Raw genomic sequence first — 114,913 nt, forward strand, 5'->3', positions numbered from 1 at the left:
ACCCGCGAACGGGACAACGCGACAGACGCGACAGAACAGAGGAGTGCGAGACACATGCCGGGCACTGTGACGATGTACAGCACGACGTGGTGCGGATACTGCCGTCGGCTCAAGGGCCAGATGGACCGTGAGGGCATCACGTACACCGAGGTCAACATCGAACACGACCCGGAGTCGGCGGCGTTCGTCGAGAAGGCCAACGGCGGCAACCAGACGGTGCCGACGCTCCTCTTCCCCAACGGCACGACGCTCACCAACCCGAGCCTCGCCCAGGTGAAGGAAGCCCTCGCCGCGTAAGGCGGGTACGCGAGGCGCTAGCGGCCGGGCGCGCCCCAGGACGCTGTGGTCTCCTCGGCCACATCGCGCAGGAGCGTGAGGAAGACGTCCACGAGCGGGGTGAGCACCGGGTCCGCCGCCGTCACCGCGTGGAGTTCACGGTGGAGGCGGGGGCGGCCGAGGGCGCGGTGGACGGTGCCCGGCGGCCGCGTCAGCGCGAGCCGGGAGACCAGGGCGACCCCGATGCCCGTCCCCACCAGGGCCTGGGCGACGTCGTACGACGCGGTCTGGAACCTGATCCTGGGGGTGAACCCCGCCCCGGCCGCCGCCCGGTCGAACTGCTCCCGCGCGGCGTGCCCGGCCACGATGGTCACCCAGGACTCGTCCCTGAGCTCTTCGAGCCGGAGCGGTTCCGCGCCGTCCTCGCCCTCGGGGCGGGCCAGCGGGTGATCGTCGGGGAGGACCACGACCAAGGGGTCCCGGAACAGCGGGTGTACGGCGATATGCGGCGGCGGGTCGGGGAGCGCGCCCCAGGAGGCGATGACCGCCAGGTCGAGCCGGCCCTCGCCGACCTCCGTGATGCCGTCCTCGGAGTGCAGGTCCTGGACCGACACATCGGCATCGGGGCGCCGGTGCCGCAGGGCGGTGAGGGCGGGCGGCAGCAGGTGGAGCGCGGCGGCCTGGAACGCCCCGGTCCGCAGCCGGAGCGAGAGCTTCCCGCGGAGCGCGGCGAGCCGCGCCTCGGCCTCGTCCACCTGCTGGTCGATGAGGTGGCCATGGGCCGCGAGGAGCCGTCCCGCCACGGTGAGCGTCGCCCCGCGCGGCCCGCGCACCACGAGCGGCACGCTCCACTCCCGCTCCGCGCGGGCCACCTGCTGGGTCACGGCCGGCGGGGAGAGGCCCAGCGCCTGGGCCGCCGCGGTGAGGGAGCCGTGCCGTTCGATCAGTGCGAGCAGCCGGAGCTGTCCCGGATCCGCCATTCCATTATCTTAATGCCGGCCCGTCTGTCGGTTACTTCTCTGTGGTCGGGGCGCGCGCCAGGGTTGGTGGTGAGGGCGCCCCTTCCCCGGCGCCACCTGCGGAGAGGCCGAGCGCCGTGATCATCGATCTGCCCGTCTTCCTGGTCACCACCCTGCTGCTGACGATGCTTCCCGGCGCGGGACAGGCGCTGATGATCCGGCAGACGCTGGAGGGCGGTAAGCGCCGGGCCAGGGCCACCCTCGCCGGCAACGCCTCCGGGGTGCTGATCTGGGCGGTCGCCGCCGCGGCGGGGCTCTCGGCGGTCCTGCTCGCCGATCCCCGGGCGTATGCGGTGGTACGGGTGGCGGGCGGCCTGGTGCTGGCCCTGCTCGGGATCGGCACGCTCCGGGGCGCCCTCCGCGAGCCGCCCGGTGCCGAACCGGGTGCCGGGCCCGACGCCGGGCCGGGTGCCGGGCCCGGCGAGGCGTACGGACCGGGGTCCGGCCGCCGCCCCGGCCGGTGGGGTGCCTATGCCGCCGGGCTCGGTACGAGTCTGGGGAACCCCAAGGCCGGGGTGTTCGCGGTCTCGGTGCTTCCCCAGTTCGTCACCGCCGACGGTCCCGTCCTCTGGTCGAGCATCGCCCTGGGGGTGGTGTGGGCGGCGGTCAACGCCGGCTGGTATCTGCTGTTCACCTGGGCCGTCGGCCGGGGCCGCGCCCTGATCTCGCGGCCCGTGGTACGCCGGCGGCTGAGCATCGCCACCGGGGTGACGCTGCTCCTCCTGGGCGCCGGGGTCGCGGCCGGCATCTGACCCCCGCCGTCAGTTCAGCGGCTTGGGGAGCGGCTTGCCGTACCAGATCTCCACCAGGCGCGCGGCGATCGAGATGCCCAGCGGGGGCAGAATCTCGCCGGTCTCGATCGCGGTGCGCAGGTCCTCGCGGGAGAACCAGCGCGCCTCCTCGATCTCCTCGCCGTCCACCGTGATCTCCGACGAGGTGGCGCGGGCCATGAAGCCCAGCATCAGGCTGGACGGGAAGGGCCACGGCTGGCTGGCGACGTACTCGACCTCGCCGACCGTGACGCCCGCCTCCTCGAAGACCTCGCGGGCCACGGACTGCTCGATCGACTCGCCGGGCTCCACGAACCCGGCGAGGGTGGAGAACCGGCCCTCGGGCCAGTGCACCTGGCGCCCCAGGAGCGCGCGGTCCTCCTCGTCCGTGACCAGCATGATCACGGCGGGGTCCGTACGCGGGTAGTGCTCGGCCCCGCACGCCTGGCAGCGCCGGATGTGGCCGGCCGCGGCGATCACCGTACGCTCGCCGCAGCGGGAGCAGAAGCGGTGCAGCCGCTGCCAGTTCTCCAGCGCCACCGCGTGCACCATCAGGCCCGCGTCGCGCGCGGAGAGCAGCGTCCCGGCCTCGCGCAGCCCGGCGGGGCGGGCCGACTGGTCCATCCGCCCGGGGAGCGAGTCCTTCTGGAGCGCGAAGTAGCGCACGCCGTCCGCGTCCGTGCCGAGGAAGTAGCGGTGGGTCTCGGTGAGGGGGGCCTCGAAGGACGGGGTCATGACCAGTTCGGTCCGCCCGTCGGGGGTGTCGTCGATCAGCACCTGGCCGCCGGAGACCACGAAGACCCTGGTCGTCGGATGGCTCCAGGCCGCCGCGAGCCATGCCTCGTCGAGACGGTGGTGCGCCGCACGGTCGATACCGCTGTCCGCGGTCAGTCCGATGGGCGGGTGGGCGATGGCGTCACTGCTGATGGTGCTCACAGGTTCTTTCTACTCCCCCGGGTGGAGTGGGTGTTCTGGTCAGCGGAGTGGTCGGCGGGCGATCGGCGCGGAGTCGGTGGGAATCGGTGGGGAATCGGTCGGCGATCAATGGGCTGGTCTGCGGAAATGGCCGGGGAATTGGCCAGGTGACGACGTGGTGGGGGCGGACGGCACGCTGGGATGCGATGAGGCGGGTCAGGGACGCGGGGTGCCGGCCAGGTCGGCCCGGTCGGCCTGGCCGCTCCGGTCGGCCCGAGCGGTCTGGTCGGTCTGGCCGGTCCGGTCGGTCCGGTCGTCCCGGTCGGCCCGAGCGGTCCGGTCGGTCCGGTCGCCCCGGTCGGCCCGAGCGGTCCGGTCGGTCCGGTCGGTCCGGTCGGTCCGGTCGGTCCGGTCGGCCGAGTCGGCCGAGTCGGCCAGGTCGGCCCACAGGTACGCGGTGGTTTCCACGCCCTTGAGGAGCAGGTCGATCTCGACCTTCTCGTTCGGCGCGTGCCAGCCGTCGGACGGTACGGAGATCCCGAGAAAGAGCACGGGCGCGTCCAGCACGTCCTGGAGGTCGGCGGCCGGCCCCGAGCCGCCCACGCGCGTGAAGCGGATCTTCTGGCCGAAGGCGCGGCCCATCGCCCGGACGAGCGAGCGGAGCGCCGGGTGGCCGAGCGGGGTCAGACAGGGGCGGGTGGCCGGGAGGAAGGTGATCCCGTGGCGGATCCCGGCCGGTATCCGCGCCTCGGCCCAGGCTCTGACCGCCTGCTCGACCCGGTCCGGGTCCTGCCCGGCGACCAGCCGGAACGAGAGTTTCAGATGGGCGGAGGACGGGATGATCGTCTTGCTGCCCGGGCCCTGGTACCCGCCGCCCATCCCGTTCACCTCGGCGGTGGGACGGGACCAGACGCGCTCCAGCGTCGAGTGGCCACGCTCGCCGAGCGTGGCGTGGGAGGAGGCCGTACGGAGCCACTCGCCCTCGTCGAAGGGCAGCTCGGCCAGGAGGGCGCGCTCGGCGTCGGTGAGCGGGGTGACGCCGTCGTAGAAGCCGGGGACCGCGACGCGTTCGTCCGCGTCGTGCAGCGCGGCTATGAGGCGTCCCGCGACGGTGGCCGGGTTGGGCACGGCCCCGCCGAACGCCCCGGAGTGGATGTCCTGGTCGGGTCCGTGCAGCTCGATCTCGCACTCCACGAGACCGCGCATGCCGGTGCAGACGGTCGGGGTGTCCTCGGACCACATGCTGGTGTCCGAGACGACGACCACATCGGCGGCGAGCCGGTCGGCGTGCCGCTCGGCGAGCGCGCGGAAGTGCGGGGAGCCCGACTCCTCCTCGCCCTCGATCAGGAGCTTGAGGTGGACGGCGGGGGCGGTGCGCCCGGTGGCGGCGAGATGGGCGCGCACGCCGAGGGTGTGGAAGAAGACCTGGCCCTTGTCGTCGGCGGCGCCCCGCCCGTACATCCTGCCGTCCCGGACGACCGGCTCGAAGGGGTCGGTGTGCCAGCCGTCCTCGCGGGCGGCGGGCTGTACGTCGTGGTGGCCGTAGACCAGCACGGTCGGGGCGTCGCGGTCCTCGGAAGGCCACTCGGCGAAGACGGCGGGGGCGCCCGGGGTCTCCCAGATCTCGGCGACCGGGAAGCCGGTCTCCCGGAGTTTCGCCGCGAGCCAGTCGGCGCTGCGGCGCACGTCGGGGGCGCGGTCGGGGTGAGCGGACACGGAGGGGATGCGCAGCCACTCCGCGAGGTCGGCGAGGAAGGCCGTGCGGTGGTTCTCGATGTACGTACGGACCGCGCTGTCCGGGATGTCGCTCATGGCATCGAGCCTAACGGGCCCGGCGGGGTACCTCGGCTGTCCGTCACGAAGATCGCCCGTTTGTGGGTGTGTCGCGGGCGCTCCGCCCGTCGTCGATGACGTAAGGGGCGTCCATGACGTCCGCGCTGTCCGTTTCGTCCGTCCCGGCTTCCTTGTCCGCGGTGAGCAGCCGTTCCAGCTCGGGGCGGCCGGGCAGCCGCTGGGGGCGGACGGCCTCCCCGGTCCGTACGTACAGGAACGTGGCCGTCACGTCCTCGGGCGGGATGCCGTGCTGCTCGGCCCAGGCGAGGCGGTAGACGGCGAGCTGGAGCGGGTCGGCGGTACGGGTGCGGCTGGTCTTCCAGTCCACGATCTCGTACGTGTACGCGCCGCCCCCGGCCGGCGGTGCCCCGGGCCCCGCGGTGTCCGCCCGGCCCGGGTCCGCCTCGCCCGGGTCGCCGTCTGCCGGGGGCGCGACGGGGGTGCGGTAGACGGCGTCGATACGGCCCCGGATCACCCGGCCGGCGAGGGTGAGGTGGAACGGTGCCTCCACGCGGTACGGGGTGCGGCGGGCGTACGGGGTGCGTTCGAACGCCTCTTTCAGGGCGGCCAGGTCCCGCTCGTCGGCGATCTCCGGTTCGTCCTCGTGGCCGCCGGGCAGCTCGTCGGGGCCGAGCATCGGGAGGGGCAGCTCCTCGAACCGGGACTCCACCCAGGCGTGGAACCGGGTGCCCCGGCGCGCGGCGGGCTGCGGGGGCCGGGGCATGGGGCGGGCCAGCTCCTCGGCGAAGCCGTCGGGGTCGGCGGCGAGCCGCAGGAGCTGGGAGGCGGTGAGGGAGTGCGGTACGGGGACCTCGCGGACGGTGGCGCGGGCGCGGGCGAGCTCCCCGGCGAGCGCGTCGAGGTCACGGTCCCAGGAGGCGAGCGTACGGGCCTCCTCGGGGGTCGGTGCTTCCTCGGCCCCGGGGCCGCCCTGGCCGCTCCCGCCGTCCGGGCCGCTCCCGCCGTCCCCGCCCGGGCGCCGGGGCGACGGGACGGAGGCGCTCTCCGGGACCTCCGGCTCCGCCCCCCGAGGCTCCGCCAGATACGCCCGCACCGTCTCCGCCGCCGCCTGCCGCCGGGCCAGGGACTCCGGGTCCAGGGGGAGCGGCCAGGGGTGCGGGGTGGTCCCGGCGGCCAGGGACGGGTTCTCCGCGCCCTCCTCCGGCTCCGCCGCCCAGGCCTCGATCTCGCCGTACCCCGCCGCGCAGTGCTCGTACAGCGCGTACAGGAAATCCGACGGCCCCCGCGTGCGCTTCTGGGTGGGGCCCCACCAGTGGCCCGAGCCGAGGAGCAGGGAGCGGGGGCGGGTGAAGGTCACGTACCCCAGGCGGAGTTCCTCCGTGCGCTGGTGTGCCTTCATCTCCTCCTTGAAGGACGTGAGGCCCTTCGCGTCCCAGCGGGGGACCTCGGGGAGCGTCGGCGCGTCGCCGCGCAGCGCGTGCGGCAGGACCTTCGGCTGGGCCGTCCACGCCTCACGGGCCCGGGTGTTCGGGAACTGCCCGGTCACCAGCCCGGGGACGGCGACGACATCCCACTCCAGGCCCTTGGACTTGTGGGCGGTGAGCACCTTGACCGTGTTCTCGCCGCCCGGGAGCGCGTTGTCCAGGCCCTTCTCGTACTGCGCGGCGGTACGGAGGAAGGCGAGGAAGGCGAGGAGTCCGGCCTCCCCGTCGAGCGCGGCGAAGGAGGCCGCCGTGTCGAGGAAGTTGGCGAGGGTCTCGCGGCGGCGGGCGGCGAGGGCGTGCGGGGAGGCGGAGAGTTCGACCTCCAGGCCGGTGGTGGCCAGGACCCGGTGGAGCACGTCCATGAGGGGGTCGGCGAGCGAGCGGCGCAGATCGCGGAGTTCGGTGGCGAGCCGGGCGAAGCGGACGCGGGCGGCGGTGGAGAAGGGGAGCTGGTCGTCGGGGGCGCCGGCCGGGTCGAGGAAGGTGTCGAGGGCGTCGGCGAGGGAGATCACCTCGGCCGGGTCGGTGCCCTCGACGGCCGCCGCGAGCCGGGCGTCCATGGCATCCGCCGCGCTCTCCGTACCGTCGGCCGGGGCGTGGTGGACGAGGAGCCGGGCGCGGCGGCCGAGCAGGGCGAGGTCGCGCGGGCCGATGCGCCAGCGGGGGCCGGTGAGGAGGCGTACGAGGGAGGCGTTGGCGCCCGGGTCCTGGAGGACCTCGCAGACGGCGACGAGGTCGGCGACCTCGGGGAGGTGGAGCAGCCCCGACAGGCCGACGACCTCGACGGGGATGTCGCGGGCCACCAGCGCGCCCTGGATCTCGGGGAAGTCGCCCGCCGTACGGCAGAGGACGGCGATCTCGCCGGGCTCCTTGCCGGTGCGGACGAGGTGGGCGATGGAGTCGGCGAGCCAGGCGGTCTCCTCGGCGTGGGTGGGCAGGAGGGCGCACCGTACGGTGCCGTCGCGCTCGGCGCCGGGGGCGGGGCGCAGCGCCTCGACGCCCTCGTGCATCGCGCGCAGGGGCGTGGCGAGGGTGTTGGCGAGGTCGAGGAGGCGTCCGCCGCTGCGCCGGTTCTCGCTGAGGGAGAAGCGGGTGGCGGGGGCTCCGTCGGCGGCGGGGAAGTGGGCGGGGAAGTCGTCCAGGTTGGCCACGGAGGCGCCGCGCCAGCCGTAGATGGCCTGGCAGGGGTCGCCGACGGCGGTCACGGCGTGGCCGGTGCCGCCGCCGAAGAGCCCGGAGAGCAGGAGCCGCTGGGCGACGGAGGTGTCCTGGTACTCGTCGAGGAGGACGACGCGGAACTCGTCCCTGAGCAGGGCGCCGACCTCGGGCCTGGTGGTGGCGAGTTCGGCGGAGAGGGCGATCTGGTCGCCGAAGTCGAGGAGGTCGCGGGCGCGCTTGGCGGCGCGGTACCGCCCGACGAGGTCGAGGAGCTCCCGGCGGGCGGTGGCGGTCTCGGGGACCTTGCGCAGGTCGGCGTTGGAGAGCCGGGTGCCGCTGAGGGTGTGCAGGAGTTCGGTGTCGTACGCGCCGAGGCGGCCGGGGGTGACGAGGTGTTCGGCCAGCTCGGCGTCGAGCGCGAGCACGTCGCCGACGAGGGCGGGGAGGGATTTGGTGAGCGCCGGGTACGGCCCCGGGGCCTCCCGCAGGACGCGGGCGGCGAGCTGGTAGCGGGTGGCGTCGGCGAGGAGCCGGACGCTGGGCTCCAGGCCGATGCGGAGCCCGTGGTCGGTGAGCAGCCGCCCGGCGAAGGCGTGGTACGTGGAGATACGCGGCTCCCCGGGCACCTGCTCGTCCCCGGAGCCGCCGGAACCGCTGCCGGTCGCGGGGCCGCCACCGGTCCCGGGCAGCGCGTCCGGGTCGGTGACCCCGGCCCGTACCAGCGCCTTGCGGACGCGCTCGGCCAGCTCACCGGCTGCCTTGTTGGTGAACGTGAGCCCGAGCACCTGCTCGGGCGCGACCTGCCCGCTCCCCACCAGCCAGACCACCCGCGCGGCCATGACGGTCGTCTTCCCCGACCCGGCCCCGGCCACGATGACCTGCGGCGCGGGCGGCGCGGTGATACACGCCGTCTGCTCCGGGGTGAAGGGGATGCCCAGCAGCTCCTTGAGCTGCTCGGGATCGGTGAGATGTACGGACACCTCGGAAGGCTATCCGGCACCACTGACAACGCCGCTCCGGTGTTCTCACTCCACGACCTGGCGGCCCTCCGGCCGGGCGCTGCACGAGGCCCGGAAGGCGCAGTGGGCGCAGTGGGTGCCCGTGGTGGGGGTGAAGCGTTCGTCGAGGACGCGGCCGGCCGCCGTGGTGAGGAGGTCGCCGACCCACTCGCCCGTGAGCGGCTGCTGGGCCTGGATCCGGGGGAGGGTGTCGCCGCCCTCCTTTTTCGGGGCGGGCTGGCGGAGGTGGACGAGTTCGGCGCCGCCCGGGGCGGGGCGGTGGCCGTCGAAGACCTCGTCCAGGGCTCCTTCGCGGACGGCGAGCTGGTAGACGGCGAGCTGGGGGTGGTGGGCGACCTCGTCCTTCGACGGGGTCTGTCTGCCGGTCTTGAAGTCGACGACATAGGCGTGTCCTTCGGTGTCCTGCTCGACGCGGTCCATGGAGCCCCTGATACGCACCTCGTAGTCGCCCGCTTCGAGGGTCACGTCGAAGCCGTGCTCGGTGGCGGCCGGGGAGCGTCCGCCCCGGTCGGTGACGTGCCAGCGCAGGAAGCGTTCGAGGGCGACCCGGGCCTGCTCCTTCTCCTGCCGCGACTTCCAGGGGGCGTCGAAGGCGAGGGCGTCCCATACGGAGTCGAGGCGTTCCATGAGGACGGCGAGATCGGCGGGGGTACGGCCGGAGGCCACCTCGTCGGCGAGCACATGGACGACGTTGCCGAACCCCTGCGCCGCGGTGGCGGGCGCGTCCGCCTTCACCTCGCGGCCCAGGAACCACTGGAGGGCGCAGGTGTTGGCCAGTTGGTCCAGCGCGCTGCCCGAGAGCGCCACGGGCTGCTCCCGGTCGCGCAGGGGCACCGCGCTGCGGGTCGGCTCGTACAGCCCCCACCAGCGGTCGGGATGGGCCGCCGGCACCAGCGCCTGGCCCTCCTCGTCGCCGAGGGCGGCGAGCCGGGCGAGCCGGCGCGCGGCGGCGTCCCGCAGCCCCGGGGAGGCGGCCGGGTCGACGGTGGTGGCGCGGAGTTCGGCGACGAGCGCGGCGACGGCGAGCGGGCGGCGCGGGCGCCCGGTGATGTCCCGGGGCTCGACGCCGAGTTCGGTGAGGAAGCGGGAGGGCTGGTCGCCGTCGTCGGCCGCCGCCTTGACCGCGGTGACGACGAGCCGGTCCCTGGCGCGGGTCGCCGCCACGTAGAAGAGGCGGCGCTCCTCGGTGAGGAGAGCCCCCGGAGTGAGGGGTTCCGCGAGCCCGTCGCGGCCGATCCGGTCCGCCTCCAGGAGCGAGCCCCGGCGCCGCAGATCGGGCCAGAGGCCCTCCTGGACGCCCGCGACGACCACCAGGCCCCAGGCGAGCCCCTTGGCGCGGTGCGCCGTCATCAGCCGTACGGCGTCGGGGCGTACGGCGCGGCGGCTGAGCGTGTCGGCGGCGATGTCCTGCGCGTCCAGCTCCTCCAGGAAGTTGAGCGCGCCCCGGCCGCCGGAGCGCTCCTCGGCCCGGGCGGCGGCGTCGAACAGGGCGCATACGGCGTCGAGGTCGCGGTCCGCGTTCCGGCCGCCGGCCCCGCCGCGCAGGGCGGCGCGCTGGAGCCGGCCGGGCCAGGAGGTGCCGTCCCACAGCTCCCAGAGCGCCTCCTCGGCGGTGCCGCCGCCCGCGAGCAGCTCGCGCGCCTTGCGCAGCAGCGCGCCGAGCCGCTGCGCGCCCCTGGCGTACGCCGGGTCGTGGGCCACCAGCCGCTCGGGCTCCGCGAGGGCGCGGGCCAGCAGCACGTCGGAGGCGGCCGGGATCCGGTTCCCGGCCATCCGCTCCTCGTCCCGCAGGGCCCGGCCCAGGCGGCGCAGATCGGCGGCGTCCATCCCGCCGAGGGGGGAGGTGAGGAGGGCGAGCGCGGTCTCGACGTCCAGCCAGGGGGCGGGCGTGGGGCCGGGGTGCGGCGCGCCTTCGGGGGCTTCGGGGGCCTCCGGGGCTTCCAGGGCTTCGGGGGCCTCCGGGGTTTCCGGGGCCTCCAGGGCCTCCAGGGCCTCCGGGGCCTCCGGGGCCTCCGGGGCCTCCGGGGCGGAAACCGCCGACGTGCCCAAGAGTTCCGGGGCCGACGCCCTCGCCACCGCCCGTAGCGCCGTCAGCAGCGGGGCCACCGCCGGTTCGTGGCGCAGGGGTACGTCGTCGCCGTCGACCTCCAGGGGGACGCCCGCCGAGGTCAGGGCGCGGCGGATGGCGGGGATCGTCCGGCCGCCCGCGCGGACCAGCACCGCCATGTCGTGCCACGGAACGCCGTCCTCCAGGTGCGCCCTGCGCAGGATGTCGGCGACGTTGTCCAGCTCCGTGGACGGGGTCGGGAAGGTGTACGCCTCGACGCGGCCCCCGCCCCGTACCGCCGCCAGGTCGCGGTGGACCCGTACCCGCTCGGCCGGCAGCCGGTTCAGCGGCATGCGGCGGGTCAGCAGCCGGGTGGCCGCCAGGAGCGCCGCGCCCGAGCGGCGTGAGGTGGTCAGGACCCCGACGGGGGCCGGGGTGCCGTCCGTACGGGGAAAGGCGTACGGGAAGTCGAGGATGCCGTTGATGTCGGCGCCCCGGAAGGCGTAGATCGACTGATCCGGGTCGCCGAAGGCCACCAGCGTGCGCCCCCCGCCCGCGAGTGCGCCCAGCAGCCGTACCTGCGCCGGGTCGGTGTCCTGGTACTCGTCGACGAACACCGCGTCGTACCGCTCCCGGAGCCTCCGCGCGACCTCCGGGGAGCGGGCGAGCAGCACCGCGCGGTGCACCAGTTCCGCGTAGTCGAGCACGCCCTGCATGTCCAGGACGTCCAGGTACTCGGCGAGGAAGGCCGCGGCGGCCGACCAGTCGGGGCGGCCGGTACGGCGGGCGAAGACGGCCAGCGCGCGCGGCCCGAGGCCCAGTTCGCGGCTGCGGGCGAGCACCGCGCGCACCTCGTCGGCGAAGCCCCGCGTGGTCAGGCAGGCCCGCAGCTCGTCGGGCCAGCGGACCCGCCCCCGGCCGTCCCTGGCCAGCTCGATCTCACCGGCGAGGAGGTCGCGTACGGCCACGTCCTGCTCGGGCCCGGAGAGCAGCCGCAGCGGCTCGGTGAAGAGGTCGGCCTCCTGGTGGGCGCGGATCAGGGCGTAGGAGAACGAGTGGAACGTGGTGGCCTGCGGGGCCCGGGTCCCGCCCAGCCGTACCGCCATGCGGTCGCGCAGCTCCACCGCCGCCTTGCGGCTGAAGGTGAGCACCAGGATCCGCTCCGGGTCCGCGCCCCGGGCGACCCGCTCGGCGACCGACTCGACCAGCGTCGTCGTCTTGCCGGTGCCGGGCCCCGCGAGCACCAGCAGCGGCCCCGTCCCGTGGTCAACCACGGCGCGCTGGGCCGCGTCCAGCACAGGGGGGTCCACCGGGGCGGGCGGCGTGCGCAGCAGCCGGTACCCGCCCGGGGGCCGCTGCCGCACCCCGCGGTGCGGGGTGCGTCCGGTGGAGGGGAAGGAACTCACGTGGTCTCGCCGGTCCTGGAGGAGATGAGGAGGTGCGGGGGTGCTGGGGGGCGCGCGTGGCGCTCACGGACCCGGGGGGCGGCCGGGGCGCGTCCCGCCGACGCTACGCCGTCCGGTGCCCCGGAAGCGGACGGTCCGGGGTGGCGTCCGTCGCAGATATCGGTTTCGTCACTCTCGTCACGGGCCCCTCTCCCGTCCCTCCCGGAACTTTCTCTTCCTTTCGCACCATCTGCCCTGGTGTGCGGCGCTCTCCGGGCCCCGTGGGGTCATCCGTACGGCGGGTGGCCCGGACGCCGGACCGCCCGCCGTACGCCCCGATGGCGGAAGCTGTCCTCTGTGAGCAACTTCGCCCGCGCCCGTACGGGGTCACGCGTCCGGTCCGGTGTCCGCGCTCGGTCCGGTGTCCGGGGCCGGGTCCGTGCCCGGGCCCGGAACGCCGCCGTCCCACCGGGCCCGCCGCATGTCGAGCCGGAGCATATGGCCCTCCGTGCTCCGCGACGCCTCGCGCAGCGGGGTGCCCTCCTCCCGGTAGCGGGCCAGGGCGCGGAGTTCGTGCCCCGGCAGCGGTACGCCGTCGGAGCGGACCACCCGCCACCACGGCACCGCCGAGCCGTAGAGCGCCATCGCCCGGCCCACCTGGCGCGGGCCGCCATCGCCGAGCCATTCGGCGATGTCCCCGTACGTCATCACCCGACCGGGTGGGATCAGCTCGGCCACGTCCAGCACCCGTTCCGCGTACGCGGGCAGCTCGGGCAGTTCCGGCGGCTCCTCGGGCTCCTTGCTCCTCATCCGGACCATCCTGCCGCACCGCACCGACAGCCGGACCGCCCGATGCCCCCGCAATGCACCCTGATGCCCCCCTCTGTCGGATGCTCGTGCCACCATCGTCCGGGCGGTGACTGGTGATACGAGATCAAGAAGAGACGGATTCGGCGGAGGAGGGGAACGTGCGGCGTCCCGCGGCGAACACCTCCGGCGCCGAGCCGCGCCCGGACCCGGACCCGGGCGGCTCCGCGCCCGAGGCGCCCAGGGTGCCCGAGCCACCCGAGGCGCCCGAGGCCGACGGCGCCACCCCCGCCGAACTCGTCGGGCGGAGCCGCCCCCCTGCGGACCCGGCGGCCGGCCGGGGCGACGCCCCCGACCAGCCCGACAAGCCGGACCAGCCCGACAAGCCCGACCAGGTCTCCGGTGACGAACCGCTGCTCGCGGCCCGCGTCCACCGTCCCTCCGACCTCATGCGGCTGCTCATCGGGATCGGGGCCATCGCCCTGCTCCTCGGGCTCTCCGCCTTCGCCCACGGCACCACCTCCGGCCTGGAACAGGACATCAGCAAGGGCACCGGCCAGGCGCCCGACCTGATCGTCAAGCTGGCCGGGCTGGTCTCCAGCATCGCCGTGCTGCTCGTGCCGGTCGCGTTCGCCATCGAGCGGCTGATCAAACGCGACGGGCTCCGGATCGCGGACGGCGTGCTCGCCGCCGTCCTCGCCCACGGGGTCACCCTCGCCACCGACCTCTGGGTGGCCAGAGCGGCCCCCGACTCGATCACCGAGGCCCTGACCCGGCCTCAGGCGGGGGCCGGGCTCACCGACCCCGTGCACGGCTATCTGGCCCCCGTCATCGCGTACATGACGGCCGTGGGGATGGCCCGCAGACCCCGCTGGCGGGTGGTCCTCTGGGTGGTGCTGCTGCTCGACGCGTTCGCGATGCTGGTCGCCGGGTACACCACGCCGTTCTCGATCATGCTGACCGTGCTGATCGGCTGGACCGTCGCGTACGGCACGCTCTACGCGGTCGGTTCGCCCAACGTGCGGCCGACCGGGCAGAACCTGATGGCAGGGCTCCGCCATGTCGGGTTCCGCCCCGTCCACGCGACGCGCGCCGAGGACACCTCCGACGCGCTCGAACAGGGCGACCGGGGACGGCGCTATCTGGTCACCCTGGAGGACGGCCCCCCGCTCGACGTCACCGTCGTCGACCGCGAACAGCAGGCCCAGGGGTTCTTCTATCGCGCCTGGCGCCAGCTCACCCTGCGCTCCATCACCACCCGCAGCTCGATCCCCTCCCTGCGGCAGGCCCTCGAACAGGAGGCGCTCCTCGCGTACGCGGCGATCGCCGCCGGGGCCAGCGCGCCCAAGCTGATCGCCACCTCCGAGCTGGGCCCCGACGCCGTCATGCTCGTCTACGAGCACCTGGGCGGCCGTTCGCTGGACTCGCTGCCGGACGAGGAGATCACCGACGGGCTCGTACGGGAGGCCTGGCGGCAGGTGAAGGCGCTCCAGTCGCGGCGGATCGCGCACCGCAGGCTCACCGGGGACGCGCTGCTGGTGGACGCCGGCGGAAAGGTGATCCTCACCGAGCTGCGCGGCGGCGAGATCGCGGCGAGCGATCTGGTGCTGCGGATGGACACCGCGCAGATGCTCACCACCATGGGGCTGCGGGTCGGCGCCGAGCGCTCGGTGGCGGCGGCGGTCGAGGTGCTGGGCCCGGACGCGATCGCCGACTCGCTGCCGCTGCTCCAGCCGATCGCGCTCAGCCGCTCCTCGCGCGCGACGCTGCGCAGGCTCGCCAGGGAGCGGTCGCAGCGCGAGCGCGAGGCGGTGCTCGCCGCCTCCGAGGCGGGCAAACGGGCCAGAGCGGCGGATGCCGCCGAGGGCGAGACCGGCGACCGCAAGGCCGCGCGGAAGTCGCTGCGCGCCGAGAAACAGGCGGAGAAGCGGGCGATAGACGAGGCGCTGGACGAGGCACGCGAGGAGGATCTGCTCTCCCAGATGCGCCGTCAGGTCCTGCTGATCAGACCGCAGGCGCCGGTCGAGCCGGTCCGGCTGGAACGGATCAAACCGCGTACGCTGTTCAGCTTCATCGCCGGGGCCGTCGCCGGGTACTTCCTGCTCACCCAGCTCACCCAGGTCGACTTCTCCACCGTCGTCAGCGACGCGCACTGGGGGTGGGTGCTGGCGGCGCTGGCGTTCTCGGCGCTCAGCTATGTGGCGGCGGCGATGAGCCTGCTCGGCTTCGTACCGGAGCGGGTGCCGTTCGGGCGTACGGTCCTCGCGCAGGTCGCCGGGTCCTTCGTGAAGATCGTGGCGCCGGCGGCGGTCGGCGGGGTCGCGCTGAACACCCGCTTCCTCCAGCGCGCGGGGGTACGGCCGGGGCTCGCGGTGGCGAGCGTCGGCGCCTCGCAGCTCTTCGGGCTCGGGGCGCACATCCTGCTGCTGCTCTCCTTCGGCTATCTCACCGGTACGGAGAAGACGGCCTCGCTCACCCCGTCCAGAACGGTGATCGCGGGGCTGCTGACCGTCGCCGTCCTGGCGCTGGTGGTGACCGCGATCCCGTTCCTGCGGAAGTTCGTGTCGACGCGGCTGCGCTCGCTCTTCGCCGGGGTGGTGCCGCGCATGCTGGACGTGCTCCAGCGCCCGCTGAAGCTGCTCACCGGCATCGGCGGGATGCTGCTGCTGACCGGCGTGTTCGTGATGTGCCTGGACGCCTCGATCCGGGCCTTCGACAACGGCAACCAGCAGCTCAGCTATGCGAGCATCGCGGTGGTCTTCCTGGCCGGGAACGCGCTGGGCTCGGCGGCGCCCACCCCCGGCGGGGTCGGCGCGGTGGAGGGCGCGCTGACGCTGGGTCTGCTCGCGGTCGGCCTCCCCAAGGAGGTGGCGGCGCCCGCGGTGCTGCTCTACCGGCTGCTGACGCTCTGGCTGCCGGTGCTGCCGGGGTGGCTGAGCTTCAGCCACCTCACCCGGAAGGGGTCGCTGTAGGCCCCCGTCACCGCGCCCGGCACCACCCGCATGGACCGTGGCCCCGCGCGGTGCGGGCCGGTCCGGCGCACGATGGGCCCATGCCTCTCTCCTCCGTACGGCGGTCCGCGACCCTGGCCGCCGTCACCGCCGTAGCCCTGCTCTCCGCCTCCGGATGCGCCGACCCGGCCGGGCCCGGCCGGGGGGACGGCCCGGACGCCGCCCGCGGGACCCCGGCCGGCGGGAACGCCCACCCGTCAAGCACGCGCGCGCGTACGGACACGGGCACGGCCACCCCGAACAGGCTGACCGGCCAGCGCCTGGACTGGAAGGCGTGTCCGGCCCCGGCGGACTCCCAGGGCGGCGGTACGGCGCCCTCGCCGCTGCCCGGCGGCACCGCCTGGCAGTGCGCCACGATGAAGGCACCGCTCGACTACGCGAAGCCCGGCGGCGCCACCATCGACATCGACCTGATCCGCGCCCCCGCGCGGGACACCAAGCGGCGCATCGGGTCGCTCGTCTTCAACTTCGGCGGCCCCGGCGGCTCCGGGATCACCGGGCTGCCCGCCTTCGCCAAGGACTACGAGAAGCTGCGCTCCCGGTACGACCTGGTCAGCTTCGACCCGCGCGGGGTCGGCCAGAGCGACGGCGTGAAGTGCGAGAACGCCCGGCAGCTCGACGCGTACTTCGCCCAGGACGCCACCCCCGCCACCCCGGCCCAGGAGCGCGCGTACACCAAGAGCCTCAAGGAGTTCGCCGCGGCGTGCGAGAAGAACTCCGGCCGGATCCTCCCGTACGTCGGCACGGCCAACGCCGCCCGCGACATGGAGCTGATGCGGCAGGTCCTCGGCGACGAGAAGCTGCACTACTTCGGGATCTCGTACGGCACCGAGCTGGGCGGCGTCTACGCCCACCTGTACCCGAAGTCCGTCGGCCGCGCGGTCTTCGACGCCGTCGTGGACCCGACGCAGAACGCGGAGCAGGGCTCGCTCGGCCAGGCGAAGGGGTTCCAGCTCGCCCTGGACAACTTCGAGAAGGACTGTGTGGCGCGCGGCTCCGCCTGCCGGCTGCCCGGCACCACGCCGCAGCAGATCCAGTCGTTCATCGTCAAGCTGCTCGACCGGATCCAGCAGAAGCCCATCGCGGGCATCGGCAACCGGCAGCTCACCGGGACCCAGGCCACCAACGGCGTCGCGCAGGCCCTCTACTCGAAGGACTTCTGGCCCTATCTGGAGCAGGGCCTGGACGAGGCGGACGGCGGCAGCGGCGCGCTGCTGCTGGCGCTCTCCGACTCGATGAACGGGCGCGACCAGGACGGCCGGTACAGCAACCTCCAGGCGGCGAACGTGGCGGTCAACTGCGCGGACTCCAAGGAGCGCTACACGCTCGCGCAGACCAAGGCGAAGCTCCCGGAGTTCCGCAAGGCGTCGCCCGTCTTCGGGGACTTCCTCGGGTGGGGGCTGCTGAGCTGCTCGCACTGGCCGGTGAAGGGCGAGTGGAGCACCCCGGCCGTGAGCGCGCCGGGATCCGCGCCGATCCTGATCGTCGGCAACACGGGCGACCCGGCCACCCCGTACGCGGGCGCCAGGGCGATGGCGAAGGCGCTGGGCAAGGGGGTCGGGGTGGAGCTGACGTACCACGGGCAGGGACACGGCTCGTACGACAGCGGCGACCCCTGTGTGCAGAAGGCCGTGAACGGCTATCTGCTGGACGGGAAGGTGCCCGCGGCGGGGACCGTCTGTTCGTGAGCGGGCGGGGCGACGGGGAGATACGGCCGGAGGGGCCGGTCCGCCTCCCCGGCGGCCCGGCCCTCCTGTCGTCGTACACCGTCTTACGAGCCGGCCGTACGGACGCGCCCTGCTCCGGCAGCCCTCTAGTAGACCGGCTTCGCCGGCTCGATCTGGTTGACCCAGCCGATGACCCCGCCGCCGACATGGACCGCGTCCGAGAAGCCCGCGGACTTGAGCACCGCGAGGACTTCCGCACTGCGGACACCCGTCTTGCAGTGCAAGACGATCTTCTTGTCCTGCGGCAGGGCGGAGAGCGCGGTGCCCATCAGGAACTCGTTCTTCGGGATCAGCTTGGCACCGGGGATCGAGACGATCTCGTACTCGTTCGGCTCCCGGACATCGATGATCTCGATGTTCTCGCCGTCGTCGATCCACTCCTTGAGCTGCTTGGGAGTGATCGTCGAGCCGGCCGCCGCCTCCTGGGCCTCCTCGGAGACGACGCCGCAGAAGGCCTCGTAGTCGATGAGTTCGGTCACGGTCGGGTTCTCGCCGCAGACCGCGCAGTCGGGGTCCTTGCGGACCTTGACCTGGCGGTACTGCATCTCCAGGGCGTCGTAGATCATCAGGCGGCCGACCAGCGGCTCGCCGATGCCGGCCAGCACCTTGATCGCCTCGGTGACCTGGATGGAGCCGATGGACGCGCAGAGCACGCCCAGCACCCCGCCCTCGGCGCAGGAGGGGACCATGCCGGGGGGCGGCGGCTCCGGGTAGAGGCAGCGGTAGCAGGGGCCGTACTCGGACCAGAAGACGCTGGCCTGGCCGTCGAAGCGGTAGATCGAGCCCCATACGTACGGCTTGTTCAGCAGCACACAGGCGTCGTTGACCAGATAGCGGGTGGCGAAGTTGTCCGTGCCGTCCACGATCAGGTCGTACTGCGAGAAGATCTCCTTCACGTTCTCGGCTTCGAGCCGCTCTTCGTGGAGGATCACGTTGACGTAGGGGTTGATGCCGAGCACGGAGTCGCGCGCGGACTCGGCCTTGGAGCGGCCGATGTCCGCCTGGCTGTGAATGATCTGGCGCTGGAGGTTCGACTCGTCGACCTCGTCGAACTCCACGATGCCGAGGGTGCCGACACCGGCCGCGGCCAGATACATCAGCGCGGGGGAACCAAGACCTCCGGCGCCCACACAGAGCACCTTCGCGTTCTTCAGCCGCTTCTGCCCGTCCATCCCGACATCCGGGATGATGAGATGACGGGAGTACCTGCGGACCTCGTCGACGGTCAGGTCGGCAGCGGGCTCGACCAGGGGTGGCAGCGACACAGGGACCTCAACTAAGGGATTGGCCGGTCATTCAGTAGGTTGTTCTCCCTGTAACACTGCCACGCCGCTCCTCATTCCAAGACTCTTCGTCCGATGCGCGAGACGAATTCGTCCCAGAAGCCGGGCAAGTTCTCGAACGGGCGATTCGCGCCCGCGCCCCGGTCCGTGAAGAAGACCGTCCCCGCGCCCTGCCAGCGGGCTATCCGGAGCGCCTCGTCCAGATGGGTGCGCGGCACCCCGTGGACGAGGTGGACGAAGCGCTCCGGCGGGTACTCCGCGGTCCAGGCCGCCGCCTGGGACCAGCGGTAGTCGCTCCAGGGGCCGGAGAAGGTGACCAACTGGTCGGCGGCTGCCGCGTATCCGGGGTGCGGGTGGATGCCGTGCCCGAGGACGAGGTACCCGCCGTCGTACGGGCTCCCGCCGTATGGGCTCCCGCCGTACGAGCCGCTGTCGTAGGGGCCGCTGTCGTACGGGCCCCTGTCGTACGGACGGCTCCGGCTCCCGTACGGGCCGCCGCCGCCCGGTCCGGCGTCCAGCAGGGTCTCCAGGGTCGCGGTGACCCTCCGTACGTGCGGCAGCTCGGCGCGGCCCGCCGGGCAGCGGTCGAGGTAGAAGCCGCCGACCCGGTACCAGTCGAGGAAGCGCCGGGCGTCGGCGACGAGCTCGGCGAGGGGCCGGCCGCCGTACGCGAGATCGAGGTGGCCGAGGACCCGCAGCCGTGCGTTGGTGAGCCGTCCCGCGGCGGCGAGGCAGTGCGGGTCGGGGCGGCTGCCGGGGCCGTTCGCGACATTGAGGACGGCCCAGTGGAGCGGGGTGGCGGGGCGGGTCAGCTCGGCCCACTCCATGGGCGCGACCAGCGGGTGCGCGTAGCCGGGGACGCCGAGGCCGGGGGCGCCCGCCCCGGCGGCGGTACGACCGGCCCCGGGGCGGGCGCCGCCGGACAGACCCGGCGGGGTGAGCCCGGCGGGCGAGGAGAGGCCGTTGCCGGGGGCCGGGAAGGGGGAGCCCCGGCGGCCACCGCCCGGGGCGCCCGGGGTCAGATACGACATGCCGCCTCCATCCAGATGTCGGCGAGCGACTCCTCCAGATTGATCCGGGGGCGCCAGCCGAGCCGGTCGCGCGCGGTCCGTACGTCGGCCTGCTGCCAGGCGCCGCAGCCGTCGGGGTACGGGAAGGGTCCTGCGCCCAGGTGTTCGGCGACCGTCTCGGGGCGGGGGGCGCCGATGACGGGGTGGCCGGGGCGCGGTCCCGGGGGGCCCTGGGGGAGGTCGAGTTCGTTGAGGGCGCCCGGGAACCCGGCGACCCTGGCGAGCACGGCGGCGGCGTCCCTGAGCTTCACGGCGCGGCCGGTGCCGATGTTGACGATGCCCTGGGCCGCGGAGAGCGAGGCGGCGTGCACGGCGCGCGCGATGTCGCGTACGTCCACGAAGTCGCGCTGGGCGCCGAGTCCGCCGAGCTTCAGCTCGCCGTCGCCGGCCTGCATGGCGCGGCGCATGGCCTCGGCGAGCCGGCCGAGCGGGGAGCCCGCCGGGGTGCCGGGTCCCACGGGCGAGAAGACCCGCAGGACGATGGCGTCGAGGTCGGAGCCGAGGACCAGTTCGGAGGCGGCGAGCTTGGAGACGCCGTACGGGCCGCCGGGGCGGGGCACGGCGTCCTCGGCGGTCGAGGAGCCCTGCTGGGAGGGGCCGTACTCGGAGGCGCAGCCGAGCTGGACGAGGCGGGCGCCGCAGCCGCTGCGGCGCAGGGCCTCGCAGACGGTGGCGACGGCGACGGTGTTGTGCCGGGTGAGTTCGCGGGCGCCGCCCCGGGTGGCCCCGGCGCAGTTGATGACGACCCCGGGGTGGACTGCGTCCAGGAACCGGGTGAGCGCGCCGGGGCTGCCGGTCGCGAGGTCGAACCGTACGTCGGCGTCGTCGCCGCGGCCGAGGGCGGTGAGGTGGACGGCGGGGTCGGCGAGGAGCCGGTCGGCCACGAAGCGGCCGAGGAACCCGTTGGCACCGAGGAGCAGGACCCTCATCGCGCGGCCCCTCCGTGCGGGCGGGCCGTGGCGGAGGCCGGTACCGCCGTGGCGGGGGCCGGTACGGGGGATTGCGGGGTCATGTCGTGCGTCTCCTTCTGCGTACTTCTTACGAGGGGTGTGGGGGGTGGGGGTGGGGCTGCGGGTGTGCGTGGGGGCTTCAGGTGTGCGCCGAGGCCCGGGAGAGGGCGACGGCGGCGTGGACGAGGAGGCCGAGGGCGGCGGCGCCGCAGGCGAGGGCGGGGACGGCGGCGGGGCCTCCGGCGTGGACGAGGGTGCGGACGGGCGCGGCGAGCGCTTCGGCGCCGGGGATCCGCGCGGCGAGGACGGAGGCGCAGGCCAGGAACTCCAGGACGGCGGCGGTGGCGAGCCCGGCGGCGGCGGACTCGGGGCGGCCGTGCACCGTGAGGAGCCTCGCCAGCAGGAAGAGGGTGCCGAGCGCGACGGTGGGCGTGAGAGCGACGCTTCCGGCGTGGACCAGGCGGGTGAGCACGGCCAGCGCGGCGAGGGCGCAGCCGTGGAGCGCGACGGTGCCGAGGAGCAGCGGCCGGGCCCGGGCGGCGAAGTCGGCGAGCCCCCGGCTGGCGGCGAGGGCGCGGCGGGCCCGTACCGAGAAGAGATGCGCGCACCAGGCGGCGGGCGCGACGGCGACGGCGAGCGTGACCAGGGGGGTCAGGGTGGCGGGCCAGGGGCCGTCGGGCCCCCCGGCGAGGAGCGCGGCGAGCAGGCCGTCGCCGCAGATCAGATAGGCGAGCAGGGCGTACGTCCAGAGCCCGGCGGCCGGTACGGTACGGCCTTCGGCGCGCAGCGGCCCCCGGCGCAGACAGGCGGAGAGGGTCCCGGAGAGCGCGAAGGCCCCGGCGAGCCCGGTGGCGAGCTGCCCCTGTCCGCTGGTGTGGCCGAGGCCGACGAGGGTGAGGGAGGCGATGGCGCCGGGCAGCAGCACGAGCCCGGCCCAGGAGGCGCGCCCGGCGCGTGGGCGCCGCCGGGAGCGCGGGGCGGCGGGTTCGCCGCTCCGCACGCCGGGGTGTGCACCGGGGTGCGGGGCCGGGGGCGTGCCGGCGTGCGGCCCGGGGAGCACCCCGGCGTGCGCGCCGTCGTAGGGAGCGGCGTGCGAGCCGGGGTACGGGGTGTCGTACCGGCTGTCGTACGGGCCGGGGTGCGGCGTCCCCTGGTGCCCTCCGGCCGTGCCCTCGCCGCCCCGGGGGTGGGTGTGGTGCGGGGCGCGGGCGTACAGCTCCTCGGCGAGCGAGAAGACATCGCGGTGGCGGAAGCGCGCGGCGGTGCGGTCGGTGATCCCGTGGGCTTCGAGCCCGGCGGCGATCTCCAGCGGGTCGACGGCCCGTTCGCAGAGCGCCCGGTGCCGGTGGAGCAGGGCCTTGACGGGATCGGCCGAACTCCGCCGCCCGGCGCCGCCCCGGACGACCCCGGCGGCATGGGCCGCCCGGGCCTCGCGGGGGTGGTGGAAGTACTGGGTGTCAGCCATCGTGGTGCTCCCCCGTTCCGGTGGCCGCTCCGGCGGTCGTGCCGGTGGTCGCGGCGGTGGTCGCGGCGGCGGTCGCCGCGATGGGCCGGCCGGGCGGGGCCGCCCAGCCCGGGGCCGTGGGCGGGGCCGGGTGGCGGCGGGCCGTCCAGTGGCCCGGGATATGGGTCTCGGGCGGGTGGGCGAAGGGGACGGGGGTACCGGTGGCGTCCACGGAGTCGGCCGGGCGGTGGACCGGGGCCCGGGAGATGAGCTCCAGGTAGAGCGCGCGGAACGCGGCCAGGTTCTGTTCGACGGTGAAGAGTTCCATCGCGCGGGCGCGCGCGGCGGCGCCCAGCCGGGCCCGGCGCTCCGGGTCGCGCAACAGCGCCACGCACGCGTCCGCGAGCGCCCGGGGGTTGCGCGGGGGCACGACCAGCCCCGTACCGCCGATGACCTCGACGACCGCGCCGACATCCGTGGAGACGGTGGCGCGTCCGCAGAACATCGCCTCGACCAGGCTGATCGGGAAGCCCTCGACCACGCTGGAGAGGACGACCAGGCACCCGGCGGCGTAGGCGTCCGGCAGCTCGGGGGTCTCGGGGCCGCCGATCTCCTCGAAGGAGACGGGGTTGTCGCCGACCGCGTGCGCGTCGGCCGCCTCGTCGGGGAAGAGCTGGGCCGCGAGCCCCTGGCAGTGCGCGAGATACGCCGCGCCGGCCGCGTCCCGTACGGGGGCGCCGACGATACGGAGCCGGGTGCCCGGCTCGGCCCCGCGGATCGCGGCGAAGGCGTGGAGCAGCGAGACCAGGTCCTTCGCCGGTTCGATCCGGCCGACCCAGACGAGCGTCTCCGGTTCCTGGGGGCCGTCGGGGCCGTGGGGACCCTCGGATCCGCGGGGACCGTCCGGGCCGTCGGGATTGTTCGGGCCGTCGGGACCGCCCAGGCCGTCGGGACCGTCCGGGCCGTCGGCGCCGACAGCTCCGAGGGCGTCCTCCTCCGCGCCGTATCCCTCGCCGTATCCCTCGCCGTAGCCCTCGCCGGGTCGCTCGCCCGACACCGCGTCGTATCCCTCGCCGACCGCCGCGAAGCGCGCCGCCTCCATCCCGGGGTAGACCGTGCGCAGCTTGGCGGGGTCGGCGCCGCACCGTTCCTGCCAGCGGCGGGCGTGCAGATTGCCCGGGGTGACGATGCCCGCCTGCCGGTAGATCTCGGCGGCGAGCCGCCGGTGGAACGCGGCGAGCAGCGCGCGCACCGGCGCCCGCGACGCGGCGTCCGCGCCCCCGGCCCCGGCGCCCGCCGCCGCGCCCGACGTCGCCAGGTAGTGCGCGCGCAGCCGTACGCCGTACTCGGTGACCAGCAGCGGGACCCCGAAGAAGCGTTTGGCCAGCAGCCCCGCCAGGGCGGCGGAGCCGCCGGATGCCGCGTGGCAGAGGTCGACCGCGCCCAGGCCGTCGTCCTCGTCGTACCAGTCGAGCGAGAGGGGGCGGAGCGCCCGCTCCAGCGCGTCGGCGAAGGCGAGGAAGTCGGGCACCGTCGCGCTCGCCACGCTCCGGCGTGCGCCGGGTGCCCGGCAAGCGGCCTCCAGAAGGCGTCCCGCGCTCTCGGAGCGGAGGGCCGTGGGCAGCCCGCCGCGCTCCCTGGCCAGGTCGGCCAGGCCGTACAGCCCGGCGGCGAAGACCTCGGCGCCGGCCCCGCCCGTGCCACTCCCCCCGCTCGCCCCGCCCGCGCCGCTCTCCGAGCAGATCGCCTCGGCCAGTTCGCCGAAGTGGAGCGCGAACCGGCGCCGGTCCCGCCGGCCGAACCCCCGGCTGTCGTCGGCCGGCCCCCAGAGCGGCGCCGTGCGCACCCGCTCGGCCGGCACCCGCGGCGGCAGCAGCACCCACCCGCCGCGCTCCTGGCGGGCGCTGCGGCTGAGCGCGTAGATGTCGAACGTGTGCGGTGCGAGCCCGCGTACGAGCCGGTCGCACCAGAGCCTGGACTCACCCGTCGCATACGGATACCCACCCTCCGTAAGCAGTCCGATCCGCACGAGCGCACCCCCGATCTCCCTTGTGGGCGGCCACCGTTGATCGGCGGACCGCAGCGGAAAGACCGTAAGCGGACAACCCGGTGGTACGACGGACGGTTGTCCGTCGTACCACCGGAAGGGGTGAATGCACGTAACTTTCTCGTTCCGGTAGCGTTCTGTGGCGCTACGAAAGGAGACGGTTACGCGGGGTACTTCCCAGGGGTCAGATCAGGGCGGCTTCCGCCGGGGGCACCGGCAGCGCTCTGCGGGCCGCGCGGCGCGCCGCCGCCACCCCGGGATCGAGCGCGGGAACGGCGGCGAGGAGCTGCTTCGTGTACGTCTCGGAAGGCGCCCCGTAGACCTCCTCGACCGTGCCCTGCTCGACGATCCGGCCGTCCTTCATGACCGCGATCCGGTCGCTGACCTGCCGGACGACGGCGAGGTCGTGCGCGATGAAGACCAGGGCGAGGCCCAGCTCCCGCTGGAGCTCCGCGAGCAACGCGGTGACCTGCGCCTGCGTCGTCACATCGAGCGCGGAGACCGGCTCGTCGCAGACGATCAGCCGGGGCTCGGCGGCGAGCGCGCGGGCGATCCCGACGCGCTGGCGCTGACCGCCGCTGAACTCGTGCGGATACCGGTCGTACCGGTCCGGGTCGAGCCCGACCCGCGTCAGCAGCCCGCGCACCCGCTCCACGGTCTCCTCCTCGTCGAGCACCCCGGCGGCCCGCAGCGGATCGGCCACGGACTCGCCCACCGAGCGGCGCGGATTGAGCGAGGAGACCGGGTCCTGGAAGATCATCTGGAGCTCGCGGCGGTAGGGGCGCAGCTCCTTCTCGGAGGCCGCGCCGATCTCCGTGCCCCGGTACCGCAGCGTCCCCGCGGTCGGGTCGAGGAGCCGGACGAGCATCCGCCCGAGGGTGGTCTTGCCGCTGCCGGACTCCCCGACGATGCCGAGGGTCTGCCCCGGCTCGACGGTGAGCGAGACCCCGTCCACGGCGGTGACGGTCTGCCGTCCGCGCCGGAACTCCCGGCGCAGCCCGGCCGCTTCGATCAGCGGTCCGCCGGCCTCCACGGGAACCCGCTCCACCGGTCCGTCCACCCTCGGCACCGCGGCGAGCAGCGCCCGCGTGTACGGCTCCCGGGGCGCGCCCAGCACCTCCGCGACGCCGCCCCGCTCGATCTGCCGCCCGTCCCGCATGACCAGCACCTCGTCGACGCTCTCCGCCGCGACCCCGACGTCGTGGGTGACGAGGAGCAGCCCCATGCCGGTCTCGTGGCGCAGGTCGTGGAGGAGGTCGAGGATCTGCGCCTGGACCGTCACGTCGAGCGCGGTGGTCGGCTCGTCCGCGATCAGCAGGCGCGGTTCACAGGCGAGCGCCATCGCGATCAGCGCACGCTGGCGCATTCCGCCGCTGAACTCGTGCGGCCGGGAGCGTGCGCGGCGCGCGGCGTCGGGGATGCCCACGCGGTCCAGCACCTCGACCGCCCGCGCACGCGCCGCGCGCCGGGTGGTGTCGTTGTGCACCCGGTAGACCTCGGCGATCTGGTCGCCCACCGCGTAGTACGGGTCGAGCGAGGAGAGCGGGTCCTGGAAGACCATCGCGGCCACCGCGCCGCGCAGCGCGCGCAGTTCGCGGTCGGTGGCGGTGGCGAGGTCCGTACCGGCGACCCGGACCGTGCCGCCGACCCGCGCGCCGGTCCCCCGGTGCAGCCCGAGGAGCGCGCCGGCGACGGTGCTCTTGCCGCTGCCGGACTCACCGACCAGGGCGAGGGCGCGCCCCGCCGCGAGCGAGAAGGAGAGCCCGTCCACGGCGCGTACGGTCTCCTCGCCGGCCGCACCGGCCGCGCCCCCCGCGCCGAACGCGACGGTCAGGTCCTCGACCAGCACCAGCGGTTCGGCCGCCTCCGAGAAGCCCCCAGGGGAGCCCCCGGAGGCGGCCCCGGTCGTGCGCGTCACAGCAGTGCCACCCTTCGGTCGGCCGCGGCGTACAGCAGGTCCGCCACGACATTGGCCAGTACGACGGCCGCGCCGGTCACCAGCACCACGCCCATCACCACCGGCAGATCCACGTCCCGTACCGCCTCGATCAGGGTCTTGCCGATGCCGGGGATGCCGAACAGCGTCTCGGTGAGCACCGCACCGCCGATCACCGTGCCGAAGTCGTTCGCGTTGAGCGCGATGACCGGCGGCAGGGCGCCGCGCAGCGCGTGCCGTCCGACGACCGCCCGCTCACCGACGCCATAGGCGCGGAAGGTGCGGATATGGTCGTCGGCCAGCGTCTCCAGGGTCGAACTCCGGGTCAGCCGCGCGTATTTGGCGCTCTCGAAGAGCCCGAGGGTGAGCCAGGGCAGCAGCATGTTCCACGCCCACTGCTCGGGGTCGTCGCTCAGCGCCACGTACGACGGGAAGGGCAGCAGCCGCAGATAGGCGCAGACCAGCATCAGGAGCAGCAGCCCCAGGATGAAGACGGGCGTGGCGGTCCCGACGAGGGTGAGCAGGGTCAGCGCGCGCTCGGTGATGCCGCCGCGCCGGAGCGCGGAGAGCAGCCCGGTGCCGACGCCGACGGCCAGCCAGACCGCCATGGCGCCGACGGCGAGGGAGAGCGTGGCGGGCAGCCGCTCCAGCAGGAGCTGGGTGACCTGCTGGTCGGACTTGTACGAGAAGCCGAGGCAGGGCGCGTCGCAGTGGAGCAGCGCGGTGCCGGTGGAGTAGTCGCGTCCGGCGACGATCCCGCGCAGGAACTCCCCGTACTGGGTGAGCACGGAGTGGTCGAGCCCCAGCCGCTCGCGGACCTGGTCGACCTGCGCCGTGGAGCACCGTTCCCCGCAGGAGAGCCGGGCCGGGTCGCCGGGCGCGAGGTAGAAGAGCGCGTAGATGACGACGGAGAGCACGAGCAGGACCAGGAGCGCGCCGGCGAGCCGTTTGATCAGATAGCGCGTCATGAGGCGGTGTCCTTGAGGTCCTTCGGATCCTGGAGAGGGGTACGGGCGGACGCGTCCGGGATACGGTCCGACGCGTCCGCCATACGGGACGACGTGCCCGCCGTACGGTCCGAGGCGTCCGCCGTACGGTCCGAGGCGTCCGCCTTGCGGTTCCGGCCGCCCGCCCGGGTCCCGACCCGCAGCCGGCTCGCCTCACGCGGGTCGAGTGCCGTCCGTACCGCGTCACCGAGCACGGTGAAGGAGAGCACGGTCACGAAGAGCAGCCCGGCGGGGAGCAGGACGTACATCGGGTCGGCGCGGAACCAGGTCTGCGCGGTCGACAGCATCACGCCCCACGACGGGGTGGGCGGCTTGACGCCGACGCCGAGGAAGGAGAGCGACGCCTCGATGACGATGTTGGTGGGGACCAGGATCGCCGCGTAGGTGATGACGGGCGCGGCGAGCGAGGGCAGCAGTTCGCGCCGCGCCACCCGGAAGGGCCCCGAGCCCGCCAGCCGGGCGGCGGCCACGAAGTCGAGGTGTTTCAGGGTGAGGGTCTGGGCCCGTACGATCCGCGCCGTACCGCCCCAGTTGAGCAGGCCGATGATGAGGATCAGCAGCAGCGGGCGGGGGAAGTCGGCGGAGACGACGGCGGTCAGCGCGATGGCGAGGACCAGCATCGGCAGGGCGATCATCACATCGGTGACGCGGCTGAGGAGGGTGTCCACCCACCGGCTGCCCAGCCCGGCGGCGAGTCCGACGGTGATGCCGATGGCGACCTGCACCGCGGTGGCGCCGACGGCGACCAGCAGCGAGATCCGGGCGCCGTAGAGCAGGCGTACGAAGAGGTCGCGCCCGGTGGAGGGCTCGACGCCGAGCCAGTGGTCGCCGCTCACCCCGCCGAAGGAGCCGAAGGGGACGCCGCCGCGCGCCGAGTCGACGAGGTCGTCGTGGTACGTGTTGACGTCCTGGCCTTCGAGGGCGGCGAGCAGCGGCGCGGCGAGCGCGAGCGCCACCAGCAGCGCGAGGACGCCCCCGGCCACCAGGGCCGAGGGGCGGGCGCGCAGCCGGCGCCAGACCTGTCCGGCGCCGGAAACCCCGCCGGAGGGCGCGCCGGGCGGTGCGGCCGGGGCGGCCGGGAGGGAGCCCGCGGGGCCCGCCGTCCCGGCCGCCACCGGATCGGGAGCGGTACTCACTTGACCGCGACCTGCGAGATGTCGAGGACGCCGGTCCAGTCGCTGATCACGATGTTCTTGACGTCCTTGCCGTACAGCCGCTTGTAGACGGGGTGGAAGAGCGGTACGTCGAGGGCCTGCTCGCCGATCTTCTTGTCGAGTGCGCCCCAGCGCTTCGCGGCGGCGGAGAGGTCGGTCAGCTTGTTGATCTCGTCGATCTCCTTGTTGACCGCCGGGTCGTCGAGCTGGGCGTGGTTGAAGTTGGAGCCGTCCTTGACGATCTGCCGGCCGTCGAAGATCGGGGCGAGGAACGGGCCGCCGGACGGCCAGTCGGCGCCCCACCGGGAGAGGAAGAAGCCGGGCGAGTCCTGGTAGCTCCAGCGCGCCTCGTTGAACGCGTTCGGCTCCAGGCCCACCAGCTTGACGGTGATGCCCGCCTTCTTCAGCCCCTCCTGGACGGCGGTGGCGACCTCGGGGCTGGTCTCCCGGTTCTGCGCGGTGGAGTGGGTGAGGGAGATGGTCAGCCCGTTGGGATAACCGGCCTCCTTCAGCAGCTCCTTGGCCTTCGCCGGGTCACCGGTCTTGCCGGCCGGGAAGTGGTCGTACGGCGTGTAGCCGAACGCCTTCTGCTCGGGCAGGAAGGTGGTGGCGGGCTCGGCGAGCGCGGAGCCGCCCGCCGCGTTGATCACGCTGGTGCGGTTGACGGCGTACGCGATGGCCTGGCGCACCTTGGGGTTGTCGAACGGCTTCACCTTCGGGTTGAAGGCGAGGTAGTTCGTGTAGCCGAAGTGGCCGGTGCCGACCCGCGCGGCGAGCGCCTTGTCGCTGCCGACCTGGGCGAGTTCGGCGGGGCCGAGGTTGGTGTCGGTGGTGACGGCGGCGGCGTCGGCGCCCGAGCTGGTGGCGAGCCGCTGGTTGATGACGGCCGCGTCGAGACCGGCCTTGACGTCGATCTTGTCGGGGTAGGCGTGGCGCTGGTCGTCGGTCTTCTCGGACCAGTGGGGGTTGCGCTCCAGCACCATGTGCTGGCCGTCGCCCTCGTTCTTGACGACCTTGTACGGGCCCGAGGAGACCGGGTGCTCCTCGTACTTGGCGCCCTTGTCCTTCGCCTTGGGCACCGGCGCGAACTGGGTCTGGGTGGCGACGAAGGGGAAGTCGCCCTCGGGCTTGTTCAGCTTGAAGACGATGGTCCTGGCGTCGGGGGTGACGATCGAGGCGAGCCCCTTGGGAGCCTTGTAGACGCCCGGGTAGTCGGCGCCGCCGACCAGCCAGTCCCGCAGGTAGGGGGCGCCGCCGGAGAGCTCGGCGGCGAAGGAGCGCTCGATGCCGTACTTGATGTCGGCGGTGGTGATCGGGGTGCCGTCCTCGAACTTCAGCCCCTCTTTGAGGGTGTACGTCCACTCGGTGGCGTCGGCGTTGGGCCGGCCCGTGTCGGTGGCGAGGTCGGGGACGACCTTGGTGCCCTCGGCGCCGTTGGCCCGGTTGCGGGTGGTCAGCGTACGGAAGACGAGCGAGGGGACGTTGCCGCCGCCGGAGGTGTAGAGGCGTGCCGGGTCGAAGTCGGTCTGCGCCTCGGTGTTGAGCACCGAGAGCGTGCCGCCCTTCTGGGGCTTGCCCTGGGCCGCTCCCTCGCCCTTGGCATCGTTGTCCTGGGGGCCCGCGCAGGCGGCGGCCCCCACGGCCACGGCCAGGGTGACGGCTGCCGCGGCCACGCGGCGGTGGTTGACGGACGGTTGACGCATCGGGAGAGCCTCTCGGTGGGCTGCGCGCACGGCGGGCACAGGAGTGACGGCGTGCACCAGGGTGGCAGGGGTGGGCAGGGCGGAACAGAGGGCGTGGGGCGCCCGGTGTCCGCGCGGGCGGCAGCGGCCGAGGTGGTACGAGGGGGAGCCGGACGCCGCGTCCGCGCTACGGACAGGGGTGCGCCGGGCAGGGTCGGCCCGCGGCGCGGTGGCGGCGGGAGGGACGGGCCCGGGGCGGCGTCAGCTACAGAGAATGTCGGCCACGCACAGCGGCGTCACGCCGATGAGCGCGAGCTCAATGGCGGCGTGACGGCAGGCGGGTGCGTGGGCGGACGACATGGGGAGAAATATGAACGAGCGGATGTTCGCATGTCAACGCGGAGTGAGACATCGCGCCCACCATGCGGACAGACCCTGGACGCCCGGGAACCCGTCACCGCTCCGGGTAGACCCAGGGGTTCGGGCGGCACTTGATGCCGTCGATGTCCAGCGTCTTCGTCTGCTGCTGCATCACCGGCGCGAGCGCGCCCGGCGTGCGGCAGCTCACATGGTTGTGGCCGAGCCGGTGGCCGACCTCGTGGTTGATCAGCATCTGCCGGTACGGGAGCATCGCCTTCGGCCCGAAGGTCGCGGCGCCCCGCGCCCACCGGAAGGCGTTGATCATCACGCGGTCGGTCGATGCGGAGTCGCAGGAGACGTTGTCGACGGTCGTGTCGAGTCCGGATTTGGCGCACCAGACCCCGGTGGTCCCGGGGCTGGCCAGCGTGATCACGAAGTCGGGCTCGCCGCTGGAGACCCGTTCGAAGGTCATGGCCCCGTTGTGGGCCCAGCTCCGCTGGTCGTTGAGGGTCTTCTGGACGGCGTCGGCGAAGAGCGTCCCGTCGAGGCCGAGCCCGTTCTCGATGTCGACGCGGTAGCGGAACTTCTGTCCCTTGCCGGGCGCCTTCGCCAGCCCGGGCACGGCGGTGAAGGTGCCCGCCGCCGTGAGGTCGGCGTCCAGCGGGAACTGCCGGGTCATCAGCTCCGCGTACGTGGCCGCCGGGGCGCTCGCCGCCACCGTCGGCTCCCCGGCGTGCGGGGCGGTCCGGTCGTCGGAGCGTGAGGCGCCGTCCTGGTCCGTACGGTCGCTCCCGCCCGCCGCCGTGGCCCCGCTCCGGTCACCGGCGCCGCCGGTGAAGTGCCCGATCACCACGACCGCCAGCACGGTGGTCACCGCGGCGGCGGCGACCCCGGTGAGCGCGCGCCCCCACCCCGGTCCGGCGGACTCGTCCCCGCCCCCGCCCCCCGCGCCGTCCTCGTTGCCGTCCTCGCCGGTGACCGTGGTACCGGTACGGTCGCCACCGTCCCTGGCCCCGGGCACCGGCGCGGCCACCGGCGCGTCGAACGCCTCCACGAACTCCTTGCGCGGCCCGGGCACCACCGGCACCGGGGCGGTATCCGCCACACCGGCCCCCGCCTCACCGGGCGCCGTACGAGCCGAGGCGCCACCCGGCCCCGTACGCCGGAAAGCCCCGCCCGGACCCGGCACCGTACCGGCCGGCGCACCGCCCGACCCGCCGCCCACCGGCCCCACGCCGGACGCCGCACCACCCGGCCGCGCACCACCGGGCCCCGTACCCGCCGGGGCGCCGCCCGGCCCGTCACCCGCCGGGCCACCGCCCGGCGCCGTACGGCCGAAAGCCCCGCCCGGGCCCGTACCCGTCGAAGGGGCGCCCGCAGCGCCCGTGGCCCGGTCCTTCGGGCCGCGGGCCGGGGTGCCGCGCCAGTCGCCGTAGCGGCCCTGGCCGCCCCAGCCGCCGCCGGTCTCGCGCTGCTCGGGGTGGCCGCCGCGCACCTGGGGGACGCCGTGCGCGGGCGTGCCGTACCCCGGTCCGCCGTGCTGGTCGGGGCCGAGCGCCGCACGGCCGCCAGGGCCCGGTTCCGGGCCGGGCCCGCCGTCCTCCTCGGGGCGCCGGCGACGCCCCTGGCCGGGGCCCTCGCGCTGCTCCTGGCCCGGGGAGCCCTGCGATACGGGGCTTCTGCGGCTGTGTCGTCCCACGCCCCGGATCAGCTCCTGCCGTCTTCGTCCGTCGGTTCTTCGTGCGCCACGCCCGGCCGGTTCTCGGCGATGAGTTCCCGGCAGGCCTCCGCGACCTCGCGCGGGTACTCCATCATGGCCACGTGCCCCGCGTCCGGGAGCGTGAGCAGCCGTGCGTCACGGAAGGCGGCCGAGGCACGGCGCGCCATCCGGTACGAGACGAGCTGGTCCCGCCCGCCGTAGACCAGCAGGGTCGGGGCGAGTACCCGTTCCGCCTGCCGCCACAGCGCATGCTGCCCGCCGAGCGTGTACGCGTCGACGATACCGCGTGCGGAACCCCTCATCGCCGCCCAGAAATGCGGCAGTTGAAGCCGGCGTTCCATCTCGGCCACGGCGTGGCGAACATCCTCCGCCGCGGCCCGCGCCGGGTCGCCGTAACAGAGCCGCACCACGCCGAGGGTGCGCTGTTCCGCCGTCCACCCCCGGGTCAGCCGGCCGAAGAGCCCGGCGACCCCGGGCACCGCGAGCAGCGCCGTGGGCAGCGCGGTCCGCTGCACCAGGAGCTCCGGGAGCGCCGGGGAGACCAGCGTCAGCGTGCGCACCAGGTCGGGCCGGACGGCGGCGACCCGGGTGGCGACCGCGCCGCCGAGGGAGTTGCCGAGGAGATGGACGGGGCCGCGCCCCGCCGCGTCCAGCAGCCGGATCACCGCGCGGGCATGGCCGGGCACCGAGTAGTCGCCGTCGGCGGGCGGCGCCGAGTCCCCGAAGCCGGGCAGGTCCACGGCCTCCCCGTCGACCAGGTCGGCGAGGTACGGCATCAGCGCCGACCAGTTCTGCGAGGAGCCGCCGAGCCCGTGCACGTACAGCGCGGGCCCGGCACCGGGCCGGGTCGCCGGGCGCGCCCGTACGGCGAGGTCGAGCCCGGGGAGCGTGACCCGGCGCAGCTCCTCCCCCTCCGCGACCCGGACGGGGCCCGCCTTCGGAGCCGCGGCGGCGGCTACGGATCGCGGCAGCTCGGTCGAGGACATGCGGCAATGTTACGAGACGATCACGCCCCCGGTTCACGTGTTCGGCATCACAGGGCGCACGTTCGGCGCGGGGGAGCCGCCGGGACGGTCGTACGAGAGCCGTATGGCGCGGGTGACCCCCTGCTCCTACGCTCGGAGGGGAGAGAAAGGGGGTCGGTATGAGTGTCGATCCCACGGACCCCGACACCTTCGAACCCGACACCTCCGTACCGGCGACGGACGACGAGATCCCCGAGGCGGACGCCGCCGAGCAGCGTACGGACGCGGGGAGCGGCCCCGACGAGCCGCTGACCCACATCGACCCGGAGAAGGCGAGCGAGGGCGACGCGGCCGACCAGGCGCGATCGGCCGGTCCGGCCGACGACGAGGAGTACCGCTGAGCGGCGCCCGGCTACCGCACGCGTCCGGTCCGTGAAATTCTGCCTCCTCACCACGCGCCGCCGGGTTACCCAAAAGTACGATGGCGGAGCGGCGCACCACGCGCAGAGAACGATTTTTTGGGAGGCGGCGTGACAGCCATAGAGCAGACCGAGGCGGCGCGCCCGCGAGGCATCCGCCTGCCGCGTCGCGCCCGGCGCAACCAGCTCCTGGGTGCCGCGCAGGAAGTCTTCGTCGCCCAGGGGTACCACGCGGCGGCCATGGACGACATCGCCGAGCGCGCGGGCGTCAGCAAGCCCGTGCTGTACCAGCACTTCCCCGGGAAGCTGGAGCTGTACCTCGCCCTGCTGGACCAGCACTGCGAGGCACTGCTGCTGGCGGTCCGTACGGCGCTGGCGTCGACGACGGACAACAAGCTGCGCGTCGAGGCGACCATGGAGGCGTACTTCGCGTACGTGGAGGACGAGGGCGGCGCGTTCCGCCTGGTCTTCGAGTCGGACCTGACGAACGAGCCGGCCGTACGGGAACGGGTGGACCGGGTCGCGCTCCAGTGCGCCGAGGCGATCTCGGAGGTGATCGCCGAGGACACCGGGCTCTCCCAGGAGGAGTCCATGCTGCTGGCGGTGGGCCTCGGCGGGGTCTCCCAGGTGGTCGCGCGCTACTGGCTCTCCAGCGAGTCGCAGATCCCCCGCGCGCAGGCCGTGGGGCTGCTCACCTCGCTGGTCTGGCGCGGCATCGCCGGTTTCCCGCTGCACGGCGGCGAGCCCCACGAGACCCGGTGACCCGACGGGCCCCGCGAGCCGCGGCGGGACCACCGGCCACGGTGGTTCCCCGCGTGTTCGCTGCGGGCGTGCACCGCGGCGTCTTCCGGAGGGTCGCTCCGGGCTAATGTGGCCGGGTACAGCGCGGCTGGCCGCGCACCGCAGACCGTTCGGAGGGACATAGCCGTGGAGGTCAAGATCGGCGTGCAGCACACGCCCCGCGAGATCGTTCTGGAGAGCGGGCAGTCCGCCGCCGAGGTCGAGGGAGCCGTTTCCGCGGCGCTGGCCGGCAAGGCGCAGCTCCTCAGCCTCACGGACGACAAGGGGCGCAAGGTGCTCGTACCGGCCGAGCGGATCGCGTACGTGGAGATCGGCGAGCCGACGGCGCGACGGGTCGGTTTCGGCAACCTGTAGCGACCGGCGGTGCGAAGTGGCCCGGTGGGATTCCGTTTCCCGCCGGGCCACTTCGCCGTGTCGAGGGTTGCTCCCACCGGTCGCCGGGTAGCTACGTGACGGGCCGAAAGGTCCGGACCGCGTACCCCTCCCGGCGATGTGAGGTGATTGGCAGTGATCCTGGAAATCCTCGGATCGGTCCTGCTCGGACTCGGTCTCTCATGGGCCGCCGCCCGTCATCTGGCGGACCGCCTGCCCGCGCTCCGTACGGTGTACGCGGCGGGCCCGCTCGGCGCCCTCTTCGGCGCGTACGTGACGCACATGGCGCTCGGCTCGGGCCATGTCATGGCGACCCTCGTGGGCGCGCTGCTGGTGGCCTCGGTGCTGCTCTCGCTGCTGCTGCGCCCGGCGGGCCGGCCGCTGAGCCGCGCCATACCGTCCTGACGCGGCCCCGGCGGCCGTACGTGCTCCGGCCCGCTCCGTCTCCGGCCCGCTCCGTGGTTACGCGGCGAGGCCGAGCGCGGCCATCCGCTTGGTGTGCGCCTCGGTGATCCGGGAGAACATCCGGCCGACCTCGGCGAGGTCGAAGCCGCCCGCCACCCCGCCCACCAGCATCGTGGAGAGCGCGTCCCGGTCGGCCACCACCCGCTGGGCCTGCGAGAGCGCCTCGCCCATCAGCCGCCGCGCCCAGAGGGCGAGCCGGCCGCCGACGCGCGGCTCCGCCTCGATCGCCGCGCGCACCTTCTCCACGGCGAAGTTGCCGTGCCCGGTGTCGTCCAGCACGGCGAGGACGAGCGCCCGGGTGTCGGTGTCGAGCCGGGCGGCGACCTCGCGGTAGAAGTCGCTGGCGATCGAGTCGCCCACATACGCCTTGACCAGGCCCTCCAGCCAGTCCGACGGCGCGGTGAGCTGGTGGAAGTCGTCCAGCGCCTTGGCGAACGGCTCCATGGCCTCGGTCGGCTCGGCGTCGACCGCCCGCAGCCGCTCGTTCAGCTGTTCGAAGTGGTGGAACTCCGCGGCGGCCATCTTCGCCAGCGCCGCCTTGTCCGCCAGGGTCGGCGCGAGCTTGGCGTCCTCGGCCAGCCGCTCGAAGGCCGCCAGCTCCCCGTAGGCGAGCGCGCCCAGCAGATCCACCACCGCGGCGCGGTACTGCGGCTCGGCCGAGGCCGTCGCCCAGTCCTGGGCGGCGATACCGGTCGGCGCGGCCTCCTCGGCCGCCTCGGCCCGCTCGGCGGCGGCGGACGCGGGCTCGGGCTCGGTGGGGTGGGCGGGGTCGGGCGTCTCGGGCGTCTCCATGAAGGGCACAATAGCCCGCTGCGACCGGACCGTACCGTGCCCGGTCGGCGGCCGGACGGAGGCCCGTGAGGGCAGCCGGAACCCGTTCGTCACACCGTTCGGACTCATTCGCCCGACACACATGCGCGATTCCGGGGTATGGTGGTAATGCGCCTGCCGACTATCCGGCGGGCCATCGCATGTTTCACAGTGTTTGAACGAGGTCCGTTCCTCACGGACAGGCCCCAGAGGATGCCCGGTCGGTGGCCCGATCGGCTCCGACCCCGACCGCCCTCCGCGCGGACCGTGCGCACAGCAGCGTACGACCGCAGATGAGGGGCCCCCTCAGCGGCATGAGCGCTCTGAGCGACGGCAGTGGTCCCGCGCCATCCGGCCAATCCACGGCCGGCCGAGTACCCAGGTGCGGTACGACCCCCGGCGTTCGCCTCACGCCGCGTCTCACAGAAGAGGCAGCACCCTGACTACGACTTTCCGAGAACTCGGAATCCTCCCCGAAACCGCCGAAGCCCTCGAAGCCGTCGGCATCGTCTCTCCCTTCCCCATCCAGGAGATGACCCTCCCGGTCGCCCTGTCCGGCAAGGATGTCATCGGACAGGCCAAGACCGGCACCGGCAAGACGCTCGGCTTCGGCCTCCCGCTGCTGGAGCGCGTCACCGTCCCCGCCGACGTCGAGTCCGGCCGGGCCGACGCCGACCGGCTCACCAACGCCCCGCAGGCCCTCGTGGTCGTCCCCACCCGCGAGCTCTGCCAGCAGGTCACCAACGACCTGCTGACCGCGGGGAAGGTACGGAACGTACGGGTCCTCGCGATCTACGGCGGCCGGGCGTACGAGCCCCAGGTGGAGGCCCTCAAGAAGGGCGTCGACGTGGTCGTCGGCACCCCGGGCCGCCTGCTCGACCTGGCCGGCCAGCGAAAGCTGGACCTCTCGCACGTCCGCGGCCTCGTCCTCGACGAGGCGGACGAGATGCTCGACCTGGGCTTCCTCCCCGACGTCGAGAGAATCATCCAGCTCCTCCCGGCCACCCGCCAGACGATGCTGTTCTCCGCGACGATGCCCGGCGCGGTCATCGGCCTCGCCCGCCGCTACATGTCGCAGCCCACCCACATCAGCGCCACCTCGCCGGACGACGAGGGCGCGACCGTGGCCAACACCACCCAGCGGGTCTACCGCGCCCACTCCATGGACAAGCCGGAGATGGTCGCGCGCATCCTCCAGGCCGAGGGCCGCGGGCTCGCCATGATCTTCTGCCGCACCAAGCGCACCGCCGCCGACATCGCCGACCAGCTCTCCCAGCGCGGCTTCGCCGCCGGGGCGGTCCATGGCGACCTCGGCCAGGGCGCCCGCGAGCAGGCGCTGCGCGCCTTCCGCAACGGCAAGGTGGACGTGCTGGTCTGCACCGACGTCGCCGCGCGCGGTATCGATGTCGAAGGTGTGACGCATGTCATCAACTACCAGTCGCCGGAGGAGGAGAAGACCTACCTCCACCGCATCGGCCGGACCGGCCGCGCGGGGGCGTCCGGTACGGCGGTGACGCTGGTCGACTGGGACGACATCCCGCGCTGGCAGCTCATCAACAAGGCGCTGGACCTCGGCTTCCCGGAGCCGCCGGAGACGTACTCCACCTCCCCGCACCTCTTCGAGGAGCTGAACATCCCGGCCGGTACCAAGGGCGTGCTGCCCCGTGCCGAGCGCACCCGCGCCGGGCTCTCCGCCGAGAAGGTCGAGGACCTGGGCGAGACGGGCGGCCGGGGCCGCAGGTCCGCCCCGTCGGCGCCGGTACGGGAGGAGCGCCCCGCCCGTACCCGGACTCCGCGCCAGCGCCGCCGTACCCGGGGCGGTGCCCCGCTGGACGCGTCCGCCGCGACGGCCGCCGCCGCGACCGCTCCGGCGCCCGCCCCCACGGCGGACGCCGAGCCGCAGTTCCAGACCGTCCACACCGCCGTGGCCGAACTCCCGGACGGGCCGCGCACCCCGCGCCGCCGCCGTCGCACCCGCGCCGCCGCCGGTGGCCCCACGGGCGTCTCCGCCGGTACGGAGAGCTCGGTGCCGGAGCCGGAGACGGTGACCACGGACGCCGTGATCGCGGCGGCCCCCGTGGTGGCCGAGCCCGAGGCCCCGGCCAAGCCGCGCCGCCGCCGTACCCGCGCCGTGAAGACCGCGCCCGCCGTCGCCGAGGCCGCCGTGGCCGAGGCCGCCGTGGCCGAGGCCGCCGTGGCCGAGGCCGCCGTGGCCGCTCCGGAGGCGCCGGTGACGGCCGAGGCCCCGGCCGAGGAGCCCAAGCCGCGCCGCCGCACCCGGGTCACCAAGCCCAAGGCCGCCGAGGCCGACGGGGCCGCCGAGGCCACCGAGGCCGCCGAGGCCGCCGCGCCCAAGCCCCGGCGCCGTACCCGGGTCACCAAGCCGAAGGCCGCCGAGGCCGAGGCGTGCGCCCCGGAGGCGCCGGAGGCCCCGAAGGCGGAGGTCGCGGCGGCGGCCCCGGCCAAGCCGCGCCGCCGTACCCGCGCCACCGCCGCGAAGAAGGCCGCCGCCCAGCCCGAGGAGGGCTGAGCCCGGCAGCCCGGCCGGGCCCCGCCGAGGGACCCGTACCACCGCCGTGTCACACCGCCGATGGCCCGTCGCCCCGCACCCCGGGGGTGCCGGGCCATCGGCGGTGTGCGGGCCCGGTTAGCCTCGTCGCATGAGTCGGCCGCCCACCTTCACCCCGCCCCCCTGCGCCCGCGCCCGGACCCTCGCCACCCGCCGTGGCCGGTTCGCCGTCCTCGACGCGCGGCCCGCCGGGGAACCGCACGGGACCGTCCTGATGGTGCCCGGGTACACCGGGTCCAAAGAGGACTTCATCGCGCTGCTCGAACCGCTCGCCGAGGCCGGGTACAGAACCGTCGCCGTGGACGGCCGGGGCCAGTACGAGACCGAAGGACCGGACACCCGGGAGGCTTACGCCCAGGACGAGTTGGCCGCCGACGTACAGGCACAGGCGGAGGCGCTCGACACCCCCCTGCATCTGCTCGGCCACTCGCTCGGCGGCCAGATCTCGCGCGCCGCCGTCCTGCTCGACCGGACCCCGTTCCTCTCCCTGACCCTGATGTCCTCGGGCCCCGCCGAGGTCGCCCCCGGCCAGCGGGAGCGGATCAAACTGCTCAGCGACGCGCTCGCGACGCTGACCATGGCGGAGGTCTGGGAGGTGATGCGGTCGATGGAGTCACCCGTGGCGGATCTGGCGGCCCCCGCCCCCGGCGACGGCGCGGAGCTCCGCGAGCGCTGGGTCCGCACCCACCCGGCGCAGCTCCTGGTCACGGGGGCGCAGCTCACCGTGGAGCCGGACCGGGTGGCCGAGCTGGCCGCCGTGCGGCGGCTGCCGTTCCATGTGATCTCGGGCGAGCGGGACGAGGTGTGGCCGGTGCCGCTCCTGGACGACATGGCGGTACGGCTCGGGGCGCACCGGACGGTTGTCGCGGGGGCGGAGCACTCTCCCAACACCGGCCGGCCGGCGGAGACGGCGGCGGCGCTCGCCGACTTCTGGGACACCCTGTACTGACCGCCGTACCACCGGCACCCGTATCACCGACGCCCGCGCCACCGGCACTCGTACCAGCGGCACGCCCGTGACCTGCCCCGAAGATCTGCGGGAACGATCCTGCCGGCCCGCTGGTATGCCGGTGCCGGAGCGCTAGAACGTCGACTGGAGGTGCTGCCAGAAGCCGTCGCGCAGCGACCGGCGGAGCATGGCATGGCCCCGCAGCGAGCGCTGGAGCAGCCTCTCGGCCTCGATGAGCAGGTCCTGGTCGACCGGGCCCGGCAGATACGGATGGCCCGGCAGCAGCTCCGCCATGGCCTCCCGGCCCCGTTCGGCCAGCCAGGTCGCGGCGATCTGGGCGCCGATGAAGCGCACCTGGTCGCGGGAGGGCGGGGGCTCGCCCTCGTGCTCGTACGTGGTGACCGGGCGCCGGGTCACATACGGCTTGCAGAACTCCAGGTCGAAGGTGCGCTGGCTGTCGACCTCCCAGAGCAGGGGCTCGGCCTGGTTGGAGCCCTCGCTCGCCTCGATGCCCCAGAGGTGGACGCGGGCCCCGTACCCCTGCGCCGCCTCGACCGCGGGGACCAGGTCCTCGTCGCCGCCGATGAGGGCCGCGTCGCTGATGGCGCGGTGCCGGGCGAGCGATTCGAGGTCGGTGCGGATGAGGGAGTCGACGCCCTTCTGCTGGTTGTTGGCGTTGAGGTTGCCGAGCCTGACCTTGACGTCCGGGAGTTCGGCGATGGACTGCTGCTCGGCGGTGTGGATCCGGCGCCGGGCGCCGTCGTACCAGTAGACGCGGAGCAGCCGGCTGTCCGCGAAGATGGTCCTGGCCATGTCGATCAGGGCCTCGATGAGCCCGCCGGCGTCCAGGTCGAAGGAGCGCCGGTCCTCGGTGCCCGTGACCAGCAGCCCGGCGGCGGCGTAGACATATCCGGCGTCGACGAAGAGGGCGTGCGTGGACGGGGTCTTGGCGACCTCGGCGAGCATGCGCCGCAGCAGCTCGTTGGTGAGATCCAGCGCCGCCCCGATGGCGGCGGTGGACTCCGAGAGGGGCCCGAGGGGGGCGCCCGGAGGGATTCCCGGGTGGATTCTGGTGTCGCCGCCCGTACTGATCTCTTTGATCTCTGCCTCGTCCATACGCCGTTCATTCTCCGTGACCGTCACCTTACTCACCAGTACTTAGTCTCCCAAAAATTTTCCTTAGCGTAGGGAATGTTTGCAGAGGGCAAGCCGTTGTACAGGGCGTATCCCACCCCATTCGCAGGAGGACCCGACGAAGGGAGAAGCCGTGCGCTTCGAAATCATGCACCTCGACGACATCGACGGCTCAGCCGTGGACAGCACAGTTGTGGACGCCGCCTCCGTCAACCGGATAGTGCAGCAGGCCGCCGCCATGGGCCAGCGCATCTATATCCGCCCGGCCGACACCCCGGACTCGTAACCGCTTCGCGCGACCGCTTCACGCGGCCATTTCACGCAACCCCTTCAGGCAACCGCTTCACGCGGCGCGGATGACCTGTGTGACCCCGTTGATGATCTGCTGGACGGCGATCGCCGAGAGCATCATCCCGGCGAGCCGGGTGACCAGCACCACCCCACCATCCCGGATCACCCTGATGATCACCAGCGAATAGCGCATGGTCAGCCAGAGCACCAGGTGCATCGCGGCGATCGCCGCCCAGACCGCGATCCCGCCGCCGGGCCCGCGCGCGTGCTGGACGGCGAGGATGACGGAGACGATGGCGCCGGGCCCGGCGAGCAGCGGCATGCCCAGCGGTACGAGCGCCACGTTGACGTCCTTGGTCTGCTTGGGCTCGTCGTTCTTGCCGGTCAGCAGATCCAACGCGATGAGCAGCAGCAGAAGCCCGCCCGCGATCATCAGGGCCGGTACGGAGACATGGAGATAGTCCAGGATCTGCTGGCCGAGCAGGCCGAAGACGGTGATCACCCCGAAGGCGACGGCCACCGCCTGCCAGGCCATGGCGCGCTGTACCTTGACCGGCCGGCCGGAGGTGAGCGCCAGGAAGATCGGGGTGATCCCGGGCGGGTCCATGATGACGAAGAGGGTGAGGAAGAGGGATCCGAAGACAGCGAAATCGAACACAGCGAGGCCCTGAGGAAGAAGTGGCGGGGAGGCTTGGGGGAACCGGGACGCCGAGAACCAGCCTGCCCGGTGCGGGCGGACGGGGACGGGGCCCGGTGGTTACGCCGGAAAATACGTCAGGCGTACGGCAGCCCGTCGGCACACGGTGGTACGGCGGTGGTACGCGGCCGGCGGTACGGCACGGGGTGCGCCCGGCGCAGTACGGCGTGAGGCCGCCCGGCACCGTACGCGGCGCGAGGCAGCCCGGCGCGGCGCGCGGGGCGGGTCGCGTCGGCCCGGGTTACGCGGCTCCGCCCGCGCCCGGCACCGGGAAGGCCCCGAAGGCGCGGCGGGTGATCTCGCCGTAGACCTCCGGGTCGGTGGTGCACGCGCCCAGCTCCACGAACTTCCGGGAGCCGTGGTAGTCGCTGGACCCGGTGGTCAGCACCCCGAGTTCGGCGGCGATGGAGCGCAGCCGGGCGCGGGTGGGCGCGTCGTGGTCCATGTGGTCGACCTCGATGCCGTCGAGCCCGGCGGCGGCGAGCCGCCCGATGGCGGCCTCCGGCACCACCCGGCCGCGCTTCACGGCGGCGGGATGGGCGAAGACGGTGACCCCGCCGGCGGCCTTGACCAGGCGGATCGCCTCGAAGGGGTCGAGTTCGTACTTCTCCGCGTAGGCGCGTCCGCCGTCCGCGAGCCACTCGGGGGTGAAGGCGTCGGAGACGGTCTCGACGACGCCGAGTTCGACGAGGGCGGTGGCGATGTGCGGCCGGCCCAGGGAGGCGTCCCCGGCGATCCGGGTGACCTGCTCCCAGGTGATCGGGACGCCCCGCTCCTGGAGCCTGGCGACCATGGTGCGGGCGCGCGGCACCCGGTCGTCCCTGACCAGTTCGCGGGCGGCGAGGAAGTCGGGCTCGTCCGCGTCGAAGAGGTACGCGAGCAGATGGAGCCCGACCCCGTCGAGCCGGCAGGAGAGTTCGGCGCCGGTGACGAGGGTGAGCGGCCGGTCGAGTTCCGGGAGCGCGGCGATCGCCTCGGCGTGGCCCCGGGTGGAGTCGTGGTCGGTCAGCGCGACGACGTCGAGCCCGGCGGCAGCGGCGTTGCGGACCAGTTCGGCGGGGGTGTCGGTGCCGTCCGACGCGGTGGAGTGGGTGTGCAGATCGATACGCACGACGCGGACTCCGGGGCTCGGTACGGCGGGGGCGCTGGGCCCCCAGGGGACGCCCCAGGATAACGGGCCCGCTCCCCCGCCCCGTCAGCGCCCCGGAGAACCCCCTGCTCAGGCCGGGTCCGGTCGTACGGTACGGGCCCCGCCGAGCCGTCTCAGTCCAGCAGCCGGGGGGAGAGCGCACCGCAGGGCAGCAGTTCGACCTCGGTGCCCGCCTCGCGCAGGTCGGTCAGGACGAGTTCGTCGTAGAGCAGCATCCCGGAGCTCTCCGGCCAGACGACCGCCCAGAGCCATATCCCCAGCGCCTCGCCCACGAAGACGGCGCGGTCCTGCGGCGCCTGCGGGACATGCCAGAGCGGTGTGGGCCGCCCGGCGGCGAGCAGTTTGGTCTGCGGTGGCCGGTCGACGGAGATGGCGGGCCCCGGGTCGGGTCCGTCGATCCCCGCGTACCGCGCGCCGAGCCCGACGCCCAGCTCCTCCGCGATCAGCAGCAACTCGCCGCTGCCGCCGAGCGGCCCCGGGCCCGAGCAGGCGACGGCGGTGGCCCGGCCGCCGCTGCGGTCGTCGCCCGCGTACGCCACCCCGGCGAAGAGCCAGCCGACCGGCAGCGGCCAGGGCATCCAGACCGGCACCCGGGCGCGGTGCACCACGACATCGAGCGCCTCGACGCTGGGCGGTATCACGGGCTGGAGCGGGTGCACGGTGCCGTGCACGTCGCACTGCCAGGAGTCGGCGAAGAGACCGGGCGCCCTGACCCGGCCAGCGCACTTCGGGCAACTGGGTTCGCCCCTCATAGCGCCCCACGGTCCTCCGCGCGCGTCGTCGCGTCAAGGACGATCACCCGTCCGGCCCGGGACGTCACGGAGCGAGGTAGGTGTAGCTTGAAATTATTAGCTCCCCTAACTTAATATGTGCATACACCACCCATTCAGGGGAGACCACCAGGAGAAGGGACCCGCTCATGCGCGCGGAGCCGGAGGAAGCCAAGGACGACCCGTTCGACGAGGAGCCGCCCCGGCTGCTCCGCCAGCCCAAGGCGGTCTGGGCGACGGCCGGGGCCTCCGTGGTCGCCTTCATGGGCATCGGGCTCGTCGACCCGATCCTGCCCTCCATAGCCAAGGGGCTGGCGGCCACCCCGAGCCAGGTCTCCCTCCTCTTCACCTCGTACTTCCTGATCACCGCGTTCGCGATGCTGCTCACCGGCTGGGTCTCCAGCCGGATCGGCGGGCGCCGCACCCTCCTCGCGGGTCTGGCCCTGGTCGTCGTCTTCGCCGGGCTCTCCGGTACGTCCTCCTCCGTGGCCGAACTGGTCGGCTTCCGGGCCGGCTGGGGGCTGGGCAACGCGCTCTTCGTCTCCACGGCGCTCGCCGTCATCGTCGGCGCGGCGGCCGGCGGCAGCGCGGCGGCGATCCTGCTGTACGAGTCCGCGCTCGGCCTCGGCATGGCGTGCGGGCCGCTGCTCGGCGCCGTCCTCGGCGACGCGAGCTGGCGCTACCGCTTCTTCGGCACCGCCGCGCTGATGGCCGTCGGCTTCGTCTGCATCACGGCCTTCCTCGGGGAACAGCCCAGGCCCGCCAGGAAGACCGGGCTCCTCGACCCGGTCAGGGCGCTCGGCCACGGCGGGCTCGCCTCGGCCGCCGTCGCCGCCTTTTTTTACAACTACGCGTTCTTCACGGTGCTGGCCTTCACCCCGTTCGTGCTGAACATGTCGCCGTACCGCTCGGGCGCCGTCTTCTTCGGCTGGGGCGTGCTGCTCGCCGCCTTCTCCGTGCTGGTGGCGCCCCGGCTCCAGGCACGCTTCGGCTCGCTGCGGGTGCTGGGCGGCTCACTCGTCCTGCTCGCCGCCGATCTGGTGGCGCTGGGGTACGGGAACCACGCGGCGGCCGTCACCGGCACGGTCCTCTCGGGCGCCTTCATCGGCCTGAACAACACCGTCTTCACCGAACTGGCGCTGGGCGTCTCGGACGCGCCCCGTCCGGTGGCGAGCGCGGGGTACAACTTCGTCCGCTGGTTCGCCGCGGCGGCCGCGCCCTTCCTCGCACCGCGCATCGAGGAGTGGACCGACCTCCACATCCCGTTCGTGGTGGCGGCCGGGGCGGCGCTCGCCGGGGCCGCCGTGGTCGGCGTACGGCGCGCCTCGCTGACCCACCCGCACCAGGCGTCTCCCGGGCCGCGCGGCGCGTCCCCGGAACCCGCCGCCCCGGCGGCGGTCACCAACTGACGTACCGCCGGCGCCCCCGCCGGCCTCCCCGTCAGTCGTCCAGCGCGACCGACCGGCGCAGCGGGTCGCGCAGGTCCGTGCCGCCCGCCAGCCACCGCTCCTGGAGCGCCGCCGCGCCCCTGACCCGCTTCCACGCCGCCTCGTTGGGCGTCATCGGCAGCAGCGGCAGGAACCGTACGGGCGCCGCCGGGGCGGCGAGCTCCAGGTCCGGTACGAGACCGCCGGACTCCCCGGCCAGTACGGAGTGGAACGGCGCCCCCGGCCAGAGCGGCCCACCGAGGTCGAGCGAGCCGCCCGGCGCCACCACCACCCCCTCGACCTGCGGGGACGCCGCCAGCACCGCCAGCGCGCGCACCACCTGGTCGGTGTCGGCGAGCCCGCCCCGTACGGAGAGGACCAGCTCGGCCCTGGGCCCCGCCGGGTCGGCGACCGGGGCGGTGGGGTCGGCCATCGGCGCGGCGGACATCCCGAGCGTGACGTATCGCACGATGCCCGCGTCCCCGTCGAGGAAGCGCAGGACCTCGATCCGGTCCGTACCCAGGAAGGTCACGGCGGCGCGGGCGTCCGGTTCCCCCAGGGCGGTACGGAGGTGTGTCTCGACCAGCCCGAGAATTTCTTCCATACGGCGAGCATAGGTCGCGTAAGGATTGGGCAAGAGGACTGATTGGCCCGGGGGCTGCTGATAGGCTGGGTCGCCGGTCGGGCCCGTACGTCAGTACGTCCAGGACGCAGCGTGCGTCCCTTTCCATACCCGACGACACGTCATCCCCTACGGGGGACAGACCGGAGGAGGTGGGGCTGCGGTGGATCGAAGTCATCCGGCCAGTACCAACCGCTCTTCCGCCTCCGCCGTCCCCGTCCTCTCCCGGTGAACTGACACCCGGAGACCAGGGACCAGGCGGGGCGCCCCTGCCGCCCGGCCACATGGCCAGGTACATGACCACGGCACACGGTCACGGCAGTCGCACGACGGAAGAGCACTTTTCCCACGCCGGTGTTTTTTCCTGTCCCACGCGAACAGCCGTCGCCGCCCGCCTCGCGGTGGAGCCCGCTTTGCGGACGTCATCGACACGTCCCCATTCCGGGCTGTGCCACGCCGCCCGCCGACGACGGCCTCCCCACAGAGGAGCCCGCCATGTCGATGATCCGTGACCTGCGCGCAGCCGTCCGCCCCACCCTCCGCAAGAAGCCCGGTTCCCACGACGGGTACGACGCCACCCGCGACCCCTCCGCCTCCAGCGCCGTCGTCGACTGCGCCGTCTACCGCGCCGGCCGACGGGTCCGCGAGGAGTCCTGTCTGACGCCGCGTGAGGCGATGCTGCGGGTCCGCGAGGGCGGCGGCTTCGCCTGGATCGGGCTGCACGAGCCGACCGAGGAGGAGTTCGCGGGGATCGCGGCCGAGTTCGGGCTCCACCCGCTGGCCGTGGAGGACGCCGTCCACGCCCACCAGCGGCCGAAGCTGGAGCGGTACGACGACACCCTGTTCACCGTCTTCAAGACCATCCACTACGTGGACCACGCCGAACTAACCGCGACCAGCGAGGTCGTGGAGACCGGCGAGGTGATGTGCTTCACCGGCCGGAACTTCGTGATCACGGTCCGGCACGGCGGCCAGGGCTCGCTGCGCCGGCTCCGCCACCGGCTGGAGGAGGACGCCGAGCTGCTCGCCAAGGGGCCCTCGGCCGTGCTGCACGCCATCGCCGACCATGTCGTGGACGGCTATATCGCGGTGGCCGCGGCCGTGCAGGACGACATAGACGAGGTGGAGATCGATGTCTTCTCCGCACCGGCCAAGGGCTCCCCGCGCGGCTCCGACGCCGGGCGGATCTACCAGCTCAAGCGCGAGGTGCTGGAGTTCAAGCGGGCGGTCTCCCCGCTGCTGCGGCCGATGCAGCTCCTGAGCGAGCGGCCCATGCGGCTGGTCGACCCGGAGATCCAGACGTACTTCCGCGATGTCGCCGACCACCTCGCCCAGGTGCACGAGGAGGTCATCGGCTTCGACGAACTGCTCAACTCGATCCTCCAGGCCAATCTGGCGCAGGCGAGCGTCGCGCAGAACGAGGACATGCGCAAGATCACCTCCTGGGCGGCGATCATCGCGGTGCCGACGGCGGTCTGCGGGGTGTACGGCATGAACTTCGAGCACATGCCGGAGCTGGAGTGGCGGTACGGCTACCCGCTCGTCCTCGGTGTGATCATCACCGCGTGTGTGACGATCCACCGCACCCTGAAGCGCAACGGCTGGCTGTAGCGCCGCTAGGCTGCGGGCATGACAGAACCACTGCTCGCGCGGGCTCTCGTCGAGGAGGCCACCAAGAAGTCCGGCCTGGTGTGGGTGCGCGGCTCGGGGCCCGACCGCGCGCTCTGGCACATCTGGCACGAGGGCGCCGCCGTGCTCGTCGGGGACGGGCCGGGGGAGCAGCCGCTGCCGGGGCTGGCCGACGGGGAGCCCGCCGAGGTGACCGTACGGAGCAAGGACAAGGGCGGCCGGGTGGTCGGCTGGACGGCGGTGGTGGCCGAACTGGCGCCGCACTCCCCGGAATGGGAGAGCGCGGTCGCCGAGCTGAAGGGCAAGCGGCTCAACGCGCCGGACGCCGAGACGATGACGGAGCGCTGGGCGCGTGAGTGCCGGGTGGTGCGGCTGGTGCCCGCCGAGACGGTCACCGAGCCGCCGCAGGGCTCCCTCGCCGCCGTACCGCTGCCGACCCCGGCGACCACCCGGGAGCCCGTGCGCACCCCGCTCGGCAAGCTTCTGCTGGGCCGCAAGCGGTAGCCGGCCGGGCCGTACGGCGAGGACACGCGCCCCGGGTCAGTCGCCGGTCTTCGGGAGGTCGCTGCCGTAGTCGACGGTCTGGGACTTCGTCGGGGCGGCCAGTTCGAAGTCCTTGCCCCACTCGGTGAGGGAGAGCGTCCCGGCGCCGCCCGCGCGCAGGAGTTGCAGCGGATAGGGCGTGCCCTCCAGGGAGACGTCCAGGGTGCCGCCCGCGCCCTTCGTACCGTTGATCTTGATGGTGCGTACGCCGCCGATCCGGTCCCGCTCGCCCTTGTCCAGGGTGCCGTGGAGCGTCAGTATCCCCGCGAGCAGCACCTTCTTGTCCGTGAATCCGCTGAGCTGCTGGTACGACGGGTCGTCCTCGGGGACCTTCACATACTTGTCCTTGAGCTTCCCTGCGGCGGCCTCCGCGTCCGTACCGCTCTCGGGCGCCTTGGTCGCCTTCCCGTCGGACTCCTGGTGGTTCCAGAACGCGGCGTCGGCCTTCAGATAAAGCTGGTCCTCGATCCGCAGGAGCTGGAACGTGGTGTCCTTCACGGTGACGGAGCCGGTGCCGCCGTTCTCCTTGAGCCGCATGTTGAGCCGGTACGTCCCCCCCTCGCTGACCAGCGCCCCCGACAGATGGACCGCGGGCGCCGCGTCGGCCGCCGCCTTGGCCTTGCGTTCGATCTGCACGGCGGTGAGCTTCCCGACCCCGTTCGTCCCCTTGTCCGGGTCCTCGGTCTCACCGCCGCACGCCGTGAGCACGGCGGTGAGTCCCAGGCAGAGCGCCACCGGAAGGGCGGCCCGGCGGGAGCGGTCGGACGACAGGGGAACGATCACAGACGCACTGCCTCTCATACGCTGCTGGGGGGTGGCAGACCGCAGCGTACCCGGGGTGCGGAGCCCCTCCGACAGGGATCCGGCGGAGAGCGGTACGAACAGCCGGACGGGCGGATCCGTCAGCGCGCCGGACACCGCCACCGGTTAGCCTGAACCCGTAATCACGCTGGACAGAAGGACAATGAGGGACGAGGAGGCGGCGCGGAGATGACGGCAGGCGCCCCCCGGGTCTTCGTCTCGCACCTGGCCGGCGTGCCGGTCTTCGACCCCACCGGGGATCAGGTCGGCCGGGTCCGCGATCTGGTCGCGGTGCTCCGTGTCGGGGGCCGGCCGCCGCACCTTCTCGGCCTCGTCGTGGAGGTGCTGAGCCGCCGCCGGATCTTCCTGCCGATGACCCGGGTCTCCGGGATCGAGTCGGGCCAGGTGATCACCACGGGGGTGCTCAACGTACGCCGCTTCGAGCAGCGCCCCACGGAGCGGCTGGTCCTCGGCGAACTCCTCGACCGGCGGGTGCGGCTGGTGGAGGACGGCGAGGAGGTCACCGTCCTCGATGTCTCGGTGGCCCGGCTGCCGGCCCGCCGCGACTGGGAGATCGACAAGGTCTTCGTACGGCGCGGAGGCAAGCGCTCGCCCCTGCGGCGTCAGGTGATGGGCAGGCGGGCCGGGGAGACACTGACCGTGGAGTGGTCGGCCGTCACCGGATTCTCGCTGGAGGAGGAGGCACAGGGCGCGGAGAGCCTGGTCGCCACCTTCGAGCGGCTGCGCCCCGTCGACCTCGCCAATGTGCTCCACCACCTCACCCCGAAGCGGCGCGCCGAGGTCGCGGCGGCGCTCGACGACGACCGGCTCGCCGATGTCCTGGAGGAGCTGCCCGAGGACGACCAGGTGGAGATCCTCGGCAAGCTCAAGGAGGAGCGCGCGGCCGATGTCCTGGAGGCGATGGACCCGGACGACGCGGCCGACCTCCTCTCCGAGCTGCCCGAGGCCGACAAGGAGCGGCTGCTGACGCTGATGCGGCCGGGCGACGCGGCCGACGTACGGCGCCTCATGGCGTACGAGGAACACACCGCCGGCGGGCTGATGACGACCGACCCGATCGTGCTCCGCCCCGACGCCACGGTCGCCGAGGCGCTGGCCCGGGTGCGGCAGCAGGACCTCTCCCCCGCGCTCGCGGCGCAGGTGTATGTGTGCCGGCCGCCGGACGAGACGCCGACGGGGCGGTATCTGGGCACGGTGCACTTCCAGCGGCTGCTGCGGGACCCCCCGTACACCCTGGTCAGTTCGATCGTGGACAGCGATCTGCCGCCGCTCGCGCCGGACACCCCGCTGCCCGCGATCACCAGCCATCTCGCCGCGTACAACATGGTCGCGGCGCCGGTCGTGGACGACGGCGGGGCGCTGCTCGGCGCGGTGACGGTGGACGACGTGCTCGACCACCTGCTGCCGGACGACTGGCGCGAGACCGGTTTCCGGGCGGACGGGGAGGCGGCGCGTGCCGAGTGAGCGCCGGGACGGCGAGGCGCCCGGCGGCGGCCGGGAGCGGCTGCGGCCGGGCTCGGGGGCGGGGTCGACGGCGCTGACCAGGGGCGGGCGGAACCGGCTGGACCTGCCGCGCGCGCAGCGGCGCAGGCTGCTGCCGGAGTACGACCCGGAGTCGTTCGGGCGGCTTTCCGAGCGGGTGGCGCGCTTCCTGGGGACGGGGCGGTTCATCGTCTGGATGACGCTGGCCATCAACGTCTGGGTGATCTGGAACGTGTCCGCGCCCCAGCATCTGCGCTTCGACGAGTTCCCGTTCATCTTCCTGACGCTGGCGCTCTCGCTCCAGGCCTCGTACGCGGCGCCGCTGATCCTGCTGGCGCAGAACCGGCAGGACGACCGGGACCGGGTCACCCACGAGCAGGAGCGCAAGCAGAACGAGCGGTCGATCGCGGACACCGAGTATCTGACCCGGGAGATCGCCGCGCTCCGGATCGGCCTGGGCGAGGTGGCCACCCGGGACTGGATCCGCTCGGAGCTCCAGGACCTGGTACGGGAGATGGACGGGCGCCGCCCGGGAGCGCAGGAGCCGCCGGAGGGTCCCGGCGCGTACGAGGGCGGAGGCGGCGGTACGGGCGGCGGACCGGATGGCGGTACGGGCCCGGGGCAGGGCGGCGCCCGGCCCGGGGCGGAGCGCTGACGGGGGCTTTCCGCCGGGGGTGCGGGGCGCCGTACCATCACCGTATGGCTACCGACACGTACGGAACCGCCGCCCCCGCCGAGGACGCGGTGCGCGCAGCGCTGGCGACGGTGAACGACCCCGAGATCCACCGGCCCATCACCGATCTGGGGATGGTCAAATCGGTGGAGATCGCCGCGGACGGTGCGGTGGCCGTCACGGTCTATCTCACGGTGTCGGGGTGCCCGATGCGCGACACCATCACCCGGAGTGTGACGGAGGCGGTCGCCCGGGTCGCCGGCGTCACCCGGGTCGAGGTCACACTGGACGTGATGGGCGACGAGCAGCGGCGCGAGCTGGCGGCTTCGCTCCGTGGCGGGACCGCCGAGCGCGAGGTGCCCTTCGCGAAGCCGGGCTCGCTGACCCGGGTGTACGCGGTGGCCTCCGGCAAGGGGGGTGTCGGCAAGTCCTCGGTGACCGTCAACCTGGCGGCGGCGATGGCCGCCGACGGGCTGAAGGTCGGCGTGGTGGACGCGGACATCTACGGGCACAGCGTGCCGCGGATGCTCGGCGCCGACGGGAAGCCCACCCAGGTCGAGAACATGATCATGCCGCCGTCCGCGAACGGGGTGAAGGTGATCTCGATCGGCATGTTCACGCCGGGGAACACGCCAGTGGTGTGGCGTGGCCCGATGCTCCACCGGGCGCTCCAGCAGTTCCTGGCGGACGTCTACTGGGGCGACCTGGACGTGCTGCTGCTCGACCTGCCGCCGGGCACCGGCGATATCGCGATCTCGGTGGCGCAGCTCGTGCCGAACGCCGAGATCCTGGTGGTCACCACCCCGCAGCAGGCCGCCGCCGAGGTGGCGGAGCGGGCCGGTTCGATCGCCGTGCAGACGCACCAGAAGATCGCCGGTGTGGTGGAGAACATGTCGGGCCTGCCGTGCCCGCACTGCGACGAGATGATCGACGTCTTCGGCACCGGGGGCGGCAGGCTGGTCGCCGAGGGGCTGACCCGGACGACCGGCGCCGAGGTGCCCGTGCTGGGCGCGATCCCGATCGACGTACGGCTGCGGGAGGGCGGCGACGCGGGGAAGCCGATCGTGCTCTCCGACCCGGACTCCCCGGCGGCGGCGGCGCTGCGCGGGGTCGCCGCGACGCTGGGCGGGCGCAAGCGCGGCCTGTCGGGCATGTCGCTGGGGATCACACCGCGCAACAAGTTCTGAGGCGCGGAAGGGCGTTCGGGGCCGGGAGGGTTCCAGGTTCCTGAGGTCTTCGGTAAGGGGCGGCCACCCGGTGGGTCGCCCCTTACGCGTACCTCCGCGCGTCCCCCCGCGCCGAGGGCGGCGCTACGAGGCGTACGACCTGATGTCGCCGACCGCCTCGAAGCCGATGCCGTACGCGCTCATCCCGCGCCCGTACGCGCCGAGGTGGACCTCGCCGCCCGGTGACCCCGCCAGCACCCAGCCGAACGCGGACTCGCGGTAGTGGAAGGGGGTCGGTTCGCCGTCGACCGGGAGGGAGAGCACCGACCAGGCGGACCCGGTCAGGTCGTCGGCGAGGTCGAACGCGGTCTCGGTCTGCTGTTCCAGCCATTCGGCCCGCAGCGTGTGGTCCAACTGTGCGGGCCAGGTGGCGGCGAGCAGCCCGGAGGCGGCCAGCCAGGCGGCCGAGGAGGCCGTCGTGGCGTCGAGCTGCCCCGTTCCGTCACTGGTACGGCCTACGGCGCTGTGGGCCACCGTGACGACCACGGCGAAGCGCTCCTTGTCCCCGCCGGTGGCCTCCGGTCTTATCGACGGCTCTTCGCCATGGCCCGTGGCCCCGTGCCGTACGGTCCCGTCGGCGGTCGCCCCGACCTGCATCAGCCAGCGCGGCCCTGTGAACGCCTCGTCCAGCCCGTACCAGGGGAAAGGGGCCCGCAGATACGCGGCGAGGGAGCGGAGACCGGTCGGCCCTCCCTCGGCAGGGGCTGGTCCGGCCGCGTCCCACGCACCCGCCCGACTCGTGGTCTCCATCTGCCCGCGCCTCCTCGTTCTCGGCGTCCGGCACACCCCGCCCCCGACGGGCGTTTCACTGCCGGACAGATGGAGGATAGCCACCCGCTCCCGACTCGTAGGGATTGGTCGTGCTCAGGTGGCGTCTGAGTCGAAGGGAGGCCGTTCGACCGGATCGGGCTTTTCGCGCTTCTTGAGCAGGTCGGGCGTCTGGGGAGAACTCGGGGATTTCTTGAGGAGATCGGGTGTGGCGGAGGTGCCGGTTCCGATGCTCGTTCCGGTGCCGGTTGTGCCCGTGGCGCCGGTGGATCCGGTGGCGGAACCATTCGCCGCGGTGATCGCGGGCTCGGGGACGTCCGCGTCGTCCAGCTCGAAGTCCCGGCCCTTCACGACATCCGTGAGGTCGTTCATCTCCTGGCGGATGTCGAAGCTGCTGCGGATGTCGTTGAGTCCCAGCTCGTCGTTGTTCATGAGCTGTTTCCGGACAAAGGTCTTGGGGTTGAGGTCCTCGAACTCGAAGTCCTTGAACTCCGGCCCCAGCTCGGAACGGATGTCCTCCTTCGCGTTGTCGGAGAACTCACGGACCTTCCGGATGAAGCCGGCGATGTCCTGGATGACCTTGGGCAGCTTCTCAGGACCGAAGATGATCACGCCGAGAATCGCGATCGTGAGCACCTCAAGGGCGCCAATGTCGCTGAACACCTTGCGGCTCCTTGTGTTCTCCGTGTACGCGGGGCGCTGGACCGGGACCGGACCGGGTCCGGGCCGGATCGGCCTGGGCCGCTCCACGGTACCCGGCCCACCTGTCCGTGCGGTACCTCGCGGTGTCCGTCAGGTGCCCTCCGCGGAGCCGAGGGCGAGCCGGAGGGTCCGCTCGTCGCCGTCCCGCACCAGGGTCAGTTCGAGCTGGTCGCCGGGGCGGTGGGCGCGGATCTTCACGATCAGCTCCTCGCCGCTGTGCACCCGCTGTCCGTTGACGGCGGTGATGATGTCGCCGGGCCGGATGCCCGCCTTGGCGCCGGGGCCGCCCGAGGTGACGGCGCCCCCGCCGCCGGCGGCCTTCTCGGCCACTTTGGCGCCGTCCCCCGTGAACTCCATGTCGAGGCTCACACCGATCACCGGATGGGTGGCCTTGCCGGTGTTGATCAGTTCCTCGGCGACCCGCTTGCCCTGGTTGATGGGGATCGCGAAGCCGAGCCCTATCGACCCGGCCTGGCCGCTGCCGAGCCCCGTACCGCTGTCGGCGGCGCGGATCGCGCTGTTGATCCCGATGACCCGGGCGCGGCCGTCCACCAGCGGCCCGCCGGAGTTGCCGGGGTTGATGGGCGCGTCGGTCTGGAGGGCGTCGACATAGCTGATGTCGCTGCCGTCGCCCTTCTCGCCGCCCGCGGTGATGGGGCGCTCCTTGGCGCTGATGATCCCGGAGGTCACCGTGTTGGAGAGGTCGAAGGGGGCGCCGATGGCCACTACCGGGTCGCCGACCTGGACGTTGTCGGAGTTGCCGAGCGGCAGCGGCTTGAGGCCCGAGACGTCGGAGACCTTCACCACGGCCAGGTCGTAGCCGCTGTCCTTGCCGACGAGCTGGGCGCGGGCGGTCTCACCGCCGCTGAACGTGACCGATATCTCGCCACCCGAACCGGCCGAGGCCGCGGTCTGGACGACGTGGTTGTTGGTGAGGATGTGGCCCCGCTTGTCGAGGACGAAGCCGGTGCCGGTGCCCTGCTCGCCGCCCCCGCTGACATGCAGGGTGACCACGCTGGGCAGCGCGCTGGCGGCGATGCCCGCGACGCTGTCGGGGGCGCGGCCGGTCGACTCGGGCCCCGCCTGTGAGAGCTCGACCCGGGTGAAGCCGCCGTTGCGCTCGATGAACGCGCCGACCCCGCCGCCGATCACACAGGCCATGAGGCCGACCAGGACGAGCCCGGCGGTCCCGGCGCGGCGCCGCCCCGGGGAGGGCGGCTCGCCGTGCTGGGTCAGCGGGCCGGCCCCAGGGGCGCTCCAGGGGTCGTACTGGAGCCACTGGGAGGACGGCTGGGGGTGACCCTGTGCGGGCTGTGGCTGTCGCTGGGGCTGTGGTGTCTGGTGGGGCTGTTGCGGGTGCTGGGGCTGGGCGTACGGCGGCTGGGCCCCTGGGGCTGCGGCGTACGGCGGGAGCGCCGTACCGCCGGCGGGGGTCGGGAACTGTACGGGGGGCGCGGGCGCCCAGGGTCCGGGGCCGCCGTACGGCGGGGTGCTGTAGGGGTCGGGCTCATGGAGCGGACGCGGGCGCTCCGGCGGCGCGTCCGAGGGCTCGGCGGAGAACACCCCGGTGGAGGGCGCCTCGGCGGCCGGGGCGCCGGCGGGTGAGGCGTCGGCGGACGGGGCGTAGGCGGCCGGGGGCCCGGCGGACGCGGGCTCCGCTGACGGTGTGCCGGGTGACGGCTTGTCGGGTGACGGCTTGTCGAGCGCGACGCGGGACGCGGCCCGGGGCTCGGCCGACGGCTCCGCCGGGGCCGGTACGCCCGGGACCGCGTCGGCGGAGTACGGGGGCGACGGGACCGCGTCGGCCGGCTCGGCGGGGAGTTCCGCCGTCACCTCGCCGACCGCGCCGGAGGCCCCCGAGGGACCTGCGGGCTCCCGTGGTGGCGCGACGGCCGCCGCGGGCCTGCTCCACCACTTGGCCTTCGGTCCGGTCGGCTTCCCGTCGTCCATGTTCTCCCCGCAACTGCCGTTCCATGCCCCGACCGGGGCACCCCTGCCCTGGATTCAACCAGGTTTACGAACGTCCGCGCAGGGAGCCGGTCAGCGCCTGGCCGAAAGCGGGGCGGCGGGCAGCGTCGGGGCGTCGTTCCGGGTGGGGTCCGGGGCGTCCGGGGTCGCGCTCGCCGGGGTCTCCTCGTCGATCTGCACGGCGGAGCCGGTGGCCTGCGCCCAGGGCAGCGGCGAGGCACCGCCGGAGAACCCCTGCGGGGAGGAGGCGGTGGAGAGCACCTGGGACTGGAGCAGACCGGGCGGGGCCGTGGCGGCGGGCCGGTCGGTGGAGCGCGAGGGGGAACCGCCGCCCTGGCGCCGGGAGGGGTCCTTCGCCGTGGAGGCCGGGGTGGCGGCGCCCGGGGCACGGAGCGGGGTCACGTTGTTGCCCGCGCCGCGCGGCAGCACATCGGCGGTCGTGCCGAGCGGCATCGTCCCGCCGAGCGCCATCGCGGCGAACGAGACGGCGCTGGCCGCGGCGAAGGCGAAGCGCCGGCCGCGCCACACGGAGCGCTCGGCGTCCTGGCGGCCCACCTCGTGGATACGGAAGCCGGAACCGCCCGACGCGGCGCCGGACCCGGCCGGGACATAGCCGAAGCCGTCCGTTCTCACTCCGAAGGAGCCGTCGCCGAAGCGGCCCCCGTCGAAGAAGCCTTTCCCGTCGTCGTCATCCCCCGCCCCCGGACCCGATCCGGGGCCGCCGGGGAGCCCCTGGAGTCTGGCGAGCAGCCCCGCGGAGAGCGGCGGCGGCGCGGCCTGCGCGAACACGTTCTTCAGCCGGCGCTGGGCGTCGGCCTCCGCCTTGCACTTGGCGCAGGTCGCGAGATGGGCCAGGACACGCTCGCGGGCGTCATGGTCCAGCTCGCCGTCGACCAAGGCGGCGAGTCGGTCCCCCAGATGCTGCTCGGCGGGGGTCGGACCTGTGCCACTCACGCCGCTCCGCCCTCCCCGGCCACACCCACGAAGGCGCGCTGCTCGGCCCGGGCCTCGGGGGAACGGTGCTGGAGCGCCTTGCGCAGATGCGAACGGCCGCGGTGGATCCTGCTCCGCACCGTGCCGAGCTTCACGCCCAGGGTGGCGGCGATCTCCTCGTACGAGAGCCCCTCGATGTCACAGAGGACGACGGCGGCGCGGAATTCGGGCGCGAGGGTGTCCAGCGCCTGCTGGACGTCCGCGTCGAAGTGGGTGTCGTGGAAGACCTGCTGCGGCGAGGGCTCGCGGCTGGGCAGCCGCTCCGCCGCGTCGTCGCCGAGCGCGTCGAACCGGATCCGCTGCTTGCGGCGGACCATGTCGAGGAAGAGGTTGGTGGTGATCCGGTGCAGCCACCCCTCGAAGGTGCCAGGGGTATAGGTCGACAGCGAGCGGAAGACCCGGACGAAGACTTCCTGGGTCAGGTCCTCGGCGTCGTGCTGGTTGCCGGTGAGACGGTACGCGAGGCGGTAGACACGTCCGCTGTGCGTGCTGACGATCTCCTCCCACGTGGGAGGCGTCCACGCCTGCGCTTCCGCATCCGATGCGAAGGTCGCCGTTACTGCGGAGTCGGTGGAGCGGGAACGGTCAGCAATGTTGGTCACGGATTTCGGCTCGCCGACCGACCTGAGAAAGCGCTTCAGCACTCCTCCCCGATCCACAGGCGCAGCCGCACCTCCCCTGTCGGCTCTGGTGGTGTCCAGTGGAGCCCCTACCATAGCCACTCCGCCCGTTAGCTCCGGATAAGAATCTTTACGCGAATTTGGAGGCGCTCCCGGCCCTGTTCGCCGGTCCTTCCCGCGCCGCGCGCTGCCCTTCTTAACGTCCGGTCCCATCTGCGGGTTCCCGGGCGCAGCGGATACAGTCACCGTTGCGCCGCCAACGGGGACAAGGAGAGGGTCATTACCGCCAACCGGCAGACGAGCTGGGCGTTCGCCGACGCCTTTGTCGCCGAGGACGAGGCACTGCGCTGGGCCAGGGAACGGGCCCGGGAGACAGGGCTCCGCTCGGTGTCACCGGGCACCGGCGCGGCGCTGCGTCTGCTCGCCGCCACGCTGGACGCGAAGGCGGTGGCCGAGATCGGTACCGGGACCGGTGTCTCCGGGATCTATCTCCTGGAGGGCATGCGCCCGGACGGCGTGCTGACCACGGTCGACACGGAGCCGGACTGCCAGCAGTTCGCCCGGCAGGCGTTCCGCGCCGCCGGGTTCACCGGGAACCGGGCCCGGTTCATCCCGGGCGGCGCCCTGGACGTGCTGCCCCGGCTCGCGGACGGCGCGTACGACCTGGTCTTCTGCGACGGGGACCGGCTGGAGTGCCTGGACTATCTCGCTGAATCGTTGCGGCTGCTCAGGCCGGGCGGTCTGGTCTGCTTCGAGGGCGTCTTCGCGAACGGCAGGACGGTCGACTCGGCGGCCCAGCCCCAGGAGGTGCTCCGGCTGCGGGAGCTGCTCCGTACCGTACGCGAGAGCCAGGAGCTCCAGTCGACGCTGCTGCCGGTGGGCGACGGCCTCCTCTGCGCGGTGCGCCGGGGCTGACCCGCGCTCCGGCCGCCCCCGCCCGGGGTGCCTGATCCACTCGTACCACCGCCCCGGCCCGTACACAGTCCTCCACAGTCCTCTGCCCCGGTACGGAAGGAACTCTCCGTACCGGGGCAGAGGGCGGCTTGTCCGGGGTGGATCCACACACCCCGAAGACCGTGATCGTTCCGCTCAGCCGACGACCTTCTTCAGCGCGTCGCCCAGCGCATCCGCCTCGTCCGGAGTCAGCTCGACGACAAGCCGACCGCCGCCTTCGAGCGGAACGCGCATGACGATGCCCCGCCCCTCCTTGGTCACCTCGAGCGGGCCGTCGCCCGTTCGCGGCTTCATGGCCGCCATGCTCGTTCCCCTTCCTGAAACCAGCTCATCGCAGCCGGCGGCCCCATGACAGGCGCTGTGTCACCGGCATCGAACACATTGCTTCCAGCCCATTATCCCGCATGGCAGGACCCGATGACCAACATCGGTCGGCATCGCTTGCGCAACGCGCTCTCGCAAAACGCCGCATTTCGGGGATCCGGCTGCGATACTGCGCCGCCCCGCGGAGCGCCGGCGGCGAACTTGTCCGGGTGCGGGGCCCCGCACCGCCGCCGATCTCCGTCATGCTGGGCCCGGACATCATCAGCCGAGCCGCGAAGGGGCCCGATCCATGGCAGACACCGTGCTGTACGAGGTGCGTGACGGACTCGCGACGATCACCATCAACCGGCCCGAGGCCATGAACGCGATGGACATCGCGACCAAGGTGGCGCTGCGGGAGGCGCTGACGGCGGCGGGGGACGACTCCGCCGTACGGGGCGTGCTGCTGACGGCGGCAGGGGACCGGGCGTTCTGTGTGGGCCAGGACCTCAAGGAGCACACCGCGCTGCTGGCGGAGGACGCCAGGACGGGCGGCGACCGGACGATGACCACGGTGCGTGAGCACTACAACCCGATCGTCCGGGCGATCACTGGGATGGCGAAGCCGGTGGTGGCGGGGGTCAACGGCGTGGCGGCGGGCGCGGGGCTCGGTTTCGCGCTGGCGGCGGATTACCGGATCGCCGCGGACACGGCCTCGTTCACGACGTCGTTCGCGGGCGTGGCGCTGACGGCGGACTCCGGTATCTCCTGGACGCTGCCGCGCCTGGTGGGCCGGGGCCGCGCGACGGACCTGCTGCTCTTCCCGCGCTCGGTGGGGGCGGCGGAGGCGCACGCGTGGGGCATGGTGGACCGCCTGGTCCCGGCGGCCGAAGTGGCGGAGACGGCGGCCCGGGTGGCGGCGGAGCTGGCCGCGGGGCCGACGGTGGCGTACGCGGCGCTGAAGGAGTCCCTGGCGTACGGCGCGGAGCACTCGCTCGCCGAGACGCTGGAGAAGGAGAACGAACTCCAGACCCGCGCGGGCTCATCGCAGGACCACCGGATCGCGCTCCGCGCCTTCCTGGCCAAGGAACGCCCCCACTACCTGGGCCGCTGACCTCCCCACGAAGCGCCGCTCCCCGCCCGCGCCCCCGGGAACGGCACGGAGCAGCCGTACGAACGCCTCGCCCCGGCGCACCGCCCGCAGCCGCTCCCGGCCCACCAGCCGCAGCGTCCACCCCCTGACCGACCCACCGCGCCCCCATCGGCCCCGCCCTCACACGAGCCGCCACCGTGGGACGGGGCCTGACGGGGGCGGGCCGCCGTCATGGGGCGGGCCTGACGGAGCCGGGCCGCCGCCGTGGGGCCGCCGCCATGCGGGCAGGCCCGACGGAAGCGGGCCGCCGTCAGGGGGCCGCCACCATGCGGGCGGGCCCGACGGAGGCAGGCCGCCGCGCAACGCGGCGCCGACCGGCCCGTCACCATGCGGCCCTCCCCCGGCGGACCGCCGTCACGCGGCGCGGGGGCGTCCTCGCGCGGGCGGGCGCGGGGCCGGCGCGGGCCCCAGGCCGGGCAGGTGCGGGCGGGCGGTGTCACCTCTCGGGGGCGCGGCGGGCCGTGCAGGTTGCCAGGTGGTCGTCTACCAGTCCGCACGCCTGCATCAGCGCGTACGCCGTGGTCGGGCCGACGAAGCGGATGCCGCGCTTCTTCAGCGCCTTCGCCAGCGCCGTGGACTCGTCGGTCACGGCGGGGACGTCGGCGACCGTCTCCGGGGCCGGGCGGCCGGTCTCGGGGGCGTACGACCAGACCAGCTCGTCCAGCTCACCGGCCGGCCACTCCGCGAGCACCCGCGCGTTCGCCACCGTCGCGTCGATCTTGGCACGGTTGCGGATGATGCCGGGGTCCGCGAGGAGCCGTTCGCGGTCGGCGTCGGTGAACGTGGCCACCGACGCGATCCGGAACGAGGAGAACGCCGTACGGAACCCCTCCCGGCGGCGGAGGATCGTGATCCAGGAGAGCCCGGACTGGAAGGCCTCCAGGCTCAGCCGCTCGAAGAGGGCGTCGTCGCCGTGGACCGGTCTGCCCCACTCCTCGTCGTGGTAGGCGAGGTAGTCCTCGGTCGAGACGCCCCAGGGGCAGCGGGGCCGCCCGTCGGGACCGGCCACCGTACCGCCGGGTGCCTCGCTCACCGCTCGCTCTCCTCGCCCGGCTTCTTGAAGAGGTCGGGCGAGGAGACCGCGGTGGCCTGGGCGCCCGCCAGCGCGGACTCCAGCTCGGCGATCCGCGCGTCCCGCTCCGCCAGCTCCGCGCCGAGCCGGCTGAGGACGTCGTCCACCTCCGCCATCCGGTAGCCGCGCGCGCCGACCGGCAGCCGGAGCGCGTCGACATCCGCGCGGCCCACCGGCCGCGTCGCGGGCAGCGGATCGACCAGCCGCTCCGGAGCGGCCTCCGGCAGAACCGCGCTGTCACCGCCGCCGATGACCGCGAGGGTGACCGCGGCGACGACCACGACCATCGCGATGAGCAAGAACAGGAACACGAGCCTCTCCCCGGGCAGGAAACGTTCTGATGCCGATCGTGCCACGTGCCACTGACAGCGGGCGCCGGGGCCGCCCGGCCGGCCGTCCGGTTCGCGGACGGAGCGGCCGCCGGCCGCGCGGAGGAAATAGGGTCGCGGACGGAACGTATCGCTGAGAGGAACCACACCATGCGCCCCACGGACGGGATCCTGCGGCTGGGACGGCGCGAGTTCGGCCCGCACGAGCCGGTCGTCATGGCGATCGTCAACCGGACCCCTGACTCCTTCTACGACCGGGGCGCGACCTTCGACGACCGGCCGGCCCTGGACCGGGTCGAGCGGGCCGTCGCCGAGGGCGCCGCGATCATCGACATCGGCGGGGTGAAGGCGGGCCCCGGCGAGGAGGTCACGGCCGAGGAGGAGGCGCGCCGTACGGTCGGCTTCGTCGCGGAGGTGCGCCGCCGCCACCCGGACGTGGTGATCAGCGTCGACACCTGGCGCCACGACGTGGGCGAGGCGGTCTGCGCGGCCGGCGCCGATCTGCTCAACGACGCCTGGGGCGGGGTGGACCCGAAGCTGGCGGAGGTCGCGGCCCGGTACGGCGCCGGGCTGGTCTGCACCCACGCGGGCGGCGCCGAGCCGCGGACCCGGCCGCACCGGATCGGGTACGAGGACGTGATGGCGGACATCCTGCGGGTGACGCTGGGGCTGGCCGAGCGCGCGGTGGAGCTGGGGGTACGGCCCGACGCGGTCCTGATCGACCCGGGCCACGACTTCGGGAAGAACACCCGGCACTCGCTGGAGGCGACCCGGCGGCTCGGCGAGATGACGGAGACGGGGTGGCCGGTGCTGGTCTCGCTCTCCAACAAGGACTTCGTCGGGGAGACGCTCGACCGGCCGGTCAAGGAGCGGCTGATCGGCACGCTGGCCACGACGGCGGTCTCGGCGTGGCTCGGGGCGCGGGTCTACCGCGTCCACGAGGTCGCGGAGACCCGGCAGACGCTGGACATGGTCGCTTCGCTGGCGGGCCACCGCCCGCCCGCCGTGGCCCGCCGCGGCCTCGCCTGAGCGGCGGCGCGGCGGCGGGGGCGGCGGGATCGGCGGCGCGCTCGCTCAGGCGCGGCGGGCGCGCGGGCTCAGTTCCCGGTCTCCTTGGTGACCAGGGCGACCGCCTCCGCCACGTCGTCCGTGACATGGAAGAGCAGCAGGTCCTTCTCGGAGGCCTTGCCCTGGCCGACCACCGTGTCGCGCAGCCAGTCGACCAGGCCGCCCCAGTACTCCGTGCCGAAGAGCACGATCGGGAAGCGGGTGACCTTACGGGTCTGCACCAGCGTCAGCGCCTCGAACAGCTCGTCCAGGGTGCCGAGGCCGCCCGGGAGCACCACGAACCCCTGGGCGTACTTCACGAACATGGTCTTTCTGACGAAGAAGTAACGGAAGTTGACGCCGATGTCGACATGGGGATTGAGCCCCTGCTCGAAGGGGAGCTCGATACCGAGGCCGACCGAGATGCCCTGTGCCTCCCGCGCCCCCTTGTTCGCCGCCTCCATGGCACCGGGGCCGCCCCCCGTGATCACCGCGAACCCGGCGTCGACCAGCGCGCCGCCGAGCCGTACGCCCGCGTCGTACTCGGGCGTCCCGGCCGGGGTGCGCGCGGAGCCGAAGACGGCGATGGCGCTGGGCAGTTCGGCGAGCGCGCCGAAGCCCTCGACGAACTCCGACTGGATCCGCATCACCCGCCAGGGGTCGGTGTGCACCCACTCCGAGTCGCCCTCGGTGTCCAGCAGCCGCTGATCGGTCGTCCCGGCCTGCACCTGCTCACGCCGCCTGATCACCGGTCCGAGCCGCTGTTCCTCCGGCCTGCGCGCTCCGTCAGGCATGCCCATGAGCTGCTCCTTCCGCTGCTGTGCGTTGTTCTGGGAAAGGGTAGATCGGCCGACGTGACAACCAGCGAAATTCCGGCGGTCGAACAGTCCTCGGAGCGCTCGGGACGCGGGGCGGACGAGTCCCGGGCCCGGGGGCGCTACCGGGTGAGCCAGTCGCGGAGCCGCTCCTCGCAGTGGGTGATCCGTTCGACGGCCACCCGCTCGTCCCGCTTGTGGGCCAGCATCGGGTCGCCCGGTCCGTAGTTGACGGCGGGCACCCCGAGCGCGCTGAAGCGGGAGACGTCCGTCCAGCCGAACTTGGGCCGGGCCGTCCCCCCGACGGCGGCCATGAAGGCGGCGGCGGCCGGGTGGCCGAGGCCGGGCAGGGCGGCGCCCGAGTGGTCGTCGACGGTGAACTCCGTCACGCCGCACCCCTCGAAGACCTCGCGGACATGGGCGAGGGCCTGCTCCTCCGTACGGTCGGGGGCGTAGCGGTAGTTGACGACCACGGTGCACGCGTCGGGGATGACGTTGTTGGCGACGCCGCCCTCGATCCGTACCGCGTTGAGCCCCTCGTGGAACTCCAGTCCGTCGATGACCGGGCGGCGCGGCTCGTACGCGGCGAGGCGCTGGAGGATCGGCGCCGCGGCGTGGATCGCGTTGGACCCGCGCCAGCTCCGCGCGGAGTGCGCCCGCTCCCCCGTCGTGTGGAGGAGGACCCGCAGGGTGCCCTGGCAGCCGCCCTCGACCTCGCCCTCGGAGGGCTCCAGCAGGACGGCGAAGTCGCCGGCCAGCCACTCCGGGTGTGCCTCCGCGACCTTCCCGAGCCCGTTGCGGTGGGCGGCGACCTCTTCGTTGTCGTAGAAGACGAAGGTGAGGTCCCGGTTGGGCGCGGGGACGGTCGCGGCGATCCTGAGCTGGACGGCGACGCCGGACTTCATGTCGCTGGTGCCGCACCCCCACAGCGTTCCGTCGGCGTCGAGCCGGGAGGGCACGTTGTCCGCGATGGGGACGGTGTCGATATGTCCCGCCAGCACGACCCGCTCGGCCCTCCCGAGCGTGGTCCGCGCCACCACGTTGTTCCCGTACCGGTCGACCGTGAGGTGCGGCAGGGTGCGCAGCGCCTGCTCGATCGCGTCCGCGAGCGGCTTCTCCTCGCCGCTGACCGAGGGGAAGTCGACCAGCGCCGCGGTGAGCGCGGGGCCGTCCAGCGTGAGGTCGAGTGGTGTCTCAGACATGTCTCGACCTTAATACGCGCCACTGACAACGCCCCCCGGGACCGGGGCGCCGCGTCGGGCGCGGGCCGTCCGTGGCCGGTCCTCATGGCATCGTGGCCGGTCTGCCGCCGCTGGACTCCGGCGCTCTCCGACTCCAGTACGGTGGGCGCGTGTCCGAGCCCGTCGTTGCCTCCGCACCCGCCGCCCGCTCCCGTTTCGGATGGGGGCGCCTCCTGCGTTTCGTGGGAGGACTCACCGTTCTGGTGATCCTCGCCGCCTATGTGGGCGTGCAGTATCTGACCACCGCCTGGGGCGGGCCGCGCTGTGTGGCGCGCTCCGGCGAGGAGCAGGGCGAGGGTGGCGCCACGTACTCCATGACGCCGGATCAGGCGTCGAACGCGGCCACGATCGCGGCCGTGGGCGCCTCGCGCGGCCTGCCGGAGCGTGCGGTGACGATCGCGCTGGCGACCGCCATCCAGGAGTCCGCGCTGCGCAATCTCGACCACGGGGACCGTGACTCGCTCGGGCTCTTCCAGCAGCGCCCGTCCACGGGGTGGGGCACGGCCGAGCAGATCCAGGACCCGGTCTACTCGGCGGGCGAGTTCTACGACCATCTCGTCAAGGTGCCGGGCTACTCGCGGCTGCCGCTCACGGAGGCGGCCCAGCGGGTGCAGCGCAGTGGTTTCCCGCAGGCGTACGCGAAGCACGAGCCGGATGCCGCGCTGCTGGCCGCCGCCTTCACGGGCCGCTCCGCCGCTTCGCTGACCTGTACGGCGCCGCTGGGCCGGACCCCCGGGGATCCGGCGAAGGTCAGCGCCGCGTTGACGCGGAACTTCGGCTCCGAGGTGACGCCCGAGGACGTGGCGCACGGGGTCTCCGTACCGGTACCGCCCTCGTCCGTCCCGGCGGGCGGCGAGCGGGGCGCCTCGGTGGCCGGCGGGGGCGCGGCGTCCGGCGACGCGGCGTCCGGCGACCCGGTGGACGGGTACACGGCGACGGAGCGCGGCTGGGAGCTGGCGCACTGGGCGGTGGCGCAGTCCACGGCGCTCCGCATCGACCAGGTGTCGTACGCGGGCCGGGTGTGGCGGGCCAAGGAGGCGTACCTGGGGTGGCAGCGGCTGCCGGGGGGCGCGGGCGGCACGGCGGCGTCGGGCGGCGGCTCGGGCGCGGATTCCGGCACGGCGGTCGTCCGGATCGGTACGGAGCGCTAGGGCCTGTCTGACAATTCCCGCCTGCCTCGCGACGCCATGCACGCACTCTCGCCGCACCGGGCCCTGACCCAAGTACGTCCAGTACGTGGGTCAGGGCCCGGCACGCCGAGAGCACGCACCTGACGCCGCGAGGCCGCCCTCCGGGCGACGACGGGAATTGTCAGACAGGCCCTAGTCGCCCTCCGGCGAGGCGGGCAGCCGTACGAGGTGTCCCCCGGGCGGGCGAGTCGCGTCTCTCGGGGCGTGCTCTTCGAACGGCTCCCCGTAGAGACCGTCGTACAAGGCGCTCACCTGTATGCGTCCGGGAAAGTGACGTTTCCCCATGCGGCTCGGAAGCGCACCGTTTACCCGATTTTATCCGCGTCAACCTCGCGAGCGCATTACCTACTCTTTACCCGAGCGCACCGCATCCTCCAGGGCTGTTCCGGGGGTTGTCACGACGTCCGATCGACGGATCTGCGGATCTGCCGATCGGCAGACAAGCGAAGTGACACCGACCGTTCTTCCCGAGCCCCAAGGAGCCAACATGTCCGCGAACCTTCCCCTGACCCGCCGGATCGCCCGCGCCGCGCTGCTCGTCGCCGCCGGCGCCGCCCCGGTGATCGGCGCGGCCGGGTCGGCGAGCGCGGCGGAACTCCCGCAGTCGACGGATCTGGGCGCGGTCACCGCGCTCGACGGAGCCACGGTGGGCGACACCGTCGGCAAGGGCGCGCAGACGGCCACCCAGGCCGTGGGCGCCACCGGCGGCCAGGTCGTCGGCAAGGGAGTGCCCGCCGCGGGCGAGACCGTCGGCAAGACCGTGGGAACGGCGACCCCGGCCGTGCAGAAGACGGCGGGCGAGACCGCGGGGTCCGCGGGCACCCTCCTCGGCGAGACCGCGAAGACCGCCACGAACGGCGCCGCGCAGGCCACCCCGGCCGCCCCCGCCCAGGGCGGCGCGGTGCTGGGCGGGCTGCCGGTCCAGGGCCTCCCGATCGGCTGACCGGAGCCGCGTGCGGCAGCGGAGGGGCCCGGGGAGCGTGCGCTCCCCGGGCCCCTCCTCCGGTCCGCTCCCGGCTCAGCCCAGGCGCTTGACCGCCGCGTCGATCCGCTCGTCGGTCGCCGTCAGCGCCACCCGCACGTGGCGCCCGCCCGCGGGCCCGTAGAAGTCGCCGGGCGCGACGAGGATGCCCAGCTCGGCGAGGTGCGCCACGGTCTCCCAGCACGGTTCGTCGCGCGTCGACCAGAGGTAGAGGCTCGCCTCGCTGTGGTCGACACGGAAGCCGTGCGCCTCCAGCGCGGCACGGAGCGCGGTGCGCCGGGCCGCGTACCGCTCCCGCTGCTCCCGTACGTGCGTGTCGTCGCCGAGCGCCACGGCCGTGGCGGCCTGGACCGGCGCGGGCACCATCATCCCGCCGTGCTTGCGGATCTTCAGCAGCTCGCCGAGGACCGCCGCGTCACCGGCGAGGAAGGCCGCGCGGTAGCCGGCCAGGTTGGAGCGCTTGGAGAGGGAGTGGACGGCGACCAGGCCCTCGTACGTACCGCCGCAGACGTCCGGGTGGAGGACGGAGACCGGCTCGGCCTCCCACCCCAGCTCCAGATAGCACTCGTCGCTGAAGAGCAGCACCCCGTGCTCGCGCGCCCAGGCGACGATCCGCGTCAGCTCCTCCGGGGGCAGCACCCGCCCGGTCGGGTTGGACGGCGAGTTCAGCCAGAGGAGCTTGAGCCCGGCCGGGTCCAGCTCCGTCGGGTCCTCGTACGGGACGGGCTCGGCGCCGCAGAGCCGCGCGCCCACCTCGTACGTCGGGTACGCGAGGAGCGGGTAGCCGACCCGGTCGCCGGGGCCGAGTCCGAGCTGGGTGGGCAGCCAGGCCACCAGCTCCTTGGAGCCGACGACGGGGAGGACGTTCCGGTGGCTCACCCCGCGCGCGCCGAGCCGCCGCTCCACCCAGCCGGTCAGCGCGTCCCGCAGCTCGGCCGTGCCCCAGACCGTCGGATACCCCGGCGAGTTCGCGGCGCCGGTCAGGGCCCGCTGGATCCGTTCCGGGACCGGGTCGACGGGCGTGCCCACCGACAGGTCCACGATCCCGTCCGGGTGGGCCTGGGCCGTCGCTTTGTAGGGCTCCAGCTTGTCCCAGGGGAAGACGGGAAGGCGCGAAGAGACTGCGGACACGTGCTCACTCATTCTCTCTGGTGTGCGGAACGGAGTGCCGACTCTCTGGTGTGCCGAACACAACGGTCCCGTACGGCACGGGGCCGTACGGGACCGGGGGGCGCGCCGTCAGCCGTTCTGGGGCGGCAGCGCGGCGATGAAGGGGTGGTCGCGCTCGATCAGGCCGAGCTTGGAAGCACCACCGGGCGAGCCCAGCTCGTCGAAGAACTCGACGTTCGCCTTGTAGTAGTCCTTCCACTCCTCCGGGGTGTCGTCCTCGTAGAAGATGGCCTCGACCGGGCAGACCGGCTCACAGGCTCCACAGTCGACGCATTCGTCCGGGTGGATGTACAAGGACCGGGAGCCCTCGTAGATGCAGTCGACCGGGCACTCCTCGATGCACGCCTTGTCCTTGACGTCGACACAAGGCTGCGCGATGACGTAGGTCACGCTGTCGTTCCTCCTCGATAGGGCGCGGCGGGCCGATCTGCGGCTCCGTCCACGGGCGCGCGGGAGCGCGGCGTCGTCGATGCCCGCATCTAGTATCTCCGTTCTTGGGCGCGATCCGAACAGGAGGGGCGGAGAGAGCTGTGGAATTCACTGGCGGCGGACGGCTTGAGGTCCGATTGACCCCTTCTGACGTGGGCAAACGGGTATCAGTCAGACAACTGACGGAGAGCGGTAGCGGGCCGGAGAAGTTCACCGACACGGTCGGCGTTCTCACATCGTGGGACGGCGGTGTGCTGCTGATCACACGGCGGAGCGGGGAGCGGGTACGGGTCCCCGAATCCGCGCTGGTCGGCGGCAAGGTCGTGCCGGCAGCGCCGGCCCGGCGGCGGGGCCCCGCCGCCTCGTTCCAGGAGCTGACGCGGGTCGCCGCCCGCTCCTGGCAGCCGGTGGAGGACGAACCGCTGGGCGAGTGGCGGCTGCGGGCCGCGTCCGGCTTCACCCGGCGGGCCAACTCGGTCCTGCCCCTCGGCGAGCCGGGTATGCCGCTCGACGCCGCATTGGCGCGGGTACGCCACTGGTACGGGGAGCGGGGGCTGCCCCCGTACATCCAGGCAGCGACCGGCGCCGAGGGGACCCAGGAGGTGCTCTGCGCCGAGCTGGAGCGGCGCGGCTGGCTCCGGGAGGTGACGGCGGAGGTGCGCGTCGGAGCGCTGGCCCCGCTGGCCGACCGGGAGGTTGCTGAGCCCGGGACGGGTCCGTTCTCCGTACGGCTCCACCGCACCGTGGACGCGGCGTGGCTCCGGCGCTACCAGCGCTCTCCCGGGGAGCCGGGGGCGGAGGTGCGCCAGGTGCTGGGCGCCGGCCCCTCGGTGTGGTTCGCGACCGTCCCCGGGCCCGAGGGGCCTGGCGAGCCGGGCGGACCGGAGGACGCCGGACCGGGAGACGCCGGGGCTGCGGGCGCCGGGGCGCCGGCGGCGATCGGCCGGTGTGTGGTCGACGGGCGGTGGGCCGGGTTCATGGCGGTGGAGGTCGACCCCGCGTACCGCAGGCGGGGGCTGGCCACGGCGGTGATGGCCGCGCTCGCCCGGCGGGCGCTGGAGGAGGGCGCGTCGGCCGCCTGGCTCCAGGTCGAGGTGGAGAACACCGCCGCGCGGGCCCTCTACGACCCCCTGGGATTCGCGATCCATCACCACTACCACCATTTCCGATCACCCTGAGCGGGAACATCTCGCCTATGTATCCGGAATCCACCGACCGGCGCCGGCGCTTCGCCGAGGAGGCCCGCGCGGAGCGGCCCGATCTGGCCACGCTCTGCCTGCTCATCGGCGCGGAGGGCGAACCGTCCCTGACCGAGCGGGATCTCGACGCGGCCCAGGCCGAGCTGGACCGGCTGGCCGGGCTGCTCCCGTACGGCCTGACGGGGGCGCACGCCTGGGCGACGGCGCTCGCGGAGCTGCTCGGCGGGCGCTGCGGCTTCCACGGCTCCCCCGCCGAGTACCGCAGGCTGGAGGCCTCGCTGCTCCCCGCGGTGCTGCGGCGGCGGCGCGGGCTGCCGATCCTCCTCTCGGTGGTCTGGATCGAGGTGGCGCGCCGGGCCGGGGCCCCGGTGTACGGGGTGGCCCTGCCGGGCCACTTCGTGGTCGGCTTCGGCGACCCGGAGCGGCGGGTGCTGGCCGATCCGTTCGCCGCCGGGCGCCTGCTGACCGGGGCCGACGCGGACCGTCTGATCACCGGCGTGACCGGGGCGCCGCCCGCTCCCGACGCCTACCGTCCGGCGTCGGCCCTGGACATCGTCCAGCGGGTACTGAACAACATCCGCGCCTGGGCCGCCACCCGCCGCGAACGCACCGACGTGGCCCTCTGGGCCGTCGAACTCGCCCTGCTGCTCCCGGCCCACCCGGCCCGCCTCCGCTACGACCGGGCCCAACTGCTCGTCCAGCGCGGCGAGTTCCTGAGCGGGGCGGCGGAACTGGAGGAGTACGCGCGGGTGGTGGCGGCGGTCGAACCGGCGACGGCGGAGGCGATCCGCCACAAGGCCCGGTCGGCCCGCGCCATGCTCAACTGACCCGGCACCCGGCCCCCGAGGCACTCGCTACAGCCACCCCTTCTCCCGGGCTATCCGGACGGCCTCCGCCCGGTTGCGCGCCGCCACCTTCTGGATGGCCGTCGAGAGATAGTTCCGTACGGTGCCCTGGGAGAGCCGTAGCTCGGCGGCCACCTCCGCGTTGGTCGAGCCGTCGGCGGCGATCCGCAGGACCTCGCGCTCCCGGTCGGTGAGCGGATTCGCGCCATTGGCCAGGGCCGCCGCCGCGAGCCCCGGGTCGATGACCCGCTCGCCGTCGAGTACCTGCCGTACCGCCGCGGCGAGTTGGGCCGCCGGGGCGTCCTTGACCAGGAAGGCGTCCGCGCCCGACTCCATCGCGCGGCGCAGATAGCCGGGGCGCCCGAAGGTGGTGAGCACGACCACCTTGAGGGCGGGCAGCTCGGTGCTGAGGGCCGCCGCGGCCTCGATACCGGTCATGCCCGGCATCTCGATATCGAGCAGCGCGACATCCACCTCCTGGGCCCGCGCCGCCTCCACCACCTCGTCCCCCCGCGCCACTTGGGCGACCACCTCGATATCCGGCTCCAGCCCGAGCAGCGCGGCCAGCGCCTCGCGCACCATGGACTGGTCCTCCGCGAGCAGGACCCTGATCATGCGGCTCATGCGACGGATCCTAGTTCTCCTGTCGGGGCCTGATCGGCACACGGGCGGTGAGGAGGAATCCCCGGCGGGAGGAGTCCGTCTCCAGGGCACCGCCCACCGTGGTCAGCCGCTCGGAGAGCCCGGTGAGCCCGTTCCCGTGCGCGGCCCCCGCAGCGCCTCCCACGGCCGTGCCCCCGCCCCCCTGGCCACGGTGGCCGCCATGCCCCGCGTGGCCCCCGCGTCCCCCGTGGCCCCCCTGGCCGTCGTCCTCGACGGTGAGTTCCAGATAGGGCCCGTCCAGGGTCTCGCGCCGGGTGAGGGCGACGACGCACCGCCGGGCCCCGCTGTGCCGTACGACATTGGTGACCGCCTCGCGCAGCGACCAGGCCAGCGCGGCCTCGCACTCCTCGCTCAGCTCGCCGCCGGCCGACGGGCAGGGCGCCTCGGCCGGCAGATCAGGGGTGATCCCGGCGACGGCCAGCGCCGTACGCGCCCCGGCCAGCTCGCCCGGCAGGGTCGGTCTTCGGTATCCGGTGACGGCTTCCCGTACATCGGTGAGCGCCTGACGGCTGACCCGCTCGATGTCGGCTATCTGCTCGGCCGCCTTGTCCGGCCGCACGGGCAGCATCCGGCCGGCCAGTTCGCTCTTGAGGGTGATCAGCGAGAGGGAGTGCCCCAGCAGGTCGTGGAGGTCACGGGCGAGCCGTAGCCGCTCCTCGTTGGCGGCGAGCTCGGCGACGGTGGCCCGCGCCTCGCGCAATTCCACCGTCGTCCGCACGAGCTGCCGCACGCCCGACATCGCGAAGCCGCCGAGCAGCGCGGGAAAGACCAGAGCGGTGAGGAGGTCGCCCGCGTCCTCCTGATGGAACCCGACGAGGAACATCACCCCGGTGGCGACAGGGATCGCCACCCGGGCCCAGGCCAGCGGCAGCGCCGCACCCGCCGAGACGGACACATAGACGAAGAGCACCAGCCAGGGCGTGCCCATCGTGACCGGGAGCACCACCGCGAGGACGAACTGGAAGCCCAGGAGGCCCACGGCGACACCACGCCGGTCGAGCATTCTGCTGGTGTGGCGGAAGACGTTGGTCAGATAGGCGGCGACGAAGGCCACCAGGCCGAGCGCCCCCAGCACGACGGCCCCCGCCGCATGCCCCCCGTCGATCAGATCGCTCACCGGGGCGCCCATGAAGGCCAGCCAGACGCCGATCCACACGAACTTGGCGAAGGACTGCTGGCGGGTCTTCGGACGCTGCCCGACCGGAATGGTGTACGTCTCGCTCACGTCTTCAGTGTGTCCTTCCGGTAGAACCAGGCCGCGGCGCCCGCGAAGAGCAGGAAGTACGCGACGAGGAGGGTCACATCCTTGGTGTGCGGGGCGGCACCCAGCTCCACGGCCTGTCCGAGCGCCGCGTACGCGTGGGTGGGGAGCCAGGAGGAGATGTCCTGGAGCCACTGCGGGTAGGCCGTCGTCGGCATCCACAGACCGCCGAGGATGGAGAGCCCGAAGTATGTGATCATCGCGATCGGGCGGACGGTCTCCCCGGTGGCGAGATAACCGATGGCCACCCCGAGCGCCGCGAAGCAGAGGCTGCCCGCCCAGATGACCCCGGTGAGCGCGGCCCACTGCCAGGCGGCGAACCGTACGTCCTTGGCGAGGGCCGCGACGACGAAGACGATGAGGATCGACGGCAGGGTGACCACGGCGGCCGAGGCTATCTTGGCCAGCACATAGCCACGCCCCGGCAGCGAGGTGAGCCTGAGCTGCCGCACCCACCCCTTCTCCCGCTCCTTCGCGATCTTCTCGCTGTTGCCCAGGAGAACGGCGGTCAGTGCGCCGAAGGAGGCCATGGCGACCATGTAGAAGGCACCCATCCGCAGCCCGGTCCCGGGCACCAGGTCGTTGCCCTGGGGCCCCGCGATCATCAGGAAGAGCGCCGAGGGGTAGATCACCGAGAAGAACATGAACTTCTTGTTCCGCAGTGTGCGGGTGATCTCCAGCTTGATGAGATAGTTCACGCTGTCCTGGCCTCCTCGGCCTCGGTGATGGCGACGAATGCCTGCTCCAGGCCGAGGCCCGCGACTTCGAGATTGCGGGGGTAGACCCCGAGTCCGTACAGCGCGTGCACGGTCGCGTCGGCGTCGTGCGACTGCATACGGACGGTGGTGCCGGAGACGGAGAGCGAGCTGAGGAAGGGCAGCCGGCGCAGGGCCGCCTCGTCGATCACGCCGTCCGGACCGTACCCGGGGGTCCCGCCCTGGCCGGCTCCACCGCTCTGCGGGGCGGGGGCGGTCGTGAGGTCGAACGATATCCGGCGGGCCCCCGCCCGCGCCTTGATCTCGGTGGCGGTGCCGTCGGCCAGCAGCCTGCCCCGGTGCAGGACCAGCACCCGGTCCGCGATGGCGTCGGCCTCTTCCAGATAGTGCGTGGCGAACAGCACCGTACGCCCCTGGTCCGCCTGCTCCCGCATCGTGGCCCAGAACGCCTGCCGGGCGGTGACGTCCATCCCGGTGGTCGGCTCGTCCAGGACGATCAGGTCATTGGCGCCCGCCGTGGCGAGCGCGAAGCGCACCCGCTGCTCCTGGCCGCCGGAGAGCCTGTTGACCATGCGATCGGCTATCTGGCTGATCCCGGCGCCGACCAGCACATCGGAGACGGAGTGGGGCCGGGGGTGGAGCGCACACGCGAGCGTGATCAGCTCGCGGACCGTGACCTCCTCCATGAGGCCGCCGCTCTGGAGCATCGCGCCCACACGCCCGGCGGAGATCGCCTCCTGGGGGCTGGTGCCGAAGAGGGTGACACTGCCCGCGTCGGGCTTCCTGAGCCCCAGCAGCAGGTCGAGCGTGGTCGACTTGCCCGCGCCGTTGGGCCCGAGGAGCGCCACGGTCTCCCCGGGGCGCAGCGCGAGGGTGAGCCCCGCGACGGCGTGGACGTCCCCGTAGCTCTTGCTCACCCGGTCGAAGTCGACCACGGCGGAGGCCGCGCCCGTGCCCCGCGCACCGTTCGGGATACCCCTGTTTACGCCCGCAGGCGAGATATTCGTGCGGGTCGAGCCGGTCGCACTGGTCGCGCCCCTCGTGCCGGTTGTCCGGTCTGTCGATTTCATACCGACAGTCTGGCCCGCTGCCCGGCCCCGGCGGCAGTGTCGCCGGTCGTGACTCCCGCATGACATCTGTCATGTCCTGGAGCTGACAATCCGGCCGGGACCGCGTCCCCGCCCGGCCTCCGCCCCCGGAAACGACTGCGCCGGGCGGGCCTCGGCTGAGGCCCGCCCGGCGCAGTGCCGTTCTGAAATCCGCCGCTCCGGGAGATCCCGGCCGTGACGCCTAGCTCGGGTCGAGGTCGATCGTCTGCGTGCGCTCCGCGGGCGTCTTGCCGCGCAGCGCCTTCTGCATCGCCTGCACCACGTCGGCCGAGGAGACGGGGTACTGCTTGCCGTCGCCCTTGGTGATCGTGATGCCGTCGAAGACGCCGTCGAGGAGCTGGTCGATGGCGTCCCGGTCGTAGACCTCGACCAGCTTTCCGTCGATCGCCTTCATCGAGAGGATCTTCGGCAGCGACTTGGCGGGACCGAACTGGATCTGCTTGCCGCCCGCCTGGATGGTGACCAGGCCGGACATCGCGGGCTCGGCGAACTCCTTCATCGCCCGGTCCAGTTCCGCCTGGTCGACGGTGGGTTCCCGGGTGACGACGGGGAGTTCGACACTGTTGGTCTTGCCCGTCTGGACCTGGGCGCGGTAGGCGTCACGGGTCGAGATGATCGAGTGGTTGACGTCCAGCGCCTTGCCGGCCTTGCCGGGCACGGCGACGGCCCGGCCCGGCTCGAACTTGATGGTGCCGTCGGAGGCCGAGCCGGAGACGCCCGCCAGATCGGTCAGCGCGACGCTCAGCTTCTCCTCGTCGACCGGGATGACCGGCTGGGCGACCCGCGCGCTGCCGAAGAGCGAGCCGATCACCGAGACAGGGTTGTAGTCGCTGCCCGCCGCGTTGCGCACCGTCGCCTGGCTGTCGAGGCTGAGCCCCGCCTTGTCGGGGGCGAGTTCCTCGGTCTTCCCGCCGATGCTGAGCCGCAGCGGCGCCGAGGCCCGCTCGCCGAGGGTCGCGTCGAGGCGGTTGACGGCCTCCTCGCGGGTGGTGCCGCCGATGTCGACGCCGAGGACCGTGGTGCCCTTCGGCACGTCGGAGTGGTTCATCAGCAGCCCCGCGCCGTAGAGCGCGCTGGCCACCACCACGACGGCGACGCCGAGGAGCGCCACCTTCGAGCGGCCCTTCTTCTTCGCCGGGGCGGCGGGCGCCTTGGCCTGCGGGGCGGTGCCCACGGCCGCCTGCCCCTGGGGCGGGGTGGCGGGCCCGGCGCCGACCGGGCCGGGGAAGTCGGGCGCCGAGAAGTCGTGTTCACTGCCGTACGCGCCGTCCCCGCCGCCGTCGGTACGCGGGCCACCGCCCTGCGGGCCGGAACCGGGGAACGGCGAACGCTGCTCCGGGGGCACCACAGGGATGCCGCTGTTGAGCGTGTCCCCCGAGACATGGCCGCCCGGGAGGCCCGGGCCGCCGGGGATACGGTCGCCGGAGGCGGGCTCGGGCGCGGGCTGCTGCGGGGTGAGGACGGCGGTGTCGTCGGAGAGCCTGGGGCCACCGCCCTGGTCCGCCCCGGGCGGGTTGGCCAGGGACGACGGCGGGGTGCCGAGCGACGAACTGCCGGGCACGGGGCCGGTGGTGGGACCGGTCGGCCCCACGGGCGCGCCGGGGGGGCGGGTACCGAACGCGGGGGTGGTGAGGCCGCCGCCGGGCGCGAACCCGTTGGCCCCGGGCGCCGGGGCGCCCGCTCCGGCGCCCGTGCTGCCGCCCGTCGCCAGCCCCTCGGCGGCGAGATCGCTGAGCGAGGAGCCGCCGATCCGGTGGGACCCGGTGGAGTAGTCCGTGCCGTTCGCGTAGTCGGAACCGGCCGGGGCGCCGCCGATCGGATGGGACCCCGTGGAGTAGTCCGTGCCGTTGGAGTAGTCGGTGCCGTACGGCGACTCCGCCTGGCGCTCGCCGCCGGGCGGCGCCGAGCGCGTGGCGGACGGCGGGGCCGAGGTCACGCCGGAGACCGCCGCGGCGGCCGCAGTCATCCCGGAGGCCGCGCCGGTGGTCGCCTTGCGCGGCGCGAACCAGTCACTGGTGGACTTCTCGCCACTGTCGCCGTCGGCGCCCTTGGCCGCCTGGGCGGCGGCGCGCTGCTCGCCGATCAGGTCGATCGGCCGGGTCTCCGACATGTCCTGCGCCGGGGCGACCTTGGGCGTGGCGCCCGTGCGCTCGGCGGCCGGGACACCCCGCCCCTCGGTGGCGTCGATGTCGCTCATGGGCGTACGCATGACGACGGGCGGGATCGGCCGGGAGCCGGGGATGTTGATCCGGATCCGCGTGGTCAGCGTCGTCTCGGTTCTGGGCTCGTCCGGCTGCGCGGCGGGCTTGTTCCCGGTCTCCTCGGGCGCGTCCTGCTGAGGATGCAGCGACGGGTACTGGCGGGATCCGTACGGCGGGGTTCCCGAGGGGTACGCCGCGGCTCCGCCGCGCCGCTGGGGCCCGGAGGACGAACTGTCAGTTTCTCGACTCAAAGCAGGTTCTCCCGGTTGGCTCCGCCGCCCGTTCTTACTGGTACTCACTGTTCAGGTCCCCCACAGCCGGAGAGCGGAGGGAAGGCCCGGAGCGCGCACCACCATACTGGCCTCCACCGACAGAGACCCGACGACCGTGAGAAGCGATGCTCCGCCGACCGCGCGTCCATGGTCAATTCAGCGGCTGCCGGGCTCGTCACTTCCCAAGTCGGCCGGACTTCGTGCCCGGTTGCGGCAACCGCGTCATGGTGGCACACATCACAGCCAGCACCATGCCGCCGAGCAGGTAGACCAGGGGCCCGGCACCTGCGGCGAAGACCGCGTCGCCCTCGGCGCGGCCCATGCTCAGCCCGATGGTCGCGATCAGCCAGCCGGCGGCGGGCGCCCCCACCCCGAGCTGGGTGGCGGTCGCGTACCAGCCACCGAGGAAGAGCCCGGCCGTGGCGAGCAGCGCGAGCACCAACCCGCCCGGGAACCAGCCCCCTTGGGCGAGTGAACCGGCGATCCCGACGAGTGCGCCGAGCACCAGCAGCCCCAGATACGCGGCGATGCGCCCGGGTCTGAAGGTGAGCGGAGTGGTGAGCGGGGGCGCGGGCCGCCCCTCGGGGGCGCGCGTACTCACGCGTCCGCCCCGGCGTGCGGACCGGCGTGCGGGGCACCCTGGCCGGCACCGCTCGGGGCGGGCTCTCCGGCCGTACCGATCCCGGCGAAAAGGTCGCTCTCACGTTCGCCGGCGGGGGCCCCGGACGCGCCGTGCACCAGTTGGTAGTACTCGGTGGTGAAGATCGGCTGGCCGAGGTCGTTGGAGAGCGCGAAGAAGGGCCCGTCCACGGCGATCTGGGTGGCGTGGGCGCGCATCGCCGCCGTCTTCCGCCCGGCGTACGGTCCCCCGTCGACGGCCGCGGTGATCTCCGCGTCGGTCACGACGCCCGGGATGTCCTCGATCTCCGCGACACCGGGGAAGCCGGCGCCGGACGCGCGCAGCCGGGCGAAGCCCTCCTCGGCGACCGAACGCGGCACCCGGTTCCAGTAGATCTTGTCGATGGCGTGCGCGGCGCCCAGCTCCGGGCGGTACGCGGCCTCGGCCGCCAGTTCGGCGGCGCGCATGGCGACCCGGTGGGCCTGGATGTGGTCCGGGTGCCCGTACCCGCCCTGCGGGTCGTAGGTGACGAGCACCTGGGGGCGTACCTCGCGGATGACCGCCACGAGATACGGAGCCGCCTCGTCCACCGGGGTGCTCCAGAAGGCGCCCGGGCGGTCGTTCTGCGCCAGCCCCATCATCCCGGAGTCGCGGAACCTGCCCGGGCCGCCGAGGAAGCGGTGGTCGGTGACGCCCAGCTCGCGCATGGCGTCGGCGAGTTCGCCGACGCGGTGCGGGCCGAGCCGGTCCTCCCGGTCGGCGGCGAGATGGGCGAGCTCGGGCACGAGGACCTCACCCTCCTCGCCGAGGGTGCAGGTCACCAACGTGACCAGGGCGCCCTCGGCCGCGTACCCGGCCATGGTGGCGCCGTTGTTGATCGACTCGTCGTCCGGGTGCGCATGGACGAGCAGCAGACGGCGAGCGGGAAGATCGGTCATGGGGACAGCCTACGAGCCCCCACTGACAGCCGCCCGGGAACGCCCCGGAACCGGCCGGGAAGGGCCGTCCCGGCCCCCTCGGCGGCCGATGGCGGGCGACGGCCGAGGGGCGGTGCCGGAGCGTGATGCGCTGAGCAAAAATGGCCGATTACCGACGGCCGATGGCTAGAACTTGATGCCGCCGATCATCCCTGCCACGTTCGTGGTCAGTTCGCTGATGGTGGGGGCAATGGAGGAACTGGCCATGTAGAACCCGAGCAGCATGCAGACCACCGCGTGTCCCGCTTTCAGCCCGGACTTCCGGACCAGCAGGAAGACCACGATCGCCAGCAGCACCACCACGGAAATCGAGAGTGCCACGGCGGTTCACCTCCATAGATATTCAGTCGGGAAGACGCAGCGTGCATGTGCCCGGCTCATTCATACCCAGCTATCGCTAGGGATCATAACTATCCGTGCGTACGCATCGATCGGTGCACGGCAGCACACGGGGGCGCACGGACCTCCGCCGCCCGGAACACGAGGGACTAAGTTCGATCGCATGACATCCAGCTCCCCCCTGTCGTTCCCCCGGCAGCACGCCAGGACCCAGCGGTTCACGCTCGGCGCCCCGCGGTCGTTCACGGTCTCCCCGGACGGGACGCGGGTGGTCTTCCTGCGTTCTTCCACGGGGACGGACCGGGTGAACCGCCTCTGGGTGCTCGATCTCGACGGCTCCGGGGCGGGTTCGGGCGAGGCCCGGATCGCCGCCGACCCCGGCGTGCTGCTCGACGGCGCCTCGGAGCGCCTCCCGGCCGAGGAGCGGGCCCGGCGCGAACGCGCCCGGGAGGGGTCTGGAGGCATCGTGGGGTACGCGGTGGACGCGGAGGCCGAGCTGGCCGCGTTCGCCCTCTCAGGGCGCCTGTACGCGGCCGAGCTGCGGGCCGGGACGGCGCGGGAACTCCCCGTACGGGGACCGGTGATCGACCCGCGCCCCGCACCGGACGGCCGGCACGTCGCGTATGTGGCCGACGGGGCCCTGCGTGTCGTCGGGGCGGACGGCGAGGGCGACCGCCTGCTCGCGGGCCGTCAGGAGGGTGAAGGAAGCGCCGATGTCACCTACGGACTGGCCGAGTTCGTCGCCGCCGAGGAGATGAACCGTACCCGCGGCTATTGGTGGTCGCCCACGTCCGACCGGCTCTTGGTGGCCCGGGTGGACACCACGGCCGTAAGGCGCTGGTGGATCTCCGACCCGGCCCACCCGGACCGGGAACCGGCCCGGGTGGCGTACCCGGCGGCCGGTACGCCCAACGCGGACGTACGGCTCTTCCTCGTCCCGCTGGCGGACGGCGCGGAGGGAGCGGACCGTACGGAGGCCGACGCCACCGACGCGCCTCCTAAGGAGGTGGTGTGGGACCGCGTACGCCACCCGTATCTCGCCCGGGTCCACTGGTCCGCCGGGGGTCCCCCGCTGCTGCTCGTGCAGAGCCGGGACCAGCGCAGCCACCGCTACCTCACGGTGGATCCGGCCACCGGGGCGACCAGGACCGTCCACGAGGACGAGGACCCGGCGTGGCTCGAACTCTTCCCCGGGGTGCCCGCCTGGACCCCGGACGGGCGGCTCGTACGGGTGGCCGACGAGGGCGGCGCACGGGTCCTGATGGTGGGCGACCGGCCGCTGACCGGTCCCCAGCTCCATGTGCGGTCGGTGCTGGACATCGGCGAGCACGACATCCTGATCGCCGCCTCGGCCGGCGCGGAGGCCGACTCCCCCGAGACCGGCGAGATCCATGTCCACCGCGTCAGCGAGCTGGGTACGGAGCGGGTGTCGGCGGCCCCCGGGCTCCACTCGGCCGTCCGGTCGGGCGCGGTGACCGTGCTCGTCTCGACGCGCCTCGACACCTCGGGGGCCTCCGTCAGGGTCTTCCGGGAGGGTGAACAGCGCTCTTCGATCGCCTCGTACGCGGAGCCTCCGGCGCTCACGGCGCACGCACGGCTCACGGAGGGGGGCGCACAGAAAATTGCGTGCGCCGTCCTGCTCCCCACGGGCTACCAGGAGTCCCAGGGACCCCTGCCGGTACTGCTCGATCCGTACGGCGGTCCGCACGGCCAGCGCGTCGTCGCCGCCCAGAACGCGTACCTCACCTCGCAGTGGTTCGCCGACCAGGGCTTCGCGGTGCTCGTCGCCGACGGGCGCGGCACCCCCGGCCGCTCCCCCGCGTGGGAGAAGTCCATCCACCGGAACCTGCTGCTCACCCTGGACGACCAGATCGAGGCGCTGCACGACCTCGCCGGCCGGTTCCCGTTCGACCTGGGCCGGGTCGCGATCCGCGGCTGGTCGTACGGCGGCTACCTCGCCGGGCTCGCGGCGCTGCGCCGCCCGGATGTCTTCCACGCGGCGGTGGTCGGCGCGCCCGTCACCGATCTGCGCCTCTACGACACGCATTACATGGAGCGCTATCTCGGCACTCCGGAAGAGGCCCCCGAGGTCTATGCCGTCAACTCACTGGTGACGGACGACGGCCTCTCGTCGCCGGCCGACACCGCGCGCCCCATGATGATCGTCCATGGTCTCGCCGACGACAATGTGGTGGTCGCCCACGCGCTCCGGCTCTCCGGGGCGCTGCTGGCGGCCGGACGGCCCCATGAGGTTCTTCCGCTGTCCGGAGTGACGCACATGACGCCGCAGGAGGAGGTCGCGGAGAACCTGCTGCTCCTCCAGGTCGACTTCCTGAAGCGGTCACTGGGCATGGCGTGACCGGCGCGGACGCGGGCGGCTCAGGCGGCGCCGACGGCAACCGGCCGGGACTCCTGGAAGTCCCGGCCGGTTTACGGCACCCGCACGGCCGTACGCTCACTAGGCTGCCGGGTCCGTATATCGGTAACGGGTCCGCCAAGTTGCCTGCGTGTTAACGAAATTGTTGTGTTTTATCCACTTTCCTCCGCCAACCGGACGGTCGGAACGATCTTCCTCACCTCCGGGAAGTGACAGGCCGAGGGGTGCGCGACCGGCCCCGCCGCCGACCGGAAGACCTCAGGGACCGCCAGGAGAGGCACCTCGACGGCGCACCGCTCCCGCGCCTGCCGGCAGCGGGTGCGGAAGCGGCAGCCGGAGGGCGGGGCGGCCGGTGAGGGGACGTCCCCGGTGAGGATGATCCGTTCCCGGCGCCCGCGCGCCGTGGGGTCGGGGACCGGGACCGCCGAGAGCAGCGCCTGGGTGTACGGATGGGTGGGGTGGTCGTAGATCTCGGTGTCCGTACCGATCTCGGCGAGCCGCCCCAGATACATCACCCCGACGCGGTCGGAGATATGGCGGACGATCGACAGGTCGTGCGCGATGAAGAGATACGAGAGCGCGAACTCGTCCTGGAGACGTTCCATCAGATTGATGACCTGGGCCTGCACCGAGACATCCAGCGCCGAGACGGGTTCGTCGGCGACGATGATCTCCGGGTTGAGCGCGAGGCCGCGGGCGATGCCGATGCGCTGGCGCTGGCCGCCGGAGAACTGGTGCGGGTAGCGGTTGATGTACTCGGGGTTCAACCCCACCACATCCAGGAGTTCCCGGACCCTGCGGCGCCGGTCCCCCTTAGGGGCGGCCTCGGGGTGGATCTCGAACGGTTCCCCGACGATGTCCCCGACCGTCATACGGGGGTTGAGCGAGGTGTACGGGTCCTGGAACACCATCTGGATGTTCCGCCGCACCGCCTTCAGCGCCCGCCCCGAGAGCCTGGTGATGTCCTCGCCCCGGTAGTGGATCGCGCCCGAGGTCGGCCGCTCCAGATGGACCAGCAGCCTCGCCACGGTCGACTTGCCGCAGCCGGACTCCCCGACGATGCCCAGGGTCTCCCCGGCCGCCAGGCCGAAGGAGACGCCGTCGACGGCCCGCACCGCGCCGACCTGGCGTCTGAAGACGATGCCCTGGGTGAGCGGGAAGTGCTTGACCAGATCGCGCACCTCCAGCAGCGGCTCCGCCCGCGGTGTCTCAGCCATCGAGCGTCTCCTCCCAGAAGTGGCAGGCGCTCCGCCGCTCCCCCACCGGGCGGTCCGCCCCGGCCGGCTCCGTCGCCGGGCGCCCCTCCCCGGCCGGCTCCGCCGCCCTGTGCCCCCGGCCCGCCTCCGTCACCTCGTACAGCGGCGGCACCTCCGTACGGCACCGGTCGCGTGCCCTCGGGCAGCGCGGGTGGAAGGCGCAGCCGGCCGGGATCTTCAGCAGGCTGGGCGGCAGCCCCTTGATCGCGTACAGTTCGCGGCCCTTCCGGTCCAGCCGCGGGATCGAGTCCAGCAGCCCCCGCGTGTACGGATGCGCCGGCCGCCGGTAGATCTCGTGCACCGGGGCCGTCTCCACGACGCGCCCCGCGTACATCACCGCGATCGTGTCGGCGACATCCGCGACCACACCCAGGTCATGAGTGATCAGGATCAGCCCCATGGCGTACTCACGCCGCAACTCCGCGAGCAGATCCATCACCTGGGCCTGGACGGTCACGTCGAGCGCCGTCGTCGGCTCGTCCGCGATGATCAGATCGGGCTCCAGCGCCAGCGCCATCGCGATCATGATGCGCTGCCGCATCCCGCCCGAGAACTGGTGCGGGTAGTCGTTCACCCGCTCCTTGGCGGCCGGGATACGGACCCGGTCCATCAGCTCGACGGCCTTCGCGCGCGCCTGTTTACGCCCCGTTCCCCGGTGAACCTCGAACATTTCCCCTAGTTGGGCGCCCACGGTGAGGACGGGGTTGAGCGAGGAGAGCGCGTCCTGGAAGATCATCGCCATCTCGGCGCCCCTGATCCCGCGCCGCTGCTCCTCCTTGAGCTTCAGCAGGTCCCGGCCCCGGAAGAGCACCTCGCCGCCGGTGACCCGGCCCGGCGGTGTGTCGAGGATCCCCATGACCGCCTGCGCGGTCACGGACTTACCGGAGCCCGACTCACCGAGCACGGCCAGCGTCTCGCCCGCCGCCACCGCGTACGAGACGCCGTTGACGGCCTTGGCGACGCCTTCGCGGGTCCGGAACTCCACGTGGAGGTCGCGTACATCGAGCAGCGGCATGGCGGGGCTCCTCAGCGCAGCTTGGGGTCGAGGGCGTCGCGTACCGCGTCGCCGAGCATGATGAAGGCGAGCACCGTGACCGCCAGCGCCCCGGCCGGCCAGAGCAGCATGTGCGGGGCGTTGCGGATGTACGGGGAGGCGTCCGAGATGTCGATCCCCCAGGAGACCGTCGGAGGTTTGAGACCCACTCCGAGATACGAGAGGGTCGCCTCCAGTGCGATGAACGTACCCAGCGCGATGGTCGCCACGACGATCACCGGCGCGACCGCGTTGGGCAGCACATGCCGCAGCAGCATCCGCGGGGTGGAGGCGCCGAGCGCCCGCGCCGCCTGGACGTAGTCGTTCTGTTTGACGGTGATCACGGAGCCGCGGGCGATCCGGGAGATCTGCGGCCAGCCGAGCAGCACCATGAAGCCGATCACCGGCCAGACGGTGGCGCTGGTGACCACGGAGAGCAGCACCAGCCCGCCGAGAACGACGGGGATCCCGAAGAAGATGTCGGTGGCCCGGGAGAGGACCGCGTCCCAGAAGCCGCCGAAGAATCCGGCGAGCCCGCCGAGGACCGAGCCGACGACGGCGACACCGAGGCTGGCGAGGACGCCGACGACGACGGAGGTCCTGGCGCCGTACACGGTACGGGTGTAGACGTCGCAGCCCTGCGCGGTGAAGCCGAAGGGCGCGCCGGGGCGGGAGCCGTCCTGCGCGTCGGCGAGATGGCAGGAGAGCGGGTTGCCACTGGCGATCAGCGACGGCCGGATCGCGATGGCCACCAGGAAGAGGATGACCAGCGCGGAGAGGAGGAAGACGGGGTCGCGCCGCAGATCCCGCCAGGCGTCGGACCACAGGCTGCGCGCCCGCCCCTCGTACCGGTCCCGGGCGGGGTCTCCGGTATGACCGGAGTCTCCAGTACTACCGGAGCCGCCAGTATGACCGGAGCCACCGGTATGACCGGAGTCGCCGGGCTCGGCAGGGCGGAGGAGCTGCGGGTCACGCATACCGGATCCTCGGGTCGAGTACGGCGTACAAGAGGTCGACCAGCAGGTTCGCGACCAGGAAGACCAGCACGAGCACGGTCACGAACCCCACCACGGTCTGGGTGTTCTGGCGCAGGATCCCCTGGTAGAGCTGGAATCCGACGCCGTGGATGTTGAAGATCCGCTCGGTGACGATGGCGCCGCCCATCAGGGCGCCGATGTCCGTACCGATGAAGGTGACCACCGGGATCAGTGAATTGCGCAGCAGATGCCTGACGATCACGCGCCTCCTGGGGAGCCCCTTGGCGACGGCGGTACGGACGTAGTCGGCGCGGGCGTTCTCGGCGATGGACGTCCGGGTGAGCCGGGTGACGTACGCGAGGGAGACCGACGCGAGCACCAGCCCCGGCAGGATCAGCTCGCCGAGCGGCGCCGCCGGGGAGACCGAGGGCTCGATGACCTTCCACTGGACGCCGAGGAGGAGTTGCGCCAGCAGTCCGATGACAAAAGTCGGTACGGAGATCACGACAAGCGTCAGCATCAGCAGCGACGTGTCCACCGGGCGCCCCCGGCGCAATCCGGAGAGCACACCGAAGACGATCCCGATGACGACCTCGAAGAAGATGGCGACCAGCGTCAGCCGGATGGTGATGGGGAACGCGGTGGCCATCAGGTCGAGGACCCGCTGCCCGTTGAACGCGGTGCCGAAGTCGCCGGAGAAGACGTTCCCCATATAGGTGAGGTACTGCCGCCAGACCGGCTGGTCGAGGCCGAAGTCCTGGCGCAGCCGCGCCTCGGTCGCGGGGTCGCACTGCCGTTCGCCGCAGAGGCCGGCGACGGGATCGCCCATCACATTGACCATGAGGAAGATCAGCAGCGTGGCGCCGATGAAGACCGGGATCATCTGGAGCAGGCGCCTGATCACATAACGTCCCATGCGGGCTCCGGGGGAAGGTTCGTCCATGGACAACAGCCGGCGAATACATCACTTACGTCACTACTTACGTCACCGAGCGCATCACTGGGCACATCACCGGGCGCATCGGTGAGCGGAGAGGCGCCTGCGGGGAGGAGCTCGGCCGAGCACGTCAGCGAACGGTGATCTCGTTGTAGACCGGGACGCTGAACGCGTTCAGCTCCACCCGCGAGACCCGGTCCGAGTACCCCGCGCTGCCGTTCTGGTACCAGAGCGGGATGGCGGCCATCTGGTCCCGTACGACCGCCTCGGCCTGCTGGAACTTCCGGATCCCCGTCTTCTCGTCGCTCTCGGCGTTGGCCTCGTCGACGAGCCGGTCGAAGCGCGGGTCGCTCCACTTGCCGTCGTTGGACGAGGCGTTGGTGTAGTAGAGGGGCTGGAGGAAGTTCTGGATCAGCGGATAGTCCATCTGCCAGCCAGCCCGGAAGGGTCCGGTGAGCTTCTTCCGCCCGATCTGGTTGCGGAAGTCCGCGAAGGTGCCGACGGGGCGGCCGACGCACGCCTTGTCCTTGCCGAGCGCGTTGTTGATGCTGTTGCAGACGGCGTCGACCCACTCCTTGTGGGAGCCGGTGTCCGCGTTGTACGTGATGGTGAGCCGCCCGTGCGGGATGCCACCGCCCTCCCGGATCAGCCGCTTCGCGGCGGCCGCGTCGTACCGGCACGCCGCCCCGCAGAGCCCGGCCTGGTAGCCGCCGTCCGCGCCGAGCACCGGTGAGGTCCAGTCGGTGGCCGGGGTGCGCGTGCCCCGGAAGATCGTCTTGGTGATCTGCGCGCGGTTGATCGCCCGGGAGAGCCCGGTACGGACCTTGACGGCCTTCGGGGTGTTCCACGCCTTGTCGTAGTAGGGGAAGGCGAGGGTCTGGATGATGCCGGCGGGGCTGTTGATGTAACGCCCGTTCAGATCCGACCGTACGTTCTTGAGCTGCGCGGCGGGGACGTCGTCGACCAGGTCGAGGTTGCCGGCGACGAGGTCGGTGTAGGCGGTGTTGTTGTCCGTGTAGACCATCAGATCGACGCCACCATTACGCGCCTTGTCGGCGCCCGGGTACTCCTTCCAGGTCCTCAGCGACATCTGGGCGCCCCTGGTGTACTGCCGTACGGCGTAAGGACCGTTCCCGACCGGCTTGGCGAGCCACTCCGCGTGGTGGTCGAAGAACGCCCGGGGAAGCGGCGCGAAGGCCGCGTAGCCGAGGGTGTCGGGCCAGCTGGAGAAGCGCTGCGAGAGCTTGACGGTGAAGGTACGCGGGCCGGTGACCCGCAGACCGGTGAGCGTCGGGGCGGTCGGCTTGCCCGACTCCGGGTGGACCTTGTCGTATCCGTCGATGTACTGGAAGAAGTAGGCGTTCTTCTGACTGTTCTTGATGTTGGCGCCGTAGTTCCAGGCGTCCACGAAGGAGCGCGCGGTGACCTTCTCGCCGTTGCTGAAGGTCCAGCCGTCCTTGACGGTGACGGTGAAGTGCGTGGAGTCCTGGGTCTCGATCTTCTCGGCGAGCGCGTCCTCGGCCTTGCCGGTCTTCGGGTTGTACCGCTTGAGCCCCCGGAAGATCATGTCGAGGACCTTGCCGCCCTGGACCTCGTTGGTGTTCGCGGGCTCCAGCGGATTCTGCGGGTCCCCCCACGAGGACCGCACCACCCCCTCCGCACCACTCCCGAGAGCGGCCGAGTCACCCCCACCGCAGCCGGTCGCCGCCGCGACCACGAGGCCGAGGGCCAGGGTGTACGAGGCTGCCTTGTACGGGCCCATCCGGTACGAGGCCCAGGCGCCACGCCCGGTGGTGTACGCGGCTCCGCCTCCGCGCGCGGCTCCTCGCATGGGCGTACCTCCTAGGGTGCCGGGCCACGGTGACCAGGGGTGCGGGGTTGCGGGGCCCGGCGACGACTCGGCGTAACCGGACCGGCCCTCAATATCCACCCATAGAGCCGCAATAAGCACATTCAACTCACCCGAACGGAGCCCCGGTCCTCCGGATGCGGGCCCCGGCCCGTACGACGGAGGGCCGGGTGAGCACGGTGACGGCGAGCGAGGCGACGGCCAGCACCGTCATGGTGACCCCGGGGCCGAGCCACTGGGCCGCGCCGCCGGCGAGCGCCGCGCCGATCCCCTGCCAGGTCATCCGCCCCGCGGACTCGACCCCCTGGACCTGCCCGCGCACGGCGTCCGGCGTGAGCGCGAGCAGCCGTTCCTGGAGCGGGAGCGTGGCGGCGAACCCGGCCCCGGCCACGAACACCGCGGCCAGGGCGACGGGGGTCGGCGGGTGGAGGGCGAAGACGAGAAACGGCGCGGCGAGCAGCAGCCGCAGGCCGAACGCACTGCGCCGCCGCCACTCGGCGGTGAGCAGCCGCCCGACGACCAGGTCCCCGAGCAGCAGCCCGCCCGAGCAGGCGGCCAGCAGGACCCCGGCGCCGTCCGGGTCGTACGAGAGGAAGAGCGCCTCGCACCCGACGATCAGCCCGTTCGGAATCCAGAGGTTGACCAGCAGCGCCCGCTGCCCCGGGTGGGCGAAGAGCGCGGCATTGGCCGTCCAGGTCTGCCGCAGCCCGGGCCGGCGGGCCGGCCGTATGGACCGTTCCCGTACGGTCAGGGCCACCACCCCGAGCCCGGTCCCGGTGAGGGCGGCGGCGAGAACGAAGACCTCCTGGGGCGTCAGATACCGGAGCAGTACGGCGCCGAGGGCGTAGCCGAGGATCGCCGTGGCGCCGGAGGTGATGTTCATCAGGGAGCGCGCGAGCGCGTACGAGGCGCCCGGCACGACCTCGGCGAGCAGCCCCATCCGCGCGCCGGTCCCCAGGGCCTGGAAGAACCCCACCACCGCGAGAAGCCCGAACCGCACACCGAGCGGCACCCCCGGCACCGCCTGCACGGCAACCCCCACCAGGGACAGAAGCTGAATCCGCACAAGCACCCGCCGCGGCCGCCCCCCGTCGGCGACCGACATCAGGGTCAGCGCCCCCAGCACGGTGGCGAAGGTGGCGCCGTACATACTCACGGCGGTCAGGAACGGGGACCGAGTCTGCCGGCTGACCAGCGTCCCGAGCGCGAACCCCGAGGTGGTGCTCGCGGCGACGCTCAGCGTGAAGCTGACGTACAGCCCGGCGAACTCGCGATTGCGGAGCAGGGCGCGGTAGCCGGTGGCAGGGGGTGCGGTGGGAGCGCCGGACGGGGCGGGCGCGTCAGGGATGTTCGGAGGGGTTGGCGTGTCAGATGTGTTGGGAGACATGAAAAAAGCCTCCGAACACACCCATGGGGGCGCCGGAGGCGAACGCGTACATTCTAGCAGTTGGGGGCTGGGACAGGCAGCCGATATCTCACACCCACCCTGGCACGGCGCCGTTCACCCCCAACGCTCACACACCCCACTACCCATCCCTCGCGAACACGGTCCGCACCTACAGAACGCCCCGTCACCCCTACGTACACGAAGTTGCCAAGGCAAGCAGATCCGTCAATGCGTCGGCCAGGTCCTCCCGCGAGTTGATCTGCCGATGCTCATCGCCGACCTCGCCCGAAAGTCGCCTGACGTCACTCGACCCATTCGACGCGCCATTCCCCCTCCCTGAAGAACCCCTCCAGGGAATCGCGACCCTCGACCCAGTAGTCACCGCAGCCACGCTTGAACTCTCGATCATAGGCCATCAAAATCAGGTAACTCGGCGGAGAGTCAAGAAGCTCTTCAATTTTGACGAACTTACCGGCGTCATCCCCTGAAATGATCCGCCCAATCCTTCCCGTCTCCATCACGGAACGTTCCCCTCGTCGGCAGTTTTCCCGCGCTGCGATCCTCTGAAATCGAAACCCGCCGCAGGTACGCGATTCTCAGCGCGAGGGAAACTGCGTGAGCCCTTGGCCCCAATCATCTGCCGCCCGCATCAACCCGGCCCGGTCCGTCTCGATGTCGATCGCGTATTGATAGATGTCCAGGTCTCCGTTCGGCTGCGGAGGCGCGGCCTCAAGGGAGAGGTGGACTCGCACCACTCCTCTGCCGTCGTGCCACCGGACCTGGCTGAAGGCGAGGACCGGCTCCAGGAAAATCAGGGACGGAGCCAGGCTCCCTTCCGGGTCCGGCGTCGCGTCCAGCGTCCGGCCGTCCGCGACGGCGCGCAGCCACGCGGACATCTGAATGGCCTCGTCAACCAGCAGACATGCGTCAGTGAAGGACCAACTCGCTGCTGGAGTGGTGACTTCAGCCCCGATGACGAGCCAGTTGTCGTCCCAGCGGTTACCGCTGACCTCGGGGAACTGGTAGCGGAGTGGCCGCAGGTCGATTCCGGCCGCCTGATCAGCAAGTCGCATCGCTGAAGGATGCCACGACTGCGGCAACCGGTACCGGACGGTGGACGACGAACTGAGCGGTACGCACACGTCTGCGGCGCCCGGGTCCAGCGTCAGACGCCAGGCCCGTGGCCAGGGGACGCCGTCGGGGTCCCGTTGGTCATCCCTGCCCGCCGCCCCATCCGTCCCCGCCATCCCATCCGTCCCGTACGGTCACGGGTTCGTCGGCCGGCAGCCGCAGTTCCGGGCCCTCGTCCAGCAGCAGAACGATGGCGGACCGCTCGGGCCGTTCGGGTCGCTCCGCCACGCCGGGGGTGCCGGGCGTACCGGACTCGCTACGTACCGCCCGGACCGTGTGCCACGCGCCCCACATCCGTACGGAGTGCCCAGGACGTACGGCGATCGCGCCGACCTCCGTGCCGCCCGGGACGGGCCTGGTGCCCGGCGCCTTCAGCTCGGCCCAGACAGTCTTCCCGGTCCCGCCGGGCCGCGCCTCGACACCCCACCGTTCCGACATCGCCTCCACCAGTAACAGCCCCCGCCCGCCTGCCTCGTCGTCCCGAGGTGCCCGCACCGCAGGCCGGCCGGTACCGGCGTCGCTCACCTCAAGCCGCACCGTCTCGTCCACCGGCGACCGTACGATCCGCACCCCCACCTGCCGGTCGCTCGGCACACGCACCCGCAGCGCGTTCGTCACCAGCTCCGAGAGGATCAACTCCCCTGCCTCCGCGACATCCTCCCCAACTCCCCAACTCTCCAGTGCGGCGCGGAGTGCGGCGCGGGCGCGGGGAACGCTGCTGCGGCGTCGTGTCAGCCGGAAGATGACTTCGCTTGCGCTGAAATGCTCTGCCATGACGCCCCCTGAGGGTCCGGTGGATTGGCGGCCACTGGTCAAACCCGCTCGATGCAAGGGGATATGTGACCTCTGACACGCAGAGAGTGCGGGGAGACGGAGCGCTCGCGCAACGTTGAAGGTAATTCTGGCCTTAGATTCATCCTTTCGTGGAAATTCTGGCCTTCGATCCTTGGGCTCTGGTAGGCAGATACCTATGCCAAACGTGAAGCCATCCACCGTGCTCGGACGCCAACTCGGTGATGAACTGCGCCGGTTCCGCGAAGTCGCCGGCCTCACCACCACCCACGCGGCCGAGGCCCTGGACTGCACCAAGGGCAAGATCAGCAGGATCGAGAACGGCCACGTACCGCTCCGCACGCCGGATCTGATCGCGCTCATGCTGGCGTACGGCGTGAACGACCCGGAGGCACGCGAACGCCTCGGAGCGCTGGCGCGCACGGCCAACCGGCGCCGCCGCGAGGGCTGGTGGCACCAGTACGGTGCGGTGCTCGGGGACGCGTACCGCGACCAGATCGAGCTGGAGGCCATCTGCGACACGATTCGGACGTATCAGGTGCAACTCATCCCCGGCCTTCTGCAGACCGCCGAGTACGGACGCACGGTCACCGTGGCCTCACGGGCATGGCAGACACCTGAGGAGATCGACCAGTTCGTGCAGGTGCGACTGGCCCGGCAGGAACGGCTCGCCTGCGAAGCCCCCATTCAGTTCTGGGCGGTGCTCTCGGAAGGAGTTCTGCGACAGCAGGTCGGGGGCCCTGCGGTGATGCGAGCGCAACTGGAACACATGGCCGCGCTGGCGGAACGGCCCAACATCACCGTCCAGATACTCCCGTTCTCACGGGGCGCCCACTCGGGTATGTTCGGCCCGTACCTGCTGCTCAGCTTTCCCCAGTGGGCATCGCTGGACCTCGTCCTGTCGGAGACTCCGACCGGCAACATCTGGTTGGAGCGGGACCGCGAAGTCGCCCAGTACCGGACCCTCTTCGACGATGCGCGGACCACAGCGCTGCCGCCGACGGAATCGCTTGCTCTGATCCATCGTGTCGCCAAGGAGTATCAGCTATGAGCCACGGAGCCCATATACCGCCGGACGTAGCGGAAACGGGATGGCGCACGAGCAGCTACAGCGGCGGCCAGGGCGACTGCGTCGAGGTGGCCGTCAACGCCCCGGCCCTCACCCCGGTACGCGACAGCAAGCGCCCCGCCGGGCCCGTGCTCGCCTTCAGCCACGACGCATGGCGCACGTTCCTCACGCGCCTGAGCTGAACTGCGCCGAAGGCGACACCCCTCGGGCACGCTGTTCAGCCTCGACGCTGCCGGACTTCGTCCCGTATCTCTTGAACGGTCCGCGCCGCCGCGTCGAGGTCGATGGCGTCGGGGTCCTGGGCGTCCTCGGATGCGAAGAACGCGACGTAGGCAGCGGTGTTGTCATCACCCCACGCGCACACGGGAATGACGGACGTCAGCCCCTCGTCCTCGGTGACCAGGACCGTGCATGTCAGATCGGTATCCGACCCTTCCGGCCTGATGGTCTTCGGCGGATTGGGCTCGCTCGTCCCGTCCGCGCTCCTCATGCTGCGCAGAAGGATCGCCCTCTCCTCAGCAGGGTTCTTGAACTGCCCGTACGTTCCCCCGAGGATGAGCCCGCTCCCCGTATCCGCTTCGGCGTCCGCGTCGGCATTCCCGTCGGTACTCGTGTATGTACCGAGGATCGCCTGCGTATAGCGCGCGCCCGGTCCGTCGCCATATCCTTCCTGCTTCGCCTGTTCGTTTGTTTCCGCGCTTTCGTCCTTGAGGAGCGCGTATTCGTCATCCAGGAGAGTCTTCGGCACGGTGAGCCGGTAATCGGCCGCCGGAAAGTCGTCGGAGGGCGGTCCGGCGGAAGAGGAAGAGGTCGCCCGATTGCCAAGCTGGGAGAGAACGAACAGCCCCACGACCGACGCCACGACGATGCCAAGGATCTGCCAGGTCCGATCCTTACGCGGAGGCGGCCCCGGAGGGAACTGCCCCCCAGGGAGCTTGCCCCGCACACGGCGGCGGGAGCTGCTGCTGGTACGGCCCGGGAGGGCACGGCTGGGGGGCGTACGGATTCGGGGGTACGGAGGCAGGGATGGAATGATCATGAAGCGTATACGCATAAAGGGCCACAGGGAGCCAACATCCCATTGACACAACAACCCTCATTTCGAAAACATGCTCATCCAAAAAAGGATTTTTGATTCCCCCGGATCGGCAAGAAATAGCTGAAACCCACCCCTCTCCGATCGAATACTGATCATGCTCAATTCGGAAAAATCGCATCCTTCAAGGAAAGAAACCAATCTTTGAGTTGACTCATGAAGCGAGCTACCTGCCGAAGTCCTCAAGAGTCGCCTGGTGTAGATGCGCAGCAGGCTCAAACGTTCAACGACACCCACATCGAATAGCAAACCAGCTTTCATCCACTCCAGGATTCCCGGAGGACAGACACCCTCTTGGACCGCCACACGGACCAGCGACCTCACTTCACACTGGTCCACGATCCTCCATTAACACTAATTTCTGCACCTCGCACCGTACCGCGAATGAGAACCTCCCCTTCATCATAAGGGAAGGAAATACCAGGAACCCTACTATACCCAACACCTTCGGCATTGGGGATCCTCAGAACGACCCCCGGGCCGCTACCTCTAAAGCTTTCTTCCAAAGCCATCTCCTCGTAATATGTCGTCCACGAAACAAACTCACTGTCGGTCCGACCGCCGACATGGAGCTGGGGATCAGAATGACCACCGTGAGGCCGAGCAATTCCGTTCAGGGCATCGCCGTACATTCTCTGCCACACCTCAGGGCTTCTAGCATCCGCATACCCGATTCCACGGTACAGGTATGGTTCCTCAGAGGGATTCCAACTTCCACCATTTTCGCAGTCCATCAGCCCCAACGGGTCCGCCCACGTATGGGGGTTGTCGACGTACGTCGTCGGGTTGGGGGCCGGGCCGAGGCCCAGGGGGTCCTGGGTGAGGTAGCGGGCTGTTTCCGGGTCGTAGTGGCGGAAGTAGTTGTAGTGGAGGGCCGTTTCGGGGTCGAAGTATTGGCCTGGGAAGCGGAGGGGGGTGTAGGCCGTTGCGTTCGCGTTCCAGGTGGTGGTGCCCCAGAGGGTGGTGCGGGTGCGCCAGGCTGTGCGGCCCTGGTCGTCTATGAGTTCCGTGGGGGTGCCGACCAGGTCGGTGACTATGGCGAAGAAGCGTTCGTCGATGGTCTCCTGCGTCGCCGTCGACGTGATGCGCTCGGTCTGGGTCACCGGGTGCAGGCCCTGGTGGTGCCAGGTGAGGGTAATCGGGTCGGGGTGGTCCGGAGGGTGGCCCGGGTCCCGGGTGTGGGCGGTGTTCGGGGTGTGGGGGGTGTTCGGGGTGTGGGGGGTGTTCGGGGTGTGGGTGGTGTTCGGGGTGTGGGTGGTCTGTTCGCAGAGGGTGGTGCCGTCCCAGGTGAAGTCCACCTGTTCCTCGACCGTAGCGCCGTCGCCCCCCAGGCGCTGTTTGGCGGTGCGGCGGCCCAGGGGGTCGTGGAGGTAGCGCCAGCGGGTGCCGTCAGGGGTTGTTACGTCTGTCAGGCGGTCCTCCGCGTCCCAGGTGTAGCGCCAGGTCGCGGGGGTGCGGGAGAGGCGGGGCTTCTGGCGCAGGGTGGTGCGGCCCTGGGCGTCGTACTCGTAGCGGACGCCACCCGCGCGGGTGAGGCGCGTGCCCGAGTACGTGCGCGGGCCCGTCGCATCCTTGCCGGGGTGCCGCTCCGGCCAGGTGGCCTCCGTCTGGTTGCCCGCGGCGTCGTACGCGTACCTCTCCGTCCAGTTCGCGGCGCGTACGGCCGTCACCCGGCCCGCCGCGTCCAGGTCGTAACGGCGGACGCCCGTGCGCTCGTCCGCCAGCGCGGTGAGGCTCCCGTCGGGGCGGTAGGTGTACGTGCGGCGCCGGCGGACGCCGGCCGCGCCGCCGACCGTGCGGGCGGTGAGGCGGCCCACCTCGTCCCACTCCTGCGTGAGGGTGAGCGCGTCGCCGATACGGCGGGTGAGTTCGTTGCCCGCCGCGTCCCGTTCGAAGGTGATCACGCGGCCCGCCGTCGTCAGGGAGGTGGGGCGGCCCGCCGCGTCGTAGGCCCATTCCGCCCTGGCGCCCGTGGGCGTGGTCCGGGCCGTTCTGCGGCCCAGGGCGTCGTACGCGTACGAGGTCGTACGGCCCGCCACCGTCTCCGCCACCAAGCGGCCCGCACGGTCGCGCAGCAGGGTGAGGGTGGCGTCCGGGCCCACCGCCTCGGCCAGGGCGTCCGTCAGGTCGTACGCGTACGTCGTCACCGCGCCGTCGGCGTCCTTGGACTCGATCCGGCCGAGCACGTCGCGGGTGTATGTGATGGTCTGGCCCACGCCGTTCGTACGGGAGCGGAGAGCGCCCGCCGCGTCGTAGGTGTAGTGGAGGACCCGGTTGTCGAAGTCTGTCTCGGACACCACGCTGCCGGCGGCATCGTAGGTGTAATCCCAGGTCAGACCCTGCGGGTTGGTGACCTGGGTGAGCCGCAGGGCGGTGTCGTGGGTGAACTCGTAGCGCGCGCCGTCCGGGCCGGTACGGGCCGTCAGGAGGTCGAAATCGCCGTATTCGAAGCGGGAGACGGCGCCCACCGGGTCGGTGTGGGCGGTGGTGTTGCCCTCCCCGTCGTACGTCCAGGACTCCGCCGCGCCGTCCGGGGCGGTCCGGCGGGCGAGCCTGCCCTCCACCGTCCACTCCAGGCGGGTGGTCGCCCCTCGCGCGTCGGTCAGCGCCACCGGACGGCCGAAACCGTCCCGTTCGCAGCGCGTCACCGCACCCAGGGGGTCGGTCACCTCCGTGATCAGGCCGGCCGCGTCGCACCGTACCCACATCGTGTGGCCGAGCCCGTCGGTCACCGACCGGAGGCGGCCCTCGTCGTCGTACGCGTACGACGTGGTCACGCCGGAACCGTCGGTGGCCGAGGTGCGGTTGCCCCGGTCGTCGTAGGTGTAGCGGTGGACGGTGCCGTCCGTGGCGCGGACCTCGGTCGGCAGCCCCAGCGCGTTGTACTCCACCGTGGTCGTCCGGCCGTCGGGGCGTTCCGCCTCGGTGAGGTTGCCGTCCTCGTCGTAGCCGAACCGGGTCGTCCTGCCGAGCGGGTCGGTCCGCGCGGTCAGGCGGTGGCGGCGGTCCCGCTCGAAGCGGGTGACCGCGCCGGTCGCGTCGATCTCGGCGACGACCTGGACATCCGCGTCGACCAGGTAACGGGAGGTGTGGCCGAGCGAGTCGGTGAGGGTGGTGACGCGCAGACCGGTGTCGGGGTGCGGCCGATCCTGGGGCGTCGAGAACGTCGCATGCGGGCTCATCGCATCCGGGTGTGTCACGTCCGGGTGCGTCGGAACCGGATGCGTCACGTCCGGTTGCGTCGGGTCCGGGTACGCCCGGCCCTGCCGCTCCGGGTCCGGGTACGCCCGCCCCCGCTGCTCCGGGCCCGTCACGTCGTACGTGAACGTCGAGGCCAGGTGCCCCGCCGTGCCGCTCTGGTACGTACAGCGGTCGCGCTCGTCGTAGACGTACTCGAAGCGGCCGCCGTTGGTGTCCGTCCAGGAGGTGATACGGCCGTGCTCGTCGTTGCCGAACCGCAGCGGCAGCCCCGAGGAGTCGGTGACCTCGGTGAGATGGCCGTGCTCGTACGCGTACCGGAGGATCTCCTGGTCCGTGCCGTCCGGCGCCGCCCCCGCCAGCCGCAGCGCGGTGACCCGGCCCTCGGCGGTGGTGAGCAGCAGCCGGTAGCCGCCGTGGTGGGTGATCGCGGTGGGGGCGCCGGTGGTGTCGTACGCGAAGGCGATCCAGTTGCCGTTACGGTCCTCGATCCGGTCCAGGAGCGCGAGGCCGGCGCCGCCCGTGTCCGTGCCGGGCCCGTCCACGCCGTACGGCACGAAGTGGCGGACCTGGCCCGTGTCCGGGTCGGTGACCGTGTAGTCGCCGACGCCTCCGGCACCATCTGCATCCCGCTCCAGCGGCCACCGCTGCCCATGGCGCGGGAGAACCGGAACGCCCGGTGCCGGGTGCGGATAGGCGAGCAGGCTGCCGTCCTCCCGTACGAGGACCACGCCCTCCGCGTCGATCTCCAGCCGCTGGTCGACCGTGCTCGCCCAGGTCGGCCCGAACCAGCGCCCCGCCCGGTACGACGACTCGAAGGTCCGCGCGAAGACCAGCGGGAGCGAGCCGGGCAGCGCCAGGTCGGTCTGGGGCAGCACCATGCGGCCGGTGGCGACGTCGACCGGGTCCTGTACGCACTTCTTCGCGCCGTGCTCGCGGGACCGGCCCACCGGCTCCTCGCTCAGCGCCTTGCGCCCGGCGCGCTCCGCCCCGGCCCGTGCGCCCGCCTTCGCCGCGTCCTTGATCCCCGCGCGGGCCACGGAGGCGCCGCCGCCCGTGCCCTTGGTGCCGATCAGCTCGGGGACGAGGCGGCCGAGGGCCTCGCTGGGGTCCTTCTTCGCCGCTGTCCAGGTGTCCTGGAGCGCCTGGCCGGGGTCGGCGCCCGTGGCGACGAGGCCGGCCAGCGTCATGTTGACGCCCTGGTAGTACTCGGCCGGGTGGTTGATGTTGTACCCGTCCGTCGGGTTGAGCGAGCGGGCGAAGGAGACGACGCCGGCCGTGCCCTTGACGATGCCCCCGGCGAGGTGGGTCACCTCCGTGGAGCCGCTGAAGGCGGAGTCGAGGGCGTTCCGTTTCGCGCGCTCGGTCGCCGACGGGAGTGCGGGTGCGTGGGCGAGCGCCGCCACGAGCGTCCTGCGCGCCGTCTCCGCCGCTTCGTCGCGCTCCCGGCGTGCGCCGGTCAGAGTCTCCTGGGCCTGTACGCGCCGCTCCTCACCCGGATCGGTGAACTCGCCAGGGTCGGGGAGGGGCCGGGGGCCGTTCCTGGCGGCGTTGTAGGCGTCGACCTTCTTGTTGTACGCGGCCACCGCGGCCCGCGAGGCGCTCTCGCCGTCGTGGTGGAGGGCGATCGCCTCCCTGGCCCGGCCCTGCGCCCAGGTGACGGTCTCCGCGTACGCCTCCAGCGCGCCCGCCGCCTCCCCGAAGGAGTCCGCCGCGCGCATCCAGTCGCCGGAGAGCGGGGCGAACCGCTCCCGGAACGTGTCGGCTGCGACGCCCTTCCAGTGGCCGGAGTCGAGGTTCTTCATGCCCTGGCCGACAAGGTCGAACGCCTCCCGGAAGGATCTGAGCCGCTGGATGGTCGCGGTGATCCTGCCGGTGTCGCCGTGGACCAGCTCGGTGGCCTCCTCGGTCTGTCCGAGCCCTTTCTCCGCCACCGTCGCGCCCAGCGCGGAGGCGGCGCCGTCGCCCCACTTCTCGACCTTCTCGGCCAAGTCGTCGGCGCCTACGGCCGCCAGGCCCGCGCCCGCCCGCTCGGTCGCCCAGTCGAGGGACTCGCCGGCCTTCCGCTTGGCGCCCTCCCAGCCGGCCTCCAGTTGGCCGAGCCCCTTGTCGGCCAGTTCCCCCCAGCCGGTCACCGCGCTCCCGCCCGCCGCCGCCCGCGTCAGTCGCGCCACCCGCGTCTCCGCCGCCGTCGGCGGTCGTACGCGGGGTGCCGCTCGGGCCGTACCGCCGTTCCGCCTCCTCGAAAGCCGCCTCCGAGGGGCCGAAGGTGTCGCGGAACCTCTCCTCCGCCGGGTCGGTCGCCTCCGGGCCCGCGAGGCCGTAGTCCTGGATGTCCTTCAGCGCGCCCCGCTCCGCGACGTACAGGGTGTCGCCCCACATCTGCTTCGAGTCGGCGTGCGCCCGCTCGAACGACTCCTCGCTCCAGTCGGCGCCGCCCGCCGACTGCTTGCGGATCTCGTCCCAGCTCTTGCCCTGGACCTCTTCCTCGCTGAGGTGCGGATTCCCGATCAGGGCGTTCCCCGCGACCTTGAACGTGCCCTTGATGTACTGCTCCTGTTCGTCGAAAGCGCCGACGGAGAGCCCCACCCCGGAGGCGAAGTCGTTCCCCCGCCACATCAGGGACCGCACGCCCCACTCCCAGCGCTCGCAGAACGTGTCGAACTGCGCGGCCAGCCCCTCGTGCCCCAACTCCAGCCCGGTCAGGGCGATATCCGAGAAGCCCCGGCCGGCGGTCGCCTGGCCGATCGGCCCCAGGTCCTTCAGCTCGCCGTGCGCCCGGTCGATGCCCTGGGCTATCCGCGCCAGCGCGTGCGCCGGAGCGTCGAGATCCGGCGCACCCCCACTCGTACCACCTATCCCGCCTGACCCACTCGTCCCACTCGCCTCGCTCACCGCAGCTCCCCCGCGTCTTCCGCGTCCACCGCCACCGCGTCGGGCACCACGCCCACCACCGGCGGGAAGAGCATGCCGTCGGGGCCGCCCGCGTCGAGCGCCACCCCGGCCGGACCGTCCAGCAGGGGAACCATCACATCGAGCAGGCGGGCGCCGAGCACCGTACGGTACGACCACTCCCGCGCCCCCTCCCCGCGCGCCACCGCGAAACGGGCCAGCGCGGCCTCGTCGGAGAAGGCGCAGATCCAGCGGATGCCGCCCTGCTCCGCCGTCCAGAGGCCGCCTTCCGCGTTGTCCGGGACGAGTACGGCCGTACGCCGGAATGCGCCCAGCAGCGCGGCGAACTCCGCGCGGGCGGCGGCGATACGGTCCTGCGCGGGCTCGGCTGCCGAAGGCGGCGGCGCGGCCTCCGTGAGCGGTCCCGCCAAATCCGCCAGGCGCAGGGGGCGTTCCCCACCCCCCGCTGTCGCCCCGTTCATGGTCATGGGGCGGATTCTGTCGTGATCATCTTACTTTTTGCAAGAGCAATCATATGCGCGCGCACAACACCAATGCCCGGAACCGCAGTTGCGGTTCCGGGCATTGTGCGCGGCAGGACGGGCTGTCAGGCCGCGTGCACCACGTCCTTCTCCTCCGCGAAGTGGCACGCCGACTCGTGGGCGTTCTCGCCGTCCGAGTCCTTGAAGCGCTCCGGGATCGCGAGCAGCGGGACCTCCTCCGCGCAGCGGTCCTGGGCCTTCCAGCAGCGGGTGCGGAAGCGGCAGCCCGAAGGGGGGTTGGCCGGGGAGGGGACATCGCCGCTGAGGATGATCCGCTCCCGGCCCTCGCGGGCCTCCGGGTCGGGGACCGGGACCGCCGAGAGCAGCGCCTGGGTGTAGGGGTGCGTCGGGTGGTCGTAGATCTGGACGTCCGTACCGATCTCGGCCATCTTGCCGAGGTACATGACGCCGACCCGGTCGGAGATGTGCCGGACGATCGACAGGTCGTGGGCGATGAAGATGTACGACAGGTCGAACTCGTCCTGGAGCTTCTCCATCAGGTTGATGACCTGGGCCTGCACCGAGACGTCCAGCGCCGAGACCGGCTCGTCGCAGATGATGACCTCCGGGTTGAGCGCGAGGCCGCGGGCGATGCCGATGCGCTGGCGCTGGCCGCCGGAGAACTGGTGCGGGTAGCGGTTGATGTACTCGGGGTTGAGCCCGACGACGTCCAGGAGTTCCTGGACCTTGCGGCGGCGGTCGCCCTTGGGGGCCGCCTCGGGGTGGATCTCGAAGGGCTCCCCGATGATGTCGCCCACCGTCATACGGGGGTTGAGCGAGGTGTACGGGTCCTGGAACACCATCTGGATGTTCCGCCGCACCGCCTTCAGCGCCCGGCCGGACAGCTTGGTGATGTCCTGGCCCTTGAAGAAGACCTCACCCGAGGTGGCCGTCTCCAGCATCATCAGCAGCTTGGCGACGGTGGACTTGCCGCACCCCGACTCCCCCACGATGCCCAGGGTCTCGCCCTGGTAGAGGTCGAACGAGATGCCGTCGACGGCCTTCACCGCGCCGATCTGGCGCTTGAAGAGGATGCCCTGGGTCAGCGGGAAGTGCTTGACCAGGTTCCGTACCTGGAGGATCGGCTCGCCCCGCTCCACGGGCGCCTCGATCGCGGCGACGGCGGCCGACTCGGTGGCCGCGTCGACCACCTCCACCTCGGTGACGTTGGGGGTGGTGTCCGCCGCGTCCGCGGCCTCGCCGCGGTGGGCCGGCTCAGGCGTCTCAGCCATTGAGCGTCTCCTTCCAGAAGTGGCACGCGCTGCCGCGGCCCGGCAGCTCGCCGCCGTCCCGCTCGGTCACCGGCGCGAGCGCCGGGACCTCCGTACGGCAGATGTCCTGCGCGGCGGGGCACCGCGGGTTGAAGGCGCAGCCGGCCGGGATCTTCAGCAGGTTGGGCGGCAGCCCCTTGATCGCGTAGAGCTCCTGGCCCTTCTGGTCCAGCCGCGGGATCGAGTCGAGGAGACCCCGGGTGTACGGGTGGGCCGGGCGCTTGTAGATCTCGTGCACCGGGGCCGTCTCGACGATACGCCCCGCGTACATCACGGCGATCTTGTCGGCGACGTCCGCGACGACGCCGAGGTCGTGGGTGATGAGGATCAGGCCCATGTTGAACTCGCGCTGCAACTCGGCGAGCAGATCCATCACCTGGGCCTGGACGGTCACATCGAGCGCCGTCGTCGGCTCGTCCGCGATGATCAGGTCCGGCTCCAGGGCGAGCGCCATCGCGATCATGATGCGCTGGCGCATACCGCCGGAGAACTGGTGCGGGTAGTCGTCCACCCGCTCCTTGGCCGCGGGGATGTTCACCCGCTCCATCAGCTCGACGGCCTTCGCCTTGGCCTGCTTCTTGGTCAGGCCCTGGTGGACCCGGAACATCTCGCCGAGCTGGTAGCCGACGGTGAGCACGGGGTTGAGCGAGGAGAGCGCGTCCTGGAAGATCATCGCGATCCTCCGGCCGCGGATCTTCCGCCGCTCCTCGTTGCTCATGGTCAGCATGTCCTGGCCCTGGAAGAGGATCTCGCCCTGCGGGATCCGTCCGGGGGGCATGTCGAGGATGCCCATGATCGCCTGTGCGGTCACGGACTTCCCGGAGCCCGACTCGCCGAGCACGGCCAGGGTCTCACCGGCGCCGACGCTGTAGTTGACGCCGTTGACGGCCTTGACGACACCGGCCCGGGTCGCGAACTCGACGTGCAGGTCACGGACTTCGAGCAGCGGTCCGTCAGGGGTCCCGTCGCCCGGGGCGGGGACCGCCGCGGTTTTGTCGATGATGGTCACGTACGCCTCCGTCAGCGCAACTTCGGGTCGAGGGCGTTGCGTACCGCATCGCCGAGCATGATGAATGCCAGCACCGTGATGCTGAGCATGATCGACGGGTAGATGAGGATGTGCTGCGCCACGCGGATCTGGTTGGCGCCGTCCGAGATGTCGATGCCCCAGGAGATGGTGGGCGCCGAGAGGCCGAGGCCGAGGTACGAGAGGGTCGCCTCGGCCGAGATGTAGCCGCCGAGCGCGATGGTCGCGACGACGATCACGGGGGCGACGGCGTTGGGCAGGATGTGCTTGAGCAGGATCCTGCTGGTGGACGCGCCGAGCGCCTTGGCGGCCTGGACATAGTCGGACTGCTTGATGGTGATGACGGATCCGCGCATGACCCGCGCGATCTGGGTCCAGCCGAGGAAGGCCAGCGCCAGGATGACCACCCACACCTTGCGGTCGGTGAAGGAGTTCATGACGACCATCGCGCCGAGCAGGAAGGGGACGCCGAAGAAGATGTCGGTGAGGCGGGAGAGCAGCGAGTCGACGATGCCGCCGAAGTATCCGGCGAGCATGCCGACGATGCCGCCGACCAGGGTGACCAGGATGGTCACCGAGATGCCGACGACGACCGAGGCGCGGGTGCCGTAGATGAGGCGCGCGTAGACGCTGCGGCCCTGGGCGTCGTAGCCGAGCCAGCCGTCGGAGAAGAGCTTGCCCAGCTCCGGCTTGGTGAGGAAGTGGTTCTTCAGGTCGGCGGCGATCGGGTCGGCGCCGGTGAAGAGGCCGGGGAAGGCGGTGATCGTCAGCAGGATCACGATGAGGACGGCGGAGACCACGAAGTACGGGTTGCGGCGCAGGTCGCTCCAGGCGTCGCCCCAGAGGGAGCGCGGCTTCTCCGTACTGCCCCCGTTTCCGTTCCCGTTCGCCGTGCCGTTGCCGCCGGCCGTCCCGTCCCCGTTTCCGGCCGGTACGGCGGCGGTCGCCGCGGCGTCGTCCACCGGGGTCTTGGTGATGTCAGGCATAACGGATCCTCGGGTCCAGGACCGCGTAGAGCAGGTCGACGATCAGGCTGGTGGCCAGGTAGACCAGGACGAGAACCGTCACCAGGCCGACCAGGGTGGTGCCTTCGCGGCGCTGGATGGACTCGAAGATCGTGCCGCCGACGCCGTGGATGTTGAAGAGGCCCTCGGTGACGATCGCCCCGCCCATCAGCGCGCCGAGGTCGGTGCCGAGGAAGGTGACGACGGGGATCATCGAGTTGCGCATCAGGTGCACCCCGATCACCCGGCGCTTCGGCAGCCCCTTGGCGATGGCCGTACGCATGTAGTCGGCCCGCAGGTTCTCGGCGACGGAGGTACGGGTCAGCCGGGCGACGTACGCGAGGGAGACCCCGGCCAGCACCGTCGCGGGCATCACCAGCTCGCCCCAGGTGACGTCGAGCGAGACGTTCGGTGAGGTCCAGCCGAGCTGGAAGGCGAAGACCGTCTTGAAGATGAAGCCGAGCACGAAGACCGGCACGGAGATCAGCAGCAGGGTGAAGATCAGCACCAGCGAGTCGGCGAGCCGGCCCGCGCGCATCCCGGCCACGATGCCCAGCGCGATACCGACGACGAGTTCGATGGCGAAGGCGAAGAGCGCCAGCCGGATCGTGACCGGGAACGCGTCCCCGAGGACATCGGTCACCGGGCGCTTGCTGGCTATCTGCGTGCCGAAGTCGCCCTGGATCAGCCCCGTCAGGTAGTGCCAGTACTGGACCAGAATCGGCTGGTCCAGCTTGAGGTCATGTCTGATGGCGGCGATGGTGGCCGGGTCGGCCCCCTTGTCGCCGAAGAGCCCGCGCACGGGGTCACCGGGCAGGGCGTACACCATGAGAAAAATCAGCAGAGTTGTCCCGATGAAGACCGGGATCATCTGGAGCAGTCGCCGTGCGACGTAGCGCCCCATGTGTCCTCCATGTCAGTCACTGCGGCAGCCGACGGGGCCCCTCTCCCGTGGTACGGAAGAAGGGCCCCCCGGCCGCTGGCCGCTTCCCATGGCACCGACGTGGGTCAGTGCGGGACGCCGCAATGCGCGATGATTGCTACTTCTTGACCTGAACGTTCCACAGGATCGGGTCGCCGTCCTGCGCGTAGTCGACTCCGGACACCTTCTCCGAGTAGCCGGCGTTGACCTTGTAGTACCAGAGCGGGATGGCCGGCATCTCGTTGACCATCTCCTTCTCGGTCTCCTGGTACTTCTTGACCGAGTCCTCCAGCGTCGGGGCGCTGTCGGCCTGCTTGATCATGTCGTCGATCTTCTTCGACGAGAAGCCGCTCTGGTTGCCGTCCGAGTTGGTGCCGTACAGGTCGCGGATGAAGTTGGAGTTCACCGGGTAGTCGAGGACCCAGCCACCGCGGTAGATCGACTTGACCTGCTCGGCGTCACGGGCCTTCAGGTCGGCCTGGAAGTCCGGCTTGGAGTCGCCGACGCACTTGACGCCGACCGCCTTGGTGATCGAGCCGCAGACGGCCTCGACCCAGTCCTTGTGACCGCCGTCCGCGTTGAACTGGATGGAGATCGAGTTGCCCGGGACGCCGCCGCCCTCGGCGATCAGCTTCTTGGCCTTGGCGGGGTCGTACTTGAAGACGTCGCCGCCGACGTCGCCCTGGTAGCCGAGAACGCCCTTGGCGACGAAGCCGGTGGCGGGCTCACGGGTGCCCTGGAGGACGGTCTTGGTGATGGTGTCGCGGTCGATCGCCATCGACAGGCCCTGGAGGACCTTGGGGTCGATGTCCTTCCACTGCTTGGTGTAGCGGGCGGGGACGATCGACTGGACGGCCGAGTACGCCTGGTCCACGGCGCGGTCACCGAGGTCGTCGCGGTAGACCGGGAGGTCCTTCGGGGCGATCTGGCGCAGGACGTCGACGTTGCCGGACTTGAGGTCCTCGTAAGCCGTCTCCAGGTTGGTGTAGTTCTTGAAGATCACACCACCATTCTTCGGCTTGTTGTCGCCCTTGTAGTCCTTGTACGCCTTGACCTCGATCTTCTTCTTGTGGTCCCAGCTCACAAAGGTGTACGGGCCGTTGCCGACCGGCTTCTCGCCCGCGGCGGTCGGGTCCTTGTAGAAGGACTCCGGGAGCGGCGAGAAGACCTGGTAGCCCAGCTTGTAGACGTAGTACGGGATGGGCGACGTCAGCGTGATGGTGAACGTCTTGTCGTCGACGACCTTGAGACCGGACATCTCGGTCTTCTTCGGGTCACCCTTCTCGGGGTGGACGTCCGCGTACCCCTCGATGTCGGAGAACCAGGCCGAGTTGGTCTGGTTGTTCTTGAGGTTCGCGGCCCAGTTCCACGCCTTGACGTAGGACTCGGCGGTCACCGGGGTGCCGTCGTGGAACGTCCAGTCCTTGAGCTTGACCGTGAACGTCTTGTTGTCCGTCGTGTCCACCGACTCGGCGTTGGACATGACGATCGCGCCCTTGCTGTCGTAACCGACGAGCTGCGAGAACAGCGAGTCGATCACGATGCTGCCGTTGGACTCCATGGTGTTGGCGGGCTGCAGCGGGTTCTGCGGCTCGCCCACCTCGACCGAGAACACGCCGTTCGGGTCGACCGAACCGGCACCCTCGTTGTCCTTGCCGTTGTCACCGCCGCCACAGGCGGTGGCAGCCAGGGCGACGATGATCGCGCCCGCCACCCACTTGGCGCTCTTGGCACCACGCATGGGTTCCTCCTCATGAGTCCACTAGTCACTACAAGAAGGGCACTGTCTACGCGCGCTGACACCCCTGACAGCGGGCTTTTCGTCAGTACCCCGAGTGTGCTCGTGAGTCGGCGCTCCCCATCGCGCATGACCCATTGACCCGAGCTCAATGGAGCCAACTATTGAGTACGCCCGACCTGTAAACCACACTTAAAGGGTCTCGTTTTGACAACATCGACCGGGCCTGCCTGCCCGAAATCCGGACAAACGAGAACAGACAGACACCCCCGAAACGGACCGTTAACACATGTTCCGGAGAGGTCACTCCGATATCCGGACGTTCCGTTCGGCCCGGGAGACCCTCCGGCGCCGAGAATCGAATTGACGAACGGCCCGGCTCCCCGCTCGGACGCGGGGAGCCGGGCCGTTCACCGTACGTAGAGTCTCTGGTCCCGGTGGTGTACGCACACCCGGAACCAGCCACCCCATACCCTCGGGGGTCGGCCCGCCGGACGTCAACCCTCCGGTACGGACCATTCCCGGCCCGGGACGGGCCGGGGCGGCCCGGGGCGGGCCGCCGGGTCAGCCGTGCTTGGCGCGCGAGGCGGTACGGCCGCGCTGCTTCTGGTCCAGGACGACCTTGCGGATCCGGACGGTCTCCGGGGTCACCTCGATGCACTCGTCCTCGCGGCAGAACTCCAGGGACTGCTCCAGCGAGAGCTTCCGCGCCGGCACCACGTTCTCCGTGGTGTCCGCCGAGGCGGCGCGCATATTGGTGAGCTTCTTCTCCTTGGTGATGTTCACGTCCATGTCGTCGGCGCGCGAGTTCTCGCCGATGATCATGCCTTCGTAGACCTCGGTGCCGGCCTCGGTGAAGATGACGCCGCGCTCCTGGAGGTTGACCATCGCGAACGGGGTCACCGAGCCCGAACGGTCCGCCACCAGCGAGCCGTTGTGCCGGGTGCGCAGCTCGCCGAACCACGGCTCGTGGCCCTCGAAGATGGAGTGCGCGATGCCCGTGCCACGGGTCTGGGTGAGGAACTCGGTACGGAAGCCGATGAGCCCGCGGGACGGCACGATCCACTCCATGCGGATCCACCCCGAGCCGTGGTTGGTCATCGTCTCCATACGGCCCTTACGGGTCGCCATGAGCTGCGTGATGGCGCCGAGGTGCTCCTCGGGCGAGTCGATCGTCATGCGCTCGATCGGCTCGTACGTCTTGCCGTCCACCTGCTTGGTGACGACCTCCGGCTTGCCGACGGTCAGCTCGAAGCCCTCGCGGCGCATCTGCTCGACCAGGATGGCCAGCGCCAGTTCGCCCCGGCCCTGCACCTCCCAGGCGTCCGGGCGCTCGGTGTCCAGCACGCGGAGCGAGACGTTGCCGATCAGCTCGCGGTCGAGACGGTCCTTGACCTGGCGGGCGGTGACCTTGTGGCCCTTGCCGCCCTTGCCGACCAGCGGCGAGGTGTTGGTGCCGATGGTCATCGAGATCGCGGGCTCGTCGACCGTGATCAGCGGCAGCGCGATGGGGTTCTCGGGGTCGGCCAGGGTCTCGCCGATCATGATGTCGGGGATGCCCGCGATGGCGCAGATGTCGCCGGGGCCGGCCTTCTCGGCGGGCTTGCGGGTCAGCGCCTCCGTCATCAGCAGCTCGGTGATGCGGACATTGGCCATCGTGCCGTCACGCTTGATCCAGGTGACGGTCTGGCCCTTCTTCAGCTCGCCCTGCTCGACGCGGCAGAGGGCGATACGGCCGAGGAAGTTGTCCGCGTCCAGGTTGGTGACATGGGCCTGGAGCGGCGCCGTCTCGTCGTACTCGGGGGCCGGGACATGGGCGAGGATCGTGGAGAAGAACGGCTCCAGGTTGTCGCTGTCGGCCGGGACGGTGCCGTCCTCCGGCTTGGTCAGCGAGGCGACGCCGTCCCGCGCGCAGGCGTAGACGATCGGGAACTCGATCTGCTCCTCGGTCGCGTCCAAGTCCAGGAAGAGGTCGTAGGTCTCGTCGACGACCTCGGCGATCCGGGAGTCGGGGCGGTCCGTCTTGTTGATGCAGAGGATGACCGGCATCTTCGCCTGGAGCGCCTTGCGGAGCACGAAGCGGGTCTGCGGGAGCGGGCCCTCCGAGGCGTCCACCAGCAGCACGACCGCGTCGACCATCGACAGACCGCGCTCGACCTCGCCGCCGAAGTCGGCGTGGCCCGGGGTGTCGATGATGTTGATGGTGATGGGGTCGCCACCCGACTTCGGGTGGTACTTCACCGCCGTGTTCTTGGCGAGGATCGTGATGCCCTTCTCACGCTCCAGGTCGTTCGAGTCCATCATCCGGTCGTCGAGTTGCTCGGCGGCGTGCGCGGCGAAGGCGCCGGCCTGCTTCAGCATGGCGTCGACCAGAGTGGTCTTGCCATGGTCGACGTGGGCGACGATGGCGACGTTACGGATGTCGTGGCGCGTGGGCATGCTGGCTGGCGCTTCTCTCGATCGTGGGTGCGGCGTTGTTTTTCCTCGGACGCCCGCCGGGCGGACACGCCACGGCTTCTCCCATCGTACGGGCCCGGGGCGTCGGGGGCTTCCCGGCCCGATCGGAGAGGTGCGGATCACGGCCGCGCGGTGGTGACCTGGGGTGTGCGCGGCGTCTACGGAGGGTGTGAGTGCCCGGGTCAGGGACGGTAACGAGCTTGCCCGCCGGGGTGGCCGGCGGGCAAGTGAATTGATGGTTCCCGGAGCTTACGAACCGGTGATGACCTGGTGGTCCACGGGTTTCCCCGGTCTTTACGGTCCGAACGGGCCGCCCGCGCTGCGGACGCCGTACGGGCCGCCCGCGCGGCAGGCGCCTCGCACGCCGTACGGGCCGCCCGCGCTCACTTCTTCTTGTCGGCGTCGGGCCCCTTGGGGCTCGGCTTCTCCCACCCGATGTCCTCGTACCGCGGTGCGGCGAAGCCGAAGGCCCCGGCGTTCACCAGCCCCGGCTTGACCGCGACGAGCTGCGGACGCTGGTAGAGGGGGATGGAGCCGGCCGTGGCCCAGATCCGGGCGTCGGCCTGCCGGACGAGATCGCGGGCGGTCTCCTCGTTCAGCTCCCCGGCGGCGCGGCTGAAGAGCTGGTCGATGTGGTCCGTACCGACCCGGGTGTAGTTCTGCTCCACCTGGAGCGATCCGTCGCTGGCGGGGACGGGCTTGGCGTAGATCGGCCGGCCGTCGGTGGCCGGGTAGGCGCTGGACGGCCAGGAGTAGAGCGCCAGGTCGTAGTCGCCGGAGGCGATGTGGTCCTTGAAGTAGCTGTCGTCGGCGACCTTGGTGACCTCGGTCGTGATCCCGACCCGGTCGAGCATCCGCGAGATCCGGGTGCCGACGGCGCGCAGCGACTCGGTGCCCTCGCCCTCGGGGAGGACGAAGCGGAGCGTGAGGGGCTTGCCCTCCTTGCCGAGCGGACCGCCCACCGGGACCGTCAGCGGCGACGGCGAGGCGGAGGCCGAAGCGGAGGCGGAGGAAGCGGCCGGGGAGGCCGGGGCCGCCGTACCGCGCGGGGCGTACGCGCCCGCCATGCCGCCGGACCGCCCCGTGTCGTCGAGCGCCGCGGCCTGGCGCAGCAGCACCTCGCCCTGGAAGGCGGCTGCGGGCGCGGGCGCGAGGACATACGGTGCGGACTCGGGGCGCGGTGCCCGGTGGCCCGGCTTGTTGTCCTCGCCGACGATGTACGTGCCCTCGTCGGTGGCGGCGTCGTCCGCGGCCTCCCGCGCGCGCTTCTCGGCCGAGGCGGCCGAGGCAGCCGAGGCGTCCGAGGCCGGACCGGCCGCCCGCTCCGGCCCGCCCTCGCCCCGCCCGGTCCGCTTCTCGTCGGTCGTGGACTCGTCGGAGCCGTCCGCATCCTCGCCGTCCGCCCCCTTCTTCCGCTGGCTCGCGGCCCCGGCCTTCGTCCCGTCGTCCTTCTTCCGCGCGCCGTCGGGCGTCCATCCCGCGTCGACCAGGAGCGCCAGCGCCTCGTGCGTGTCCTGCTTGCCGAGCGCCTGGCTGCTGTCCGCGTACGCCTCCTGGCCGCGCAGCGCCAGATGGCTGCCGGGCGGCTCGGCCGGCAGGTCGAGCGGCTTGAGTACGGTGTCGGCGAGCTCCTGGCGGTCGAGCGCGCGGGCCACCGCGCGCCGCACCCGCTCGTCGGCGAGGGGGCCCGACTCGCCGTTCAGGGCGAGCTGGGTGTAGGCGGGCTCCAGCGACTTCCGTACGACGACCTTGTTCAGCCCGAGCTGTTCGGTCGCGTACCGCTGGACGGCCTCGGCCTGCTCCGCCCGCGCCTCCTGGGCCAGCTCCGCCTTCTCCTCGTCGGAGCCGTACGCCTCGGCCCAGGAGCGGAGGGCGGAGGCCGGGGTGATCTCGGCGCCGGGACCGTGGGTGAGCGGCTGGCCGCCCTTCCCCTTGTCCTTGTCCTTGATGGCGAGGGCGATACGTTTCGCCGCCCCGCTGTCGATGTCGGCGATGTCGAGCTTCCCGGCGGCCAGCGCGGCGGCCCGCTTGCTGCGCGGCACGGCGCTCAGGACCAGCTTGTCGAGCTTGGCGGGCTGCCCCCACCAGCGCGGGTCACGGACGAGCGTGACCTCCTTCGCCTTGCGGTCCACCTTCTTGACGGTGAAGGGCCCCGCGGTCTTCTTCAGGGCCGCGCGGGCGCCGTCGTTGAACGCGTTGGGCTTCCCGGTGACTTCCTTGGGATAGAGCGGGGTGAAGAGGGACTTCCAGTCGGCGTAGGGCTTGTTGAAGGTGACGCGCACCTCCAGGTTGTTGGCCCCGCGTTCGATCTTCTCGATACGGTCGTACCCGGCGTTCCGCGCCGTCCAGTACGCGGAGTCCTTCCCGCGCAGGGCGCGCCACTGGGCCACGAAGTCCGGCGCCCCGATCTCCCGGCCGTCGCTCCACACCGCCTGCTGGTTGAGCTTGTAGAGCACGACCTGCTTGGGCTCACGCTCGACGATCTTGGCGGATTCCAGATAGTCGGGGTTGCGCTGCGGCCGTCCCGCCTTGTCCATCCGGTAGAAGGAGGGCAGGACGACATCGGCGATCCGGGTGGTGGCCTCGTCGGCGTCGGCCTGGAAGGCGTTGAGGGTGGCGGGCATGGTGTCGACCGCCCAGCGCACCGTGCCGCCCTGCTTGACCCGGTCCCTCTTGACCGCCGCGATGTCCGGGGCGGCAGCCGTGGCGGCGCTCTCGTCCGAATCCGAGGTGCATGCGGAGAGGGTGGGCAGGGCGAGCACACCGGTGGTCAGAAGCGCGACGGAGCGGAGCGTTCGGGAGCATGTCCTCCCGCGTGGGGCACCGACCTGGGACATGGCTTTACCTCTTCGTCCTGTTTTCGGTCCTGTTTGCGGAATTTAGAGATGATCACACCTATTTGCCCACTCACTGAAGGGGACGGCCCGGGGCCCACGGCGCAGACACGGCGGCGTGCGCCCCGAATCCCACCCGCACGGCGCAACGCGCCCCGGGCGGACACAACGCGCCCCCGGCGCGGACCGGCGGCGATGCCGAAAGGACCATCCGACGCCTTCACAAGCGGGGGTGTGACGCGCGACACTCGCAGCCGCACACAGAGAGCGTCCGCCGGGTCACTCCGGAGGACCCCCGCATGCCACCGGTCCGACCGTTCGTGGAAGTGAGGGCAACTCATGTCGATGCAGGACGAGATGGCGGCCGTCCGACGCCGCCTCGACGAGCTGTCCGCCACGGTCGAACGGCTGGAGCGGCGACTGGCCCGGGGGGACGACGCCGACGGCTCGGGGCCGGCCCCCGCCGACCGGGCGGACGAACTGGTCCCGGTCCCGGACACCCCGTACGACACGACGCTCTGGACCGACTCGGACGACGAGGGCCTGGGCGTACGCGACCGACGCGCCCCCTGAGCCGGGCCGGGCCGCCGCATCGGCTCCCACCCGCTTCGGCTCCCACCCGCTTCGGCTCCCGCCCCGCCCGCACCTCCCGTCTCTGCCCGCACCTCCCGTCCCTGCCCGCCCGACCCGCCTGCCCTACCCGCCCAGCCCGTACTGCCCGCACTTCCCGCCCCGCCCGCCACTCGTACAGCGAGGAGAACGCGTTGGCCACCGGTACTCAGCCCCCGGCCTCCGGCACGGACCCGCGGCGCGCCGGGCACGGCGTGCGCGGCGCCACCCGCGCCGCCATCGCCCCCCGCCACCTCCGCACCGACCGCTGGTGGCTCGCGCCCGCCGGGACCGCCGCCGGGCTCCTCGCCTTCGTCGTCTACTCGACCTGGCGCGCCTTCTCGAACAGCGACTACTACGCGGCGCCGTACGTCTCGCCGTTCTACTCCCCGTGCCTCGCCGAGAACTGCGTCCCGATGCGGCACGGCCCCAACTGGGAGCTGTTCGGCGGCTGGTGGGGCCTCTCGCCCGCGCTGCTGATCCTGGTATTCCCGCTCGGCTTCCGGCTGACCTGCTACTACTACCGCAAGGCGTACTACCGGGGCTTCTGGGCCTCGCCGCCCGCCTGCGCCGTCGCCGAGCCGCACACCTCGTACACCGGCGAGACCCGCTTCCCGCTGGTCCTCCAGAACCTGCACCGGTACTTCTTCTACGCGGCCGTGCTGGTCGGCGTCGTCCTCACCTACGACACGGTCCTCACCTTCCGGGACGAGCAGTACGCGTGGGGCCATATGGGTGTGGGCACGCTGCTCTTCCTCGTCAACATCGGGTTGATCTGGGCGTACACCCTGTCCTGCCACTCCTGCCGGCACATCATCGGCGGCCGGCTGCGGCACTTCTCCAAGCACCCCGTGCGCTACCGGCTCTGGGGGTGGGTCGGCCGGCTGAACCAGCGCCATATGCAGCTCGCCTGGGCCTCGCTGATCTCCGTCGCCGCCTGCGACTTCTATGTCTATCTGCTGGCCACCGGCGCCTTCGCCGACCCACGCCTCTTCTAGTCAGTGCACCCCCTTCAGTCAGTGCACCCATGCGACTCCGAGCTCTGAGGTGAGCCTTCACACATGACGCAACTGGAACGCCGGCCGTGGGACGTCGTGGTCGTGGGAGCGGGCGGGGCGGGGCTGCGGGCCGCCATCGAGGCGCGCGAGCGCGGCGCCCGCACCGCCGTCATCTGCAAGTCCCTCTTCGGCAAGGCCCATACGGTGATGGCCGAGGGCGGGATCGCCGCCTCCATGGGCAATGTCAACGCGGGCGACAACTGGCAGACGCACTTCCGCGACACCCTGCGCGGCGGGAAGTTCCTCAACCAGTGGCGGATGGCCGAGCTGCACGCCCAGGAGGCCCCCGACCGGGTCTGGGAGCTGGAGACCTGGGGCGCGCTCTTCGACCGTACGCCCGACGGCCGGATCTCCCAGCGCAACTTCGGCGGCCATGAGTACCCCCGGCTCGCCCATGTCGGCGACCGCACCGGGCTCGAACTGATCCGCACCCTCCAGCAGAAGATCGTCGCGCTCCAGCAGGAGGACTTCCGGGAGTACGGGGACCATGAGGCGCGGCTGAAGGTCTACCAGGAGTGCACCGTCACACGGATCCTCAAGGACTCCGGCGGCCGGGTCGCCGGGACCTTCTGTTACGAGCGCGAGTCCGGCCGCTTCTTCGTGCTGGAGGCGCCGTCGGTGGTGCTCGCGACGGGCGGCATCGGCAAGTCCTTCAAGGTGACCTCGAACTCCTGGGAGTACACCGGTGACGGCCACGCGCTGGCGCTGCTCGCCGGCGCGCCGCTGCTGAACATGGAGTTCGTGCAGTTCCACCCGACCGGGATGGTCTGGCCGCCGTCCGTCAAGGGCATCCTCGTCACCGAGTCGGTGCGGGGCGACGGCGGGGTGCTCCGCAACTCCGAGGGCAAGCGGTTCATGTTCGACTATGTGCCGGACGTCTTCAAGGAGAAGTACGCGGAGTCCGAGGCGGAGGGCGACCGCTGGTACGAGGACCCGGACCACAACCGCCGCCCGCCCGAGCTGCTCCCCCGCGACGAGGTGGCGCGCGCCATCAACGCCGAGGTCAAGGCGGGGCGCGGGTCGCCGCACGGCGGGGTCTTCCTCGATGTCTCGACCCGGATGCCCGCCGAGGTGGTGCGGCGGCGGCTGCCGTCGATGTACCACCAGTTCAAGGAGCTCGCGGATGTCGACATCACGGCGGAGCCGATGGAGGTCGGCCCGACCTGCCATTACGTGATGGGCGGGATCGCCGTCGACTCCGAGACGGCCGCGGCGGCCGGGGTGCCGGGTCTGTACGCGGCGGGGGAGGTGGCCGGCGGTATGCACGGCTCCAACCGGCTCGGCGGCAACTCCCTCTCCGACCTGCTGGTCTTCGGCCGCCGGGCGGGGCTGTACGCCGCCGGGCACGCGGCGGAGACCGCGGAGCGCCCGGTCCCGGACGAGGCGGGGATCGAGGCGGCGGCGGCCGAGGCGCTCCGCCCCTTCGGCGCGGCGGGCGGGGCGGCGGGCGAGGGGTCCCCCGGGGACCCGGGGCCGGCGGAGAACCCGTACACCCTGCACCAGCGGCTCCAGCAGACCATGAACGACCTGGTCGGCATCATCCGCCGGGAGGCCGAGATGGCGCAGGCCCTGGAGACCCTGGCCGAGCTGCGGGTACGGGCCGGGCGCGCCGTGGTCGAGGGCCACCGGCAGTTCAACCCCGGCTGGCACCTCGCGATCGACCTGCGGAACATGCTGCTGGTCAGCGAGTGCGTGGCGCGGGCGGCCCTGGAGCGTACGGAGAGCAGGGGCGGCCACACCCGGGAGGACTGGCCGGTCATGGTGGCCGACTGGCGCCGGGTCAACCTCTACTGCCGCCTCGTGGACGAAGGGGAAGGGGAAAGGGAAGGCGGAGCGGAAGCGGAGGGCGGACGGATCGCGCTCGACCGGCGGACGACCGAGCCGATCCGGCCGGACTTGCTGGCGCTGTTCGAGAAGGAAGAGCTGGTCAAGTACCTCGCCGAAGAGGAGCTGCACGAGTGAGCACAGAGACGGGTACGGGCGCGGGCACGGGCAGCGCGGAGGCGAGCACGGCTGCCGGCACGGGTACGGGTACGGGCGCGTCCTCCTCCTCGTACGAGGCGACGTTCCGGCTCTGGCGCGGCGACGCGGACGGCGGGGAGCTGACGGAGTTCACGGTCGAGGTGCACGAGGGCGAGGTCGTCCTCGACATCGTCCACCGGATCCAGGCCACCCAGGCCCCGGACCTCGCGGTGCGCTGGAACTGCAAGGCGGGCAAGTGCGGTTCGTGCAGCGCGGAGATCAACGGCCGGCCCCGGCTGATGTGCATGACGCGGATGTCCGTCTTCTCCCGTACGGAGACGGTGACGGTCACCCCGCTCCGCGCCTTCCCGGTCATCCGGGACCTGGTGACCGACGTGTCCTTCAACTACGCGAAGGCCCGCGAGGTCCCGGCGTTCGTACCGCCGCCGGGGGTGGCGGCCGGGGAGTACCGGATGCGGCAGATGGATGTGGAGCGCTCGCAGGAGTTCCGCAAGTGCATCGAGTGCTTCCTGTGCCAGGACACCTGCCATGTGGTGCGGGACCACGAGGAGAACAAGCCGGCCTTCGCCGGGCCGCGCTTCCTGATGCGGGTGGCGGAGCTGGACATGCATCCGCTGGACGCGGCCGAGGAGTCCGGTCTCGACCGCAAGCGGACGGCGCAGGAGGAGCACGGGCTGGGGTACTGCAACATCACCAAGTGCTGCACGGAGGTCTGCCCCGAGAACATCCGGATCACGGACAACGCGCTGATCCCGCTGAAGGAGCGCGCGGCGGACCGGAAGTACGACCCGCTGGTGTGGCTGGGCAACAAGATCCGGCGGAGGGAGGCGTAGCGGACGCGGCACGCCCGGCTCCCCGGCTCCTCCGCTGGGCTCCTCGGCTCCTCCGCCCGGCCCCCGGCTCCTCCGCCCGGCTCCTCGGCTCCTCGGCTGGGCTCCCCGGCTCCTCGGCTTCCGCTTCACGTACGGCGCAGCCGCTCCCCGAAGAAGCGCCTGCGGGCCGCGTCGAGTTCCGCCGTCTCCCGCGCCTCGTCCGGGTGCGCGAAGTGCCCGGCCGACAGGGTGTACAGCTCGCGGGGTCCGGCCAGCGCGTTGTACACGGCGAACTGCCCCGGCGGCGGTACGGACGGGTCGAAGAGGGCCGCCGCCACCAGCACCGGCACCCGGATCCGGCTCGCGGCGGTGGCGGCGTCGAAGTACGGCAGGACGTCCATGACCCCGGGATGGTCGTGGTGGTACGCCCGTACGGCCCTCCCGCTGCCCACACTGGGGAGGGTGAGCCCGAGCGGCCGGTCGCCGAAGGCGGGCACGGTGAGCTGGGCGCACCCCATGCGGTCGTCCCAGGGCAGCGCGAGCGCGCCGAGCCCGCCGCCGAGGCTCTCCCCCACATACCCGAGCCGCGCCCCGGGCCGGTCCCCGGCTCCCCCCGCCGGCTCGGACACCAGCTCGGGCACCAGCTCCAGCAGCGCCGACGCCGCGCACCACAGATCCGCCACGCAGTCGCCGAGGACATAGGTGTCGCGGGAGTCGATGCCGTACAGGACGTGCTCGCCCGCCTCGCCCGGGATACCGGGGCGCCGGCTGCGCGCGCCGAGCCCCCGTACGCACGGCAGGACGGCCGCCGAGCGGGGCAGCGGAAGCGGAACGTCCGTCCCGG

Annotated in this window: 95 protein-coding genes and 1 pseudogene (1 of these 96 running past the window's edge); 31 read left to right on the top strand and 65 right to left on the bottom strand. The window is 72.3% G+C overall.

Annotation, left to right across the window (positions count from 1 at the left end; genetic code table 11):
- Positions 1-54: 54 nt before the first annotated feature.
- Positions 55-297: a mycoredoxin gene (locus AB0O07_RS14975; RefSeq protein ID WP_365632156.1), complete on the top strand. Its 243-nt coding sequence runs from the start codon at positions 55-57 to the stop codon at positions 295-297.
- A gap of 17 nt (positions 298-314) precedes the next feature.
- Here the strand turns inward: AB0O07_RS14975 and AB0O07_RS14980 are convergent, their stop codons facing one another.
- Entirely contained in the window at positions 315-1,256 is a 942-nt protein-coding gene (locus AB0O07_RS14980) for a LysR family transcriptional regulator (protein WP_365632159.1), read from the bottom strand.
- 116 nt (positions 1,257-1,372) lie between these two features.
- Here AB0O07_RS14980 and AB0O07_RS14985 point away from each other — a divergent pair, with 116 nt between their 5' ends.
- Entirely contained in the window at positions 1,373-2,047 is a 675-nt protein-coding gene (locus tag AB0O07_RS14985; RefSeq protein WP_365632162.1) for a LysE family translocator, read from the top strand.
- A gap of 9 nt (positions 2,048-2,056) precedes the next feature.
- Here AB0O07_RS14985 and nudC read toward each other — a convergent pair whose 3' ends face one another.
- The 5 genes and pseudogenes from nudC to AB0O07_RS15010 all read right to left on the bottom strand — a co-directional run bounded on the left by nudC (position 2,057) and on the right by AB0O07_RS15010 (position 12,677).
- Positions 2,057-3,001 (bottom strand): NAD(+) diphosphatase, encoded by a 945-nt coding sequence (nudC, locus tag AB0O07_RS14990; protein WP_365632165.1) that lies wholly within the window; start codon positions 2,999-3,001, stop codon positions 2,057-2,059.
- A 411-nt stretch (positions 3,002-3,412) separates the two neighbouring features.
- Positions 3,413-4,792: pseudogene (locus AB0O07_RS14995) on the bottom strand (dipeptidase); the annotation flags it as partial.
- A gap of 43 nt (positions 4,793-4,835) precedes the next feature.
- Positions 4,836-8,396 carry an ATP-dependent DNA helicase gene (locus AB0O07_RS15000; RefSeq protein WP_365632167.1) on the bottom strand — a complete coding sequence of 1,187 codons (3,561 nt, stop codon included), beginning with the start codon at positions 8,394-8,396 and terminating at the stop codon, positions 4,836-4,838.
- Positions 8,397-8,441: 45 nt separating this feature from the next.
- A complete protein-coding gene (locus AB0O07_RS15005) occupies positions 8,442-11,888 on the bottom strand; it encodes an ATP-dependent DNA helicase (protein ID WP_365632170.1) in 3,447 nt (1,148 codons plus the stop codon).
- A gap of 366 nt (positions 11,889-12,254) precedes the next feature.
- Entirely contained in the window at positions 12,255-12,677 is a 423-nt protein-coding gene (locus AB0O07_RS15010; RefSeq protein ID WP_365632173.1) for an MGMT family protein, read from the bottom strand.
- Between the two features lie 158 nt (positions 12,678-12,835).
- Here AB0O07_RS15010 and AB0O07_RS15015 point away from each other — a divergent pair, with 158 nt between their 5' ends.
- Both AB0O07_RS15015 and AB0O07_RS15020 read left to right on the top strand, forming a co-directional pair.
- Complete coding sequence (locus AB0O07_RS15015; RefSeq protein WP_365632176.1) at positions 12,836-15,646, top strand: lysylphosphatidylglycerol synthase domain-containing protein; 2,811 nt, start codon at positions 12,836-12,838, stop codon at positions 15,644-15,646.
- 80 nt (positions 15,647-15,726) lie between these two features.
- The gene (locus AB0O07_RS15020; protein WP_365632179.1) at positions 15,727-17,373 is read left to right on the top strand and encodes an alpha/beta hydrolase; all 1,647 of its coding nucleotides are present in this window, start codon (positions 15,727-15,729) and stop codon (positions 17,371-17,373) included.
- Between the two features lie 125 nt (positions 17,374-17,498).
- On the opposite strand, the gene moeZ is transcribed toward AB0O07_RS15020, so the two are convergent.
- From moeZ to AB0O07_RS15080, 12 genes are all read right to left on the bottom strand, one after another.
- Positions 17,499-18,677, bottom strand: coding sequence for an adenylyltransferase/sulfurtransferase MoeZ (gene moeZ, locus AB0O07_RS15025; RefSeq protein WP_365632182.1), 1,179 nt, complete (start codon positions 18,675-18,677; stop codon positions 17,499-17,501).
- A 71-nt stretch (positions 18,678-18,748) separates the two neighbouring features.
- Complete coding sequence (locus AB0O07_RS15030; RefSeq protein ID WP_365632185.1) at positions 18,749-19,726, bottom strand: spherulation-specific family 4 protein; 978 nt, start codon at positions 19,724-19,726, stop codon at positions 18,749-18,751.
- Positions 19,714-20,694 carry an NAD-dependent epimerase/dehydratase gene (locus AB0O07_RS15035; protein WP_365632188.1) on the bottom strand — a complete coding sequence of 327 codons (981 nt, stop codon included), beginning with the start codon at positions 20,692-20,694 and terminating at the stop codon, positions 19,714-19,716. The genes AB0O07_RS15030 and AB0O07_RS15035 overlap by 13 nt, the downstream gene beginning before the upstream one ends.
- Before the next feature lie 160 nt (positions 20,695-20,854).
- The gene (locus AB0O07_RS15040) at positions 20,855-22,180 is read right to left on the bottom strand and encodes a hypothetical protein (protein WP_365632191.1); all 1,326 of its coding nucleotides are present in this window, start codon (positions 22,178-22,180) and stop codon (positions 20,855-20,857) included.
- Entirely contained in the window at positions 22,173-24,188 is a 2,016-nt protein-coding gene (locus AB0O07_RS15045; protein WP_365632194.1) for a glycosyltransferase, read from the bottom strand. Before AB0O07_RS15045 ends, AB0O07_RS15040 begins: the two co-directional genes overlap by 8 nt.
- 202 nt (positions 24,189-24,390) lie before the next feature.
- Positions 24,391-26,124 (bottom strand): ABC transporter ATP-binding protein, encoded by a 1,734-nt coding sequence (locus AB0O07_RS15050; RefSeq protein WP_365632197.1) that lies wholly within the window; start codon positions 26,122-26,124, stop codon positions 24,391-24,393.
- Positions 26,121-27,110 (bottom strand): ABC transporter permease, encoded by a 990-nt coding sequence (locus AB0O07_RS15055; RefSeq protein ID WP_365632200.1) that lies wholly within the window; start codon positions 27,108-27,110, stop codon positions 26,121-26,123. The genes AB0O07_RS15050 and AB0O07_RS15055 overlap by 4 nt, the downstream gene beginning before the upstream one ends.
- Complete coding sequence (locus tag AB0O07_RS15060) at positions 27,107-28,264, bottom strand: ABC transporter permease (protein ID WP_365633060.1); 1,158 nt, start codon at positions 28,262-28,264, stop codon at positions 27,107-27,109. Before AB0O07_RS15060 ends, AB0O07_RS15055 begins: the two co-directional genes overlap by 4 nt.
- A gap of 17 nt (positions 28,265-28,281) precedes the next feature.
- Positions 28,282-30,006 carry an ABC transporter substrate-binding protein gene (locus tag AB0O07_RS15065; protein ID WP_365632203.1) on the bottom strand — a complete coding sequence of 575 codons (1,725 nt, stop codon included), beginning with the start codon at positions 30,004-30,006 and terminating at the stop codon, positions 28,282-28,284.
- A gap of 240 nt (positions 30,007-30,246) precedes the next feature.
- Positions 30,247-30,345, bottom strand: a complete 99-nt coding sequence (locus AB0O07_RS15070) for an Ms4533A family Cys-rich leader peptide (protein ID WP_365632206.1) — start codon at positions 30,343-30,345, stop codon at positions 30,247-30,249.
- Positions 30,346-30,439: 94 nt separating this feature from the next.
- Positions 30,440-32,044: a DUF3152 domain-containing protein gene (locus AB0O07_RS15075; RefSeq protein WP_365632209.1), complete on the bottom strand. Its 1,605-nt coding sequence runs from the start codon at positions 32,042-32,044 to the stop codon at positions 30,440-30,442.
- Positions 32,045-32,052: 8 nt separating this feature from the next.
- Positions 32,053-33,051 (bottom strand): alpha/beta hydrolase, encoded by a 999-nt coding sequence (locus AB0O07_RS15080; RefSeq protein ID WP_365632212.1) that lies wholly within the window; start codon positions 33,049-33,051, stop codon positions 32,053-32,055.
- A 158-nt stretch (positions 33,052-33,209) separates the two neighbouring features.
- On the opposite strand from AB0O07_RS15080, the gene AB0O07_RS15085 reads away from it, so the two are divergent.
- From AB0O07_RS15085 to AB0O07_RS15100, 4 genes are all read left to right on the top strand, one after another.
- On the top strand, positions 33,210-33,431 hold the full coding sequence (locus AB0O07_RS15085; RefSeq protein WP_365632214.1) for a hypothetical protein: 222 nt from the start codon (positions 33,210-33,212) through the stop codon (positions 33,429-33,431).
- A gap of 129 nt (positions 33,432-33,560) precedes the next feature.
- Entirely contained in the window at positions 33,561-34,211 is a 651-nt protein-coding gene (locus tag AB0O07_RS15090) for a TetR/AcrR family transcriptional regulator (RefSeq protein WP_365632217.1), read from the top strand.
- Between the two features lie 165 nt (positions 34,212-34,376).
- Positions 34,377-34,604, top strand: a complete 228-nt coding sequence (locus AB0O07_RS15095) for a DUF3107 domain-containing protein (protein ID WP_365632220.1) — start codon at positions 34,377-34,379, stop codon at positions 34,602-34,604.
- Between the two features lie 153 nt (positions 34,605-34,757).
- Positions 34,758-35,027, top strand: a complete 270-nt coding sequence (locus tag AB0O07_RS15100) for a hypothetical protein (RefSeq protein ID WP_365632222.1) — start codon at positions 34,758-34,760, stop codon at positions 35,025-35,027.
- Between the two features lie 57 nt (positions 35,028-35,084).
- Here AB0O07_RS15100 and AB0O07_RS15105 read toward each other — a convergent pair whose 3' ends face one another.
- The gene (locus AB0O07_RS15105; RefSeq protein ID WP_365632225.1) at positions 35,085-35,879 is read right to left on the bottom strand and encodes a ferritin-like fold-containing protein; all 795 of its coding nucleotides are present in this window, start codon (positions 35,877-35,879) and stop codon (positions 35,085-35,087) included.
- Between the two features lie 550 nt (positions 35,880-36,429).
- Between AB0O07_RS15105 and AB0O07_RS15110 the strand changes: the two genes are divergently transcribed.
- Both AB0O07_RS15110 and AB0O07_RS15115 read left to right on the top strand, forming a co-directional pair.
- On the top strand, positions 36,430-38,427 hold the full coding sequence (locus AB0O07_RS15110) for a DEAD/DEAH box helicase (RefSeq protein WP_365632228.1): 1,998 nt from the start codon (positions 36,430-36,432) through the stop codon (positions 38,425-38,427).
- A gap of 130 nt (positions 38,428-38,557) precedes the next feature.
- Positions 38,558-39,415, top strand: a complete 858-nt coding sequence (locus AB0O07_RS15115) for an alpha/beta hydrolase (RefSeq protein ID WP_365632231.1) — start codon at positions 38,558-38,560, stop codon at positions 39,413-39,415.
- 132 nt (positions 39,416-39,547) lie between these two features.
- Here the strand turns inward: AB0O07_RS15115 and AB0O07_RS15120 are convergent, their stop codons facing one another.
- Positions 39,548-40,381 carry an NYN domain-containing protein gene (locus tag AB0O07_RS15120; RefSeq protein ID WP_365633063.1) on the bottom strand — a complete coding sequence of 278 codons (834 nt, stop codon included), beginning with the start codon at positions 40,379-40,381 and terminating at the stop codon, positions 39,548-39,550.
- A gap of 301 nt (positions 40,382-40,682) precedes the next feature.
- Between AB0O07_RS15120 and AB0O07_RS15125 the strand changes: the two genes are divergently transcribed.
- On the top strand, positions 40,683-40,835 hold the full coding sequence (locus tag AB0O07_RS15125; protein ID WP_365632234.1) for a hypothetical protein: 153 nt from the start codon (positions 40,683-40,685) through the stop codon (positions 40,833-40,835).
- Between the two features lie 57 nt (positions 40,836-40,892).
- Here AB0O07_RS15125 and AB0O07_RS15130 read toward each other — a convergent pair whose 3' ends face one another.
- The 3 genes from AB0O07_RS15130 to AB0O07_RS15140 form a co-directional block, all read right to left on the bottom strand.
- Entirely contained in the window at positions 40,893-41,498 is a 606-nt protein-coding gene (locus AB0O07_RS15130) for a MarC family protein (protein ID WP_365632237.1), read from the bottom strand.
- A 280-nt stretch (positions 41,499-41,778) separates the two neighbouring features.
- Entirely contained in the window at positions 41,779-42,648 is an 870-nt protein-coding gene (locus AB0O07_RS15135; RefSeq protein ID WP_365632239.1) for a PHP domain-containing protein, read from the bottom strand.
- Positions 42,649-42,800: 152 nt separating this feature from the next.
- Complete coding sequence (locus tag AB0O07_RS15140) at positions 42,801-43,439, bottom strand: DUF6758 family protein (RefSeq protein WP_365632242.1); 639 nt, start codon at positions 43,437-43,439, stop codon at positions 42,801-42,803.
- Positions 43,440-43,606: 167 nt separating this feature from the next.
- Between AB0O07_RS15140 and AB0O07_RS15145 the strand changes: the two genes are divergently transcribed.
- Positions 43,607-44,866 (top strand): MFS transporter, encoded by a 1,260-nt coding sequence (locus tag AB0O07_RS15145; RefSeq protein ID WP_365632245.1) that lies wholly within the window; start codon positions 43,607-43,609, stop codon positions 44,864-44,866.
- A 31-nt stretch (positions 44,867-44,897) separates the two neighbouring features.
- On the opposite strand, the gene AB0O07_RS15150 is transcribed toward AB0O07_RS15145, so the two are convergent.
- Positions 44,898-45,488, bottom strand: a complete 591-nt coding sequence (locus tag AB0O07_RS15150; RefSeq protein ID WP_365632248.1) for a suppressor of fused domain protein — start codon at positions 45,486-45,488, stop codon at positions 44,898-44,900.
- 513 nt (positions 45,489-46,001) lie between these two features.
- Between AB0O07_RS15150 and AB0O07_RS15155 the strand changes: the two genes are divergently transcribed.
- Positions 46,002-47,117, top strand: a complete 1,116-nt coding sequence (locus AB0O07_RS15155; RefSeq protein WP_365632251.1) for a magnesium and cobalt transport protein CorA — start codon at positions 46,002-46,004, stop codon at positions 47,115-47,117.
- An 18-nt stretch (positions 47,118-47,135) separates the two neighbouring features.
- Entirely contained in the window at positions 47,136-47,639 is a 504-nt protein-coding gene (locus AB0O07_RS15160) for a hypothetical protein (protein WP_365632254.1), read from the top strand.
- A gap of 36 nt (positions 47,640-47,675) precedes the next feature.
- Here the strand turns inward: AB0O07_RS15160 and AB0O07_RS15165 are convergent, their stop codons facing one another.
- A complete protein-coding gene (locus AB0O07_RS15165; RefSeq protein WP_365633066.1) occupies positions 47,676-48,479 on the bottom strand; it encodes a hypothetical protein in 804 nt (267 codons plus the stop codon).
- A 189-nt stretch (positions 48,480-48,668) separates the two neighbouring features.
- Here AB0O07_RS15165 and AB0O07_RS15170 point away from each other — a divergent pair, with 189 nt between their 5' ends.
- Genes AB0O07_RS15170 through AB0O07_RS15180 form a run of 3 tightly spaced genes read left to right on the top strand, consistent with a single transcriptional unit; the run spans position 48,669 to position 51,842 of the window.
- Positions 48,669-49,964 carry a CBS domain-containing protein gene (locus AB0O07_RS15170; RefSeq protein ID WP_365632257.1) on the top strand — a complete coding sequence of 432 codons (1,296 nt, stop codon included), beginning with the start codon at positions 48,669-48,671 and terminating at the stop codon, positions 49,962-49,964.
- Positions 49,965-50,004: 40 nt separating this feature from the next.
- Entirely contained in the window at positions 50,005-50,637 is a 633-nt protein-coding gene (locus AB0O07_RS15175) for a DUF1003 domain-containing protein (RefSeq protein WP_365633069.1), read from the top strand.
- Positions 50,638-50,681: 44 nt separating this feature from the next.
- Positions 50,682-51,842 carry an Mrp/NBP35 family ATP-binding protein gene (locus tag AB0O07_RS15180; RefSeq protein ID WP_365632260.1) on the top strand — a complete coding sequence of 387 codons (1,161 nt, stop codon included), beginning with the start codon at positions 50,682-50,684 and terminating at the stop codon, positions 51,840-51,842.
- 123 nt (positions 51,843-51,965) lie between these two features.
- Here AB0O07_RS15180 and AB0O07_RS15185 read toward each other — a convergent pair whose 3' ends face one another.
- From AB0O07_RS15185 to sigE, 5 genes are all read right to left on the bottom strand, one after another.
- Positions 51,966-52,631, bottom strand: a complete 666-nt coding sequence (locus AB0O07_RS15185) for a hypothetical protein (protein ID WP_365632263.1) — start codon at positions 52,629-52,631, stop codon at positions 51,966-51,968.
- A 114-nt stretch (positions 52,632-52,745) separates the two neighbouring features.
- Entirely contained in the window at positions 52,746-53,312 is a 567-nt protein-coding gene (locus AB0O07_RS15190) for a sec-independent translocase (protein WP_365632266.1), read from the bottom strand.
- A 129-nt stretch (positions 53,313-53,441) separates the two neighbouring features.
- The gene (locus tag AB0O07_RS15195; protein ID WP_365632269.1) at positions 53,442-55,301 is read right to left on the bottom strand and encodes a trypsin-like peptidase domain-containing protein; all 1,860 of its coding nucleotides are present in this window, start codon (positions 55,299-55,301) and stop codon (positions 53,442-53,444) included.
- A gap of 90 nt (positions 55,302-55,391) precedes the next feature.
- Entirely contained in the window at positions 55,392-56,273 is an 882-nt protein-coding gene (locus AB0O07_RS15200) for a zf-HC2 domain-containing protein (protein WP_365632272.1), read from the bottom strand.
- Complete coding sequence (gene sigE / locus AB0O07_RS15205; protein WP_365632275.1) at positions 56,270-57,028, bottom strand: RNA polymerase sigma factor SigE; 759 nt, start codon at positions 57,026-57,028, stop codon at positions 56,270-56,272. Before sigE ends, AB0O07_RS15200 begins: the two co-directional genes overlap by 4 nt.
- A 117-nt stretch (positions 57,029-57,145) precedes the next feature.
- Here sigE and AB0O07_RS15210 point away from each other — a divergent pair, with 117 nt between their 5' ends.
- Positions 57,146-57,847, top strand: coding sequence for an O-methyltransferase (locus tag AB0O07_RS15210; RefSeq protein WP_365633072.1), 702 nt, complete (start codon positions 57,146-57,148; stop codon positions 57,845-57,847).
- 174 nt (positions 57,848-58,021) lie between these two features.
- Here AB0O07_RS15210 and AB0O07_RS15215 read toward each other — a convergent pair whose 3' ends face one another.
- Positions 58,022-58,189 carry a DUF3117 domain-containing protein gene (locus tag AB0O07_RS15215; protein ID WP_003966491.1) on the bottom strand — a complete coding sequence of 56 codons (168 nt, stop codon included), beginning with the start codon at positions 58,187-58,189 and terminating at the stop codon, positions 58,022-58,024.
- Positions 58,190-58,499: 310 nt separating this feature from the next.
- Between AB0O07_RS15215 and AB0O07_RS15220 the strand changes: the two genes are divergently transcribed.
- A complete protein-coding gene (locus tag AB0O07_RS15220) occupies positions 58,500-59,303 on the top strand; it encodes an enoyl-CoA hydratase-related protein (RefSeq protein ID WP_365632278.1) in 804 nt (267 codons plus the stop codon).
- A gap of 475 nt (positions 59,304-59,778) precedes the next feature.
- Here AB0O07_RS15220 and AB0O07_RS15225 read toward each other — a convergent pair whose 3' ends face one another.
- Together AB0O07_RS15225 and AB0O07_RS15230 are read right to left on the bottom strand one after the other, a co-directional pair.
- Positions 59,779-60,375 carry a DNA-3-methyladenine glycosylase I gene (locus AB0O07_RS15225; RefSeq protein WP_365632281.1) on the bottom strand — a complete coding sequence of 199 codons (597 nt, stop codon included), beginning with the start codon at positions 60,373-60,375 and terminating at the stop codon, positions 59,779-59,781.
- Positions 60,372-60,725: a hypothetical protein gene (locus AB0O07_RS15230; protein ID WP_365632283.1), complete on the bottom strand. Its 354-nt coding sequence runs from the start codon at positions 60,723-60,725 to the stop codon at positions 60,372-60,374. Before AB0O07_RS15230 ends, AB0O07_RS15225 begins: the two co-directional genes overlap by 4 nt.
- Positions 60,726-60,893: 168 nt before the next feature.
- On the opposite strand from AB0O07_RS15230, the gene folP reads away from it, so the two are divergent.
- Complete coding sequence (gene folP, locus AB0O07_RS15235; RefSeq protein ID WP_365632286.1) at positions 60,894-61,772, top strand: dihydropteroate synthase; 879 nt, start codon at positions 60,894-60,896, stop codon at positions 61,770-61,772.
- Positions 61,773-61,840: 68 nt separating this feature from the next.
- On the opposite strand, the gene AB0O07_RS15240 is transcribed toward folP, so the two are convergent.
- Together AB0O07_RS15240 and dapE are read right to left on the bottom strand one after the other, a co-directional pair.
- Entirely contained in the window at positions 61,841-62,590 is a 750-nt protein-coding gene (locus AB0O07_RS15240; protein WP_365632288.1) for a TIGR00730 family Rossman fold protein, read from the bottom strand.
- A 137-nt stretch (positions 62,591-62,727) separates the two neighbouring features.
- The gene (gene dapE / locus AB0O07_RS15245; protein ID WP_365632293.1) at positions 62,728-63,807 is read right to left on the bottom strand and encodes a succinyl-diaminopimelate desuccinylase; all 1,080 of its coding nucleotides are present in this window, start codon (positions 63,805-63,807) and stop codon (positions 62,728-62,730) included.
- 212 nt (positions 63,808-64,019) lie between these two features.
- Between dapE and AB0O07_RS15250 the strand changes: the two genes are divergently transcribed.
- Both AB0O07_RS15250 and AB0O07_RS15255 read left to right on the top strand, forming a co-directional pair.
- On the top strand, positions 64,020-64,997 hold the full coding sequence (locus AB0O07_RS15250; RefSeq protein ID WP_365633075.1) for a hypothetical protein: 978 nt from the start codon (positions 64,020-64,022) through the stop codon (positions 64,995-64,997).
- A gap of 526 nt (positions 64,998-65,523) precedes the next feature.
- Entirely contained in the window at positions 65,524-65,979 is a 456-nt protein-coding gene (locus tag AB0O07_RS15255; RefSeq protein WP_365632295.1) for an ATP-binding protein, read from the top strand.
- A gap of 75 nt (positions 65,980-66,054) precedes the next feature.
- Here the strand turns inward: AB0O07_RS15255 and dapC are convergent, their stop codons facing one another.
- Entirely contained in the window at positions 66,055-67,149 is a 1,095-nt protein-coding gene (dapC, locus tag AB0O07_RS15260) for a succinyldiaminopimelate transaminase (protein WP_365632298.1), read from the bottom strand.
- A gap of 108 nt (positions 67,150-67,257) precedes the next feature.
- Complete coding sequence (gene fdxA, locus AB0O07_RS15265) at positions 67,258-67,578, bottom strand: ferredoxin (protein WP_003985062.1); 321 nt, start codon at positions 67,576-67,578, stop codon at positions 67,258-67,260.
- A 140-nt stretch (positions 67,579-67,718) separates the two neighbouring features.
- Between fdxA and AB0O07_RS15270 the strand changes: the two genes are divergently transcribed.
- Together AB0O07_RS15270 and AB0O07_RS15275 are read left to right on the top strand one after the other, a co-directional pair.
- On the top strand, positions 67,719-68,795 hold the full coding sequence (locus AB0O07_RS15270) for a GNAT family N-acetyltransferase (RefSeq protein ID WP_365632301.1): 1,077 nt from the start codon (positions 67,719-67,721) through the stop codon (positions 68,793-68,795).
- 17 nt (positions 68,796-68,812) lie between these two features.
- Positions 68,813-69,643 carry a transglutaminase-like domain-containing protein gene (locus tag AB0O07_RS15275; protein WP_365632304.1) on the top strand — a complete coding sequence of 277 codons (831 nt, stop codon included), beginning with the start codon at positions 68,813-68,815 and terminating at the stop codon, positions 69,641-69,643.
- Positions 69,644-69,670: 27 nt separating this feature from the next.
- Here AB0O07_RS15275 and AB0O07_RS15280 read toward each other — a convergent pair whose 3' ends face one another.
- From AB0O07_RS15280 to AB0O07_RS15315, 8 genes are all read right to left on the bottom strand, one after another.
- Entirely contained in the window at positions 69,671-70,285 is a 615-nt protein-coding gene (locus AB0O07_RS15280) for a response regulator transcription factor (protein WP_365632307.1), read from the bottom strand.
- A 10-nt stretch (positions 70,286-70,295) separates the two neighbouring features.
- The gene (locus tag AB0O07_RS15285; protein WP_365632310.1) at positions 70,296-71,549 is read right to left on the bottom strand and encodes a histidine kinase; all 1,254 of its coding nucleotides are present in this window, start codon (positions 71,547-71,549) and stop codon (positions 70,296-70,298) included.
- The gene (locus AB0O07_RS15290; protein WP_365632313.1) at positions 71,546-72,283 is read right to left on the bottom strand and encodes an ABC transporter permease; all 738 of its coding nucleotides are present in this window, start codon (positions 72,281-72,283) and stop codon (positions 71,546-71,548) included. Before AB0O07_RS15290 ends, AB0O07_RS15285 begins: the two co-directional genes overlap by 4 nt.
- Positions 72,280-73,236, bottom strand: a complete 957-nt coding sequence (locus AB0O07_RS15295) for an ABC transporter ATP-binding protein (protein WP_365633078.1) — start codon at positions 73,234-73,236, stop codon at positions 72,280-72,282. Before AB0O07_RS15295 ends, AB0O07_RS15290 begins: the two co-directional genes overlap by 4 nt.
- A gap of 355 nt (positions 73,237-73,591) precedes the next feature.
- The gene (locus tag AB0O07_RS15300; RefSeq protein WP_365632316.1) at positions 73,592-75,862 is read right to left on the bottom strand and encodes a hypothetical protein; all 2,271 of its coding nucleotides are present in this window, start codon (positions 75,860-75,862) and stop codon (positions 73,592-73,594) included.
- Between the two features lie 196 nt (positions 75,863-76,058).
- The gene (locus AB0O07_RS15305; RefSeq protein WP_365632319.1) at positions 76,059-76,484 is read right to left on the bottom strand and encodes a DUF6113 family protein; all 426 of its coding nucleotides are present in this window, start codon (positions 76,482-76,484) and stop codon (positions 76,059-76,061) included.
- Complete coding sequence (gene mshB, locus AB0O07_RS15310; protein WP_365632322.1) at positions 76,481-77,440, bottom strand: N-acetyl-1-D-myo-inositol-2-amino-2-deoxy-alpha-D-glucopyranoside deacetylase; 960 nt, start codon at positions 77,438-77,440, stop codon at positions 76,481-76,483. Before mshB ends, AB0O07_RS15305 begins: the two co-directional genes overlap by 4 nt.
- A gap of 165 nt (positions 77,441-77,605) precedes the next feature.
- Complete coding sequence (locus AB0O07_RS15315; RefSeq protein ID WP_365632325.1) at positions 77,606-77,800, bottom strand: hypothetical protein; 195 nt, start codon at positions 77,798-77,800, stop codon at positions 77,606-77,608.
- Positions 77,801-77,981: 181 nt separating this feature from the next.
- Between AB0O07_RS15315 and AB0O07_RS15320 the strand changes: the two genes are divergently transcribed.
- Positions 77,982-80,177 carry a prolyl oligopeptidase family serine peptidase gene (locus AB0O07_RS15320; RefSeq protein WP_365632328.1) on the top strand — a complete coding sequence of 732 codons (2,196 nt, stop codon included), beginning with the start codon at positions 77,982-77,984 and terminating at the stop codon, positions 80,175-80,177.
- 170 nt (positions 80,178-80,347) lie between these two features.
- On the opposite strand, the gene AB0O07_RS15325 is transcribed toward AB0O07_RS15320, so the two are convergent.
- The 9 genes from AB0O07_RS15325 to AB0O07_RS15365 all read right to left on the bottom strand — a co-directional run bounded on the left by AB0O07_RS15325 (position 80,348) and on the right by AB0O07_RS15365 (position 89,539).
- Positions 80,348-81,412 carry a dipeptide ABC transporter ATP-binding protein gene (locus tag AB0O07_RS15325; RefSeq protein ID WP_365632331.1) on the bottom strand — a complete coding sequence of 355 codons (1,065 nt, stop codon included), beginning with the start codon at positions 81,410-81,412 and terminating at the stop codon, positions 80,348-80,350.
- Positions 81,405-82,466 carry an ABC transporter ATP-binding protein gene (locus AB0O07_RS15330; RefSeq protein WP_365632334.1) on the bottom strand — a complete coding sequence of 354 codons (1,062 nt, stop codon included), beginning with the start codon at positions 82,464-82,466 and terminating at the stop codon, positions 81,405-81,407. Before AB0O07_RS15330 ends, AB0O07_RS15325 begins: the two co-directional genes overlap by 8 nt.
- A gap of 11 nt (positions 82,467-82,477) precedes the next feature.
- Positions 82,478-83,461 carry an ABC transporter permease gene (locus AB0O07_RS15335; protein WP_365632337.1) on the bottom strand — a complete coding sequence of 328 codons (984 nt, stop codon included), beginning with the start codon at positions 83,459-83,461 and terminating at the stop codon, positions 82,478-82,480.
- Positions 83,454-84,377, bottom strand: a complete 924-nt coding sequence (locus AB0O07_RS15340; RefSeq protein ID WP_365632340.1) for an ABC transporter permease — start codon at positions 84,375-84,377, stop codon at positions 83,454-83,456. Before AB0O07_RS15340 ends, AB0O07_RS15335 begins: the two co-directional genes overlap by 8 nt.
- A 151-nt stretch (positions 84,378-84,528) precedes the next feature.
- The gene (locus AB0O07_RS15345) at positions 84,529-86,160 is read right to left on the bottom strand and encodes an ABC transporter substrate-binding protein (protein WP_365633081.1); all 1,632 of its coding nucleotides are present in this window, start codon (positions 86,158-86,160) and stop codon (positions 84,529-84,531) included.
- Positions 86,161-86,356: 196 nt separating this feature from the next.
- Complete coding sequence (locus AB0O07_RS15350) at positions 86,357-87,634, bottom strand: hypothetical protein (protein WP_365632343.1); 1,278 nt, start codon at positions 87,632-87,634, stop codon at positions 86,357-86,359.
- 302 nt (positions 87,635-87,936) lie between these two features.
- Positions 87,937-88,152 (bottom strand): hypothetical protein, encoded by a 216-nt coding sequence (locus AB0O07_RS15355; protein ID WP_365633084.1) that lies wholly within the window; start codon positions 88,150-88,152, stop codon positions 87,937-87,939.
- A 78-nt stretch (positions 88,153-88,230) separates the two neighbouring features.
- The gene (locus AB0O07_RS15360; protein WP_365632345.1) at positions 88,231-88,707 is read right to left on the bottom strand and encodes a hypothetical protein; all 477 of its coding nucleotides are present in this window, start codon (positions 88,705-88,707) and stop codon (positions 88,231-88,233) included.
- 139 nt (positions 88,708-88,846) lie between these two features.
- Complete coding sequence (locus AB0O07_RS15365; protein WP_365632348.1) at positions 88,847-89,539, bottom strand: ATP-binding protein; 693 nt, start codon at positions 89,537-89,539, stop codon at positions 88,847-88,849.
- A gap of 196 nt (positions 89,540-89,735) precedes the next feature.
- Here AB0O07_RS15365 and AB0O07_RS15370 point away from each other — a divergent pair, with 196 nt between their 5' ends.
- Both AB0O07_RS15370 and AB0O07_RS15375 read left to right on the top strand, forming a co-directional pair.
- Positions 89,736-90,608 carry a helix-turn-helix transcriptional regulator gene (locus AB0O07_RS15370; protein WP_365632351.1) on the top strand — a complete coding sequence of 291 codons (873 nt, stop codon included), beginning with the start codon at positions 89,736-89,738 and terminating at the stop codon, positions 90,606-90,608.
- Positions 90,605-90,808: a DUF397 domain-containing protein gene (locus AB0O07_RS15375; protein WP_365632353.1), complete on the top strand. Its 204-nt coding sequence runs from the start codon at positions 90,605-90,607 to the stop codon at positions 90,806-90,808. Before AB0O07_RS15370 ends, AB0O07_RS15375 begins: the two co-directional genes overlap by 4 nt.
- Positions 90,809-90,843: 35 nt before the next feature.
- Here AB0O07_RS15375 and AB0O07_RS15380 read toward each other — a convergent pair whose 3' ends face one another.
- From AB0O07_RS15380 to AB0O07_RS15425, 10 genes are all read right to left on the bottom strand, one after another.
- Positions 90,844-91,476: a hypothetical protein gene (locus tag AB0O07_RS15380; protein ID WP_365632356.1), complete on the bottom strand. Its 633-nt coding sequence runs from the start codon at positions 91,474-91,476 to the stop codon at positions 90,844-90,846.
- A 566-nt stretch (positions 91,477-92,042) separates the two neighbouring features.
- A complete protein-coding gene (locus tag AB0O07_RS15385; protein ID WP_365632359.1) occupies positions 92,043-97,094 on the bottom strand; it encodes a putative T7SS-secreted protein in 5,052 nt (1,683 codons plus the stop codon).
- Positions 97,095-97,811: 717 nt separating this feature from the next.
- On the bottom strand, positions 97,812-98,300 hold the full coding sequence (locus tag AB0O07_RS15390) for an SseB family protein (RefSeq protein WP_365632361.1): 489 nt from the start codon (positions 98,298-98,300) through the stop codon (positions 97,812-97,814).
- A 119-nt stretch (positions 98,301-98,419) separates the two neighbouring features.
- Positions 98,420-99,586 carry a dipeptide ABC transporter ATP-binding protein gene (locus AB0O07_RS15395; RefSeq protein WP_365632364.1) on the bottom strand — a complete coding sequence of 389 codons (1,167 nt, stop codon included), beginning with the start codon at positions 99,584-99,586 and terminating at the stop codon, positions 98,420-98,422.
- Positions 99,579-100,634 (bottom strand): ABC transporter ATP-binding protein, encoded by a 1,056-nt coding sequence (locus tag AB0O07_RS15400; RefSeq protein ID WP_365632367.1) that lies wholly within the window; start codon positions 100,632-100,634, stop codon positions 99,579-99,581. Before AB0O07_RS15400 ends, AB0O07_RS15395 begins: the two co-directional genes overlap by 8 nt.
- 11 nt (positions 100,635-100,645) lie before the next feature.
- On the bottom strand, positions 100,646-101,638 hold the full coding sequence (locus tag AB0O07_RS15405) for an ABC transporter permease (RefSeq protein ID WP_365632371.1): 993 nt from the start codon (positions 101,636-101,638) through the stop codon (positions 100,646-100,648).
- Positions 101,631-102,560 carry an ABC transporter permease gene (locus AB0O07_RS15410; RefSeq protein ID WP_365632374.1) on the bottom strand — a complete coding sequence of 310 codons (930 nt, stop codon included), beginning with the start codon at positions 102,558-102,560 and terminating at the stop codon, positions 101,631-101,633. The genes AB0O07_RS15405 and AB0O07_RS15410 overlap by 8 nt, the downstream gene beginning before the upstream one ends.
- Positions 102,561-102,696: 136 nt before the next feature.
- Positions 102,697-104,319, bottom strand: coding sequence for an ABC transporter substrate-binding protein (locus AB0O07_RS15415; RefSeq protein ID WP_365632377.1), 1,623 nt, complete (start codon positions 104,317-104,319; stop codon positions 102,697-102,699).
- Between the two features lie 561 nt (positions 104,320-104,880).
- Positions 104,881-106,755, bottom strand: a complete 1,875-nt coding sequence (gene typA, locus AB0O07_RS15420; protein ID WP_365632380.1) for a translational GTPase TypA — start codon at positions 106,753-106,755, stop codon at positions 104,881-104,883.
- Positions 106,756-107,156: 401 nt separating this feature from the next.
- Positions 107,157-109,610, bottom strand: a complete 2,454-nt coding sequence (locus tag AB0O07_RS15425; protein ID WP_365632382.1) for an ABC transporter family substrate-binding protein — start codon at positions 109,608-109,610, stop codon at positions 107,157-107,159.
- A gap of 336 nt (positions 109,611-109,946) precedes the next feature.
- On the opposite strand from AB0O07_RS15425, the gene AB0O07_RS15430 reads away from it, so the two are divergent.
- The 4 genes from AB0O07_RS15430 to AB0O07_RS15445 all read left to right on the top strand — a co-directional run bounded on the left by AB0O07_RS15430 (position 109,947) and on the right by AB0O07_RS15445 (position 114,090).
- Positions 109,947-110,180 (top strand): hypothetical protein, encoded by a 234-nt coding sequence (locus tag AB0O07_RS15430; RefSeq protein WP_365632385.1) that lies wholly within the window; start codon positions 109,947-109,949, stop codon positions 110,178-110,180.
- A gap of 191 nt (positions 110,181-110,371) precedes the next feature.
- Entirely contained in the window at positions 110,372-111,214 is an 843-nt protein-coding gene (locus AB0O07_RS15435; protein WP_365632388.1) for a hypothetical protein, read from the top strand.
- 63 nt (positions 111,215-111,277) lie between these two features.
- Positions 111,278-113,236, top strand: coding sequence for a fumarate reductase/succinate dehydrogenase flavoprotein subunit (locus AB0O07_RS15440; RefSeq protein WP_365632391.1), 1,959 nt, complete (start codon positions 111,278-111,280; stop codon positions 113,234-113,236).
- The gene (locus AB0O07_RS15445; protein WP_365632393.1) at positions 113,233-114,090 is read left to right on the top strand and encodes a succinate dehydrogenase/fumarate reductase iron-sulfur subunit; all 858 of its coding nucleotides are present in this window, start codon (positions 113,233-113,235) and stop codon (positions 114,088-114,090) included. Before AB0O07_RS15440 ends, AB0O07_RS15445 begins: the two co-directional genes overlap by 4 nt.
- A 125-nt stretch (positions 114,091-114,215) precedes the next feature.
- On the opposite strand, the gene AB0O07_RS15450 is transcribed toward AB0O07_RS15445, so the two are convergent.
- Positions 114,216-114,913 carry the 3' portion of an acetylxylan esterase gene (locus AB0O07_RS15450; RefSeq protein WP_365632396.1) on the bottom strand. 316 nt of this gene lie beyond the right edge of the window, so only the last 698 of its 1,014 coding nucleotides appear in the window; its start codon lies off the right edge, out of view; the stop codon is at positions 114,216-114,218.

This window comes from Streptomyces sp. NPDC093085, from assembly GCF_040683935.1.
Taxonomy (GTDB): domain Bacteria; phylum Actinomycetota; class Actinomycetes; order Streptomycetales; family Streptomycetaceae; genus Streptomyces.

What these genes read in the sequence shown, in the direction of transcription:
- AB0O07_RS14975 (WP_365632156.1), top strand. Translation starts at nt 55, where the DNA reads ATGCCGGGCACTGTGACGATGTACAGCACGACGTGGTGCGGATACTGC.
- AB0O07_RS14980 (WP_365632159.1), bottom strand. Translation starts at nt 1,256, where the DNA reads ATGGCGGATCCGGGACAGCTCCGGCTGCTCGCACTGATCGAACGGCAC.
- AB0O07_RS15010 (WP_365632173.1), bottom strand. Translation starts at nt 12,677, where the DNA reads ATGAGGAGCAAGGAGCCCGAGGAGCCGCCGGAACTGCCCGAGCTGCCC.
- AB0O07_RS15020 (WP_365632179.1), top strand. Translation starts at nt 15,727, where the DNA reads ATGCCTCTCTCCTCCGTACGGCGGTCCGCGACCCTGGCCGCCGTCACC.
- AB0O07_RS15030 (WP_365632185.1), bottom strand. Translation starts at nt 19,726, where the DNA reads ATGTCGTATCTGACCCCGGGCGCCCCGGGCGGTGGCCGCCGGGGCTCC.
- AB0O07_RS15035 (WP_365632188.1), bottom strand. Translation starts at nt 20,694, where the DNA reads ATGAGGGTCCTGCTCCTCGGTGCCAACGGGTTCCTCGGCCGCTTCGTG.
- AB0O07_RS15040 (WP_365632191.1), bottom strand. Translation starts at nt 22,180, where the DNA reads ATGGCTGACACCCAGTACTTCCACCACCCCCGCGAGGCCCGGGCGGCC.
- AB0O07_RS15055 (WP_365632200.1), bottom strand. Translation starts at nt 27,110, where the DNA reads ATGACGCGCTATCTGATCAAACGGCTCGCCGGCGCGCTCCTGGTCCTG.
- AB0O07_RS15065 (WP_365632203.1), bottom strand. Translation starts at nt 30,006, where the DNA reads ATGCGTCAACCGTCCGTCAACCACCGCCGCGTGGCCGCGGCAGCCGTC.
- AB0O07_RS15070 (WP_365632206.1), bottom strand. Translation starts at nt 30,345, where the DNA reads ATGTCGTCCGCCCACGCACCCGCCTGCCGTCACGCCGCCATTGAGCTC.
- AB0O07_RS15080 (WP_365632212.1), bottom strand. Translation starts at nt 33,051, where the DNA reads ATGTCCTCGACCGAGCTGCCGCGATCCGTAGCCGCCGCCGCGGCTCCG.
- AB0O07_RS15085 (WP_365632214.1), top strand. Translation starts at nt 33,210, where the DNA reads ATGAGTGTCGATCCCACGGACCCCGACACCTTCGAACCCGACACCTCC.
- AB0O07_RS15105 (WP_365632225.1), bottom strand. Translation starts at nt 35,879, where the DNA reads ATGGAGACGCCCGAGACGCCCGACCCCGCCCACCCCACCGAGCCCGAG.
- AB0O07_RS15110 (WP_365632228.1), top strand. Translation starts at nt 36,430, where the DNA reads ATGACCCTCCCGGTCGCCCTGTCCGGCAAGGATGTCATCGGACAGGCC.
- AB0O07_RS15115 (WP_365632231.1), top strand. Translation starts at nt 38,558, where the DNA reads ATGAGTCGGCCGCCCACCTTCACCCCGCCCCCCTGCGCCCGCGCCCGG.
- AB0O07_RS15120 (WP_365633063.1), bottom strand. Translation starts at nt 40,381, where the DNA reads ATGCTCGCCGAGGTCGCCAAGACCCCGTCCACGCACGCCCTCTTCGTC.
- AB0O07_RS15140 (WP_365632242.1), bottom strand. Translation starts at nt 43,439, where the DNA reads ATGAGGGGCGAACCCAGTTGCCCGAAGTGCGCTGGCCGGGTCAGGGCG.
- AB0O07_RS15145 (WP_365632245.1), top strand. Translation starts at nt 43,607, where the DNA reads ATGCGCGCGGAGCCGGAGGAAGCCAAGGACGACCCGTTCGACGAGGAG.
- AB0O07_RS15150 (WP_365632248.1), bottom strand. Translation starts at nt 45,488, where the DNA reads ATGGAAGAAATTCTCGGGCTGGTCGAGACACACCTCCGTACCGCCCTG.
- AB0O07_RS15155 (WP_365632251.1), top strand. Translation starts at nt 46,002, where the DNA reads ATGTCGATGATCCGTGACCTGCGCGCAGCCGTCCGCCCCACCCTCCGC.
- AB0O07_RS15160 (WP_365632254.1), top strand. Translation starts at nt 47,136, where the DNA reads ATGACAGAACCACTGCTCGCGCGGGCTCTCGTCGAGGAGGCCACCAAG.
- AB0O07_RS15165 (WP_365633066.1), bottom strand. Translation starts at nt 48,479, where the DNA reads ATGAGAGGCAGTGCGTCTGTGATCGTTCCCCTGTCGTCCGACCGCTCC.
- AB0O07_RS15170 (WP_365632257.1), top strand. Translation starts at nt 48,669, where the DNA reads ATGACGGCAGGCGCCCCCCGGGTCTTCGTCTCGCACCTGGCCGGCGTG.
- AB0O07_RS15180 (WP_365632260.1), top strand. Translation starts at nt 50,682, where the DNA reads ATGGCTACCGACACGTACGGAACCGCCGCCCCCGCCGAGGACGCGGTG.
- AB0O07_RS15185 (WP_365632263.1), bottom strand. Translation starts at nt 52,631, where the DNA reads ATGGAGACCACGAGTCGGGCGGGTGCGTGGGACGCGGCCGGACCAGCC.
- AB0O07_RS15195 (WP_365632269.1), bottom strand. Translation starts at nt 55,301, where the DNA reads ATGGACGACGGGAAGCCGACCGGACCGAAGGCCAAGTGGTGGAGCAGG.
- sigE (WP_365632275.1), bottom strand. Translation starts at nt 57,028, where the DNA reads ATGGTAGGGGCTCCACTGGACACCACCAGAGCCGACAGGGGAGGTGCG.
- AB0O07_RS15215 (WP_003966491.1), bottom strand. Translation starts at nt 58,189, where the DNA reads ATGGCGGCCATGAAGCCGCGAACGGGCGACGGCCCGCTCGAGGTGACC.
- AB0O07_RS15220 (WP_365632278.1), top strand. Translation starts at nt 58,500, where the DNA reads ATGGCAGACACCGTGCTGTACGAGGTGCGTGACGGACTCGCGACGATC.
- folP (WP_365632286.1), top strand. Translation starts at nt 60,894, where the DNA reads ATGCGCCCCACGGACGGGATCCTGCGGCTGGGACGGCGCGAGTTCGGC.
- AB0O07_RS15240 (WP_365632288.1), bottom strand. Translation starts at nt 62,590, where the DNA reads ATGGGCATGCCTGACGGAGCGCGCAGGCCGGAGGAACAGCGGCTCGGA.
- dapE (WP_365632293.1), bottom strand. Translation starts at nt 63,807, where the DNA reads ATGTCTGAGACACCACTCGACCTCACGCTGGACGGCCCCGCGCTCACC.
- AB0O07_RS15255 (WP_365632295.1), top strand. Translation starts at nt 65,524, where the DNA reads ATGTCCGCGAACCTTCCCCTGACCCGCCGGATCGCCCGCGCCGCGCTG.
- AB0O07_RS15275 (WP_365632304.1), top strand. Translation starts at nt 68,813, where the DNA reads ATGTATCCGGAATCCACCGACCGGCGCCGGCGCTTCGCCGAGGAGGCC.
- AB0O07_RS15280 (WP_365632307.1), bottom strand. Translation starts at nt 70,285, where the DNA reads ATGAGCCGCATGATCAGGGTCCTGCTCGCGGAGGACCAGTCCATGGTG.
- mshB (WP_365632322.1), bottom strand. Translation starts at nt 77,440, where the DNA reads ATGACCGATCTTCCCGCTCGCCGTCTGCTGCTCGTCCATGCGCACCCG.
- AB0O07_RS15320 (WP_365632328.1), top strand. Translation starts at nt 77,982, where the DNA reads ATGACATCCAGCTCCCCCCTGTCGTTCCCCCGGCAGCACGCCAGGACC.
- AB0O07_RS15325 (WP_365632331.1), bottom strand. Translation starts at nt 81,412, where the DNA reads ATGGCTGAGACACCGCGGGCGGAGCCGCTGCTGGAGGTGCGCGATCTG.
- AB0O07_RS15330 (WP_365632334.1), bottom strand. Translation starts at nt 82,466, where the DNA reads ATGCCGCTGCTCGATGTACGCGACCTCCACGTGGAGTTCCGGACCCGC.
- AB0O07_RS15335 (WP_365632337.1), bottom strand. Translation starts at nt 83,461, where the DNA reads ATGCGTGACCCGCAGCTCCTCCGCCCTGCCGAGCCCGGCGACTCCGGT.
- AB0O07_RS15340 (WP_365632340.1), bottom strand. Translation starts at nt 84,377, where the DNA reads ATGGGACGTTATGTGATCAGGCGCCTGCTCCAGATGATCCCGGTCTTC.
- AB0O07_RS15345 (WP_365633081.1), bottom strand. Translation starts at nt 86,160, where the DNA reads ATGGGCCCGTACAAGGCAGCCTCGTACACCCTGGCCCTCGGCCTCGTG.
- AB0O07_RS15350 (WP_365632343.1), bottom strand. Translation starts at nt 87,634, where the DNA reads ATGTCTCCCAACACATCTGACACGCCAACCCCTCCGAACATCCCTGAC.
- AB0O07_RS15355 (WP_365633084.1), bottom strand. Translation starts at nt 88,152, where the DNA reads ATGGAGACGGGAAGGATTGGGCGGATCATTTCAGGGGATGACGCCGGT.
- AB0O07_RS15360 (WP_365632345.1), bottom strand. Translation starts at nt 88,707, where the DNA reads ATGCGACTTGCTGATCAGGCGGCCGGAATCGACCTGCGGCCACTCCGC.
- AB0O07_RS15365 (WP_365632348.1), bottom strand. Translation starts at nt 89,539, where the DNA reads ATGGCAGAGCATTTCAGCGCAAGCGAAGTCATCTTCCGGCTGACACGA.
- AB0O07_RS15370 (WP_365632351.1), top strand. Translation starts at nt 89,736, where the DNA reads ATGCCAAACGTGAAGCCATCCACCGTGCTCGGACGCCAACTCGGTGAT.
- AB0O07_RS15375 (WP_365632353.1), top strand. Translation starts at nt 90,605, where the DNA reads ATGAGCCACGGAGCCCATATACCGCCGGACGTAGCGGAAACGGGATGG.
- AB0O07_RS15390 (WP_365632361.1), bottom strand. Translation starts at nt 98,300, where the DNA reads ATGACCATGAACGGGGCGACAGCGGGGGGTGGGGAACGCCCCCTGCGC.
- AB0O07_RS15395 (WP_365632364.1), bottom strand. Translation starts at nt 99,586, where the DNA reads ATGGCTGAGACGCCTGAGCCGGCCCACCGCGGCGAGGCCGCGGACGCG.
- AB0O07_RS15405 (WP_365632371.1), bottom strand. Translation starts at nt 101,638, where the DNA reads ATGCCTGACATCACCAAGACCCCGGTGGACGACGCCGCGGCGACCGCC.
- AB0O07_RS15410 (WP_365632374.1), bottom strand. Translation starts at nt 102,560, where the DNA reads ATGGGGCGCTACGTCGCACGGCGACTGCTCCAGATGATCCCGGTCTTC.
- AB0O07_RS15415 (WP_365632377.1), bottom strand. Translation starts at nt 104,319, where the DNA reads ATGCGTGGTGCCAAGAGCGCCAAGTGGGTGGCGGGCGCGATCATCGTC.
- typA (WP_365632380.1), bottom strand. Translation starts at nt 106,755, where the DNA reads ATGCCCACGCGCCACGACATCCGTAACGTCGCCATCGTCGCCCACGTC.
- AB0O07_RS15425 (WP_365632382.1), bottom strand. Translation starts at nt 109,610, where the DNA reads ATGTCCCAGGTCGGTGCCCCACGCGGGAGGACATGCTCCCGAACGCTC.
- AB0O07_RS15430 (WP_365632385.1), top strand. Translation starts at nt 109,947, where the DNA reads ATGTCGATGCAGGACGAGATGGCGGCCGTCCGACGCCGCCTCGACGAG.
- AB0O07_RS15440 (WP_365632391.1), top strand. Translation starts at nt 111,278, where the DNA reads ATGACGCAACTGGAACGCCGGCCGTGGGACGTCGTGGTCGTGGGAGCG.